Origin of the sequence: Inconstantimicrobium porci (genome assembly GCF_009696465.1) — a bacterium.
In the GTDB taxonomy this organism is placed as follows: domain Bacteria; phylum Bacillota; class Clostridia; order Clostridiales; family Clostridiaceae; genus Inconstantimicrobium; species Inconstantimicrobium porci.
The window spans coordinates 1-109,822 of sequence record NZ_VULX01000008.1; the positions used below are offsets into that span (position 1 = coordinate 1).

90 protein-coding genes, 6 pseudogenes and 1 other annotated feature are annotated in these 109,822 nt (G+C 30.4%); of the genes and pseudogenes, 77 read left to right on the plus strand and 19 right to left on the minus strand.

Going from position 1 to position 109,822, the window contains the following annotated elements:
• Nucleotides 1–118, minus strand: a pseudogene (locus FYJ33_RS17125) (IS30 family transposase); the annotation flags it as partial.
• A 136-nt stretch (nucleotides 119–254) separates the two neighbouring features.
• The gene (locus tag FYJ33_RS07115; protein WP_154531055.1) at nucleotides 255–650 is read right to left on the minus strand and encodes an RNA polymerase sigma factor; all 396 of its coding nucleotides are present in this window, start codon (nucleotides 648–650) and stop codon (nucleotides 255–257) included.
• A 176-nt stretch (nucleotides 651–826) separates the two neighbouring features.
• Here FYJ33_RS07115 and FYJ33_RS07120 point away from each other — a divergent pair, with 176 nt between their 5' ends.
• On the plus strand, nucleotides 827–9,004 hold the full coding sequence (locus FYJ33_RS07120) for a GH36-type glycosyl hydrolase domain-containing protein (protein ID WP_154531056.1): 8,178 nt from the start codon (nucleotides 827–829) through the stop codon (nucleotides 9,002–9,004).
• 107 nt (nucleotides 9,005–9,111) lie between these two features.
• Here FYJ33_RS07120 and FYJ33_RS07125 read toward each other — a convergent pair whose 3' ends face one another.
• Nucleotides 9,112–9,786, minus strand: coding sequence for an esterase/lipase family protein (locus FYJ33_RS07125; protein ID WP_154531057.1), 675 nt, complete (start codon nucleotides 9,784–9,786; stop codon nucleotides 9,112–9,114).
• Nucleotides 9,787–10,010: 224 nt separating this feature from the next.
• A complete protein-coding gene (locus tag FYJ33_RS16040; protein WP_206046635.1) occupies nucleotides 10,011–10,187 on the minus strand; it encodes a hypothetical protein in 177 nt (58 codons plus the stop codon).
• 209 nt (nucleotides 10,188–10,396) lie between these two features.
• Between FYJ33_RS16040 and FYJ33_RS07130 the strand changes: the two are divergent.
• Nucleotides 10,397–11,118 (plus strand): annotated as a pseudogene (locus tag FYJ33_RS07130) (glycosyltransferase family 2 protein).
• 30 nt (nucleotides 11,119–11,148) lie between these two features.
• Here FYJ33_RS07130 and FYJ33_RS07135 read toward each other — a convergent pair.
• Complete coding sequence (locus FYJ33_RS07135) at nucleotides 11,149–12,741, minus strand: peptide chain release factor 3 (protein WP_277643760.1); 1,593 nt, start codon at nucleotides 12,739–12,741, stop codon at nucleotides 11,149–11,151.
• 284 nt (nucleotides 12,742–13,025) lie between these two features.
• Here FYJ33_RS07135 and FYJ33_RS07140 point away from each other — a divergent pair, with 284 nt between their 5' ends.
• Entirely contained in the window at nucleotides 13,026–14,072 is a 1,047-nt protein-coding gene (locus tag FYJ33_RS07140; protein ID WP_154531151.1) for a mannose-1-phosphate guanylyltransferase, read from the plus strand.
• Between the two features lie 34 nt (nucleotides 14,073–14,106).
• Here FYJ33_RS07140 and FYJ33_RS07145 read toward each other — a convergent pair whose 3' ends face one another.
• Nucleotides 14,107–14,676 carry an AAA family ATPase gene (locus tag FYJ33_RS07145; protein ID WP_154531058.1) on the minus strand — a complete coding sequence of 190 codons (570 nt, stop codon included), beginning with the start codon at nucleotides 14,674–14,676 and terminating at the stop codon, nucleotides 14,107–14,109.
• 262 nt (nucleotides 14,677–14,938) lie between these two features.
• Between FYJ33_RS07145 and yidA the strand changes: the two genes are divergently transcribed.
• From yidA to FYJ33_RS16975, 9 genes and pseudogenes are all read left to right on the plus strand, one after another.
• Nucleotides 14,939–15,739 (plus strand): sugar-phosphatase, encoded by an 801-nt coding sequence (gene yidA / locus FYJ33_RS07150; RefSeq protein ID WP_154531059.1) that lies wholly within the window; start codon nucleotides 14,939–14,941, stop codon nucleotides 15,737–15,739.
• 303 nt (nucleotides 15,740–16,042) lie between these two features.
• Nucleotides 16,043–16,630 carry a hypothetical protein gene (locus FYJ33_RS07155; RefSeq protein ID WP_154531060.1) on the plus strand — a complete coding sequence of 196 codons (588 nt, stop codon included), beginning with the start codon at nucleotides 16,043–16,045 and terminating at the stop codon, nucleotides 16,628–16,630.
• A gap of 75 nt (nucleotides 16,631–16,705) precedes the next feature.
• Nucleotides 16,706–18,142, plus strand: a complete 1,437-nt coding sequence (locus FYJ33_RS07160) for an oligosaccharide flippase family protein (protein ID WP_154531061.1) — start codon at nucleotides 16,706–16,708, stop codon at nucleotides 18,140–18,142.
• Between the two features lie 2 nt (nucleotides 18,143–18,144).
• Nucleotides 18,145–19,218, plus strand: coding sequence for a glycosyltransferase family 4 protein (locus FYJ33_RS07165; RefSeq protein WP_154531062.1), 1,074 nt, complete (start codon nucleotides 18,145–18,147; stop codon nucleotides 19,216–19,218).
• Between the two features lie 209 nt (nucleotides 19,219–19,427).
• Entirely contained in the window at nucleotides 19,428–20,426 is a 999-nt protein-coding gene (locus FYJ33_RS07170; RefSeq protein ID WP_154531063.1) for a substrate-binding domain-containing protein, read from the plus strand.
• 350 nt (nucleotides 20,427–20,776) lie between these two features.
• Nucleotides 20,777–23,470, plus strand: a complete 2,694-nt coding sequence (locus FYJ33_RS16835) for a SwmB domain-containing protein (protein WP_154531064.1) — start codon at nucleotides 20,777–20,779, stop codon at nucleotides 23,468–23,470.
• A gap of 796 nt (nucleotides 23,471–24,266) precedes the next feature.
• Nucleotides 24,267–24,461, plus strand: coding sequence for a hypothetical protein (locus FYJ33_RS07180; RefSeq protein WP_206046636.1), 195 nt, complete (start codon nucleotides 24,267–24,269; stop codon nucleotides 24,459–24,461).
• A gap of 74 nt (nucleotides 24,462–24,535) precedes the next feature.
• Nucleotides 24,536–24,625, plus strand: a pseudogene (locus tag FYJ33_RS16970) (helix-turn-helix domain-containing protein); the annotation flags it as partial.
• Nucleotides 24,626–25,146: 521 nt separating this feature from the next.
• Nucleotides 25,147–25,230, plus strand: a complete 84-nt coding sequence (locus FYJ33_RS16975; protein ID WP_407928893.1) for an IS3 family transposase — start codon at nucleotides 25,147–25,149, stop codon at nucleotides 25,228–25,230.
• 128 nt (nucleotides 25,231–25,358) lie between these two features.
• On the opposite strand, the gene FYJ33_RS07195 is transcribed toward FYJ33_RS16975, so the two are convergent.
• On the minus strand, nucleotides 25,359–28,448 hold the full coding sequence (locus tag FYJ33_RS07195) for an Ig-like domain-containing protein (protein ID WP_154531066.1): 3,090 nt from the start codon (nucleotides 28,446–28,448) through the stop codon (nucleotides 25,359–25,361).
• Between the two features lie 387 nt (nucleotides 28,449–28,835).
• Here FYJ33_RS07195 and FYJ33_RS07200 point away from each other — a divergent pair, with 387 nt between their 5' ends.
• The 26 genes and pseudogenes from FYJ33_RS07200 (at nucleotide 28,836) to galU (ending at nucleotide 60,636) form a co-directional block, all read left to right on the plus strand.
• Complete coding sequence (locus FYJ33_RS07200) at nucleotides 28,836–29,693, plus strand: tyrosine-type recombinase/integrase (protein ID WP_154531067.1); 858 nt, start codon at nucleotides 28,836–28,838, stop codon at nucleotides 29,691–29,693.
• 19 nt (nucleotides 29,694–29,712) lie between these two features.
• A complete protein-coding gene (locus FYJ33_RS07205; RefSeq protein WP_154531068.1) occupies nucleotides 29,713–30,525 on the plus strand; it encodes a hypothetical protein in 813 nt (270 codons plus the stop codon).
• Between the two features lie 70 nt (nucleotides 30,526–30,595).
• Complete coding sequence (locus tag FYJ33_RS07210) at nucleotides 30,596–31,375, plus strand: SLAP domain-containing protein (protein ID WP_154531069.1); 780 nt, start codon at nucleotides 30,596–30,598, stop codon at nucleotides 31,373–31,375.
• A gap of 301 nt (nucleotides 31,376–31,676) precedes the next feature.
• Nucleotides 31,677–32,306, plus strand: a complete 630-nt coding sequence (locus FYJ33_RS07215) for a UPF0236 family transposase-like protein (RefSeq protein WP_206046637.1) — start codon at nucleotides 31,677–31,679, stop codon at nucleotides 32,304–32,306.
• A gap of 184 nt (nucleotides 32,307–32,490) precedes the next feature.
• Nucleotides 32,491–33,870 carry a hypothetical protein gene (locus FYJ33_RS07220; RefSeq protein WP_154531071.1) on the plus strand — a complete coding sequence of 460 codons (1,380 nt, stop codon included), beginning with the start codon at nucleotides 32,491–32,493 and terminating at the stop codon, nucleotides 33,868–33,870.
• A gap of 13 nt (nucleotides 33,871–33,883) precedes the next feature.
• Nucleotides 33,884–36,163, plus strand: a pseudogene (gene secA, locus FYJ33_RS07225) (preprotein translocase subunit SecA); the annotation flags it as partial.
• An 83-nt stretch (nucleotides 36,164–36,246) separates the two neighbouring features.
• Nucleotides 36,247–37,398: a glycosyltransferase family 4 protein gene (locus FYJ33_RS07230; protein WP_154531073.1), complete on the plus strand. Its 1,152-nt coding sequence runs from the start codon at nucleotides 36,247–36,249 to the stop codon at nucleotides 37,396–37,398.
• Nucleotides 37,399–37,528: 130 nt separating this feature from the next.
• Complete coding sequence (locus FYJ33_RS07235; protein WP_154531074.1) at nucleotides 37,529–38,191, plus strand: sugar transferase; 663 nt, start codon at nucleotides 37,529–37,531, stop codon at nucleotides 38,189–38,191.
• A gap of 219 nt (nucleotides 38,192–38,410) precedes the next feature.
• Complete coding sequence (gene rfbA, locus FYJ33_RS07240) at nucleotides 38,411–39,289, plus strand: glucose-1-phosphate thymidylyltransferase RfbA (protein WP_154531075.1); 879 nt, start codon at nucleotides 38,411–38,413, stop codon at nucleotides 39,287–39,289.
• An 18-nt stretch (nucleotides 39,290–39,307) separates the two neighbouring features.
• Complete coding sequence (gene rfbC, locus FYJ33_RS07245; RefSeq protein ID WP_154531076.1) at nucleotides 39,308–39,880, plus strand: dTDP-4-dehydrorhamnose 3,5-epimerase; 573 nt, start codon at nucleotides 39,308–39,310, stop codon at nucleotides 39,878–39,880.
• Nucleotides 39,881–39,894: 14 nt separating this feature from the next.
• The gene (rfbD, locus tag FYJ33_RS07250) at nucleotides 39,895–40,788 is read left to right on the plus strand and encodes a dTDP-4-dehydrorhamnose reductase (RefSeq protein WP_154531077.1); all 894 of its coding nucleotides are present in this window, start codon (nucleotides 39,895–39,897) and stop codon (nucleotides 40,786–40,788) included.
• A 1-nt stretch (nucleotide 40,789) separates the two neighbouring features.
• Nucleotides 40,790–41,839, plus strand: coding sequence for a dTDP-glucose 4,6-dehydratase (gene rfbB, locus FYJ33_RS07255; protein ID WP_154531078.1), 1,050 nt, complete (start codon nucleotides 40,790–40,792; stop codon nucleotides 41,837–41,839).
• A gap of 18 nt (nucleotides 41,840–41,857) precedes the next feature.
• On the plus strand, nucleotides 41,858–43,051 hold the full coding sequence (locus FYJ33_RS07260) for a glycosyltransferase family 4 protein (protein ID WP_154531079.1): 1,194 nt from the start codon (nucleotides 41,858–41,860) through the stop codon (nucleotides 43,049–43,051).
• Between the two features lie 16 nt (nucleotides 43,052–43,067).
• A complete protein-coding gene (locus FYJ33_RS07265) occupies nucleotides 43,068–43,985 on the plus strand; it encodes a WlaTC/HtrL family glycosyltransferase (RefSeq protein ID WP_154531080.1) in 918 nt (305 codons plus the stop codon).
• Nucleotides 43,986–44,007: 22 nt separating this feature from the next.
• A complete protein-coding gene (locus FYJ33_RS07270) occupies nucleotides 44,008–45,540 on the plus strand; it encodes a lipopolysaccharide biosynthesis protein (protein ID WP_154531081.1) in 1,533 nt (510 codons plus the stop codon).
• Nucleotides 45,541–45,675: 135 nt separating this feature from the next.
• A complete protein-coding gene (gene cps2T / locus FYJ33_RS07275) occupies nucleotides 45,676–46,833 on the plus strand; it encodes a beta 1-4 rhamnosyltransferase Cps2T (protein ID WP_154531082.1) in 1,158 nt (385 codons plus the stop codon).
• Nucleotides 46,834–46,891: 58 nt separating this feature from the next.
• A complete protein-coding gene (locus FYJ33_RS07280) occupies nucleotides 46,892–48,043 on the plus strand; it encodes a glycosyltransferase family 4 protein (protein ID WP_154531083.1) in 1,152 nt (383 codons plus the stop codon).
• Between the two features lie 15 nt (nucleotides 48,044–48,058).
• Entirely contained in the window at nucleotides 48,059–49,045 is a 987-nt protein-coding gene (locus tag FYJ33_RS07285) for a glycosyltransferase family 2 protein (RefSeq protein ID WP_154531084.1), read from the plus strand.
• A gap of 16 nt (nucleotides 49,046–49,061) precedes the next feature.
• Nucleotides 49,062–49,997, plus strand: a complete 936-nt coding sequence (locus FYJ33_RS07290; RefSeq protein ID WP_154531085.1) for a glycosyltransferase family 2 protein — start codon at nucleotides 49,062–49,064, stop codon at nucleotides 49,995–49,997.
• Nucleotides 49,998–50,013: 16 nt separating this feature from the next.
• The gene (locus FYJ33_RS07295; protein ID WP_154531086.1) at nucleotides 50,014–51,183 is read left to right on the plus strand and encodes a glycosyltransferase; all 1,170 of its coding nucleotides are present in this window, start codon (nucleotides 50,014–50,016) and stop codon (nucleotides 51,181–51,183) included.
• A 19-nt stretch (nucleotides 51,184–51,202) separates the two neighbouring features.
• Nucleotides 51,203–52,537, plus strand: a complete 1,335-nt coding sequence (locus FYJ33_RS07300) for an O-antigen ligase family protein (protein WP_154531087.1) — start codon at nucleotides 51,203–51,205, stop codon at nucleotides 52,535–52,537.
• Nucleotides 52,538–52,548: 11 nt separating this feature from the next.
• A complete protein-coding gene (locus FYJ33_RS07305; protein WP_154531088.1) occupies nucleotides 52,549–53,580 on the plus strand; it encodes a glycosyltransferase family 2 protein in 1,032 nt (343 codons plus the stop codon).
• Between the two features lie 23 nt (nucleotides 53,581–53,603).
• Nucleotides 53,604–54,581 carry a glycosyltransferase family 2 protein gene (locus FYJ33_RS07310; protein WP_206046638.1) on the plus strand — a complete coding sequence of 326 codons (978 nt, stop codon included), beginning with the start codon at nucleotides 53,604–53,606 and terminating at the stop codon, nucleotides 54,579–54,581.
• A 32-nt stretch (nucleotides 54,582–54,613) separates the two neighbouring features.
• Entirely contained in the window at nucleotides 54,614–57,454 is a 2,841-nt protein-coding gene (locus FYJ33_RS16045) for an N-acetylmuramoyl-L-alanine amidase (protein WP_235900797.1), read from the plus strand.
• A gap of 93 nt (nucleotides 57,455–57,547) precedes the next feature.
• Nucleotides 57,548–59,620, plus strand: a complete 2,073-nt coding sequence (locus FYJ33_RS07320; protein WP_154531090.1) for an N-acetylmuramoyl-L-alanine amidase family protein — start codon at nucleotides 57,548–57,550, stop codon at nucleotides 59,618–59,620.
• 137 nt (nucleotides 59,621–59,757) lie between these two features.
• Nucleotides 59,758–60,636 carry a UTP--glucose-1-phosphate uridylyltransferase GalU gene (gene galU, locus FYJ33_RS07325; RefSeq protein WP_154531091.1) on the plus strand — a complete coding sequence of 293 codons (879 nt, stop codon included), beginning with the start codon at nucleotides 59,758–59,760 and terminating at the stop codon, nucleotides 60,634–60,636.
• A 574-nt stretch (nucleotides 60,637–61,210) separates the two neighbouring features.
• Here galU and FYJ33_RS07330 read toward each other — a convergent pair.
• Entirely contained in the window at nucleotides 61,211–61,372 is a 162-nt protein-coding gene (locus tag FYJ33_RS07330; RefSeq protein ID WP_154531092.1) for a zinc-ribbon domain-containing protein, read from the minus strand.
• A gap of 181 nt (nucleotides 61,373–61,553) precedes the next feature.
• Nucleotides 61,554–62,630: a GerAB/ArcD/ProY family transporter gene (locus FYJ33_RS07335; protein ID WP_154531093.1), complete on the minus strand. Its 1,077-nt coding sequence runs from the start codon at nucleotides 62,628–62,630 to the stop codon at nucleotides 61,554–61,556.
• 107 nt (nucleotides 62,631–62,737) lie between these two features.
• Here FYJ33_RS07335 and FYJ33_RS07340 point away from each other — a divergent pair, with 107 nt between their 5' ends.
• From FYJ33_RS07340 to FYJ33_RS07370, 7 genes are all read left to right on the plus strand, one after another.
• Nucleotides 62,738–64,153 (plus strand): spore germination protein, encoded by a 1,416-nt coding sequence (locus tag FYJ33_RS07340; RefSeq protein ID WP_154531094.1) that lies wholly within the window; start codon nucleotides 62,738–62,740, stop codon nucleotides 64,151–64,153.
• Complete coding sequence (locus FYJ33_RS07345; RefSeq protein WP_206046640.1) at nucleotides 64,140–65,264, plus strand: Ger(x)C family spore germination protein; 1,125 nt, start codon at nucleotides 64,140–64,142, stop codon at nucleotides 65,262–65,264. The genes FYJ33_RS07340 and FYJ33_RS07345 overlap by 14 nt, the downstream gene beginning before the upstream one ends.
• Nucleotides 65,265–65,373: 109 nt before the next feature.
• The gene (locus FYJ33_RS07350; protein ID WP_154531096.1) at nucleotides 65,374–66,420 is read left to right on the plus strand and encodes a sensor domain-containing diguanylate cyclase; all 1,047 of its coding nucleotides are present in this window, start codon (nucleotides 65,374–65,376) and stop codon (nucleotides 66,418–66,420) included.
• 41 nt (nucleotides 66,421–66,461) lie between these two features.
• A complete protein-coding gene (gene tyrS / locus FYJ33_RS07355; protein WP_154531097.1) occupies nucleotides 66,462–67,685 on the plus strand; it encodes a tyrosine--tRNA ligase in 1,224 nt (407 codons plus the stop codon).
• Between the two features lie 155 nt (nucleotides 67,686–67,840).
• On the plus strand, nucleotides 67,841–69,784 hold the full coding sequence (locus FYJ33_RS07360) for a hypothetical protein (RefSeq protein WP_154531098.1): 1,944 nt from the start codon (nucleotides 67,841–67,843) through the stop codon (nucleotides 69,782–69,784).
• A 23-nt stretch (nucleotides 69,785–69,807) separates the two neighbouring features.
• Nucleotides 69,808–70,068 (plus strand): EscU/YscU/HrcU family type III secretion system export apparatus switch protein, encoded by a 261-nt coding sequence (locus FYJ33_RS07365; protein ID WP_154531099.1) that lies wholly within the window; start codon nucleotides 69,808–69,810, stop codon nucleotides 70,066–70,068.
• 26 nt (nucleotides 70,069–70,094) lie between these two features.
• On the plus strand, nucleotides 70,095–70,781 hold the full coding sequence (locus tag FYJ33_RS07370) for a metallophosphoesterase (RefSeq protein ID WP_154531100.1): 687 nt from the start codon (nucleotides 70,095–70,097) through the stop codon (nucleotides 70,779–70,781).
• Nucleotides 70,782–70,826: 45 nt separating this feature from the next.
• On the opposite strand, the gene FYJ33_RS07375 is transcribed toward FYJ33_RS07370, so the two are convergent.
• Together FYJ33_RS07375 and FYJ33_RS07380 are read right to left on the minus strand one after the other, a co-directional pair.
• On the minus strand, nucleotides 70,827–71,792 hold the full coding sequence (locus tag FYJ33_RS07375) for a methyl-accepting chemotaxis protein (RefSeq protein WP_154531101.1): 966 nt from the start codon (nucleotides 71,790–71,792) through the stop codon (nucleotides 70,827–70,829).
• Between the two features lie 30 nt (nucleotides 71,793–71,822).
• Nucleotides 71,823–72,614 (minus strand): DUF2225 domain-containing protein, encoded by a 792-nt coding sequence (locus tag FYJ33_RS07380; protein ID WP_154531102.1) that lies wholly within the window; start codon nucleotides 72,612–72,614, stop codon nucleotides 71,823–71,825.
• Between the two features lie 211 nt (nucleotides 72,615–72,825).
• Between FYJ33_RS07380 and FYJ33_RS07385 the strand changes: the two genes are divergently transcribed.
• Nucleotides 72,826–73,611, plus strand: coding sequence for a GTP pyrophosphokinase (locus tag FYJ33_RS07385; protein ID WP_154531152.1), 786 nt, complete (start codon nucleotides 72,826–72,828; stop codon nucleotides 73,609–73,611).
• 272 nt (nucleotides 73,612–73,883) lie between these two features.
• Here the strand turns inward: FYJ33_RS07385 and FYJ33_RS07390 are convergent, their stop codons facing one another.
• The gene (locus tag FYJ33_RS07390) at nucleotides 73,884–74,210 is read right to left on the minus strand and encodes a HesB-like protein (RefSeq protein WP_154531103.1); all 327 of its coding nucleotides are present in this window, start codon (nucleotides 74,208–74,210) and stop codon (nucleotides 73,884–73,886) included.
• 189 nt (nucleotides 74,211–74,399) lie between these two features.
• On the opposite strand from FYJ33_RS07390, the gene FYJ33_RS07395 reads away from it, so the two are divergent.
• The 5 genes from FYJ33_RS07395 to FYJ33_RS07415 all read left to right on the plus strand — a co-directional run bounded on the left by FYJ33_RS07395 (nucleotide 74,400) and on the right by FYJ33_RS07415 (nucleotide 79,789).
• Nucleotides 74,400–74,834 (plus strand): hypothetical protein, encoded by a 435-nt coding sequence (locus tag FYJ33_RS07395; RefSeq protein WP_154531104.1) that lies wholly within the window; start codon nucleotides 74,400–74,402, stop codon nucleotides 74,832–74,834.
• Nucleotides 74,835–75,064: 230 nt separating this feature from the next.
• On the plus strand, nucleotides 75,065–76,492 hold the full coding sequence (locus tag FYJ33_RS07400; protein WP_154531105.1) for a glycosyltransferase family 39 protein: 1,428 nt from the start codon (nucleotides 75,065–75,067) through the stop codon (nucleotides 76,490–76,492).
• 128 nt (nucleotides 76,493–76,620) lie between these two features.
• A complete protein-coding gene (locus tag FYJ33_RS07405; protein WP_154531106.1) occupies nucleotides 76,621–76,977 on the plus strand; it encodes a hypothetical protein in 357 nt (118 codons plus the stop codon).
• Between the two features lie 4 nt (nucleotides 76,978–76,981).
• Complete coding sequence (locus FYJ33_RS07410; protein ID WP_328598664.1) at nucleotides 76,982–77,914, plus strand: glycosyltransferase family 39 protein; 933 nt, start codon at nucleotides 76,982–76,984, stop codon at nucleotides 77,912–77,914.
• A gap of 57 nt (nucleotides 77,915–77,971) precedes the next feature.
• Complete coding sequence (locus tag FYJ33_RS07415) at nucleotides 77,972–79,789, plus strand: LTA synthase family protein (protein WP_154531108.1); 1,818 nt, start codon at nucleotides 77,972–77,974, stop codon at nucleotides 79,787–79,789.
• 159 nt (nucleotides 79,790–79,948) lie between these two features.
• Here FYJ33_RS07415 and leuS read toward each other — a convergent pair whose 3' ends face one another.
• Nucleotides 79,949–82,399 (minus strand): leucine--tRNA ligase, encoded by a 2,451-nt coding sequence (leuS, locus tag FYJ33_RS07420; RefSeq protein ID WP_154531109.1) that lies wholly within the window; start codon nucleotides 82,397–82,399, stop codon nucleotides 79,949–79,951.
• A 69-nt stretch (nucleotides 82,400–82,468) separates the two neighbouring features.
• Nucleotides 82,469–82,675, minus strand: a binding site (T-box leader).
• Nucleotides 82,676–82,888: 213 nt separating this feature from the next.
• On the opposite strand from leuS, the gene FYJ33_RS07425 reads away from it, so the two are divergent.
• The 3 genes from FYJ33_RS07425 to FYJ33_RS07435 all read left to right on the plus strand — a co-directional run bounded on the left by FYJ33_RS07425 (nucleotide 82,889) and on the right by FYJ33_RS07435 (nucleotide 84,055).
• Nucleotides 82,889–83,431, plus strand: a complete 543-nt coding sequence (locus tag FYJ33_RS07425) for an NADH peroxidase (RefSeq protein ID WP_154531110.1) — start codon at nucleotides 82,889–82,891, stop codon at nucleotides 83,429–83,431.
• A gap of 122 nt (nucleotides 83,432–83,553) precedes the next feature.
• Nucleotides 83,554–83,748, plus strand: a complete 195-nt coding sequence (locus tag FYJ33_RS07430) for a hypothetical protein (RefSeq protein WP_154531111.1) — start codon at nucleotides 83,554–83,556, stop codon at nucleotides 83,746–83,748.
• The gene (locus tag FYJ33_RS07435) at nucleotides 83,732–84,055 is read left to right on the plus strand and encodes a hypothetical protein (protein WP_154531112.1); all 324 of its coding nucleotides are present in this window, start codon (nucleotides 83,732–83,734) and stop codon (nucleotides 84,053–84,055) included. The genes FYJ33_RS07430 and FYJ33_RS07435 overlap by 17 nt, the downstream gene beginning before the upstream one ends.
• On the opposite strand, the gene FYJ33_RS07440 is transcribed toward FYJ33_RS07435, so the two are convergent.
• The gene (locus FYJ33_RS07440) at nucleotides 84,018–84,338 is read right to left on the minus strand and encodes a hypothetical protein (protein WP_154531113.1); all 321 of its coding nucleotides are present in this window, start codon (nucleotides 84,336–84,338) and stop codon (nucleotides 84,018–84,020) included. The two genes, FYJ33_RS07435 and FYJ33_RS07440, sit on opposite strands and share 38 nt — an antisense overlap.
• A gap of 195 nt (nucleotides 84,339–84,533) precedes the next feature.
• On the opposite strand from FYJ33_RS07440, the gene wsfD (FYJ33_RS07445) reads away from it, so the two are divergent.
• The 4 genes from wsfD (FYJ33_RS07445) to wsfD (FYJ33_RS07460) are packed head-to-tail and all read left to right on the plus strand — an operon-like array spanning nucleotide 84,534 to nucleotide 89,742.
• Nucleotides 84,534–86,024: a glycan biosynthesis hexose transferase WsfD gene (gene wsfD / locus FYJ33_RS07445; protein WP_154531114.1), complete on the plus strand. Its 1,491-nt coding sequence runs from the start codon at nucleotides 84,534–84,536 to the stop codon at nucleotides 86,022–86,024.
• 22 nt (nucleotides 86,025–86,046) lie between these two features.
• The gene (locus FYJ33_RS07450; RefSeq protein WP_235900798.1) at nucleotides 86,047–87,882 is read left to right on the plus strand and encodes an LTA synthase family protein; all 1,836 of its coding nucleotides are present in this window, start codon (nucleotides 86,047–86,049) and stop codon (nucleotides 87,880–87,882) included.
• Nucleotides 87,883–87,901: 19 nt separating this feature from the next.
• Entirely contained in the window at nucleotides 87,902–88,270 is a 369-nt protein-coding gene (locus FYJ33_RS07455) for a GtrA family protein (protein WP_154531117.1), read from the plus strand.
• A gap of 17 nt (nucleotides 88,271–88,287) precedes the next feature.
• A complete protein-coding gene (wsfD, locus tag FYJ33_RS07460; RefSeq protein ID WP_154531119.1) occupies nucleotides 88,288–89,742 on the plus strand; it encodes a glycan biosynthesis hexose transferase WsfD in 1,455 nt (484 codons plus the stop codon).
• A 65-nt stretch (nucleotides 89,743–89,807) separates the two neighbouring features.
• Here wsfD (FYJ33_RS07460) and FYJ33_RS07465 read toward each other — a convergent pair whose 3' ends face one another.
• A complete protein-coding gene (locus FYJ33_RS07465) occupies nucleotides 89,808–89,996 on the minus strand; it encodes a hypothetical protein (RefSeq protein WP_154531121.1) in 189 nt (62 codons plus the stop codon).
• Between the two features lie 216 nt (nucleotides 89,997–90,212).
• On the opposite strand from FYJ33_RS07465, the gene FYJ33_RS07470 reads away from it, so the two are divergent.
• The 6 genes from FYJ33_RS07470 (at nucleotide 90,213) to FYJ33_RS07495 (ending at nucleotide 94,753) form a co-directional block, all read left to right on the plus strand.
• Nucleotides 90,213–90,434 (plus strand): hypothetical protein, encoded by a 222-nt coding sequence (locus tag FYJ33_RS07470; RefSeq protein ID WP_154531122.1) that lies wholly within the window; start codon nucleotides 90,213–90,215, stop codon nucleotides 90,432–90,434.
• Nucleotides 90,435–90,585: 151 nt separating this feature from the next.
• Nucleotides 90,586–90,858, plus strand: coding sequence for an ACT domain-containing protein (locus tag FYJ33_RS07475; protein ID WP_154531124.1), 273 nt, complete (start codon nucleotides 90,586–90,588; stop codon nucleotides 90,856–90,858).
• A 20-nt stretch (nucleotides 90,859–90,878) separates the two neighbouring features.
• Nucleotides 90,879–92,231 carry a PFL family protein gene (locus tag FYJ33_RS07480; RefSeq protein WP_154531125.1) on the plus strand — a complete coding sequence of 451 codons (1,353 nt, stop codon included), beginning with the start codon at nucleotides 90,879–90,881 and terminating at the stop codon, nucleotides 92,229–92,231.
• 149 nt (nucleotides 92,232–92,380) lie between these two features.
• Entirely contained in the window at nucleotides 92,381–93,406 is a 1,026-nt protein-coding gene (locus tag FYJ33_RS07485) for a phosphodiester glycosidase family protein (RefSeq protein ID WP_154531126.1), read from the plus strand.
• Nucleotides 93,407–93,434: 28 nt separating this feature from the next.
• Nucleotides 93,435–94,472, plus strand: a complete 1,038-nt coding sequence (locus FYJ33_RS07490; RefSeq protein WP_154531128.1) for a hypothetical protein — start codon at nucleotides 93,435–93,437, stop codon at nucleotides 94,470–94,472.
• A gap of 56 nt (nucleotides 94,473–94,528) precedes the next feature.
• Complete coding sequence (locus FYJ33_RS07495; RefSeq protein WP_154531129.1) at nucleotides 94,529–94,753, plus strand: hypothetical protein; 225 nt, start codon at nucleotides 94,529–94,531, stop codon at nucleotides 94,751–94,753.
• Nucleotides 94,754–94,758: 5 nt separating this feature from the next.
• Here FYJ33_RS07495 and FYJ33_RS07500 read toward each other — a convergent pair whose 3' ends face one another.
• Entirely contained in the window at nucleotides 94,759–95,301 is a 543-nt protein-coding gene (locus tag FYJ33_RS07500) for a class IV adenylate cyclase (RefSeq protein WP_154531131.1), read from the minus strand.
• A gap of 136 nt (nucleotides 95,302–95,437) precedes the next feature.
• On the opposite strand from FYJ33_RS07500, the gene FYJ33_RS07505 reads away from it, so the two are divergent.
• The 4 genes from FYJ33_RS07505 to pfkB all read left to right on the plus strand — a co-directional run bounded on the left by FYJ33_RS07505 (nucleotide 95,438) and on the right by pfkB (nucleotide 97,931).
• Complete coding sequence (locus tag FYJ33_RS07505; protein WP_154531133.1) at nucleotides 95,438–95,935, plus strand: hypothetical protein; 498 nt, start codon at nucleotides 95,438–95,440, stop codon at nucleotides 95,933–95,935.
• Between the two features lie 101 nt (nucleotides 95,936–96,036).
• Nucleotides 96,037–96,291, plus strand: coding sequence for a hypothetical protein (locus tag FYJ33_RS07510; RefSeq protein ID WP_154531134.1), 255 nt, complete (start codon nucleotides 96,037–96,039; stop codon nucleotides 96,289–96,291).
• 108 nt (nucleotides 96,292–96,399) lie between these two features.
• Nucleotides 96,400–96,942 (plus strand): polysaccharide biosynthesis C-terminal domain-containing protein, encoded by a 543-nt coding sequence (locus tag FYJ33_RS07515; RefSeq protein WP_154531136.1) that lies wholly within the window; start codon nucleotides 96,400–96,402, stop codon nucleotides 96,940–96,942.
• An 83-nt stretch (nucleotides 96,943–97,025) separates the two neighbouring features.
• Complete coding sequence (gene pfkB, locus FYJ33_RS07520; RefSeq protein ID WP_154531137.1) at nucleotides 97,026–97,931, plus strand: 1-phosphofructokinase; 906 nt, start codon at nucleotides 97,026–97,028, stop codon at nucleotides 97,929–97,931.
• A 140-nt stretch (nucleotides 97,932–98,071) separates the two neighbouring features.
• Here pfkB and FYJ33_RS07525 read toward each other — a convergent pair whose 3' ends face one another.
• Both FYJ33_RS07525 and FYJ33_RS07530 read right to left on the minus strand, forming a co-directional pair.
• Nucleotides 98,072–98,452: a DUF4363 family protein gene (locus FYJ33_RS07525; protein WP_154531139.1), complete on the minus strand. Its 381-nt coding sequence runs from the start codon at nucleotides 98,450–98,452 to the stop codon at nucleotides 98,072–98,074.
• Nucleotides 98,449–99,153 carry a DUF421 domain-containing protein gene (locus tag FYJ33_RS07530; RefSeq protein WP_154531141.1) on the minus strand — a complete coding sequence of 235 codons (705 nt, stop codon included), beginning with the start codon at nucleotides 99,151–99,153 and terminating at the stop codon, nucleotides 98,449–98,451. The genes FYJ33_RS07525 and FYJ33_RS07530 overlap by 4 nt, the downstream gene beginning before the upstream one ends.
• Before the next feature lie 173 nt (nucleotides 99,154–99,326).
• On the opposite strand from FYJ33_RS07530, the gene FYJ33_RS07535 reads away from it, so the two are divergent.
• From FYJ33_RS07535 to gshAB, 5 genes are all read left to right on the plus strand, one after another.
• Nucleotides 99,327–100,952, plus strand: a complete 1,626-nt coding sequence (locus tag FYJ33_RS07535; RefSeq protein ID WP_154531142.1) for a nucleoside kinase — start codon at nucleotides 99,327–99,329, stop codon at nucleotides 100,950–100,952.
• Nucleotides 100,953–101,071: 119 nt separating this feature from the next.
• A complete protein-coding gene (gene sdaAB / locus FYJ33_RS07540) occupies nucleotides 101,072–101,746 on the plus strand; it encodes an L-serine ammonia-lyase, iron-sulfur-dependent subunit beta (RefSeq protein ID WP_154531144.1) in 675 nt (224 codons plus the stop codon).
• Nucleotides 101,747–101,752: 6 nt separating this feature from the next.
• Nucleotides 101,753–102,628: an L-serine ammonia-lyase, iron-sulfur-dependent, subunit alpha gene (sdaAA, locus tag FYJ33_RS07545; protein ID WP_154531145.1), complete on the plus strand. Its 876-nt coding sequence runs from the start codon at nucleotides 101,753–101,755 to the stop codon at nucleotides 102,626–102,628.
• 23 nt (nucleotides 102,629–102,651) lie between these two features.
• Nucleotides 102,652–104,415 (plus strand): DNA helicase RecQ, encoded by a 1,764-nt coding sequence (gene recQ, locus FYJ33_RS07550; protein WP_154531146.1) that lies wholly within the window; start codon nucleotides 102,652–102,654, stop codon nucleotides 104,413–104,415.
• A gap of 16 nt (nucleotides 104,416–104,431) precedes the next feature.
• The gene (gene gshAB / locus FYJ33_RS07555) at nucleotides 104,432–106,726 is read left to right on the plus strand and encodes a bifunctional glutamate--cysteine ligase GshA/glutathione synthetase GshB (RefSeq protein ID WP_154531147.1); all 2,295 of its coding nucleotides are present in this window, start codon (nucleotides 104,432–104,434) and stop codon (nucleotides 106,724–106,726) included.
• 54 nt (nucleotides 106,727–106,780) lie between these two features.
• Here the strand turns inward: gshAB and FYJ33_RS07560 are convergent.
• Nucleotides 106,781–107,281 (minus strand): annotated as a pseudogene (locus FYJ33_RS07560) (zinc dependent phospholipase C family protein); the annotation flags it as partial.
• Nucleotides 107,282–107,682: 401 nt separating this feature from the next.
• Between FYJ33_RS07560 and FYJ33_RS07565 the strand changes: the two are divergent.
• The 4 genes and pseudogenes from FYJ33_RS07565 to FYJ33_RS07580 all read left to right on the plus strand — a co-directional run.
• Nucleotides 107,683–108,261 (plus strand): annotated as a pseudogene (locus FYJ33_RS07565) (GrpB family protein).
• A gap of 19 nt (nucleotides 108,262–108,280) precedes the next feature.
• Nucleotides 108,281–109,102: a DUF5700 domain-containing putative Zn-dependent protease gene (locus tag FYJ33_RS07570; RefSeq protein WP_154531148.1), complete on the plus strand. Its 822-nt coding sequence runs from the start codon at nucleotides 108,281–108,283 to the stop codon at nucleotides 109,100–109,102.
• Nucleotides 109,103–109,144: 42 nt separating this feature from the next.
• A complete protein-coding gene (locus tag FYJ33_RS07575) occupies nucleotides 109,145–109,597 on the plus strand; it encodes a GNAT family N-acetyltransferase (protein WP_154531149.1) in 453 nt (150 codons plus the stop codon).
• 85 nt (nucleotides 109,598–109,682) lie between these two features.
• The coding region (locus tag FYJ33_RS07580; RefSeq protein WP_154531150.1) for a helix-turn-helix domain-containing protein at nucleotides 109,683–109,822 on the plus strand (140 nt) is incomplete at its 3' end.

Below are 109,822 nucleotides of genomic sequence, written 5' to 3' on the forward strand. Positions count from 1 at the left end.
CGATATAGTTATATAACGTCTTAGTACATACTATCTCTGAACGCTTGAATTTACCTGTTGATAGAGCACTTCCGACACATGCGTCTGGAGACCATGAGTTAGTCTTAATTTGATTTACAGTATACTTTACGTGATTCTGTGTTATGATTTGGGTAATTCATAGTGATTATCCTCCTTGTTATTTTGGTTTCACAACTTAATTATAACACGGGTAATCACTATGGATTTTTTATTGGTTCAATTTCATTATACAATTAGTCGTTTTTATAGTAATACATAACTACAATTTCACGCTGCTTTGCAGAAAGATAGGCTATTTCGCGTCTCAAGATTCCTGCTGTTTCATTTTCAATAATCTTATTTTCGATGAAATAAGATGTCTCACATAAGTCCATGTTATTTATAGATTTGTCACATATATGTTTTTGCTTTTCAGATATATATCTTGTCCAGACATTATGTGCAATCTTAAATATGTAGCTGTTAAGATCGATGAAATTATCTTTTTTAAGCAGAACATCATAAACCTGAAGCACTATACGCTGTGCTAGTTCTTCTGCATCATCTATGTTCCGTGTCTTGTTCATAGCAAAGCCATACAGCGGTTTTATATATTGTTCAATTACATTGTCTGCAGTTATTTTATTCATAAAATGCTCCTTTTAAATAAGTATTGATATTTCAGAGTGTTAATTTAATATTTACACTAATATACTGTGCTCAAAAATAAAAATGTTGGTAGATTTTATAAATAAATTATAAATAATTTTTACCAATAGGGGAAAACTATTTATAAAAATTAAGCATATGGAGAGAGGTGCTCTTATTGAAAAACAGCAATTTTATTAATGAAGCAAAGGAAAGCTATAAAAGCATCCAGGATAGTTATAGATATTTAGCAAATTATAGTTCAGAACATAAAGATATAATTACAGCCGGTGATTGGCTGCTTGATAATATATATCTTATTCAGAAAGCATTTAATATTTCTGTAGAAGGATTATCAAAGAAGTATTTAAAAAGTATATTGGGTAAAGATGACCATAAAAATGTTATTGAGTATAGCAGGGAATATATAAATGAATTTTCTACAAGGCAAAACAGAGAGAGAAACGAAGAAGAATCAATAGTTAAGTTCCTAAAGGACAAAGATGAGAAAAAGTATATATCAATTGGCGAGCTATGGGCATTTCCTATGGTGATATCATTTCAGATAATAATTAACCTTAAGAGTATTGTAGAGAAAATATGCACTATAACAAAGGATAGTTATGAGGGGCGTGAAAAAGTACAAAGCATAATTAATCACAAGGAAAAAGATGAAATTTCAGATGAATTATTGGAGGATTGGCAGGAAAAGAGCAGTTCTTATGTAAATGCTGCTTTGGATTATATAAAAAATAATATCATCAGTACTTCAGATGTTTATGAGAAATTAAAATCACAAACAAATATAGAACTAGATAGTGTCATAATTGAAGAAAAAAACGAGGAAGCAGATTTAACAAGGAATATATCAGATTATATTTCTCTTTTAAGGTTTTTAAATAATATAGACTGGAAGAAGGTTTTTGATAAAAGTTCAAGAGTTGAAAATATACTGATGCAGGATCCCTGCGGAGTTTACAGCAAAATGGACTATAGGTCTAAAGATTATTATAGAAAAGCTATTGAAAGATTATCAAGGAAATACAATATAGAAGAATATAAAATTGTAGAGAATGCACTTAAATTAAGCAGTGTAAGCAGTAGTACAGGTGATAATAATTATAAAACTCATATAGGATATTACATTGTGGATAAAGGTCTTACAAGACTGAAAACAGATTTCGATATAAAAGACAAAGGAATGAATGAAAAGACAAAAGAAGTATTATTTATATGTTCTAATATTCTTCTTACAGTCATTATTTCTCTGATTATTGCTTTTACTGCAGGATTTGAAAGTATAGTTCAGATACTTTTGCTGCTTATTCCATGTTCAGAGCTAAGCAATGGAATAATAAACTGGAGTATTTCCAAACTTAAAGAACCAGAATTTGTGCCTAAAATGAATCTTGAAGAAGGTGTTGCTGATGAATGCAGAACTGTGGTGGTAGTTCCAGTTATAGTTGATTGTGCTAAGAAACTGAAAAAGTATGTCGACAATATTGAAACTTATTATATAAGTAACAAAGATAAAAATGTATTTTTTGCAGTGTTGTGTGATTTTGCAGATAGTAAAAATGAGCATGAAAAAAGTGATGATGAAATATGCAGTTATGGAATAAGTCTTGTGAAAAATTTAAATGAGAAATATGGCTTCAAGAATGATAAGTTCTTTTTTTTATGCAGAAAAAGAATATTCAATGTAGCAGATAATTTATATATGGGCTGGGAAAGAAAAAGAGGAAAGCTTGTTGAATTTATGGAACTTCTTCGTGGAAAAAATGATACATCTTATAATGTCTTTAGTGGAGATATTGAAAAGATAAAAAGTTCAAAATATATAATTACGCTTGACGCTGATACAGTGCTTCCTATGGGAACAGCAGCAAAGGTTATCGGTGCAATGAGCCATCCTTTAAATAAAGCTTATATTGATAAAGAGAATAAAGTAATAAGAGGATATGGCATCATGCAGCCAAGGGTAAGCATAAGTGTAGAGTCAATGAATAAAACTTACTTTTCAAAGATATTTAGTATGGATGGTGGACTTGATATTTATACCACAGCAGCATCTGATACTTACGAAGATCTTTTCAGCGAAGGTTCTTTTACAGGCAAAGGTATAATAGATATAGATACTTTTATGACTGTTATTAAGGATGAAATTCCTGAAAATCTTGTGCTCAGTCATGATCTTCTGGAAGGATTATATGCTAGGTGCGCACTTTTAAGTGATGTTGAATTAATTGATTCATATCCATCGCATTATGATTCTAATACAGCAAGACTGGAAAGATGGGTAAGGGGTGACTGGCAGATAATTTCATGGATGATAAATAGCAGGATTTCTATCTTAGGTAAATGGAAGATATTTGATAATTTAAGAAGAAGTCTGATTGCACCTACAATTATAATTGGAATATTTGCTAATTTATTATTCTGGAAGAATACAACTTTATGGACAACAGCTTTTATACTGCAGGCTTTTCTTATAGTGCTTTTTACAGTAACTGATTTTGTGGTTACTCCTATGAAAAACAAGAAGATACAGATAAGAAGTTTTGAACAGGTACTGCTTATTTTATCTTTTCTGCCTAATCAATGCGTACTGATGATAAAAGCTATAAGCAAGACTTTATATAGAATGATTATTAGTAAAAAGCATCTCCTTGAATGGACTACAGCAGAAAATGCAGAGAAAAAGAGTGGGAATACACTTCTTCATTACGTAAAGAAGCAGTGGGTATCATCAGTTATTGGATTTTTATTTATTTATTTTAATTTTAATATAAACTTTACTTTTGGATTATCTAATATTCCTATCGGCATTTTATGGGTTCTTAATCCGTATATTTGTTACAGTATTTCGAAGGAAAGAAGAAAAATATCATTTGATTTCAGTAGTGAAGATAATGCAATATTACATGAAATAGCAAGAAGGACATGGTGCTATTATGATAACTTCGTTAATGATGAAAATAATTACCTTGCTCCTGATAATTATCAGGAGGAGCCTAATAATGGCATAGCATATAGGACCTCACCTACTAATATTGGACTTTCACTGCTTAGCGCTGTTTCAGCATATGATATAGGATATATAAATGTAATAGAATTAATAAATCATGTATCACATATTATAAATTCAACAAGAAAACTTGAAAAATATAAAGGCTTACTTTTTAACTGGTACGATACAAGAAGTATGGTTCCTCTTTATCCAAGGTATGTATCTTCAGTAGACTGTGGTAATTTTATTGGATATATTATGGTGCTTAAAAAGTCTCTTGAAGATGCTGTCAAAAATCCTGTTTTTAGGATAAAGGAAGCATCATCGCTTACAGATATTATAAAACTTGCAGGATCTGAAATTGATGATGACAGCTATTATGAAGAGGAGATAAATAATCTAAATAATAATGAAATTACAGTAGAATATTTCAGAGAAATTCTGAAAGGTATTATTAAGAAGGCACAACTTATTGTTGAAAAAGACAGTGAAAAGGAGATGTTTTATCATAAACAGCTTATAAAAGAATCTTGTTTAAAGCTTGAATTAATAAGTAGCTATGATGATAGCATAATGAATAAGCCATTACTTAATAGTGAGGACACATATGTAGAAGTAATAAAAAAGTATAATAAATGCTTAAAGGATATAGAGAAAATTTTAAACGAAACAGATCTCGGAATTCTATATGATAAAGAGAGAAAGTTATTTTATATTGGTATAAATGTGGAAAATGGAGAAAAGAGTGAAGGATATTATGATTTTCTTGCTTCTGAATCCAGGATAACTTCTTTTCTAGCAATTATACGAGGAGATGTTGATTATACACACTGGTTCAAATTATCAAGAGCTAAAGGAAAGATATTTGGCAGCAAGGTGTTAAGCTCATGGAGTGGTACAATGTTTGAATACTTTATGCCTTCATTAATCATGAAAAGCTATGAAGATACGCTGCTTGACAACACATATAAAAGCGTGGTTAATGCACAGATTAAATATGCTGAGAAACATAATGTGCCATGGGGAATTTCTGAATCAGCATATTATCTTTTTGATTCTGCCTACAATTATCAGTATAAAGCTTTTGGTGTTCCAGGGCTTGGGCTTAAGAGAGGATTAGAAGATGAACTGGTAGTATCTCCATATTCTACAGTAATATCTATGGAATATGATATAAGAAGGGGAATAGATAATCTAAAAAGGCTTATGAGAAGAGGTCTTCTTGGCAAATATGGTTTCTTTGATGCTATTGATTTTACTAAGGGAAGAATGGTTAGGAATAAGCAAAGCATAATTATTAAAAATTATATGGTACATCATAATGGAATGGTTATGATGGCGCTTGATAATATAATAAATAATGATGTTTTTAAGAAAAGATTTCATTCTATATCTGAAGTTAAAGCATATGAAATTCTTCTAAAAGAAAAAGATATTCATAATTATGTTTATGATAGGGAAAGTGTTCCTATGGATTTAGGACTTCATTATGTTGAGGAAAAGCTTATTAAGAGAGAGGTCTTACGCAAAAATGAAGTTAATCTGTTATCTAATGGATCGTATACTGTTATGACAACTGGTTTTGGCAGCGGAGTATCAAAGAAAGATTCTATGACAGTTAACAGGTGGAGAGAAGATCCATCAATTCAAAAGGGCGGCATCTTCATATATATTAAAAATCTTAATTCAAATGAATTTTGGAGCTGTAGCTATGAACCATGCAAAATAAAGGGAGATTCACAGGAGGTTTCTTTCAGTGAGGATATGTCATGTTATAAGAGAACGGTCGGTAATATAGAAACAAGTGAGAAGATTATTGTAAGTTCTGAAGATGACGGCGAAATAAGAAGAATCACAGTGAAGAATAACAGCAGCAGTATACGTACTATTGAAGTTACAAGCTATATGGAAGTAACTTTAGCACCTTATAAGACTGATTATCTTCATCCTGCTTTTTCTAATCTGTTTATTGCTACTGAATATGATGAGGAAAGCAGTACAATACTTGCAATGAGAAGACCTAGAGCGAAAGGTCAAAATAAACCTTATGTTGCACAAAGTGTATTTATTGAAGGAAAACAGACTGGAAGTATAAGCTATGAAACAGATAGAGAGAAATTTGTTGGTAGAGATAGAAATTTAAAATATCCAAGAGCTATGGATAATGATTCATCTCTTCAAAATTCAATCGGAACTGTACTTGATCCTATTTTATCAATGCGTGTAAGACTAGAAATAAAACCACATGAAGAATCATCTGTAAGTTATATTATTATGACTGCTAATTCAAGGAAAGATGCGGTTTTATTAAGCAATAAATATAAAAATGCAGATGTAATAAGAAATGCTTTCATGGAAAGCAGAAAGTCTGCCAAAGACTTTTTGAAGGAGGAAGGAATAAAGTCTGAGACAGCTAATATTTACTGTTCATTAGCTGATAATATTATTTATGGAAATAGACTAGAAAAAAATAAAGTAAATATATCATCATACAAAGGCAATATAAGAAATTTATGGAGTTTTGGTATTTCAGGAGATCTTCCTATAATGCTGCTTGTGATTAGCAGTATTAAAGATACTGATGTACTTAGAAGTGTAATAACTATGCACAGATATTGGAATAAAAAAGGTTTGAATTGTGACTTTGTAATCTATGATGATGAAGAATCAAGCTATGATATGTATCTTAAGAATTCTATAGTTGATACAGTAAATTCAACACCATCAAGAGATATGTGGAATAAACCTTCAGGAATATATGTTGTTACAAAATCAGCAGGATCAGATTCATTGACATTTCTTAAAGCTATGGCAAAGTTCATAATCTGTGATAAATCTGTGTTTAATATAAATCAGACTGTGGATAAAAATGAAAATGATGAATTATGTGTTTTTGATCTGAAGAATAACAACTTATATACTGACAGCATTTTTAATAAAGATGAACTTGATATATTTAATGGATATGGTGGTTTTAGAAAGAATACAGGCAGCTATGTAATAATTCTTAATAATAAAAATGTAACTCCTGCACCATGGATAAATGTGCTCAGCAATGAGAACTTTGGCTGTATAGTTACAGAAAGCGGTGGAGGATATACATGGGCATACAATTCAAGAGAGTTTAAACTTACACCATGGACAAATGACTGGATAATTGATGGCAGTTATGAAGCTTTATATTTAAGAGATGATGACAGAGGTGAGATATTCTCAATAATGAGCAAACCCATAAGAGATGATGGGGAATATGTTATTGAACATTGCTTTGGATATACTGAATACAGTCATCGATATAACAACATTAATGGCAAGGTAAGGGTGTTTGTACCGCATGATGAAAAGATGAAAGTGCTTATAGTAAATCTTCAGAATCTTGGAGAAAGCACTGCTCATATTTCATTATCATATTATGCACAGATTGTAATGGGGACTGCTTATGAGGAAAATAATAATTTCATTTACACTGATATAAATAAAGAGAATGGATATATATTTGCATCTAATATAGCAACTCCTTTTTGGAATGATGAGAAAATGTATCTTTCAATATTAAATGGTGATAATAAAAGTTTTACTGGTGACAGAATGGAGTTTATAGGTGATGAAGGAGACATATCATATCCTAAAGCAATGAAATTTAAAAACTTGAATGGAAAAAGTGGTTTTAATGATCCATGTTTAAGTGAGATGTGTTCAGTAGAAATAGAGAGTGGTGAAGAAAAACAGCTGTTTATTATCCTAGGAATAGAGAATAGCATAGAAGAGATAAATTCAAAACTCTTAAGGTATAAGAATAGTGATATTAATAAGATACTGGATAAAACAACTGACTGGTGGGATAAATTCCTTCATAAGATACAGATAAAGACTCCAGAAAAGTCTATGGATTACATGATTAATGGATGGCTGATGTATCAGACAGCAGCATGCAGGTATTATGGAAGATCTGCTTTTTATCAGAGTGGAGGTGCTTTTGGTTTTAGGGATCAGCTGCAGGATTCATTGGCTCTTTCAATATTAGATGAGCGCATAACAAGAAAGCAGATACTTTTATCATGTTCAAGGCAGTATGAAGAGGGAGATGTCCAGCATTGGTATCATCCTGTAATCAACAGTGGTATAAGAACAAGATTTAGTGATGATTTATTATGGCTTCCTTATGTATTGTCAAAATATATATTTAGAAGCGGTGATTATGATATTCTTGATGAAAAAGTCTGCTACATAAAGGATACACTACTTTCAGAAGGAGAAGATGAAAGATATACTGAAAACTATAATCCTTCTTATGAAGATACAGTTTATAATCATGCACTTAAGGCAATCAAGAAGTCATTAAAATTTGGTGATCATAACATTCCTTTAATGGGCTGTGGCGACTGGAATGATGGCATGAATACAGTTGGCAATAAAGGAAAAGGAGAAAGTGTATGGCTTGGATGGTTCTTAATAGATATTTTACGAGATTTTAAGGTACTTGCGCAATATAAAAGAGATGATGAAACAGTAAAGCTTATGGAAAACAGCAGGAATTTTATTATCGAAAATATTGAAAAAAATGCCTGGGATGGTGGATGGTATAGAAGAGCATATTTTGATGACGGAATTCCTCTAGGTTCAAGGGATAATGATGAATGTACAATTGATTCACTAAGTCAGAGCTGGTCTGTAATTTCAGAAGGCGGTAGAAAAGCAAGAACAGAAGAAGCCATGAATTCACTGGCAAATAACTTAGTAAGGGAAGATATAGGAATAATAAGGCTTCTTGCACCGTCATTCAAGAATTCTTCTTTGGAACCAGGATATATCAAAGGGTATCTTGAAGGTGTCAGAGAAAATGGAGGACAGTATACTCATGCAGCAGTATGGGTAATCCTTGCACAGACTAAAATGGGGAATGGAGATACTGCAGAAAAGTATTATAGAATGATAAATCCTATTAGTCATTCTTCAACAAGAATTCTTGCAAATAAATATAAAGTAGAGCCTTATGTAATATGTGCAGATGTTTATAATAATGACCAGCATGAAGGAAGAGGAGGATGGTCATGGTACACTGGAGCCAGCGGCTGGTTCTATAAAGTAGGAATTGAAAATATTTTAGGATATAAAAAGATTAATGGTGAAGGATTTTCTATAAAACCATGCATACCATCATCATGGGATGAATATTATATTAAAGTGAATGAGAAATCTTGTATTTATAACATTCACGTTGTCCGCGGAAAAGAAGCAAAAATCATTCTTGATGATGAAGAAATTCAAGGTGATATAATTAACTTCAAAAAAGGCGAACATAATTTAACTTTTATGATTAAAAAACAAAATACTGGGCACAATTAAAAATGTAGCCAAAACAAATTTAAAACCACAATTCACAATAAAACCTTTCAAACCTAAAAAGAGAAAAGCAGGATGAGAAATCATCTTGCTTTTCTCTTTTACTAATATTATAGTTGTGAAAGCATTAATGCCCAGCTTTTGAACTTGTCTTGAAGATATTTTTGTATACGCTCATCCTCCTGACTGCCATCATGAGGTGTAGATATTGTTGTTATGCTTTCAATCCAATGTTGACCACCTTTAAACAAAGAATTTGTATTAATGCCTGTAGCTTGAATTTCATCTTTACTGCCTTCTTCAAGCAGTTGAGCTAGTAATCTGATAGTCTCTCCACCCATGCTATGACCAATCAAATGAACCTTTTGTATTTCTCCGTTTTTAGATTTCCCTAAATATTTCAAAACTCCTTTGTATGTTTTTCCATATCTGTTATGACCAGCTTTAGATGAGTGAGCTTGTCCATAGTCAACGGTTCCTCCAATAAGGTAAGAGTATAACTCACATGCTCTATCCCAGTTGCTTGATAGAGGGCCAATTGATGGAGTATAAACTTCGTAACCCTGGGTTTCCAGTATTTTTTTAATACTGTTTTTTCCGCCCCAGTAATTAAGGCCAAAGAATTCATCGTTTCCCCAACCAAACAAACCATGAACTAGTACTATGGGATATTTGTTCGTACGTATCAGCGTTTTTGCAGATGTGTTTTTTAGATTAAGTGGTGCTATAAATATAGAGAATAAAATAACTAGAAGTAAACAAAATGATTTTTTGAGTTTTTTCACAACAATTCCTCCTAAATTTATGGATATTATATATTTATTTGGTAGAGCAATAAAGTATACTTGTATACAAACTTGTGGTTAAGTGGATTGAGAATATGAGCTACAAAGACAATTTTGAAGAAATATAAAAAGAAAAGATGAAATTAGAAAAAGACAGTCTAATAATTACAGACTGTCTTTTTGAGTTTCGAGAGAAAGTTGATTAATTTTAGTATAGGTAAAGGCTATAGAGCACCGTCATCATCTGGACTTATGTAGTCAAATTCCTGGTAAGAAATATTATTGACTACAATATCATCAGTCACAGGATCGGCGGTATAATTATTATGGCTAATTTTAAGTTCTTTTTTAGAAGGTTTCAAAATGTCTCTTACATGCGGTAAATATTCATTTTCTTTCATTTAGATTCACCTCGTAAAAACATAATAAAAACAAATAAGAAGCATTATTAGTTTAACCTTTGTATAAATAATAATACCTTAAGTTATTAGAAGAGTTTCATATATTAACTAATTATATTGGCAGGTATTAGGAATAATATAATGGCCCTTATTTACTTAAAAGTACATATGTACTATAATTTAAAAGTGAATTTAAAATGTAATGGAGGATGATTAAATCGAAGAAACTTGTATCGGTAGTTGTTCCGATGTATTTTGAGGAAGAGGTTGCATATGAATGTTATCATAGATTAACAGATGTAATGAGCAAAGGAGACACAGATTATGAACTTATATTTGTTAATGATGGTTCAACAGATAAAACGCTACCTATTTTGAAAGGAATAGCTTTAAATGATAAAAAAGTCAAAGTAATCAGCTTCTCAAGAAATTTTGGACATCAGAATGCTGTAACTGCAGGAGTGTTTGGAGCTAGTGGAGATGCAATAGTAATTATAGATGCTGATCTTCAGGATCCGCCAGAATTAATTCCTGATATGATTGCAAAATGGCAGGAGGGCTATGATGTCGTTTATGCAAAAAGAAAGCAGAGAAAAGGTGAAAGCATATTCAAGCTTGTAACAGCTAAATATTTTTATAAATTTCTTCATGCGATGTCAGATGTAGAAATACCTAAAGATACTGGAGATTTTAGGCTTATAGATAGAAAAGTGGCAGAAGTATTTAAGAACATGCCTGAAAGAAACAGATTTATGGAAGCACAGTTCAAGGATGGACATCACTTATTTGTGCAGTTGCATTGTTTAGCGGAGTACAGCTATTGTCTTTGGGAATTATTGGGCAGTATATTGCAAGAATATATGATGAGAGTAAACAAAGACCACTATATATTGTTGACGAAGAGATAAATTATGAAGATAAAGACAATTAAAAAAGCGGCATTGAAAAATGCCGCTTTTTACTATTCTGTTTTACCTACGTCTGATAATACTAAGCCCTTGTTATGCTCAAGCGCCCAGCTTATTCCCCAGTCGTTCTGGAATATTAATAGATTTCTTTCTTTTAAGTCATTAACCTTCTTTGTATCTGATGTTAAGTTTAATGAATCAACATCAATTTCTGTGCTTTCAATCCATCTTACATATCTGTAAGCTAATTGTTCCATTTTTATATCAACATTGTATTCGTTCTTTAATCTGTATTCAAGAACTTCAAATTGAAGTATACCTACAACGCCGACAATGATTTCTTCCATACCTACACGAAGTTCTTTAAATACTTGAATGGCACCTTCCTGAGCTATTTCTGTAACACCTTTGACGAACTGTTTTCTCTTCATAGTATCAACAGGTCTTACTCTTGCAAAATGTTCAGGAGCAAAGCTTGGAATTCCTTCAAATTTGAATTTTTTATTGCTCTTGCATAAAGTATCTCCGATTCTGAATATACCTGGATCAAATACACCGATTATATCACCTGCATATGCTTCTTCAACAATTTCTCTATCCTGAGCAAGGAACTGTTGAGGCTGAGCAAGCTTAATCTTCTTTTTTCCCTGTATATGATTTACTTCCATACCTTTTGTAAATTTACCAGAACAAATTCTCATGAATGCAATTCTATCTCTGTGAGCCTTATTCATGTTAGCCTGTATCTTAAATACAAAAGCTGAGAAGTCTTCGTTGAATACATCTACTTCTCCTTGGTCAGACATTCTTGGTAGTGGAGCCGAAGTCATATTTAAGAAATCTTTTAGGAATGGTTCAACACCAAAGTTTGTAAGAGCTGATCCAAAGAATACAGGTGAAAGTTCACCCTTTCTTACCTTTTCCATATCAAATTCGTCACCAGCATAGTCAAGAAGCTCAATGTCTTCCATAAGCTTATCATGAAGATCAGAACCTAATAAGTCTGCAAATACAGGATCTGAAATATCTCCAGATACTGAATTAACTTCGTTCTGACCATGATTACCACCACTGAATGCAAGAACTTTATTTGTATTTCTTTCATATACGCCTTTAAAGTCTTTACCAGCGCCTATTGGCCAGTTCATTGGGTAACACTTTATTCCTAGTTCGCTTTCAATATCCTCCATTAGCTGGAATGGATCCTGAGCTTCTCTATCCATTTTATTGATAAATGTGAATATTGGAATACCTCTCAAAGCACATACGTGGAATAGCTTTCTAGTCTGTGCCTCAACTCCTTTTGCAGCATCAATAACCATTACAGCACTATCTGCAGCCATAAGAGTTCTATAAGTATCTTCGGAGAAGTCCTGGTGACCAGGAGTATCAAGTATGTTTATGCAGCATCCGTCATAGTTGAACTGCATAACAGAAGAAGTAACAGATATACCTCTTTGCTTTTCTATTTCCATCCAGTCAGAAACAGCATGCTTAGATGCCTTTCTAGCTTTTACAGATCCGGCAAGTCTGATTGCTCCTCCGTATAAAAGAAGTTTTTCAGTAAGTGTTGTCTTACCAGCATCAGGGTGGGAAATTATTGCGAAAGTTCTACGTTTATTAATTTCATTTATTAAATCGCTCACTGCGTGATTACCTCCTAAAGTTTTTAGTTATTTTGTAGTGAAAATTATGCATTAACTGCGTACTTGGAGTATACACAATTATTATATGTTAAATTGGATTTGTAAACATAATATAGTTTACCTCCTGATTCGTCAAAATTAATTACAATACAAACAAAATAATTATATCAATTTAAATGTCAATATACAAGGAAATATACATGATGGTGTGTTATAGAGTTTGTTATTTATTATTGGAAATGCTATAATTACCAGTAGCAAAGTTTCGTATGGGAGGTATAAGTATGCTTTGTGCATTAATTATGGCAGGGGGCCAAGGAACTCGTTTTTGGCCTTTATCAACTGAAGAAAAACCAAAACAATTTTTAAATCTCATAGGTAGTGAATCAATGATTCAAATGACAGTTAATAGAATAAAACCTATAATACCTGTTGAGAGAGTTTTTATTTGTACATGCAGAAAATATGTGAGTCTTGTTAAAGAACAGCTGCCTGATATTCCATATGAGAATATTATTGTAGAGCCAGAAAGCAGGAATACAGCACCATGTATAACCTTATCAACACTTGTAATAGCTAGAAGATATAAAGATGCTGACATACTTGTTCTTCCATCAGATCATCTTATAAAGGAAGAGGACAAATTCAGAAACATAATATTAGAGGCTGATAAGTTCGTGGAAACAAATGAAAATGCCATAATAACACTTGGAATGAAGCCCAATAGGGCTGAAACTGGATATGGTTATATAAAATATAAAAAAGGTATTGCTTCAGAAAACAAAAACGATATATTTAAGGTTGAAAAGTTCGTTGAGAAGCCTGATAAAGAAAAAGCAGAAAAATATCTTGCAGATGGTTCATATCTTTGGAATGGCGGTATATTTTTATGGAAGAGTTCTGGCATAATTAATGAGATAAAAAAATACTGTTTTGATATGTATGAAGCACTACATGGTATCCTTGATGTAGCAGATGAAAATATGCAGAGTCTTATTGATGAGAATTATAAGAATACAAAGGCTATTTCAATAGATTATGCAGTACTTGAAAAATCAGACAACATATATGTTATTCCAAGTGAAATCGGATGGGATGATATTGGAACATGGAAGGCTGTTGAAAGATACAAAGAAAAGGATATTAACAATAATATCATAGATGGAAATGCAAAAGTTATAGAATCATATTCCAACATTGCATTAAACAGTGGCAAGAGAATAGTGATGATAGGAATAGATGATGTTATGACTCTTGAAACTGAAGACAGCATCTATATTGTTAATAAAGATTATCTGGAAAATTTACGAGATTACAGAAATAAAATATAAAAAAGCAGAAGGGCTAGTCCTCCTGCTTTTCTATTTACTCAGCCTTTTTTTCTGGTATGTTGATTATTTCTAGTATTTTTTCGGAACGTTCTTTAGTTGAACCGCTTACGATGGTATAAGAAACATTTTCACTGTCTAAAAATTGTTTAATGGCATCATCTATAGATTTTGCTAAAGTTTCATCCTGCCATCTTACTCCATCCTGCTTGTACCCAAATTCTCTTGGAACAAAGAATAAGTAATCATATTTATTTAAGTCTTTTAGAGCTAGTCCATAAAGATCTTTTAATATTTCAATTTCTTTTGTAGTTCTTTTTTTATCTCCAAGCATGAATCTTCCATAAACATAAGGAATAAATGTTGCATAATCTGTGATGGCATAGTCAAATTCTTCAAGGGAATCTTCAAGCATCTTTTGTCCAAGGTAAATACCATATTGTTCAGATATAGCTTCAATCATTCCCTTTTCCTTCAAGTAATCAGTACTGTATTCTGTAGCAGCACCTACATTAAGTCCTTTAACTTTTAAATCTACGTATAACTGTTGGATTAGTGTGGTTTTACCACATCTAGGCCCTCCTAAAATTGCTATTCTTATAGGCATATTTAAACCCTCCAATAAATTAAATGAAAACATAATTATTATAGCATACAGATAAAATTTGTAAATGTGAAATGTTGCGTATTTATGCAAAATGGATGATATTATATGTTATAATTTAATAGAATGTGTAGATATGTAGTGAAAGTAAATGATGAAGGTCAAAAAATATTCGCTAAAATTACACGTATTAGGCTTTATGTTATTATACTACATAATTGATGTAGGAAAAACTAAAAAATAAGAGATTTAAGGAGATAAGTATATGTATAAATTAATAGCATTAGATATGGATGGCACATTATTAAATGATGAAAAAAAGATTACAGAAAAAACTAAAAAGACTATATCAGAAGCAAGAAAGAATGGAAAGTATGTAGTACTTTGTTCTGGAAGACCAATAGAAGGAATAGATAGATATCTTGATGAGCTTAATATGAATACAGAAGATGATTATGTTATAAGCTTCAACGGATCACTTGTTCAGCATGCAGCCAACAAAAAAGTAATTGGCAAGAAGACACTAAAAGGTGAAGATTTAAAGTACTTATTTAATATAAGCAGAGAACTTGGAGTAAATATTCACGGATTTTCAAAGGAGGGATGTATAACACCTAAAATTAGTAAATATACTGAACTTGAGGGTAAGATTAATGGAATAACAGTTAAAGAATTTGATTATACTAAGATAGAAGATAAAGAGGATATATCAAAAGTTATGATGATAGATGAGCCTGAAATTCTTCAGAAGGCTATAGATAATCTACCAAAAGATTTATATGAAAAATACACAGTAGTAAGAAGTGCACCATACTTTTTAGAGTTTTTAAATAAAGATGCAAACAAAGGCACAGGCGTAGGAATGTTGGCAGAGCATCTTGGTATAAAAAAAGAAGAAGTTATATGTGTAGGGGATGCAGGTAACGACTTACATATGATAGAGTATGCAGGACTTGGAGTTGCAATGGAAAATGCAACAGAAGACGTTAAAGAAAAAGCGGATTTTATTACATTGAGCAATAATAATGACGGAGTGGCAAACGTTATTAACAAATTTATGCTCTAAGAATTAAGAATGAAGGAGGAAATTAGCGTAGCTTTGCTAGCTAATTTCTCCATTTTTAATGGAGACGCTGCCTCCAAACCTCCTGTGGGATTGCTGAACGCAATGCCACCTGGATCAAAATTGCTGAGCGCAATTTTTCAAGGAGGTGTTTTAAAGAGGGCTTTGCTCTATTTTTAAGCAGGCATTCCAAATCTTTGATTTGGTATGTTCACTTATGCCTTGGATTGAACTCTGCTTCAGCAGAGTTCAATCCATCATTCTTAATTCTCCATTCTTAATTCTTAATTAAAAAAGGGGTGTTTTATGAAAAAAAGAAAAACTCTAATTATTACTTTATTTCTTATAGTAGTAATTTTTTTATCAGTGTATGCTGTATTGCCTGCAAAGAACGTTCAGTATTACACTTACTCTCAAAATAAAAGTGTTGCCGAGTCTTTGCTGAATATCGGTGGTGCAAAGCTACATAATAAATTTCTTGAACTTACATTAAATGAAGGTAATGTAAATGAAATTCTTTCTTCAATTGATAACCTTCAGCAATATAGGGTAGTGCTTAATGACAGTGATGCTGATTTTCATATTCCAATGACAGTTATGAAAGTCATAAAGACAGACATAGATGTGAAATTTGATGTGAAGGTAGAAAACAATAAGCTTAAGTTCACAGTTAAAGAAAGCAGATTTGGTAAGATGAATATTGATAACAAACGAGTATTGGAGTATGTAAAAGATGGAACATATAATGATATAAATGTAGAAAAAAGCGGAAATGATATTTATGTTTCATGTAAATACTTAATATTTGAGGATGCAAAAATAAAAAATAATGAACTTTTTGTAAAAACCTCCATAGATATTAAAGGAATTCTTAATTCGCTAAAGAACTTATAATTAGTACAATCTTGTCTTTAGATTAGTAAGGAAACATTAGGATAAAAGAAGATACAAAAAGGTAAGGAGAATTCAATGTCAGTTTCAATAAAAAAGAACGTTATAGCAAAATTTATATTAAATTTGTTCAATATAATAATACCACTGCTTGTAGCACCTTATATATATAGAGTTCTTGGAGCAGATTTGAATGGAAGGATAAATTTTGCTGATAGTTTAAGCCAGTATTTTATCATTTTTGCGAACTTTGGAATATATCAGTACGGAATAAGAGAAATTAACAAAGTTCGTAATAATAAAGAAATGATGAGAAAAACTTTTTCTTCATTATATTTAATAACTTTTATTACTAATATAATTGCTGCTGTATCATATGTTACTTATGTTATCTTTAGGTATTCTAATAGTGTAGTTTACATAGCATGTATGATAACTACAGTTAATTTTTTTGCAACAGCATTTTATGTTGAATGGGTAAATGAAGCTACAGAAAATTATCAGTTTATAACTATAAAAACCATTTTAACAAGATTTCTGTATACTGTAATCTTATTTGCCATAATAAAGAGTTCTAAAGACTTTGTTAGTTATCTTATTCTGATAATGGTCATAAATGTTATTAATAATTTAATCAGTTTTATTTATATTGCAAAAAAAATTGGCTTTGATTTTTCAGATCTTATATTAAAAAAGCATATCAAGCCCATGTTTCTAACGATAATAATATCAAATTCTCAACTGCTTTTCGTACAATTAGATAAAGTAATGCTTGGTGAATCAGCAGGTATGTTACAGGTGAGTTACTATTCCATAGCACAAAAAATAATCACAATGATAAGTACCTTATTGTTGAGTGTTATATATGTTACTATACCAAGGTTATCTGTGTATCTTGCACAGAAACAGCATGAAAAATATTACGATTTGTTAAAGCAGTCAGTAGAAGTATTCATGATGTTGTTATTTCCAAGTGCAATAGGAATTATGGTGTTATCAAAATACATTGTAACTATATATGGAGGTGCTGAATATAGTGGGACAGGAAATGTACTAGCTGTATTTGCTGTATACATGATTACATATGGAATAGAAACTATTCTCACAAATCAGATAATGTATTTAAAGAGAAAAGAAAAAAAGCAGATGCTTTTTACTTCGATGTTTGGAGTACTTAATTTCATACTTAATATTGTTTTAGTTAAGCTTCATATATTTAATGCATTAAATGCTATTATTACTACAGTTATAGCTGATGCGATACTGATATTGACTCAATATATATATATAAAATATATATTAAAAGTTCAATACAGTATATTCGCATGGAATAATATGAAATATTTGTTGATTTCACTAATATTTATTCCAGTCTCATTTGTCTTTAAGTTTGTGAATAATCAATATATCTATATAGTCTTAAATATAGTAACAGACTGCATAATATATTTTATGTTTATTCCTAAGAAACAAAAAGAAAGAATTTTAAAAAGAAAAATTAGAAAGGTAGAATAAAAGTGATTTTTATAGGATATATAGATAAAAACAACGATACAGGACCAGGTAATGTTCTCAAAATGATAATGAATCAGTTTGAGAAGAATAATGATAAGTATAAGTTTATAAATATATGTACAAAAACAAAAAAAGACAAACTATTTTTATATACAAGACTTATAAGATTATTGTTTATAAAAAATGAGATTATTAATATTCATTCTTTTGGATATAAGATTCCTGCACTGGTTTCAAAAATTGCAAGAATAAATAAAAAAAGTAGATTTTTTCTTACTTTGCATGGCATTTTAAGCGAGGAAGCAGCATTTGAAGGCAGGAACGGAGGCTTTGAACATTATTTTAAGAATAAAGAAAAATATGATTCTTTAGAAGAGGACATAATTAAGAATTTTCCTAATATAATATGTGTATCTGAAAAAGAAAAAAATATACTAAATAATAAGTACAATAGATTTGAAAATATTGAAGTGATCTATAATGGTGTAAACAATTATGACAATATGAAAAGGAATCATGAATTTATAAATAATCAAATAAAATGTATAGCTGGGGGCGGTATTTATAATAGAAAAGGAATATTTGAAATGCTGTCAGCTGTAAATTATTACAATTCTCAAAATGAAGAAAAAATCTATCTTAATATATATGGTGATTATGAGTCAGATGAAATTCTAGAAGAATATAATGAATTTATTAGTAAATATAATTTAAATGAGTATGTTAAATATAAATTTAAAGTTAAAAGTGAGGAATTTATTGATAAGCTTTCTCAGGCAAATTTTTGTTTGGCTTTCAGTAAATTTGATACATTCAATCTCACTGTATTAGAGTCTATGAGTCTTGGAGTACCTGCTGTAGTAAGCAGGCAATGTGGTGCAGCTGAGATACTTGAAGAAGATAAAGATGTTATATTTTTAGACTTTGATGAGAAGTATGAAGAAAGTTTTATGAAGAAAATCAAATTTATATATAATGATAAAAAATATTATAATCTATGTTGTTATGCCAGAAATAAGGCAAAAATGTATGACTGGTCTAATGTGTATGAACGTTATAAAAAAATATTTACATAATAAATAAAACTCAAGAGTTACTCTTGAGTTTTACTGAATGGGAAAATTGTGAATGCCTTTATATAAATTGTAAAAACAACCATAAGATTATATTATCAAAAAAAATAGAATTAATCAAACCAAATTAAAGATAATTTTTGATAAAATATTCATAAAATACATAGGCTAGACGAGTATTTTCTTAAGATTGGCTAGGGAAGGTGGAAAATATGAAAAGAAATAAAAAGAAATGTAATATATTAATATTATGTTTATTGTTATGCAGTATGCTAGGTGGGTGTACAAAGAAAATAGACACAAGAGTTTGGGTAAACGTTATCTCTGATATGGAGCCAGCATATGCCAGAGAACTTCTTGATCAGTATTATTCAACTAATAAAGATGTTGTAATAAATATAATAAATAAACCAGCGCTTGAGGCAAAAAATATAATAGAAAATAAGAAAGGTGATTATGATATTTGGTTAGGTAATTTATATGAAGATACAGTTGAACTTGCAGATAAAGGATACTTTGCTGAATATAAGCCTAAGGGTTATGAAAATTTATTATCAAATTATCAAGATATGAATGAGGTACCTAAATATATTGTGATTGCTGCAGAGACATCAAAAGTAGTTGCTAATGATTCTTTGAAAAAAGAAATAAAAAATAATGGGTTGGTTGAAACTGTTATTAATAATATTGATGACTTTGCAATAATGAATCCGGAAAAAACGGTTCAAGGTTTATTATTTTTAGAAGATATTTATGATAAATATGGAGAAAAAGATTCCGAATATATATATAGAAAACTAAAACAATCAAAAAAATCATATACTCTTAAAAACTATGAAAGTGGGAGAAAAGTAGATAGAAATTTATTAAAAGGAGCTGTGGTAGCAGATTATACAGCTTACTATAGTGAAGTGGATGACTATGAAACTCATAGATATGATGTGATTGATAATCCTAATTATAATTTTGTAAGCGCAGCTATAATAAATAATAATGGAGCAAGAAAAAGACAATTTGAAGCTGCTAAAAAGTTTATGGATTTTTTAACAAGTAAAGAAGCATTACAGTATGTAAATAAATACAAAATGGTAATTATTAATAAGTTCCCATTGCAGATTAATGATGAAACACTAGGTAGTGGAAGAGTATTTACAGTCGAACATAAAAGGAAAAAGTACGAACAAATATTAAAAATTTATAAAAAAGCATAAATTTTAAGTGTTACCGGTCGAATAAAAGAAGGATTAGAAATGATAAAAAGATATAAAATATATTTTTTGACAAATGATTTTAATAAAAATACAAAATAATATAATGAAATGTGGTAATTAATAATAAATTATGAATATTGACTTTACATTGTAAATTAAATATAATAGTATTAGTAAAACAAAATCATTGGTAAAATAATTAAATTATATTTATATTGACAAAAAAAGTTGAAATGAGAAAATAAATTATGTATAATAATGATATTGTATATAATAGTATTTTTTTTAATTGTTACTAAAGTGGTAAAGCACTTTAATATAAATTATTGTAAATTTAGGAGGGAATTATTGTGAAAAAATCAACAAAAACACTTAGCGCAGCTGTTGCGGTAGCATCATTAGGTAACTTAGTTGTTCCTGCTGTTACAACATTTGCCGCTGAACAAAATACTACTGATGTAGAAGCATTAGTAAAAAAAGCTGAACAAACTAAACAAGGCAAAGGAATGTACAAAGCTTGGTTTGAAGCTCAAGAAGCAGTAATAAAAGCTGGACAAGGTGCTAAATACGCATCAAGATTATCAGCAGTTTATGATGCTATTCCTTATAAAGCTTTACTAAAAGAAATAGTTGATGGCATCATTTCAGTAGAGAAAGGCGAAGAGAGAACTGCTAGAAAGTACTATGAACTTGAACCAAAAGTAAACAAGATTCAAGAAGAATACAAAGATCAATGGGATAGAGATTTCGTAGGAAATGAACTTTATCGTTGGGCAGAGGTAATTCTACATAACGAAGATTATGCTCCAGTAGAAGAAGCTATCAAAGTAACATTACCAGCTTTACAAAAAGCAGAAGACTATGAAAAGATGGCACAAGTTCTTGCTGATGTTCAGAAGAACATAGACAAGCTAACTGGTGACAACAAAGATTATGCAAATGAACAAGTTCAACCATATAAGGACTTAGTTGAAGAAAAATTATTTGCTAAAGTTGAATCAGTAAGTGCTATTAACGCTTCTGAATTAGTAGTTAATTTCAACAAAACTGTTGATGCAGCAACTGCTGAAGATTATAGCAACTATGAATTAAAGGTTAATAATACTACTGTACAGTTAAATGATGCTGACTTCGAAATAGCAGCTAATGGAAAGCAAGTAACAATTCGTTTACATGACTTAAAAACATTCCAGAAGGGTGACAGATACGTTGTTCAGACTAATGACGCTATAAAGACTACTTCAGGAAAGAAACTTGAAAAATTCGTATCAGACGAAAAAACATTCAACGAAAGTGCAGCTCCAAAGCTAATATCAATAGGATACGCTAGTGCTACAGATTTAATAGTTGAATTTGATAGACCTATAGCTAAAAACTTTACTATGTTAAAAGACAACGGAGTTGCTTTATCTATTTCTAAAATTGAACCTTTAGAAGGCGATTCTGATATTGGAGTTGCTGGTGATTATACTTATAAAGTAACAACAACTGATGGAAAATTTGCAGATAAGGGTACTCACAATGTAACAATTTATGATGTTAAAGATACAGCTAAAGCTTTCGCAAGCAAAGCAAGCACATTAACAGGTTCATATACTATTAAAGATGCAAACGCAACAGCACCTAAGGTTGTTGATGTACAAGCAGTAAATGCAAATAGATTCTTCCTTCAGACTAATGTAAAAGTAGATGATTTAACAAAATCTAAGTTAACATTATTAAAGGGAAATCATAAGTTTGCTAGCGCTAATGCAGATACAGTAAATGCTACTTCAAAGGCATTCTATACTGCTGGAACAAAAGATAATAAGCCTGGTATCTGGGTAGTAGTATCTGATGCAGTAGCAAGTGATGAAAACCCATTATACAGAAGTGATGAAACAACAGCAACTTTAACAGCTACATTAGAAAACTATGCAGCTGATGGACTTATCGGAGAAAAGACTACTAAGACTGTAACTTTAAACAAGAATAATGCAAAGCCTGCCGTTAAAGAAACTGCTACAAATAAACTTAATAACACATTGACAGTTAAATTTGATAATGCTTTAACTGGATCAATAAATGTAAATGATGTTGTTGTTAGGGATAAGGATGGAGTTATCAAGAACGCAACAGGTGCTGAGATAAGTGGTGATACTGCAACTATTACATTAGCTAATGTAAATGATGCACCTTACACTGTTGAATTCAAGGCAGACAAATTCCAAAACGCAGTAGATGATACTAATGTTGCTACTTACTTAGTAAACACAGTAAAGAATAGCAAGATAATAACTGCAATCAGAACTGCTCAGGGTAGCAACTTCAAATACAAAGAACTTGCATTAAATAAAGTAGATGCTAGTAATTTAGATGATGCCGCTGGTAATGTATCAGTTACTAATAATGCAATAGATATATTCTTCGGTGCAAATACTGAAATGAGTAGTAGTGCACTTAATCCAGCTAACTACACACTTGATGGAAAGGCTCTTCCAGCTGGTTCAACAGTTGATTTCGTTGGAGATAAAAAACATGTAAGAATAACATTACCTGCTGAAACTTTAGTTGCATCAACAACTTATAGACTTACTTTATCAAACAATATACAGACTGCAGCTGGTGAAAATTTAGTTGAAAGCTTACAGACTAAAGAAGGAACTCATATAGATCTTGATTTAACTGATAATGTTGCACCAACACTTAAATCTGCTAAGTATAGTCTTGCAGATCCTACAGCACCAATACTTTCAACAACTACTGCTAATAAGATTGAAGTAACATTCAGCGAAACTTTAGCAACTATCGCAGAAGATACAGATGTTAACGAAGATGACTTCAAGATACTTGTAAATGGTTCAGAAATCGCAGTAACTGGAATAAAACAAGATCTTACAAAGAAGGAAAAGGTTACTCTTACATTAGGACAACCAATTAATGTTAGCCAGTCAGCTAGTATATCAATAGTTGCAGAAGCAAATGGAAAAGTAATAAATACTACAGATGTTGCTGGTAACAAAGCAAGCACTAAGGTAACTATTAACGTTCCAACTTTAAAGTAATCTAAGACTTTAAAATAAATGTAGTTTCCTCGATTAAGGGAATTTACAAATAATGATTGATATTAGTGAAGAGAATCGATAGAAATATCGATTCTCTTTTTTTGGTGTACCCATGCTGGGCACACCAAAAAAAGGCTACTGGAGAATTTCCAATAGAACTATCTTAAGCAAATCCTTAAACAACAAATGTATAAATGAATCCTTAGATTCTAATGAACCGCCGTATACCCAATTATACGTACGGTGGTGTGAGATGAGCTAAATAAAATAATTATTTAGCTCCTACTCGATTATGCATAAATACTTTAGTGTAGCAAAAGATATTTTAGCATACATTATAACTTTTAACAGACAAATATTTAAGAAAAAAGACAAGTCAATTTTTACACTTATCTTATATAGACAGAGTATGGCCTATGAACAACGCAATTATAGAATAATACCAAGATTATCAGGTTGCACTCAAAAAAGCCTCTGAGAGCTTTTGGGCGCATTTCAAAGAATACCTTCTTTTAGATATAGATGTATGTTCAGATTAATTTGAGAGAATCAAGAATAGAATATTTGGTAAAGGTCTTTTAAAAACAAAAAGGGTGGTGTTGCATATAAATGTAAACATAATTATGTAACTTTTTGATCATATAAAAATGTAGCATTAGCATTGAAGAGAAAATTAAATATATAAAATTATATCTTGATGGAAAAGATAGCATAAATCCATAATATAGATAATTCAGCAGAATCATTTTGGCAGTGGACACGAAATTATTATTAAATGAGATCGGAAGCTTTCAATATGAAAGGCTACAACAAATATCCTAGAGAACTTAAGTTACAAGCTGTAAGAGATTATTTATCTGTATTAAGTTCTCAAGATTATATTTACCGAAAGTATAAAATACGCTCAAAATCTAAATCACAAAAATGGATTCTAATGTATAATAGTGATAATGAATTAAAATCTTTTGTACCGTCAGAAGCACTATTATGACTAAACGTAGATTTACTAAATATAATGAACGCATAGATATCGTAAAGTATTGTATTTAGAATGATAAGAACTATGCTAAAACAGCAGAAAGATTTCAGATTTCTTATCAACAAATTTATAGGTGGATAAAAAATATGAAAATAACTGTGTTGAGGCACTATTAGTTAATCGTGGAAAGCGCAAGCTTGAAAATAATATGTCTTAAATTGAAAAGCTAAAGGCTAAAAATAAGCTGCTTGAAGCTGAGAATCGTAGGCAGCAAATGGAGATAGACTTTAAAAAAAATTAGAGGAGATAGAAAGGAGGAGATTTTAATCCAAGTAAAATATGAATCTATATATTTTACTATAAAGGAACTAAGTATGTTGAAAGCTTACCCTATTAAAGTTTTATGAGAATTTGCAGGTGTTTCACAAGCTGCTTATTATAAATGGGTAAACCGTAAAGAAACTTTAGCTGAAAACATTTTAAATAGAGAGTTTAACTCTAATAAGCTTGGTTAAAAATTAATTACTGACGTAACTGAAATAAAATATGGTACATTACAAAAAGTATATTTAAGTGTAATTTTAGATTTTTCTGACAAAAGTATTGTTTCTTTTGTGATAGGATATTATAACAATAATAATTTAGTATTTGAAATTTTTTATATAGCCCATCAGAAGCATCCAGATGCAAAGCAATAGTGGATTACATATATTATTACAATAATCAAAGATATCTAAAGAGGCTTAACTGTATGAGTCCTCTAAGGTATAGGAGATATTAATTAAAATCTGTATTGTAAAAATATAGCTAACCGCAAACGCGATTAGCTATACAAATTATTTTTGCTTTTTACTGTCTACTTGACAGGGAGCAGTTCACAGCTTGTATAATAGCCGCTTTTTAGTTTAATTATTCAGCTATTACTGAGTCGTTTCCTGCATATATGTTATTAGCAGCATCTTTAATTAATGTTTGTCCAGCCTTTAATATTACTGAAGGATTAGTTGTAACTGATTCGCTTAATGTTACAGTTACTTTATTGTCTGATCCTGTAGCTGTTATTGATTCTATAGTATATCCTGGGATAGATAATACTTTAGCAATTGTATCAGAATCGCTGCTGCTTATTGTTTCGATATTTTCGCTGAATGTTAATTCTATTACCTTATCATTTGAGCCTGACTTTACAGCACTCTTAAGAACTGGAGCAGCTTTATCAGTTCTTGATGTAATAGTTAAAACTGTCGCTAAATCTCCACCAAGTTTGTTTCCTGATAAATCAGCTATTGACTGCTTAGCAGCTATGCTTATTTCAGGTTGGAATGAAGTATCTTCATTTCCTTCAATTATTAGTGTTACAGTGTTAGCAGCATCGTTAGCTCCAACTGTTGCTTTCTTAACTGTTATATTAGAACCGTTTGTAACAACGAAATCTTCTTTGCTAACTGAGTTAGCATCTAACTTTTCGTTAAATGTAAGCACGATTGTTTCTGCAGATTTTAGTACAGCAGTAACGTTATCCTTATCTGGAGCAGTTAAATCTTTTCCTGTAAATAATGCAACTGCACTATTCATATCTAAAGTATTTGGAGTAACTTCTAAGTCTTTTATTATTGAAGCATCGCTAATGTATACTCTGTACTGTTTTCCAGCTATAGTAGATTTAGCAAGAGTTAATTTAATCTTATTGCTGTCATCTCCAGTTAAGCTTTCAGCGTTAGTAACTGATACAGATTCTCCAGTTACAGCATCAGTAACAACAAATTTAGATTCCTGTCCTAAAGCTAAAGCCTGAATTTCTTCGCTGAATGTTAAGATAACTTCGTTATCTCTTTCACCCATAGCAGCTCCAGTCATAGCTGGTTTTATAGTATCAACAACACCCTTGAATGAAACTGCAGCATTAGATGCCTTGTTTCCAGCTAAGTCTGTAATATAGTTGCTAGTAGTTTCTTTAAGAGCAACTGTGTAAGTTTCTCCATTTTCGAAGATAGCTACTGCATTAGAAGATTCTTTGTTAGTTAATGTTATCTTTGAACCTGATACTGTTATTTCAACATCATCGTTAAGTTCAACAACTTTATCACCCTTTTTGATTTCAAAGTTGTTCTTATCTAATGTTCCAACTTCTTTAAGTTCTTCTGATAATTCTATTTCTATAGAAGCACCATTCTTGCAAGTTACAGCGTTTATAACTGGAGCAGTCTTATCTTCTACTGCTGCAAAGTTCTTAGATACTGTATCAACTGTGTTTGTTGAAATTGAATTATCTTTAGCACCTGCAACTGTAATAGTGTATTCGCTTCCTTCTTTAAGTTCTGTAGCAGTAGTAACTCTTACTACCTTTTTGTTTGTAAGTATTTGTGAAGTACTTACACTTACTGCGTTTGCAGTTCCTTTTTCAACAATTGTAATAGTTCCAGCAGCTGACATTTCTTTGCTGAATTCAAGATCTATTACATTTTTAGTCTTAGGAGTAACGTTGTTTAATACAGCTTTAACTTTATCAACACCTGTGAAGTCTTTTTCAGCCTTAGATGAATCTAAGTTTAATAAGTTAGCAACTTTAACAGTGTATTGCTTGTCTTTTTGAGCAGCAGTTGTTAATGTTACAGTTCTGTCTGATGAGTTGTAAACAGCCTTTGTTACTTGTAAAGCAGTTTTGGCATCATCTTTTTCTACTATTGAGTAGTTCTTTACATTTTCAGCTTCTTCTTTTATTAAATCCTGGTTGAATGTTAAAACTACAGTTTTTCCATCTTCTTTATCTCCAACTGGTTTTTCAGCAGATGATAATTCAACAGGAGTTATAACAGCATTAGTAGTAAACTTAACTATAGTGTTTGCAGCTATTGTGTTAGCTATTATAGCAGTATCTTTTAATCCGTTTAATCTTATAGAGTAAAGAGTTTCTCCCTTTAATGCTGAGCTTAAGTTTAATTTAACAGACTTCTTATCTTCTGATACAGTAACTGAAGATATAGCATGAGTTAAGCCAGTTTCAGTTTCGAATAAAGCATAGTTTGATTCTGTATCTAAATTAGCCATTTCTTCGCTGAAGTTTATAGTTATAGTCTTGTTTTCTGCATCGTAAATAGGAGTTTCTACAACTGTTGGAGCAACAACATCTCTTACACCTGTAACTTTTATAGCCTGATTATCAGCTATAACATTACCTGATAAGTCTGCTCCGCCTGTAAGTGCAACATCATATACTTTTCCATCTTCTAAGTATTCTGAAGTATTGCTTAAAGTGATTACTACTTTATTTCCGTCCACTACTGCTTTATTAGTCTTAGCAGTATCTAAAGTACCATCTTCTTTAACAGCTTTTACTGTAGCAGTTACTGATGTGCTAGTTAATTCCTTGCTCATTGTAACTTCGATTTTATTAGCATCGATAGCAACAGCGCTTACTATAACTGGTTTAACTGTATCTTCTATTGCTGTAAATATAACTGATGAACCAGCTGCACTCATAGTATTCTTATTAATAGATACGTCCTGCATTCCTTTTACCGTTAAAGTATACTTTGTATCTTTTGTAAGAGCATTAGCTAAAGTTAATCTTACTGTATCCTTGCCAGTAACTTTTATGCTTGCACCTGTCATGTTTACTGTATTTGCTGTGCCAGCTTCAACTAATGAGTAGTTTGAAATTAGCTGAGCTAAAGCTTCGTTTACGTTTTCTGAGAATTTAATTTCTATAATTCTATCTGATAGTGGCTTAACTGATTTAACTTCTGGTGCTTTGAAGTCGAATGCAGTATCTAAACCGTTTATTCTAAGGTTTCCTTCTTTATTCTTAAGAGAATCTATTGTAAGCTTGTACACTTTGTCAGAAACTTTTTCTACTTTAGAAACATTGATTGCTTTTCCATCAAGAGTTACTGATAAATTAGTAGCTGTTACTTCTGTTGCTGGAGTGTTTTTAAGTGTTACTGTAACAGTTGTTTCGGTAATAGCACTTAAAATGCCATAAAATTCGACAAATGGCAAAAATGGACAAGCTAATAATATAAAGGTGTACAGGTGTTAGTGAAAAACATGAAGTTAATATCAACATTATAAATTAAAATTTTTATATAACATTATATAAATAATAATTAATTTATATTTAAATAAAAAATTAATATTTTAAAAAACAATTAAGTAACAATAATGACAAGCCTTTAAACAAGCCAATTACAAAAAATATGAAAAAATATATCATTGTTGTTATATTGCAATAGAATGTATATATTTTTTTTAAGTTGACATTAAAAGAAAATACTAGTATTTTATACTTGTTATAGTTAAATATTAAAGTTTAATTAAAAATGTATATTAAAAACTTAAAATGGGTAAAATGTGTAAAGAGTATGAAAGGGGATAAAAAGTACAATAATGTTACTACATGAAGTTATAAAAGAATTTGAATATTATCTTAAGATTAGTAATAAAAGTAACGAAACTATAACAGGATATTCAAAAGACATAAACGCTTTTGAAAAATTTGTGGAAGAAAAATACAATGGTCCTGTATATATAGAAGAAATAAAAATTCTTGATATTGAAGATTATCTTCATAGTTTGAAACTTAGAAAATTACAAAATTCAAGTATAAGCAGAAATCTATATACAATAAGATCATTTTGGAATTTTGCATATAAGAATAGATTTGCAAAAGAAAACATAGCTTCTTTTGTAGAAACAATTAAAGTCAAAAGGAAAGAAAGAGAATATCTTACTGAAGCAGAAGTGAAGGAACTTGTACATAATATTGATCATAAACTTATAAGTCTCGTAGTAGAAACACTTTTTTATAGTGGCATGAGAATAAGTGAATGCATAAATTTAAAAGTTAATGATGTGGATTTTGATGATAAGGTTATAAGGGTTATTAATGGAAAAGGTGGCAAGGATAGAAATATTCCTATTAATAAAGATATTATAAATAAATTAAAGTATTACAAAGATCATGAAAGACCTAATAAAAGTGATTATTTTTTCTGTACTGAAAAATCAGGAAGGCTAAGCGCACCATATATAAATAGGATTATTAATGATACAGTTATTAATCTTGGCTGGAGTAAGCATGTAAGTGCACATATATTAAGACATAGTTTTGCGTCATGCCTTATAAAAAAGGGAGTAAATCTTGTACATGTTCAAAAACTTTTAGGACATTCAAACTTAAAAGTTACTTCAATATATACACATACAAATCTTGATGAATTAGCTCAATCCATAGATAAACTATAAATATAGGGGATGAAAGTAAATGCTTGATGAACAAAAATATAATGATTTAAAAGAACAGCATAATAATGATAATAAATATGATGATAAATTTGTATTATCAAAACTTATGGAAGGTAATACAAGAGATGATATTGCCAAAATGCTTGGACATAAGAACTATCGCAGCATAGATATGTATATGAGAAGGAAAGGATATATATGGAATAGTGAAAAACAGTTATATGTCATTAAAGTATCTAGTGATTTTCAAGAAGACATACATGATATAAATAATGATAAGATACAGCGCATACTTACATATTTCAATATGGGAATGGATCCTATGGAGATTGCTAAGCGTATAGGTTTTAAAGACCATAAAGCAATGGCTGTTTATATGAAAGGAAAAGACTATGTATGGTCGTCTGAAAAGAATAATTATGTTTTAGATAGAGGGGTAAAGGATAGTCATACTTTGCGTTCGAATAATGAAGCAAGTGAAAGTTCTATATATAATAATGAAGAAAAAAATGAAAACACTAATTTTTCATCAATACCTGAAGAGATAGCTGAACTTCTTCCTATGCTTAAAATGATAAATAAAAATAAAGATAAGCTAGTGCAGATGCTTTCTATTGGTACTAATGGAACAATACCACGATATGTTATAGGCGGAATAGGAATTACGAAGTCTTTATGTATGTCACATCTTCTTTCTGAACTAGTAAAAGAATTCAGCAGAGAAAAAAATATAAGTCAGAGAGAGATATTTGAAGTAGCTATTGTTGAATTCCTTATGAAATATGGTTATGCAAATGAAGTTAATATGCTTTTGAAAAAACATAATGATTAATAATTCTATGAAAAGAAGGAAAGCACTGTTATAATATAGACATATATAAAATTTGTTAGGAGGGATAAAAATGAATATTAATGATTTTAATATACATTATATAGATAATAGGAAACATAATGATTTATACGAGAAAGTAATCAAAGAATCTCTTCAAGATGTAACAATAAATGAGGGAGAAGTAAAGATTTATACAGTATTCATGGAAGAGGATGATGAAAAGGTTAAAGCTTCACTGATACTTTTAAATGCGGCTCCTTCAAAGATTAATTTTGAAAATATAGATATCATATTTAAAAATGAGCAGTCTGGAGATGCTGTTAATGAAAGCTGCGATTTCACGTTTGTTGGAATTTTACCATCAAACACAATTACACCATTTGAATTGGAATTTAATAAAGATGATTTTAGCAATATAAAATGTGATGTTAGTGAATTAAAAGCAGTATTTAATACAAAAATGACTGCACATGGCTCTGTAATAATATCAAATCTTGATGTAGCTGAAGATGTGAGATTTGAAGATAAAGTGCAGGCAAAGATGTATTTAAAGGGGTTAAAACCTCTGAAAAAAGATTCTATAACAATTAACGCTTTTGATAAATATTTTTCGGGAAATACTATTATAGTGCCTATAATTGTTATGAATTCATATGATAAGAATGCAACAATTAAAGGTTTTTCAGTTGTATTAAAGGATGCTCTTGATAATGTTAGTGGTGTAAAAAAAGTAGACAGCCCTATTAGTGTAGCGGCTAAGTCAGCTTCTCTTGTTAATGTGATATTTGAATCAACTGATTTAAAAGATGCAATTAACACATACAAGTTCTGCACTGTTGCAATTTCTTAATTTATTAGCATAGAATTTAGTGAGACTGTATCACAACTAATTAGAAATTGTTGTATACAGTCTCTTTTTTGTGTAAAAAATTAATTATAGACTCATATAAAAAATGAATTGTTAATGTTGCAGTCAAATTTATCTGGTTTTATCGAGTACTTTTACTAAATATGCTAAATTTTATGTTAGAGTATAATTTTTGTAGGCAGGAAAATTTACAAAAAATAAAGGAGATGTAAAAACATCTCCACAATACATAAATTATCCATTATAATTTAATTGTCGATATTAAATGAATGGAGCTGAGTTTATGTATGATTTAAGTTTAAATGAAAAAGGAATAAGTTTCAAGGAGCTAGAGAAGAAAATTTATAAATATGCATGCGATACCGCTTGCGAATTAATGAAGTCAGTGTTGGAAACTTTAGATCAAAAGCTGATGGTTGAGAGAGATACTAAGCTGTATCGAAATAAGGGTATTAGAAAGACATGTGTTAAGACAATAATGGGTGATGTAGAGTATTCCAGAAGAATATACGAGATTAAACAGGATGATGGCAGAAAAGTTACTAAGTATTTGTTAGATGAATATTTAAATATGGACATTATAGGCAATATTTTAGTTAACCTTACAGAATCTATTTTAAACAATATTACAGAAGTTTCTTATAGAAAGACTTCTGATAACATAAAGAATAAAAGACTTTCAGAAACTGTTGATAAAATATATAAAAATATAATTCCAGAGTCAGTATTAAGAGATGTTATTATTAATACACCGCTATCAGCTAAAAAAGTAGATGCTGGTAATAATAAACCTGATATTTATCCACTGAAGACTGCATCAATACCGTACAGCTCTGCTGCCGTAACACTAGGTCGAAAAGTAATACGAAATTTATGTGGATTAAAAGATTTTGGAGATTTATCATATACATAAAATAGATTTATAGGGAAGGGAAAAAATACAATTTATATGTAAAATAATGAATAATTAATAAAAAGTTTAAAAAGTTATATTTTTGCCAACATTTACTTGACACAAACTTTTTATTATAGCTATGTTATAATACGTAAAATTTTGCTATAATAAAGTGTATTAGCATAAACGGAAGGAGTATAACATGAAGTTAATATTTAAGAAAGACTTGATTATATACATGCCATTTCTTTTGGCAGTATCAATGTTTTCAAAATATTCTTTAGTATATATACCATTTATATTAGTTCTCATAAAAGATATTTATTTAATAAATAAGAAAAAAAATAATGTAGAGAAGTTTTTGTTTAAAAATCTTGTCTATTCTGTAATGCTTCCTGATAATTTTATAGTTATATTTTTTACAGGATTGCTATTCCTTTATTTTGTAGTGTCATATTTAAGAAATAAAAAGAGATTAATTATAAACAAGAGCTTTATGATTATATTTATATTGCTGATTTCAATGTTTATGATAAATATAGTTATCCATAGGGTTCCTATTAACAATATATTCTTGTATTTGATGTATAACTTTGTATTTGCTGTTGTACCTATTGTTTTTATGGCTTTTAATGTAGAAGAATATGAAACAATAGATAAAGCACTTAATACTGCTATAATAATGCAGGGAATATCTATACTGGCAGTGGTTATATTTAATATTCATATTGTGATGGACAATCTTTTTGGAGATTGGAGTATAGGTACCATGGGTGTCAGTCAGGGAGTTCAGCTTTTTAGCTTGATGATTTTCACAGCAGTTAAGCTATTGTCAAAATATTTAAAGACAAAGCAATATGAATATCTAATATTTTTCATAATAGCTACTGTATTATCACTTTCAACTGTATCACTTACAAATACAGCTATATTTTTTGTTTCAATTATAGCGTTCTTTGTAGTATACAAGCTTAATAGAAAAGTAAAATTGATGATGGTTGGAGTAATAGCAGTTTTAATGTGTATATTCTGGTTTGGTTCAGATCCTTTTGTAAGAGAACAGTTTACAAAAATCGCTTTTAACAGCGAATTCAGGGTAAGCAGGGTTAAAAAACTTGAAACATATGAAGATACATATATAAGTCTGCCTAAGAAAGATTTAAAGGCAGGGCTTATAGGTGTGGGAGCAGGTAATTATTCTTCAAGGGCTGCACTTACAGCATCAGGATACTATACATCATGGTATAATTCTTCAAGATTTAAAACTAGTATAAATAAATATGCACGCAAATATATAAGACCTCGTATTTTTAGTAATATTGGAGTATCGCTTCTTGAAACACCAACTTCACAATATATAAGCATCATGGGTGAATATGGATATATAGGTGTGGCTGTTTTTGCAGCAATAGCAATATTGGTGTTTATAAAGAGCGGGGATTTTAATAAGCTTCTTATATTATATTTTTTAATGACATGCTTTTTTGATAACTATTTTGAATATCCTAAAATAATGTTGACGATGTATTTGTGTTGCTTTATCATAAAAAAAGATAATGAGATAATGTGCGAGAATAGCTAGAGGAGAGATTTATATGGCTTTTATAGATAAAATAATGAGCAAAGTTAATTCATCGGAAGTGAAAAAACTTTCAAAGACTGCAGACAAGGTTATTGCTCTTCAGAGTAAATATGAAGCAATGAGCGATGAAGAAATAAGAAAGTGCAGCAAAGATTTAAAAGAACGTGTTCAGAATGGAGAAAGTTTGGACAACGTTCTTGTTGAAGCATTTGCAATTGCAAGAGAAGCCGATGCTAGAATACTTAAAAAAAGACCTTTTAAAGTTCAGATAATGGGAGGTATAGTTCTGCATCAGGGAAGAATAGCAGAAATGAAAACAGGAGAAGGAAAAACTCTTGTGGCAACTCTTCCTGCTTATCTTAATGCACTTAGTGGTAATGGTGTTCATGTAATCACAGTTAATGATTACCTGGCTAAAGTTGGTGCAGAAGAAATGAGCAAAGTTTATGAGTTTTTAGGACTTACTACGGGGGTTATTCTTCCTGATATGTCCAATGAGGATAAAAAGGATGCTTATAACTGTGATATTACTTATGGTATAAACTCAGAATTTGGTTTTGACTACTTAAGAGATAACATGGTTAAATCTTATGATGAAAAAGTTCAGAGAGGATTTAATTTTTGTATAGTTGATGAAGTTGATTCAATTCTTATTGATGAAGCAAGAACTCCGCTAATAGTATCAGCTAAGGGGAAAAAGGCATCAGAACTTTATAAAATTGCAGATTACTTTGTAAAAAGCTTAGATGAAGATGTTGATTATGAAGTAGATCACAAAACAAAAACTGTAATTCTTACTGAAGAAGGTGTAAGCAAAGCAGAAAAATATTATAATGTAGAAAATTTCAGTGATCTTGAAAATTTTGCAATAAAGCATCATACTTATCAGGCTTTGAGAGCTAATTATATAATGACTAAGGAAGTTGATTATATAGTAAGTGATAATGAAGTTTTAATTGTAGATGAGTTTACAGGAAGAGTTATGGATGGAAGAAGATTTTCTGATGGACTTCATGAAGCTATTGAAGCTAAAGAAGGACTTCAGCAAAAAGAAGAAAGCCGTACAATGGCATCTATAACTTATCAGAATTTCTTTAAAATGTACAAGAAACTTTCAGGTATGACTGGTACTGCTAAAACAGAAGAATATGAATTTAATGAAATTTTCAATCTTGATGTAGTTGTAATTCCTACTAATAAACCTATTGCCAGAGTAGATAATAAGGATGTTCTTTATGCTACTGAATATGATAAGTTTAAGGCTGTAGTAGAAGAAATAAAAAAGACACATGAAAGTGGACAACCAGTACTTGTGGGCACTACTTCTATAGACAAATCTGAGCTCTTATCTTTTATGCTTAAGAGAGCTGGTATACATCATACAGTGCTTAATGCAAAATATCATGAAAAAGAAGCTAAGATTGTTGCTAAGGCTGGACAAAAGGGTGCAGTTACAATAGCTACTAATATGGCTGGACGTGGTACTGATATACTTCTTGGTGAAGGTGTAACTGAACTTGGAGGATTAAAAGTAATAGGTACTGAAAGACATGATTCTCAGAGGATAGACAATCAGCTTAGAGGACGTTCTGGAAGACAGGGAGATGTAGGAGAATCAATTTTCTACTTATCATTAGAAGATGATCTTCTTAAGAATCATATGTCTGAGAGTGATAAAAACTATTTCGAAAAGAAGAAGAAGAACTTTGAAGATGGGAAACCAATAATACTTCCTAATGTTCAGAAAGCAATTAATCATGCTCAAAAAGCTGTCGAGAGTGATAACTTTGAAACAAGAAAGAACCTTATTAAGTATGATAATGTCACAAGTAAGCAGATGGAAGTATTGTATGAGCAGAGAGATCTTGTGCTTAAGAGTGACAATTTAAAAGATAAAATTTTATCTATGGCTGACGATGTTATCATAGATAACACTGCTAAGGAACAAAAGGATACAATTAGTGCTCTTAATGGTATTTTTGATATGGAGTATGATAAAGATCCTGAAGATAGTATGACAACAATATGTAAGTGGTACAAAGAGAAGTTTAAGGAAAACGTAGATAAAAAAGAAGAAGAAATGCCAGAGAGATTTAATGAAATAATACGAACTGCTCTTATTACTATCATAGATGATGTATGGGTGGATCATCTTCAGTCTATAGAACATTTAAAACAGTATATTGTATTAAAGCAGTATAAGCAGATGGATCCTGCACAGGCTTTCATGATAGAAGGTGCAGATATGTTTAAGGAATCAATGCTAAATATTAAAAAAGATATTGTTATGTTTGTAAGCAGTATGAAGTTATAAAATTATATTATAAGTGAAAATATTATGTAACTTATATTTCAATTTTAGGAAGGAAAAAATAAATGATTAATATTCTCTATTTAAATGTTGGAGCAGAGCTATATGGTGCTGATGTGATACTGCTTGAGATATTGAAAAATATTGACAAGTCAAAATTTAAGCCATATGTTATTCTGCCCAATGATGGGCCGCTTGTAAAAGAACTTGAAAAACAAAATATTGAAGTGAAGATTATTAGATATCCTATACTTAGAAGAAAGTACTTTAATATAAAAGGAATTATAGAATATACTTCGCAGTTTTTAAAGTCTTCAAAGATACTCCTAAAATTTTGTGTAGATAATAATATTGACTTGATACATAGCAATACATCGGCAGTTTTGGAGGGAGCTTATATTTATAAGAAACTTCGAATAAAGCATATTTGGCATGTTCATGAGATGATAAGCAAGCCTAAAATTTTCTGTAAAGTAATGAATGTTCTGCTTTTTAGAAGATGCGATGAGATTTTGACAGTGTCTAATGCTGTGAAAACACATCTTCTTAAGGGTACTAAAAATGATCCATCAAAGATTAAAGTTATCCACAATGGTATTGATTTGAAAGTATTTAGTAAACAAAATGATACAAATTATTTGAAAAAAGAGTTTAATATAAAAAATGAGTGCATTATTGGATTCGTTGGCAGAATAAACGCCATAAAAGGTCAAGAAGAATTTGTAATGGCTGCAGAAAATGTGTTTAAGAATACGAAAAATACAAAAGCTATAATAGTAGGAAGTGCTTTTGAAGGTCAGGAATGGCGAGTAGAGGAATTGCTTAAAAAGATTAACAACAGCAGATATAAGGATAGATTTATATTCACTGGTTATAGAAACGACGCGCCTAATATTCAAAATTTAATTGATGTATTTGTGCTGCCATCAATAGAATATGATTCATTTCCAACAGTAGTTCTTGAAGCAATGGCTTGTTCGAAACCAGTTGTTGCATATAGATGCGGTGGCGTTGTCGAGATGATAAACAATGGTAAAAGTGGGTTTGTTGTGGAACAGAATGATTTAAAGTCTTTATCGGAGTGCATAGAAAAGCTTGTTAATGATGAAGAACTTAGAAAAAAGATGGGTAATAGAGGAAGAAGGATAATGCAGGAGAAGTTTTCTGTGAATGGTTATATCAGCCGCATTGAAAAATTATATCTTAATATAATGTAGATTAATACAATGCAGGAAATTTATAAATTAGACAAAATAGAACAAAAATATTATAATAATTGTGACAAAAATACTGTATTTTTTTGTTAGTAAAAGTCAAAAATTTAGTACAAGTTGACGAAATACATTTATGGAGGAATTATTGGTGGACAATAATAAGAAGAATGAAGAGCAGAGTCATTTAAAAAACAGTATATATGAATTTGTAAAAAGAATTGGAGATATTGTACTGTCTTTATTGGGTATTATAGCTACATCGCCTATTATGATTATAGTTTCAATAATAATAAAATTAGAAGATGGCGGGGAAATAATATTCTCTCAAGAAAGAGTCGGCAAGGATGGAAAACTCTTCAGAATGTATAAGTTTAGGTCTATGAAGCCTAATGCGGAAGAAATTAAAGAAAAGCTTATGAATAAGAATGAAATGTCAGGACCAATGTTTAAAATTAAGGACGATCCAAGAATAACTAAGATAGGGCGTTTTATTAGAAGAACTTCTATTGATGAGCTTCCTCAGTTACTTAATGTTCTAAAAGGTGAAATGAGTATTGTAGGACCAAGACCTAGCTTGCCACATGAGGTAGAAGAGTTTGAACCTTGGATGCTTAAAAGATTAGAAGTGAGACCTGGACTTACGTGTTTTTGGCAAGTATGTGGTAGAAATTCAATAGACTTTGAAAATTGGATGAAACTAGATGTAAAATATGTAAATGAACGCAATTTATTATTGGATATTAAGTTGATACTTATGACATTTAAAGTCTTTTTAGGCGATGAAAATGCAAGCTGATTTATTATGATTATACATTAGTGAATTAGTTATAATTGAATCCACAATAACGACATCCTTTCATGGTCATTCTTGTTTTATATGAGATTCAATTTTAACATGAAATTAGGTGGGCGTTGTTTTTTTACAAAAAACTTCCGAAACCTTGATATATAAATGATTTAAAAATTAAAAGTGTGAAAAAACTGTACACTAATGACTAACAAAAAGGAGTTTTTTATGAAAGGGATAATACTAGCAGGGGGAAGCGGAACAAGACTATACCCAGTAACAAAAGTAATGTCAAAACAAATGATTCCAATATATGACAAGCCAATGATATATTATCCAATGTCAGTATTAATGTTGGCGGGAATTAGAGATATATTAATAATATCAACACCAAGAGATATTATTAATTTTAAAGAACTATTTAAGGATGGTTTTGATTTGGGACTTAATATAGAGTATGCAGTTCAGGAAAAACCTAATGGTCTTGCAGAAGCATTTATAATAGGCGAAAAATTTATTGGTGATGATAGTGTGGCTATGGTTTTGGGAGATAACATATTCTATGGACAAAGTTTTACAAGTCATTTAAAAAAGGCTGCATCTATTAAAGATGGAGCGTATGTATTTGGTTATTATGTTCAGAATCCAAAAGCTTTTGGTGTAGTTGAATTTGATGAAAATAATAACGTTATATCTTTAGAAGAAAAGCCTGAGCATCCAAAATCTAAGTATGCCGTGCCGGGGCTATACTTCTATGATAATTCTGTTGTTCAGAGAGCAAAGGATATTAAGCCTTCTCAAAGAGGCGAACTTGAAATTACAGATCTTAATAAAAGCTATATGAATGAAGGAAAGCTTAAAGTACAGCTTTTAGGTAGAGGAATGGCATGGCTTGATACAGGTACCCATTCTTCTATGCTTCAGGCATCAAATTTTGTTGAGGCGGTTCAAAATACACAGGGTACGTATATAGCATGTTTAGAAGAAATAGCTTATAGACAGGGATGGATTGATAAAAATAAAGTATTACAGTTGGCTAAGCCTTTGATGAAAACAGGCTATGGAAAATATCTTGTAGATATAGTAGAAGAAACAGAGAATAAGTGATGTTAGGAGTGTTTATTCATGTCTAATTTTATATTTAATAAGACAGAAATTGAAGGAGTTTATATTATAGAAAATAAAGTATTCGGAGATAATAGGGGATACTTTATGGAAACTTATAATAAGGAACAGTTTGCAGAAGCTGGTCTTAACATGACTTTTGTTCAGGATAATGAATCAAAATCTACAAAAGGAGTTCTTAGAGGGCTTCATTTTCAGAGAAAACATAGTCAGGGTAAACTTGTAAGAGTTACAAATGGTGAAGTTTTTGATGTTGCTGTAGATTTAAGAAAGAGTTCTAAAACTTATGGAAAATGGGTTGGAGTTATCTTGAGCTCTGAAAATAAGAAGCAGTTCTATATTCCGGAAGGTTTCGCACATGGATTCCTAGTACTTTCGGATGAAGCTACATTCAACTATAAGTGTACTGATTTCTATGCTCCAGAATATGATGGCGGAGTTATGTGGGACGATAAGGATATTAATATTGAATGGCCTATGGAAGGTATAGAAAATATTATATTATCAGAAAAAGATAAAAAACATCCTTCATTTAATGAACTAGATTTAAGTTCTTACGAAGCATTTAAGTAGAATGGAGGTCTATTATGAAAATCTTAATTACAGGATCTAATGGGCAGCTTGGAAATGAACTTCAGGATATTATAAAGACTGGAAGAGCAGAGATTGGGGTTGTTTCAGAAACAATAAAAAATGCAGAAGTGCTTGCTGTAGATGTTGATAAACTTGATATTACGAATTTAAAACAAGTTAAAAAAGTATTGACTGATGAAAAACCTGATGTCGTTATTAACTGTGCGGCGGCTACAAATGTTGACGGGTGCGAAAATAACGAGGATTTTGCTTTTAGAGTTAATGCATTAGGTCCAAGAAACTTAGCAATGGTATGTAATGAGATAGGTGCCAAACTTGTTCAGGTTTCTACTGATTATGTATTTAGTGGTAAAGGAAGTACTCCTTTAAATGAAAGTTATGTACCAGCTCCAGTAAGTTCATATGGTAGAACTAAGCTCTTAGGAGAAAAATATGTTGAAGAGTTCTGCAAAAAGAACTTTATTGTAAGAACTGCATGGCTTTACGGAAAAGTCGGACACAACTTTGTATATACAATGATAAAGCTTGGAAAAGAAAAGGATGCTATAACTGTAGTTAATGACCAAAGAGGTAATCCTACTAATGCAAATGATCTTGCATACCATATACTTAGACTTATTGAAACAGAAGAATATGGTGTTTATCACTGCACAGGTAAGGGAGAATGTTCCTGGTATGACTTTGCTAAAAGAATAATCGAACTTTCAGGTGGAAAGTGTAAAGTTAACTCATGTACTTCAGAAGAATATAAAACAAAAATTAATCCTAATTCAGCAGATAGACCTGAATATTCATCACTTGATAATATGATGCTTAGAAATACTATTGGTGATGATATGAGGGACTGGGAAGATGCAATAAAAACATTTGTGGAGGATGTAAAGTAAAATGAAAACATATTTAGTAACTGGCGGAGCCGGATTTATAGGATCAAACTTTATTATATATATGCTAAACAAACATAAGGATATCAAGATAATAAACCTTGATAAGCTTACTTATGCAGGAAATCTTGAAAATCTTAAGTCTGTAGAAAATGATGAAAGATATTCTTTTGTACAGGGAGATATATGTGACAAAGAACTTGTAACAAAGATATTCGATGAAAATGAAGTTGATTATGTTGTTCACTTTGCAGCAGAATCTCACGTTGATAGAAGTATAAGAGAACCAGAAATATTTGCTCAGACTAATGTATTAGGAACTGTTAACTTACTTAATTGTGCAAAGGACGCTTGGGAAACAGAAAATGGTTGGAAAGAAGGAGTTAAGTTCTTACATGTTTCAACTGATGAAGTTTATGGTTCTTTAGGAGAGACAGGATATTTTATGGAAACAACTCCACTAGACCCTCACAGCCCATACTCATCAAGCAAGGCTGGATCAGACTTAATGGTTAAGGCATACCACGATACTTATAAGATGCCTATTAACATCACAAGATGTTCAAATAACTATGGACCATTTCAGTTTCCAGAAAAGCTTATACCACTATTAATAAATAACTGTCTTCAACATAAGGATTTACCAGTATACGGAGATGGAATGAACATAAGAGACTGGTTATTTGTTGAAGATCATGCAAAAGCTATAGATATGGTTATAACAAACGGAAAATCAGGAGAAGTCTATAATGTAGGCGGACATAATGAAAGAAACAACATTACTATTGTCAAAACTGTAGTAAACTACATTCATGAAAATGTAGATAAAGAAGTAACAGAAGACTTAATTAAATATGTTGAAGATAGAAAAGGGCACGATAGAAGATACGGAATAGCACCAGATAAGATCAAAGCAGAACTTGGCTGGTATCCAGAAACTACATTTGAAGTTGGTATAATGAAGACTATTAAGTGGTATCTTGATAATCAGGAATGGATGAAGAATGTAACTTCAGGAGATTATCAGAAGTATTATGAAAAGATGTATAAGTAAATAGTTGAAGGACGTGAAATGTTGAAAAGAGTTTGTTTTGTACCACCTTTATGGTTACCGGTTCCTAATGTTAAGGGTGGAGCGATAGAAACGCTAATAACTAATCTAATTGATGAGAATGAAATTGAACAGAAGTTTGAATTTACAGTAATATCAATATATGATGAAGAAGCGGAGAAAAAAAGTTTAAATTACAAACATACAAAGTTTATATACATAAGAAAAACATTATTGAGCAGAGTCCTTAATAAGTCATGGAGATTGTTAAGAAAAATAATTGGAACCAACTTGCCAAGATATTATGAATATTTTGCATTAAGAAAGGTTAAAAACGGAAAATTTGACTTTGTTATAGCAGAAGGAAATGGCGATGGAAACTTTAAATATCTTCTAAACAAGTATGATAAAAAAAGATTGCTAGCACATGTGCATCATCATAGACTTGCAGATGAATATACTAATGAAGTTTTTGGTAATATAGTTGCAATAAGTGAATATGTTAAAAAAGAGTGGGTAAGAACTTCTGCAAACAGGAATGTTTCAGTTCGAGTACTAATGAATGGTATAGATGTCGATAAGTTTGAAAAAAATATATCTTCCTCAGAAAAATGTAATTTGAGAAAGCAATATAATTTTAGTAATGATGATTTTGTCCTTATATTCTGCGGAAGAATAATTAAAGAAAAAGGTGTATTAGAATTAGTTAGAGCAATAGAAAGCATTGAAGATGAAAATATAAAATTATTAATTGTCGGAAGCTCAAATTTTGCTGGCGCAAAGCCTACTGAATATGTTGAAAAGGTATATAAGTTAGCTGAAGAAAGTAAAGGGAAAATACAATTTTCAGGATATATAGATAATTCGGATTTATATAAATATTATAAGATAGCTGATGCAATGGTGGTACCTTCTATATGGGAGGAAGCTGCAGGACTTGTTTGTATAGAGGCAATGGCATCAAGAGTTCCACTTATTGTTAGTAGATCAGGTGGTATGATTGAATATGCTACAAGTGATGTAGCAATTATAGTAGATAAAGACAAAAATCTAGTTAATAATATTGCTGATGCAGTTGTAAAACTGAAAAATGACAAAGATTTATATTTTAAGTTACAGAATAATGAATCTAATTTGGTAAGAAGATTTAGTAGCACACAATATTACAATAATTTTGTTAAATTAATAGATGATGTTAGCAAACAAATAAACTAGTCGGGAGAACAAAAAAATGAACGATAAAATTACGATAGTAACTGCTTTTTTTCAATTAAATAGAGAAAATTGGAGTGGTTTTGAACGATCAAGTATGAAGTATATAGAATACTTTAAGTTTTGGGCAAGATTAAAAAATGATATGGTAATATATACTGACAAACAGTCTAGTAGCTATATAAAAAAGGCAAGAGATGAATTTGAAAGACCAAATACAAAAATAGTAGTTATAGATGATTGGAAGTCTATAGATAGTGAGTTATATAGTAGCATTGAGAAAGCTACTAATAATGATATGTCAAAAGAGTTTAGGCTACAACCTAATAATCCTGAAGTGTGGAATGTTGATTATAATTATATAATGCTATTAAAAGAATGGTGTGTGCAGGATGCAGTAAATAAGGGACTTGCAAATGGAACTATAGCATGGATAGATTTTGGATTTAATCATGGTGGTGACTACTATATAAATTCTGAAGAATTTGATAAGGAATGGAAATATAATTTTAGTGATAAGATACATTTATTCAAAATAAATGATTTTGACAATTTGCCTATATATGAGATATGTAGAAGAATGAATACTTATATACAAGGAGATATGATTGTTGCTCCTGATTATTTATGGAAAGATCTTTGGTTAATGGTAAGGGAGAATATGATGGCTCTAAATAAATGCGGATTATCAGATGATGATCAGACAATTCTTCTTATGTCTTATATGAATAATAAGGATAAGTTCGAAATTCATGATAGTACATGGTTTTCTCCATTGAATGATTTTGGTAATTTGAATTTAACAACTAAAGAAAAAATAAATATTAATAAAAGTAGGATTAATTTATTTAAGCAAAATATGAGATTTAAATATAAAATTTTTAAATATTCTTATAGATGGTATAAGAAATTATTGATTGATTCAATAAAAGGCTAAATTCTATTTAAGGAAGATGATAATGATTAAAAGTATTAGTAAAGAAAAACAATTGGTTATAAATACAATTGCAAGCCTGATTGTGTTTGGTATTAACTTAGTAATATCTTTTTTTGTAACACCATACATAACAGAAAGTATTGGAGCAGAAGCATATGGATTTGTAAGTTTGGCAAATAGCTTTGTTAATTATGCTACAATTATAACTATTGCACTAAATTCTGTAGGTGGAAGATTTATTTCTATAGAATATCATAAAGGAAATAAAGAACAGGCATCAAAATATCTTAGTTCTGTATTCTTCTCTAATGTATTTATGTCTGTGTTAGTTATAATTGCATCAGCGGCAATAATTTTTAATCTTGAGGATATTCTGAATATATCACCACATTTGGTTATTGATGTGAAATTGTTATTTATATTTATATTCTTGAATTTTGTGGTTTCTATATTAAGCACTGTTTTTTCAGTTGCCACATTCATAACTAATAAATTGTACATGTCTAATATTGCCAATGTGCTTGGGGTTGTAGTAAGAATAGTTTTGCTATTTGCATTGTTTGCAAGATTTTCTCCTATTATTTATTTTGTTGGATTAACAAGTGTTATTGGTACAATAGTAGTTGCAGCATGTAATATCTTTTACACAAAGATATTAACTCCAGAACTTAAGGTGAAGAAAAAATATTTTTCGGTAAAGTTGACAAAGGAGTTATTTTCAGCTGGTATATGGAGTTCAATTACTAAATTCGGTCAAGTATTATCTGATGGTCTTGATCTTTTAATAAGTAATATTTTCATTAACTCTTTTGTTATGGGGCAGTTATCAATTGCAAAAACAGTAGGTAATATTATGTCAATTTTATTATCAACAGTATCATCACTGTTTGCACCAAACCTAACAATGTATTATGCAAAAGGTGAAATAAAAAAACTTGTAAGTGGTTTAAAAATGAGGATGAAGTTTACTGGTTTTTTTGCTAATATACCTTTTTGCGTATTTATTGTGTGGGGATATGAATTTTTTAATTTATGGGTTCCAAGTCAAGATATTAGTTTGATTTATGCTTTAGCTGTATTAACAATTCAGGCAATATTAATTTCTGGTGTTTCAACACCTTTAATTAATGTCTTTTTAATAACTAATAAACTTAAGGTAAATTCATTATTTTGGTTAGCTATAAGTGTGTTTGATATAATAATAGTAATTCTATTATTAAACTTAACGGATATAGGTATATTTGCAATTGCTGGTGTAAGTACCCTTGTTGGATTTATATGTAATCTAACATTTGTTCCGATATACACAAGTGTATGTCTTGGGGTAAAGAAAACAGAATTCTATCCTATTATATGTAGATATATAGCTACTACTATAGTAATTTTAGCTGTGTTGTTTTTAGGAAAATCATTTGTTACTTTTAAAATTACATGGATGATGTTAATAGTTTACTGTGGAATCTCTACTATAATTGCACTTGCAATAAATACAGGTCTATTTCTTAATAAGCATGAAAGAAAGAAGTTATTAGAAAAGCTAATGATAAAAAAATAAAAGTATAGAATGTTATGAGTTATTATAGACAGAGTGTACATTTTAAAGATAATTAAATAAATATTGATTGAAAGAAAAAGACAAAATTTTAAAGTATAAAGATAATCAGTAGATTAAAGTAAGGAGATATTTATAATGCAGCATGTTTTTATTATAGGTTCAAAAGGAATTCCAGCACAGTATGGTGGATTTGAAACCTTTGTAGATAAGCTTACAGAGAATAAAAAAAGTCAAGAGATAAAATACCATGTTTCTTGTCTAGCAGATAATAATAATGAATTCGAGTACAATAATGCTAGGTGTTTTAATGTCAAGGTTCCTAATATAGGAGCAGCAAAGGCAGTTTATTATGATATAGCAGCACTTAAGAGATGTGTCGAATATATAGTACAGAATTCAATTGAAAATCCAATAGTATATGTTCTTGCGTGTAGGATAGGTCCTTTCATAGGTAAATATAAAAATAAAATTACTGAATTAGGTGGTACTCTAATGGTAAATCCTGATGGACATGAATGGAAGAGAGATAAATGGAATTTTGCTATTAAAAGGTATTGGAAGTTATCTGAACAGCTTATGGTGAAAAATGCTGATTTGTTAATTTGTGATTCTAAAAATATAGAGAAGTATATTCAGGAAGATTATAGTAAATATAAACCTAAAACTACATTCATAGCTTATGGGGCAGAAACAAATAAATCATCATTAAGAGATGATGATAAAAAACTAACTGACTGGTATGAAAGTCATAATATTAGTGCAAAAAAATATTATCTTGTTGTTGGAAGATTTGTACCTGAAAATAATTATGAAGTTATGATTTCAGAGTTTATGAAATCTAAAACAGATAAAGATTTTGTTTTAATCACTAATGTTGAAAAAAATAAGTTCTATGAATATTTAAAACAGAAAACTAATTTTGAGAATGATAGCAGAATTAAATTTGTTGGTACAGTTTATGATGCAGAACTTCTTAAAAAAATAAGAGAAAATGCATATGGTTATTTCCATGGTCATGAAGTAGGTGGAACTAATCCATCACTTTTAGAGGTATTAGCTACTACAGATTTGAATTTATTGCTTGATGTAGGTTTTAACAAAGAAGTTGCAGAAGATGGCGCTGTATATTTTAATAAAAAAGAAGGAAATTTAGCTGGACTTATTGATTCGGCAGATAATTTTAGCAAAGATGTTATAAGCAATTATTCTGATAAGGCTAAATTAAGAATAGCTAACAATTATAGCTGGGATAAGATTGTTTCAGATTATGAGAAAGTTTTTTTGAGTAAATAATATTTCAGAGAAATTAATAAAATAGGATAAAGTATAACAAGGAGAGTAGATTATAAAAATGAAGAATATTTTATATTTACATGCAGGAGCAGAAATGTATGGTGCAGATATAGTTCTATTGGAATTAATCAAAGGATTAAACAAAAAGGAGTATAATCCTTATGTAGTGTTACCTTGTGAAGGGCTATTAGTGGAAAAAATGAAGGAAAACGATATTCCGGTACAGGTAATACCATATCCTATTTTAAGAAGAAAGTACTTTAATTTATTTGGCATAATAAGATATATGAAAGATTATTTTGTTTATTCAAAAAAATTAAAAGAAATATGTGCTAATAAGAAAATAGATATTATTCATACTAACACTTCAGCTGTTCTTGAAGGGATATATTTAAAAAAGAAATTAGACATAAAACATGTATGGCACATTCATGAAATAATAATGAAACCTAAGTTTATACATAAGACATTAAGTTTTTTAATTTCAAAATATGCAGATCAAGTTATAACTGTATCTAATTCTGTTAAGAACCACTTGATTGCTACAAAATACTTTAAGGAAGATGAGATAAAAGTAGTATATAATGGTGTAGATAATCAAATATTCAATCCAGATAATAAATATGATTACTTAAAACAAGAACTTAATATTCCTAATGATGCTGTGGTTGTCGGTATGATCGGTAGAGTAAATGCTTGGAAGGGCCAGAATGATTTTCTTGACGCTATAAAATATGTTTTAGTAAAAGACAAAAATGTGTATGCAATGCTTGTTGGAGGAGTGTTCGAAGGTCAGGAGTGGAGAATGACAGAACTTAAGGACAGAATAAAACAAATGGATAATAGCGACAGAATAATTCTTCAGGATTACAGAACAGATGTTAAAAATATACACTGTCTTTTTGATGTTTTTGTACTTCCAAGTACTAATCCAGATCCGCTTCCAACTGTTGTTCTTGAATCTATGGCAAGTGGTACTCCAGTTGTTGCATATGCACACGGTGGAGTGTGCGAAATGGTAAAACAGGATTATAACGGGAAGCTTGTTGAAGTTGGAAATGCTAAAGCGCTAGCAGATGCTATCCATAATCTTGTTTGTGATGAAAAGCTTAGAATAAGTCAATCGATTAATTCGTTAGAAAGACAGAAGAATATGTTTTCATTAGATAGCTATATTAGTAATTTTACGGAAGTTTATAAAAAGTTATAATTAGGATGTGATTATGTGGATAAAGAGGAGCTACTTCTTAGTATAATTATACCGGTATATAATGTAGAGAAGTATTTACGTCAATGTATTGAGAGTGTTGTTAAACAGAATCTTTATAATTATGAAATTATATTGGTTAATGATGGATCTACAGATAATAGTCTTAATATATGTAAGGAATATGCTGATAAGTATACTGAAATTAAAATTATAGATCAGAAAAATAAAGGACTTGGTGCTGCAAGAAATGCAGGTATTAAAAAAGCATCTGGTAAATACATAGGATTTCTTGATAGTGATGATTACATAAAACAGGATATGTTTTCAAAAATGTTGAATAAGGCTGAAGAGGATAATCTTGATCTTGTAATATGTGCAGTTGAAATGTATTTTGAAGATGATGGTAGAATAAATGTTATTGAAAATCATATAAATCACAATCTTATATATAATAAAATGGATATTATAAGATATGTTTTAACAAGAAATGTACAGTGTTTTGCTTGGAATAAAATATATAGAAGAAGTCTTTTTTATAATTTAGGCTATGAGGAAAATGTATATTATGAGGATATTTTCACAATGTACAAAGTAGCGCAGATGACTAATAAGTGGACAATAATTAATGATCCATTATATGTATATAGGCAGAGAAAAAATAATATAACAAGTACTGTTACGTTAAAACATATAAATGATTTAAATTTTGAGATAGAAAAGGTTCATGATGATATAAAACTTTGCACTTATATTGATCCGAAACTGGATATGTCTTTTATTATTTCATATTTAAATGTTAGTCTTGATTTATTTTTTAAATATTGTAAATATGACAGTAGTAGTATTTATAAAAATTATCAGAAAGTATATGGAAATATACCTAAGTATAGAGTGTCAGAAATTATATTTAATAAATATATTCAAAGAAGATTTAAAATAAATTATCTACTTTTTAAGATGAGGATACTTCCGATTCTTAAAAAACTAAAAAATAAGAGCTGATGAAAGGAAATTTAGAATGATTAGTATAGTTATACCTACATATAATAGAGAAAAAACTATTTCTAGAGCTTTAGATAGTGCATTAAATCAAACGTATAAAGATTTTGAGATAATTGTAGTTGATGATAATTCAAATGATAGAACTTGTGAAATTGTGAAAAGATACTGCGATAAATTCAATAATATTACTTATATAAAACATGAGGTTAATAAAGGTGGTTCAGGAGCTAGAAATACTGGTGTTAAAAATTCACATGGAGATATTATAGCATTTCTTGATAGTGACGATGAATTTGCAGATGACAAGCTTGAGAAATGTATGAATATTTTCAATGAAAGAAAAGATGTGGGTTTTATCTATACTGATGTTTATTTTATCAGTGAAATAACAGGACATAAGTATATAAGTGAAAGACAAGAATGGAATAATAGCTATAAAGAGCTTTTAAGAAACAATATTATAGGTGGTACATCATCAATTGTAATTAGAAGGGAAGTCTTTGATAAGGCAAAAGGTTTTAATGAAACTTTACCAAGTTGTCAAGATTGGGATTTTTATATAAGAGCGTTAAAAAATTGTAATGCATATAGAGTAGCAGGACCACTTACAAAATATTATGTTCATGAAGATAGTATATCAGGCAATAAGAATAAGGCAATTAATGGACATCTTCATATAATGCAAGAAACAAAAGAAATCCTAAAGGATTATAATGATAAAAAGTTATTTAGAAGTATAATGAGTGAACAGTATGTAACAATTGCTCAGATATATTCTAATTTTAGTGATTATAAAAATGCTAAAAAAAATTATTTTGAGGCATTAAAAATGAATGTATTTAATAAAAAAGCTCTTAAAAATAGTATGCTTACTTTATTAGGAGAAAAAAAGTTTCTTGCAACAAAGAGAAAATACTCACTTAAAAAGAATTCATTATTACATTCTAATTAGTTTTTGAGGAGATAATATGAAAATTTGTTTTATAGTTCAGGATATATTCTCTGTAGGAGGCATACAGAGAGTGGTTTCTGTTTTGGCTAATGAACTTGTAAAAAAGAATCAAGTGGATATTTTATGTATAAGTCATAATAAGAATGAGGATAGATCTCTTTATAATCTTAATGAAAAAATTAATGTAGTTATTGATGATTCTTTTTTAAAGAGAAGAATTATTAATAAGTTTCCTTCAAAAGTATTAAGAAAATTAAATAATAGATTTAACTTTTTAAATAATATAAGATCAGTTAATATCCTTAGGTATGCTTATTATCCAAAAGAAGTATTAAATAGATTTGAAAGTTACATAAATACAAATAATTATGATGTTGTAATTGGTGTAGCAAATGAATACAGTTTATTGCTTAGTATAATTGCAAAAAGGGTTAACTGTAGGACAATAGGATGGCAACATAGTTCATATGATGCTTATTTTAATACAAAAGGAGCATATTCTTATCATCAAGAGGAACTATATAAGAAATATATGAATAATCTTGATCAGCTTATTGTGCTCACAAATTATGATAAATCTATGTATGAAACTAAGCTTAACATTTCAACAAAAGTAATATATAATCCTATAACTATTAAATGTGATAAAAAATCAAAATTAGATAACAAAGTAATTTTATTTGCTGGAAGACTTGAAGAGTCAAAAGGTGTTGATTTGCTTTTAAAGACATTTGCTATAGTACATAGGAGAAGACCAGATTGGAAACTATATATAGCTGGAGATGGTAGTAAGAAAGACGAAATTATTGAAAGTATAAGAGAAAAAAATTTGGATGACTATGTAAGTATGCTTGGTAATATTAAGGATATGATGAAACAATACTGTTCATCATCAATCTTTGTTTCGTCTTCAAGATGGGAAGGTTTTGGCTTGTCATTAATTGAAGCCATGGGATGCGGAGTGCCTGTAGTATCCTTTGCAAATTCCGGCCCTAATGAGATAATAGATGACAATTGGAAAAATGGAATTCTAATTGAGAAGTACGATATTGATAACTTTGCAGATGCAATTATTCGTCTTATAGATGATAAGAAATTAAGAGAATTAATTGGAAGTGAATCAATAAAACGGGCAGAAGAATTTTTAATAAACAACATACTTACAGAATGGTATTCAATATTTTAATTTAAGCAGGAGGTTTGAAATGAATATAAAGTTATTAATATTCATCATATTTACAATAATTGTAGTTATATTTGGTATGAATAGATTTAAAGATAAAAATAACAACTTTAATATTTTTCTTATATTTTGTGCTATTTTATTAAATTTATATATAAGAACTGATTTTGAATTTGGTGCTAAATATTGGTACATATCAACAGTATTAATTCTATTGTTTGTCATATATATTGCTTTATTAATTGATAATATGAAAAAGATTGGTAACGTAAAAGGATTTATCAAACAAATTAAAATTGATAATATATTATTAGTGATTATATTAATTAGCTTTATTGTTTCATTTAAAACAAAACAGGTCTATAATATTAATAGTTTTCTGGATATGTTTTTTATGTATTTTAGTATTTTACTAATTGGACTTATTTATAAGCATATGAAAAAATTTAGTTATAAGTATGTCCTTGAGTTATGTACTGTGTTAGCTGCATTTAACGGATGCCTTAGTATTTTACAATATGTTTTTAATAAAAAGTTTCTTATAGGACAGTTTAATGATACTTTATCATATATGCAGAGTGGTCATATTGTAAAAAGATCTGTGGGCATAGCCGGAACCAATAATGCAGCAGGAGTTCTTGGAGTAATCTTTTTTTCTGTAGTTCTATTTTGTTTCTTGAAAAATAGGAGTAGGAAGAACTTGATTGCACTTATTTTAACTTCCATATTTTCAATTTTAACTTTAACAAGAACAGGTTATGTAGCTATTGCAGCTGAAATTTTATGCTATGTATTGTTTACAGATTGGAAGGATAAAAAGATAAGAAAAATAAAGTTATGGGCTTTTGCAGGGTTCGCTATTACATTTACAATCATTATGTTTCTTTTTGGTGAAAAGATAATCTTTACTTTATTCACACAAAGAGGAGCAACTGCTAGTTCAAGATTTGTTCAATATAGATTTATATTTGATAAAATTTTGGGATTCTATCCATCATGGGGTGGTATAGGCGTTGGACAATATAGAGATTTTGTAGCAGTTAATTTTCGTACTAGCAGCGGAAAATTATGGCCATATATTAGTATAGATGTTCATTCTCAATATTTAAGTTTAATAGTTGATTCAGGATGGATAGTAGCATTATTATTCTTATTATTTAATGTATATCTTTTATATAAGGCAGTTAAATCATGCAGTGGTAAGTTACAAAGAGCATTTGTAATATCATTATTCGTAGGTAATTTTATGGCATCAAATTTCGTACCAAATCAGGAGTATGTAATAAATAACTGGTTATATTATCTAATAATGTATTGCATGGTATATAAGAAAAACAACAAAGAACTAATAAATTAAAGGAGTTTTCTATGCGTACTGTAAGTATAATAGTGCCGGTTTATAATGCAGAGAGATATATAGATAAATGTATTCAAAGTATTATAAATCAAACATATAAGAATATTGAAATCATTCTTGTGGATGATGGTTCTACAGATAATAGCAACATAATTTGCAAACAATATGAAAAAATACATGATAATTTAAAACTTATATCTACTGAAAATAGAGGCGTTTCTTGTGCGAGAAATACTGGTATAGAGTCTTCATCAGGAAAATATATTATGTTTGTAGATTCTGATGATTATATTGATAATGATATGATCGAAAAAATGCTACAAAAAGTAGAAGAAAATAATTATGATTTGTGTATATGTAACTATGTTAAGGAATACATAGATAAGCAAATAAATATAGAGTGTTTTGGTAAAGATCAAGTACTTAATAATGAAGAAATTAATCATTTAATTATAGACATTATTGAAAGAAGCGATAATCAAAAAGAGCATTTGTTAGCAGGAGTAAGAGGACCTTGGTGTAAGTTATATAGTAAAGAGATTATTGATAAATATGATATAAGATTTAATAATGAGCTTATCATAGGAGAAGATTTTATTTTTAACTTGGATTATCTAGCAAAATGTAGTAGTGTAAGTATAATTAATAAGTATTATTATCACTATGTAACCAATATGAATTCTGCAACCATGAAATATAAAGACATGTGCTGGAGTGGTATCTACAAAAAGATAATTTTATGCCTTATTACTTTCTTAAAATGTAATGATTTATTTGAGGTGGGTAAAGAAAGAGTAGATAAATTAATAATAAAATATTTCTTTATGTGTATTTATAATGAGATGTCTGATAATAATACTCATAATCTTAAATATAAACTTAGTCAGATAAAATATATGTGTAATGATGAAATTATAAGAAAGGCTATATATAATTTTAAAGGAACTTATGTGACTCCAAAAGAAAAAATGATTATTACACTGGCTAAATATAAAGCATATTATCTTATTTATCCTCTTGTAAAAATAAAAATACATAATTAATGTAGCATATGAAAGGAGAAAATATGATTAAGATCAGTATTGTAGTGCCAATTTATAATGTGGAAAAGTATTTATGCAGATGCATTGATTCTATAATAAATCAAACTATTAAAGATATAGAAGTTATTCTTGTAGATGATGGTTCAACAGATAGCTGTCCTAAGATTTGTGATCAATATGCTCAAAAAGATATTAGAATTAGAGTTATACATAAAAGCAATGGAGGTCTTAGTTCTGCGAGAAATGAAGGAATAAAAGTTGCACAAGGACAGTATATTGGATTTGTTGATAGTGATGATTATGTTAATATTAATATGTATGAAAAATTATATAACCAAGCTATTGAAAAAGGTGCAGATATAGTACAGTGTCATTTTAAGAAGGTCTATGAAGATGAAGATTATTCTCGTTTGATTAACGAATGTGACGTTGATGAATTAAGTAACAATGAGGCTTTATTAAGACTTGTTAAAATGGGTGAATTACATGTACAATCAGTTGTTGCGTGGAATAAGATTTATAAAAAGGAATTATTTCAGAATATATCCTATCCTATCGGAAAGCTTCATGAAGATGAGTTTACAACATATAAGTTATTTGCTAATAGTTCAAAAATAGTGGATATTAGTCAAGAACTTTACTATTATAGACAGGTTGAAGGTAGTATAATGAATAGAAAATTTAATGTAAAAAGATTAGATTATCTTGAGGCATTAGTAAATATGGTTAACTTTTTTAAGAATAAAAATGATGATGAACTATTTAGATTACTAATCCAACGTTCGATAGATACTTGTAGAATGTATTATTATGAAGCTTATGATAAAATAGGTGATAAAAGTACATGTAATGGAATTAAACAAAAATATAACTTCATGTTTAAATATTACTTGTGTAATAAAAATATTAAAATTGAAAAGAAATTAAGTAGTTGTATTTTTTATATAAGTCCGAATATTTATAAACTTATTCAGACAAAACGTAAAAAGCAATTGTATTGAGTTGTAAAATGCGCAAGGAGGAATTTAATGGAATGATAAAAATTAAAAGATTTTCTGTAATTACATTAATTATATTTTTTGTTGTAAATATAATTAATGTTCCAATGATTAAAAATGTACAAGCATTGGATGATGTAAAACTTGTATCAACATGTAGAGTGACAAAGGAAGAAGCTCAAAATTGGGCAAGATCTAAAGGAGCAACAGCGACATTCGTTAACCTTGCCAATTATTATTGGAAGTATAGTGATAGTCATGGAAATATTAATCCATCTATTGCATATGTACAAGCAGCAAAGGAAACTGGATATGGCAAATTTGGAGGGGTTATCAAAGAAGACTATCATAATCCTTGTGGATTAAAGACTGAAAAAGGTGGGGACGATAAAGATCCCAATGCGCATCAGAAGTTTAATTCATGGGATGAAGGTGTACAAGCTCATTTAGATCATATGGCATTGTATGCTGGATTGAAAGGATATCCTAGAAAAGAAACTTATGATCCAAGACATTTTTCATACTTATATGGAAAAGGTGGAGACAGTATAATAACAATGTCAAAAGGATGGGCTACTGATCGTAATTATGGTGAAAATCTTCTTAAACTATATTATAATTTATTATCATATAAAACACCAAAGATGTGGGTAGAAGATATTAATGTATCATATAGTGGTTCATCAAAATATCTTAATATTAGAGGTTGGTCAATAAATGCAACTGGAATAAAATCAGTACAGGTATATGCAGACAATAAACTGTTAGGAAATGCACAAATAGGATTAAGCAGACCAGATGTAAAAAATGCTTATTCTACATATATAGGATCAGAAAATGCAGGATTTACAGCAAAGTTTGATATTACAAAATCAATTTTATCATCAAAATCTACTATAAAAATAGTATCAATAGGTAATGATGGAGTAAGTACAACAAGTGAGAAAACTATAAATATAGAAAAGCCAGCACCAAAGATGTGGGTAGAAGATGCTAGTGTAGAATATAGTGGAGGATTAAGGTATTTAAATGTAAAGGGCTGGTCAATAAATGCAACTGGAATAAAATCAGTACAGGTATATGCAGACAATAAACTGTTAGGAAATGCACAAATAGGATTAAGCAGACCAGATGTAAAAAATGCTTATTCTACATATATAGGATCAGAAAATGCAGGATTTACAGCAAAGTTTGATATTACAAAATCAATTTTATCATCAAAATCTACTATAAAAATAGTATCAATAGGTAATGATGGAGTAAGTACAACAAGTGAGAAAACTATAAATATAGAAAAGCCAGCACCAAAGATGTGGGTAGAAGATGCTAGTGTAGAATATAGTGGAGGATTAAGGTATTTAAATGTAAAGGGCTGGTCAATAAATGCAACTGGAATAAAATCAGTACAGGTATATGCAGACAATAAACTGTTAGGAAATGCACAAATAGGATTAAGCAGACCAGATGTAAAAAATGCTTATTCTACATATATAGGATCAGAAAATGCAGGGTTTACAGCAAAGTTTGATATTACAAAATCAATTTTATCATCAAAATCTACTATAAAAATAGTATCAATAGGTAATGATGGAGTAAGTACAACAAGTGAGAAAGCTATAAATATAGAAAAGCCAGCACCAAAGATGTGGGTAGAAGATATTAGTGTAGAATCTAGTGGATCATCAAGATACTTGAATGTGAAGGGCTGGGCAATAAATGCAACTGAAGTTCAATGTGTAAAAGTATATGTTGGTAATACACTATTAGGAAATGCACAGATAGGATTAAGTAGACCAGATATAAAGAAGAATTATCCGAATTACTATAGATCAGAAAATGCAGGATTTACGGCAAAATTTGATGTTACAAAAATAAAACCAATATCAAATACTCCTATAAAGGTGATTGCCTTTGGAACTGATGGTACAACAACAGCAAGTACAAAAGTGCTACCAGAACAAAAAATGTGGGTAGAAGATATTAGTATACAAGAAAGTGGCTTAAACAAATATCTGAATATACGAGGTTGGGCAGTAAATATAACTGGAATTAAGTCAGTACAGGTATATGCAGATGATAAATTTATAGGAAATGCACAAATAGGATTAAGCAGACCAGATATAAAGAAGAATTATCCGAATTACTATGAATCAGAAAATGCAGGATTTACAGCAAAATTTGATATTACATCATCAGTAGCACCTGGTGTGAGAACAATAAAGGTTGTTGCGACAGGGAATGATGGAGTAATAACATCAGTAAACAAATATGTATCTATAACTAAAAAAAGTAAACTTATAGTTATAGATTCAGGACATGGTGGAATCACAAGTAATAAACAAGGGTACCAGGATCCTGGTACAGTTTGTGGAGAATATATAGAGGCTGAACTTAATATGAAGGTTGCGCTTGAGCTACAAAAGGATCTTGAAAACTTAGGATATAGAACTGCTATGACTAATACTCCATTATCACAATTCGTTGATCTTATGCCAAGATCTGAGTTAGCAAATTCTTTAAATGCTGATTTATTTATTAGCTTACATCATAATTCTTTTACCAATTCTAGTGCAAATGGTATAGAAACACACTATTACTCTAAAAGTAAAGCTTCAGATAAAAATAAACAGATAAGCAAGGAATTTGCTACAAAAGTAAATAATAATCTTTGTAAAGATTATATAGATGGGTATAAATATCGTAATAGATATAGCAAGGATAGTAATTTTAGTGTTATAAGAGAAACTAAAATACCTTCAGTGTTAATTGAACTTGGATTTTTAACTAATCCAAATGAAGCAAAACATTGTGCAAGTGTGAAAGATCAACAAATTAAAGCAAATATTATAGCTAATACAGTTAAGTCTCAAATGTAGACATATTATAGTAAGTTTATAGAAGTATAATGATATTTAATAAATATTATTATGATTCTTTGAATTTGTTTCAATTTTAAAGGGGGATATAGAATGAAAAGAAATAAAAGTATATCTTTAGTGGTGTTATTGATATTTATTGTTACAAATATACTTAATTGCTATAGTGTACAAGCATATACAACTAATCAAAATATGGCTAAGATATGGGTTGAAAATGATATAGTTACAAATGAAGGGGATAAACAATATTTAGAGATAAAAGGCTGGTCTATAAATGAATCGGGGGTCAAGGAAGTAAAAGTATATATAGATGATAAATTTGTAGGAAATTTGACATCAGGACAAAAGAGAATGGATGTTAAGAAGGCATATCCTTCATATTATGACTCTGAAAATGCAGGATTTGGAGGGAAAATAGATATTACAAGAAATGTGGCTCCTGGAAAGAGAAAAGTTAAGGTAGAATCAATAGGAAATGATGGAACAAGAACAACAAATACAAAATCAATAGATATAACAAAATCAGCACCAAAAGCATGGATAGAGAAAATTACAGAAACAAAAGAAGGAAACAAACAGTATTTAGAATTAAAAGGCTGGTCAATAAATGCTTCAGGAGTAAAAGAAATAAAGGTATATGTTGATGATAAATATATAGGTACGTTACAAAACGGGCAAAAGAGAATGGATGTTAAGAAGGCATATCCTTCATATTATGACTCTGAAAATGCAGGATTTGGAGGGAAAATAGATATTACAAGAAATGTGGCTCCTGGAAAGAGAAAAGTTAAGGTAGAATCAATAGGAAATGATGGAACAAGAACAACAAATATAAAATCAATAGATATAACAAAATCAGCACCAAAAGCATGGATAGAGAAAATTACAGAAACAAAAGAAGGAAACAAACAGTATTTAGAATTAAAAGGCTGGTCAATAAATGCTTCAGGAGTAAAAGAAATAAAGGTATATGTTGATGATAAATACATAGGTACGTTACAAAACGGGCAAAAGAGAATGGATGTTAAGAAGGCATATCCTTCATATTATGACTCTGAAAATGCAGGATTTGGAGGGAAAATAGATATTACAAGAAATGTGGCTCCTGGAAAGAGAAAAGTTAAGGTAGAATCAATAGGAAATGATGGAACAAGAACAACAAATACAAAATCAATAGATATCACAAAACCAGCACCGAAGATATGGGTGGAGAAAATTACAGAAATAAAAAAAGGAAATAAACAAAAATTAGAAATAAAAGGTTGGTCTATAAATGCATCAGGGGTTAGAGAGGTAAAGGTATATATATCTGATAAATATATTGGTAAATTAACATCAGGACAAAGAAGAGATGATATAAAACACACATATCCATCATATTATAATTCAGAATATGCAGGATTTAGTGGAATAATAGACATACCTAATAATATAGGTGCAGGAAACAAAATTTTAAAAATAATATCTGAAGGAAATGATGGAAGTCAAATTGCTACAAATAAAACTATAACTGTAGGTAGTAGATTAATAGTAATTGATCCAGGCCATCTTGGGCATGATTCAGGTGCTTGCGCATATGGTGTAAGAGAATCAGATTTAAATGCTGGAGTGGCTGTAAAGCTAGAAAAACAGCTTCAGGGAATGGGATATAGAACTTATATGACAAGAAGCCCACTTAGACCAAATGAGTATGCTGCTTTAAGCACTGCAAATGAATTGAAACAAAGATATACTGCTGCTAATAATTTAAAAGCAGATTTATTTATTAGCTTACATCATGATGTTGCAGGGAGCAATTCGTCTGGAATGTGGACATTCTATTCATCATGGAAGCCAGGAATAAAGAATAATCCATCAGATTTAAGATCATTAACAACAGGATATGATGGAAATAGGGATATACATCCAACAAGAGAAGCTCAATTGAGTAAAGAATTTGGACAAAAAGTTTTAAATAATTTAACTAGTAAATGTGGATATCCAGCTGTTAGACCTTATGTAGTTGATAGAAATCTATCTGTTACAGTTCATACTAATATGCCATCAGTACTTATTGAATTAGGAATGATGTCAAATAGAAGTGAACTTAGAAGATGTCAAAGTTCTAGTGGACAACAACAAAAAGCTAAAGTTATAGCTGATACAGTCAAATCTATGTTTTAGTTAAATATAAAATATAGATTTAAAAATGTAACAATATGTTATAAATAGTTTATTAAAAGTGAGAATTGTGGTAATATATATTTATATGTTATCACAATTTTTTTGTGATTAATCTTATGTGAGTATGGAGGAAAACTATGAAAGTAAGAAAGGCCATTATACCGGCTGCTGGACTTGGAACTAGATTTTTACCAGCAACTAAAGCTCAGCCAAAAGAAATGTTACCAATAGTAGATAAACCAACTATTCAATATATAATAGAGGAAGCAATTCAATCTGGAATAGAAGAAATATTAATAATTACAGGAAGAAATAAAAAGTGTATAGAAGATCATTTTGATAAATCTGTAGAACTTGAAATGGAACTTGAGAAGTCTGGCAAGGAAGAAATGCTTAAGATGGTAAGAGACATATCTGACCTTGTTGACATTCACTACATAAGACAAAAGGAGCCAAAGGGATTAGGTCATGCAATACATTGTGCTAAAACTTTTGTTGGAAATGAACCATTTGCAGTACTTCTTGGAGATGATGTTGTTTATTCAGATGGAAAGCCATGTTTAAAGCAGCTTCTTGACTGCTTTGATGAATACAAGACTTCAGTATTAGGTGTACAGCAGGTTGCACACGAAAATGTATCTAAGTATGGTATAGTTGATGGACTTCATATTGAAGATAGAGTATACAAGGTAAAAAATCTTGTTGAAAAGCCATCAGTAGAAGAAGCACCAAGTAATATTGCAATTCTTGGAAGATATATAATCACACCAACAATTTTTGAAATTCTTGAAGATACTGCGCCAGGTAAAGGCGGGGAAATACAGCTTACAGATGCACTTGAAACATTAATTTCTCAGGAAGCGATGTATGCTTATAATTTTGAAGGAAAGAGATATGATGTTGGAGATAAGCTTGGATTCTTACAGGCTACAGTTGAATATGCGTTAAGAAGACCAGAATTAAGAGATCAGTTTGTTGATTATCTAAAAACTGAACCATGGACTACAATTAAGTAATAAAAAACGGCACTATGCATAAAGCATAGTGCTGTTTTTTTATCTGTAATTTTTCCTGCTTGTTAGTATATCTACAAATAAGGTAACGACTGATACTATGAGAATGAGGTTTATTAAATAGCCTCCAACTTTAAATATAAGGACAATAAGACAAAGGATAATAAGTAATCCAAAGAACCAGTTAAGAAAATTCATAGGTATTCCTCCAACACTAATCTATAATATAAATGTAATATTAGTATTAGCAGAAAAGATAGTTTGATACGTACGATGGTGTTTATGGAATAAAGGACGATATTGAATGAGATAAGAGGTTAACTATATAAAATAAAAAAGGGTGAAAGACATATTCCGAAGCCTCCGCCCTAACACGCTCCAAGTCGTTTCTTCATATGTCTTTCACCCGTTGATGAGTAAAGGATGAAATTGCATTCTACCATTCTTTTACACAAACGTGTAAATCCTTTATCTTCAAGACTTTATGGTATAAAAAACAATATTTTTCAATGCAATTTCCTAGACATTAAAAAGCCTCTACTATTAAATAGTAGAGACTGAAATTTACAAAGAATAATTATCTTTCTCTGTTGAATTTTTGAGCCTTTCTAGCTTTTCTGCATTCTGGGCATCTAACTGGATCATTTTCAAAGCCTTTTTCTTTAAAGAATTCTTGTTCTCCAACAGAAAAAACGAATTCCTTTCCGCAGTCTTTACATACGATAGTCTTATCTTCCATTATAATTGACCTCCTTTAAAATCCTAGGCTTAATTTACAAAAAGAAAACTTTCTCATTCCGAAAATAGATTTTAAAGGAAGGGAAATGATTCCGTAGTAAATTACCTAAATAAAAATTTCTTCATGTTCATTATAGCACAGTCGAAAAGAAAATATCAATAGTTTTGCCAATGTAAATGTTTTATTTCCTGAATAAATTCATTATGGTACAGGATACTATTGGAACAATTAAAAAAAGAATAAGGGCAAAATACTGATATATTTCAAGGTACTGAAAAAGCAATGTTGTATTGTTACTTAAGAAAATTGAAATAAAATAAATCAGAATAGTTAACAGTATAATAAGTCCTTTATTCATTGCGATATTCTTAGGCATTATTGTGTTAATTGATGACACTGTTATTGAATATTTAAGTATATAACCTAGTGTTATTATCATTAGCACTATTTCATCTGCATTTTCTACGATACCTTCGTAATAGACTATCTGCGACTCTATAAATAATGGATAATAAATATTTGCAAATCTTTTTGTTCCGAATATAGAAATTCCACCAATTATAGAAAGCATAAACATTATTCCAATGATAACTGTTGGAAAAAATAATCTTCTTGCTATATTTTTTTCCTTTTTAACTTTGCAGAAAAAAGGAAGAATTACTCCAAAGGAGCTTAATGCTCCAAGCTGAAGACAGAATGATTTGAAAAAACCATTTTTGAAGATCGTAGAAAGTGTAACTGAGTCAATATATGTAATCTTTCTATACTTCTGCAGAAGAATCATTAATACAATATATGCAAAAAGAATCATTGCGGAAAGAACAATCGTAAATACGTTTAAGTTTCCACTTTTAACTGTTGTGACATAAAATCCAAATGCAATAAACAGAAGTAGTATAAACCATGTAGGAGTTTTGACAAATACACTTGTACTTATAGCATTAGCACATACTGCACATCCTCCGCATAATGTTAAAACAAGCATTGTAAAAAAGAATGATAAATATATGGTGCCTAAAAGTTTTCCGAGACTTTTATATATAAAGTCTTTAAATGACATATTACCTGCATTAATAAAGCTCATTCCTATATATAGAAAAGAGCATATAAAAATCACAACACATATTATACTTACAGCCCAGCTGCTTCCAGGATTATATTTCACTAATAATGATGGATATATTAGAAATGAAATAGAGCAGAATCCTATTATAAAAAAAGCTAGATGCTGTATTGTCATAGATGTAGCTTTGTACATTAATTTCACCACCCGTAAAAATTTATATTTATGTCATGAGTATATTATTATCAAAAATAAGAATATTAAACCATATAGGAGAAAATATTATGTTAAGGTGATGAAATATGGAGAATAATTTAAAAACTATAAAAGAAGAACTTAAAGATTGCTTTGATGTTAAATATCGTGATGTTGCAACTAAAATAGGAAAAGCAACAGTTGTCTTTACTGATGAACTATGTTCTACATCTATTATGAGTGAATATATTATAGAACCTCTATCAAGTACAAGAGAAGATATACGTACACCTGAGGATATTATAGAAAAGGCTTTGACAATTAATAATGTAGGATATAGCAAAGATATTAATGATTCAATATATCATGTGCTTTCTGGGGATGTTGTAATATTTATAGAAAATGTAGAAGAAGTAATATTCTGTGAAGCAAAGGGATTTGTTAAGAGAGGGGTTGGGACTCCAGATACAGAATCTGTACTTAAGGGGCCTAGGGAAGGATTTACTGAGACATTTGTAGATAATCTTGCACTTTTAAGGAGAAAAGCGAAGAATGCTAATTTTAAAATAGAAGTGGCTAAGGTAGGAAGCAAGTCCCAGACAAGTGTATGTATGTGTTATATAAAAGATACTGCACCAGAAAGTCTTGTATCAGAAATACGAACAAAGCTTAATAATATGGATTACAGGTTTATTCTTGATTCTAATTATATTGAAACAAAGATCAGAAATAATAATAGCCTTTTTGATACTGTTGGATATACAGAGAAACCTGATGAAGTTATAGCAAAGCTTATGGAAGGCAGAATTGCAATAGTTGTTGATGGAACTCCATCAGTAATAACTGTGCCTTATTTCTTCCTTGAGAATTTTCAGGCTCCTGATGATTATTATCTTAATAGAAGATTTGCGAATTTTAGCAGAATATTAAGATGGGCTGCTTTTTTTCTTGCCATATTTTTGCCTGGACTATATGTGGCTACAGTTACATATCATTTTTCAATAGTACCGTCCTTATTTGTTTTCAGGCTGGCTGTATCAAGAGCAGGAGTGCCATTTCCTACATTTATTGAGGTTATAGTTGTCATGCTGTTTTTTCAACTCATAAAGGAAGCTGGACTTAGGCTTCCGAAGCCAATAGGGACAGCTATGAGTATAGTGTCAGCGCTTATTCTTGGTGATACTGCAGTTAAAGCAGGTATTGCATCAACAATTACGATATTTATTATAGCTATAAGTACATTATGTTATTTTATAATACCTAAGATATATGGAGCTATTTCAATATGGTCAATGTTTATAGTAATTTGTGCAACTGTACTTGGATTCCCGGGATTCTTTCTTGCACAGGCAGCATTTATTGCGCATATAGCATCACTAGAAACAGTTGGATACAGTTATCTTTATCCTATTGGAACTATGGAAAAATATAAATTTAAGGATGTTGTATTAAGAGGAAGGCTTGATAGGATATCTCAAATAATAATTGATGCAAAGGGGAAGGTTAAAGATGAGAAGAAGTAAAAAGTTTATTTTATTAATAGCCGTGATTATTATGTTGAGTTGCAGCTTAACAGGATGTTTTAATTATAGGGATATTAATAAAGTCATTTTTGCAACAACTGTTATATGTGATACTAATGAAAACAATGATATTATTCTTTATTATGAGTGTATGGTACCTTTCAGAAGCTCAGGGGATAGCTCTGAAAAAGGAAAGAGGGAAATATATAAGGGCGTTGGATCTTCTGTGCTTCAGGCTGCTAAGGACATAAATTCAGCCACAAGCTATGAGGTAAACTTTTCACAATGCAGATCATATATATTCTCAGAAAAATTAGCTAGGAAAGGAATTCAACAGTATATAGATGCCTTAAATAGAGAACAGCAGTTTACAATAAGACCATATGTTTTAGTCTTTTTAGGAGACGTAAATGACCTTATAAAAAAAGTAAATGGTGATGAGGAGAACATAGGAACATATGTTAATGAACTTGTTAATAAAACTAAGTATAGTCCATCAGCAGTAGCTACTACAATAAATCAGTATTTGAGTGAAAGATATATGGATTACGATTCAACTGTTATGGGAGCACTCTCTATTAAGCAGGATGGAGATACTCCAAGACTTTTATTAAATAAAGCAGGAGTTTTTAGAAGAGATGCACTTATTGATATACTTGATGAAATGGATACAATAAGCTATAAGGCGTTAAATGATGACATTAATACAGGAGTGATTCAAGTAAATCATCCTCTAAATAAGGAGCATAAGATAACACTTCAGATAATAGAATCAAAGACTGATAGTAATATTAATTATAATGACGGAATTACTCTTGAAAAGAATATGTGGATTAAATGCAATATAGGAGAAGTGGAGGGTAAGTTAGCTATAGATGATGAAGTGCTTAAGCAGATTGAAAAAAATTGCGAAGAGGAACTGAGTACAGGAATTGAGAGAACTTATAATAAATATAAAAAGAAAAAGATAGATATATTTAACATAAATAAAAATATAAGAAGTAATTTTAAAGAAAAAAATACTAGTGTTAATCCAATAGTCAATACAAAGCTTAAAGTTAATTTGAAAATGAAAATAATAGGAAGTGGAACAATTGAAAAATCTTATTGAAACCTATTAGACATGTAAGTTATTATTGTTAATAAAAATATAATAGTGTTATAATTTAGTATGTACGAGTATTTATAAATAAACAATTAGGGATATAGGGAGTTATGTTATGGAAGATTATAAGCTGTTGTATGAAAACTTATTAGCTGATTATAATAGATATCAGTCTAATGCAGAAATGAAAATACAAGAACTTAGCAAAAAAAACATTAACATGGAAAACAAGCTAAATAGTATCAGTAATATAGTGGAAATAGGGAAATATATTAATTCGAGTATATCAAATGAGGATTTTATTCTAAAAATAAATGATTTAATTGTTGGTATATTGGGGTCAGCCTATTCTGCAATCTACCTTGTTGAAAATTATAATAATAGTGTTGCCAATATAAGAAGTCTTAAGCAAAGCAAGTATGTTAAGTATTTTCAAAATAATCAGGAGTTTAGATTAAATAGTGCGACTAACTTGAATGATGTTGAAAGCAAGGAAGAAATACATTCAGCTATAGGTGCGCCTATTATAATTAGGGGTAAGATGATAGGTTATATAGTAGCTGAGCATACGCATATTAATTTCTTTACAGATGAACATATGAAACTATTGAGATCTATTACTACTCAGGTTGCAATAGCTTTTGAAAATTATAATTTATATAAGAAAGTTGAAGAACTTGCGATAGAAGATCCACTTCTTACTATATATAATAGAAGATTCTTTTATAATGAAGTTGAAAGAAAAATTAGGATGGATAAGAGTAAAAGGTTTGCGATAGTAATGCTTGACATAGATAATTTTAAGAAAGTAAATGATACATATGGACATCAATTTGGTGATAATGTGCTAATTTTCTTTGCTGATAAAATAAAGGAGCATCTTAATAGGGGAGATGTGCTTGCAAGATATGGTGGCGAAGAAATTATTATGTACATTAATGATGCACATGATGCAGAATTGGTATATAATCGTATGGAGAAGATGAGACAGGATATTGTCAATGATTATATGAATATACATGGGATTACAGCTAGTATTGGAATTAGTTTTTATCCTGATAATGGAGATAAGCTTGATGATGTTATTGCTGTTTCTGATAAAATGCTTTATAGAGCAAAAGAAATAAGAAAAAATATTGTAGTAAGCTCCATGAAACAGTAAAATTATATTTAATGAGATAGAGGAGTTTGGAGGAAGAATACATGGAAAATGTTTTAGATGAGTTATTAGAACGTGGATATATTAAACAATTCACACATGAACAAGAGACTAGGGAACTATTAGGAAAGGAAAAGGTTACTTTTTATATAGGTTTTGATCCTACAGCTGATTCTCTTCATGTAGGACATTTTATAGCTATGATGTTTATGGCACATATGCAGAAAGCAGGACATAGACCAATAGCTTTAGTAGGTGGCGGAACTGCTATGGTTGGAGACCCAAGTGGTAAAACTGATATGAGAAAAATGCTTACAAGAGAACAGATTGATCATAATGTATCATGTATCAAGAAGCAGATGGAAAGATTCATAGACTTTTCAGATGGCAAGGCTCTTCTTGTAAATAATGCTGACTGGCTTCTAAACCTTAATTACATAGATTTCTTAAGAGATGTTGGAACACATTTCTCAGTAAATAAAATGCTTACAGCTGAATGCTTTAAAAAGAGACTTGAAAAAGGATTAAGCTTCCTTGAATTCAACTATATGCTTATGCAGGGATATGATTTCTATCATTTAAATCAGGAGTATGGCTGTAAAATGGAACTTGGCGGTGATGATCAGTGGTCAAACATGATTGCTGGAGTTGAACTTGTTAGAAGAAAAGCTCAAGGACAAGCAATGGCTATGACTTGTACATTATTAACAAACAGCCAAGGCCAGAAAATGGGTAAAACTGTTGGAGGAGCATTATGGCTTGATCCTAATAAGACATCACCATTTGAATTTTACCAATATTGGAGAAACGTTGACGATGCAGACGTTGAGAAATGTCTTGCGCTTCTTACATTCCTTCCAATGGATGAAGTCAGAAGACTTGGCAGCTTAGAAGGAGCTAAGATAAACGAGGCAAAAGCAGTTCTTGCTTATGAGGTAACAAAACTTGTACATGGTGAAGAAGAAGCAGAAAAGGCTAAAAAGGCTGCAGAAGCACTATTTGCAGGTGGTGCTGATATGAGTAATGTACCTACAACAGAAATAACTGCTGATATGCTTAATAAGAGCATAGCTGATGTTTTAGCTGAAACAAAGATAATGGCATCAAAGGCTGAAGCTAAGAGATTAATTATGCAAGGTGGATTATCATTGAATGGAAACAAGGTTACTGATTTCAAACGTGAACTTGTAGAAGCAGATTTTGAAGATGGGTCAGCGTTAGTTAAAAGAGGAAAGAAAAACTACAATAAGTTAGTATTGAATAAATAATTTATAAAAAATATTTATAAATAAGGGGTATTACTTTTGTACAGATAGATATAGAAAGTAATAACCCTTAATTTGTTAAAGGAAAAATTAGAAAATACGATAATTAATGAAAAAGATATTATTCGTATATGAATTTAATGAAGAGGTAGTGAGTTATGCCGTCAATTGTAAATATCAATAAAAATTATGAAGTAAAGAATAATAATACATCTACTCAGCTTAGCTTTGATGTTGGTGAAAGGTTTTCTGGTAGGATAGTTTCTGCTGATACTAAGACTAATATAGTTCAAGTAAGACTTCCTGATGGATGGCAATTTGAAGCTTCAATAGATAAAAATTTTTCAGAACTTCCTGAAGGTGTTGCAAAGTTTGAGGTCAAAGGATTTGAAGGCGGAAAATTAAAAATCAAGCTTGTAGGCAGAAGAACTGATAACGAAGCTTCTGATGATGCACTGAGAAATTTTGCGGCTAGCGAAGGATTTTCTGATGATGATCTTGAGATTATCAAGAAGATGATTGGAAATAAGATGGATATTTTTAAAGATAATATTTTAAAGGCTAAAAGTCTATTAAATTTTAAAGCTGATTTAAATACAGATGGCAGACAGGAAGCAGATTTTATTAATAAGTTCATTGAGTCAAGAGGAATTGATGTCAATTCTGAAGAAGCTGGAGATATAAAAAAGGTATTATCTAAATTTTTTTCACAGTTTAAGACAATGTCAGATGATGACGTGCTTTTATTCATGAAGTGTAATATAGACTTAAATACAGAAAACATAAAAGCATTTAAAGAAATGTTAGGTGCTGATAATAGGTTATATAATTTAATAAAGGATATGAAAGTGCAAATTGATAGTGTGCTTTCAGAGGAGAATATAAGCAGTACTAATATGTTCAATAATCCAGAAGTTAACCCAAAGAATTCTTTTGTAGATGATATTAATAAGGATGTAGAAAGTAGAAAAACAAGTATAGATGATACTAACAAAAGTACAACTCAGGGTGTTACTAAAAAGGAAAATTTCAACATAGCAAAATCTCTTATTTCTCAGATGTATAATTCTAATAAAAGTACCCAAGTAAGTGTATTGAATCTGCTGAAGGCTATGACAGGTAAAAGTAATGATGTATTGAAATATGTTTTAAGTAATACTCTTGAAAATTATAATCTTGAGAATGGTCAAAAAATGAGTAGTGAGTTTGTAGAAAAAATTCTTAATAATATATCTGAAGATGACATATTACTAGAGTTTACAAAGAATGCTGCAGTAGAGAAGAATAGTATTGAAGATATAAGTAAGAATGCTGTTAGTAAATCAATTAGTGACATATTTGGAGTGAAGATTGAAGTCTCTGATGAGCAGTATAAGAATATTAAGAATTCAATAAAGTTTTTAATGAATGAAAAGTATATTGATACGAATACAGATGTATTTACAAAAGAAAATGTAATGGATGATGTATCTAAAGGTATAATTAGACCTGATAATGACGGTATGGAAGCAGATACTAAACCACATATTAATAATAATTTTAATGATACTAAGAAGCTTGTTAAGGATGCAATAAAAGTAAGAACAAATGAGATAAAGGATATTATAAAGGATATTATAAAGAAGGCTGGTATTGAGAATGATGTTGTCAGCAAAAGGGTTCTAGATATAGTGAAAAATTCAATATCAGAATTTAAAGTGTTTAATTCGATAAGTAATGAATATTACTATATGGATATTCCACTCAAGATGAGGGAACAGGAGTACCCATGTAAGCTTATTATTAAAGATGACAGAAAGCATGGTAAACAGCTTGATTCTACAAATTTAAAATTTGTTGTTACTGTGAAGACAGTATCGCTGGGTACTATAGACAGTTATGTTAAGGTAAAAAACAAGAATATAGATATAGAGTTTAAAAGTGACAAAAATGCAGTAAAAGTTTTATATGCAGGAAGGCACAAATTAATGGATAAGCTTTTTGATTTGGGATATACTTCAAATATAGTAGTAACTAAGAAGGAAGAAGAAGTTACACTTATTAACTGTGATAAATTTTTTAATGAGAATGGTAAAATTCAAGCTCTTGACAGAATGGTTTAATAGTACTGAAAAGGGGGAAAAAAATGAATCAAAGAAAAAAAGCTGCGGCATTAAAATATGAGCAGAATTTTGAGGCTCCTGTAGTTACTGCAGCTGGGATGGGAAAAGTTGCTGAAAGAATAATTGAAAAAGCACAGGAAAATGATGTTCCAATAGTGTATAATAAAGAATTGACAGATTTATTATGTAATGTGGATGTAGGAGATAATATACCTACAGATGTATATGAAGCAGTAGCATATATTATAGCCTATGTTACTGATATTGATAATCTGAACAAATAATAATTATAGGAAAGGCGAAGTGAAATATGGCATTATATGCAATATCAGATCTTCATCTTGCTTTTAATAGCGACAAACCAATGGGGATTTTTGGAGAGCATTGGTTTAAGCATGATGATAAGATAAAGAACAATTGGTTAGCTAAGATTACAGATGATGATACTGTACTTATTGCAGGAGATATATCATGGTCTATGAAACAGGATGAAAGCAGGGTTGATTTAGATTGGATAGATTCTCTTCCGGGACGTAAGATTATAAGTAAAGGAAATCATGATTATTGGTGGACCAGTATATCAAAGTTAAATAAAATGTATGAGAATACTAATTTTATACAGAATAACTATTTCACATATGGAGATTATGCAATCTGTGGAACGCGTGGATGGATATGTGAAGGAACTAAGGGGTTTTCTGAACAGGATGAAAAGATATATAAAAGAGAACAGATAAGACTTGAGTTATCACTTAAAACTGCTAAAGATGCAGGATATAATAAATTTATATGTATGATTCATTATCCACCGATGAATGATAAGTTTGACGAATCAGGTTTTATTAAGATTTTAAAAAAATACAATGTGGAAAAAGTTGTATATGGCCATATACATGGACCTGGACTTAGTAAAGTATTTAATGGTACAAAAGATGGCATAGAGTATATAATGACGTCATGTGATTATATTGATTTTGATCCTGTTCAAATAATGTAACCTAGAAAAAACACAATCTTTAGTGATTGTGTTTTTTCATTTTAGTTATTTATTTAATTTTGAATCAAGATTATTGATTGTATTGTTTAAATCATCAATATTATCATTGTTTGTAGCAGCAGCTTTTTTTACCGAAGATATAACATCTGAATTACTATTTAAAGTTTTTGAGAAGTTATCTATTTCAGATATTAAGCTCTTTCTTACAGAGTCTGAGTTAACTAAATCATTAATGCAAAGGTTGATTTCATCAACAGCACTGTGGATTGAACCTTTGATTCCATCGAAAGTAGTTTTTGTTTCATTTATAGCATCATGCTGTGAAGTAATAGCTGAAGTACCAGAGTTCATTGCATTAGATGCATTTAATATGTCAACTTTTATCTCTTCAAGTATTTTTGTTATGCTCTGTACAGCCTGCTTAGAGTTTTCAGCAAGTTTTCTAACTTCACCTGCAACTACGCTGAAGCCTTTTCCTGCTTCTCCAGCTCTGGCAGCTTCTATATCTGCATTAAGTGCAAGTAAATGTGTCTGTGAAGCTATTTGGCTTATAGAATCTGTTATTGAGTTTACAGATTCTAGTTTTGATACTAGTTCATTGACTGTTGAAGATGAAACTGTAAAAGCTTCCTGGAGATTGCTTAATGAAGTATCAAGAGATTTGATTGTGTTAATTCCATTATCAGCAATTTTATCAGTATCAAGTACTTTTTGATGAACATTAGTAATATTGATAGCTAATGATTCCATGTCTGAGTCAAAGGTTTTTAATGTTTTATCAGAATCGTTAATTTTCCTTGTAAAGTTATCATATAAATCAGCCATAGATGATATGGCATTATTATTTGAATTTATAGAATCAGCTAATGAATCATAAACTGTATGTAATTCTGCAACAGATGATTTAATATCATCAACATTAACAGTATTGAAAGCTACTTCTTTATCAATTGTAACTGCTGCATCATTTACAGCTTCTTTATTTTTATTTTTTCTTGAAAATAGTGACATAATAATACCCCCTAAAGTAATCATAAATTGTTACATCATTTTTTTACATAACTCCCTCATGTCACGAGCTTTATCTTTAATCTTTTGACTGGCAACTGAACTTGTCACTACACTGCCTAGCCATCTTGAGCCATTTTCATAGCTTCCTGTTCTCCTATATAACTCTCCAATAAGATACATTAAAGAATATCTATCAAGCCCATAAATAGGGCATGGTTCTTCTTCATATGCACGAAGGAATCCTTCAAGAGCTTTTTTTAAAAATTCTTTTTCATTTGTATTATCATCTAGAATCCTGTACATCCAGGCAAGTTTCAGGCAAATCATTGCCTTCTGGCTATCTCTTGCTTCCTGTACAATAGCGTTTAGTAACGCAAGCTTATATCTTTCTATAGCAATTTCTTCGTCATAGAGACTTGGATAATTACGGCCTTTCCACTGAGTGCTTATTTTGTTTCTAATAAACTCTAGCTGAAATGAACGTATCTTTGGAAAATCTACCTTCATTGCTGAGTATCCGCATACAGGGCATACCCAAACATCATAAAAATACGGATTTATAACATAATATCTTATGAAAAAATCTGAATCTTTTGATTCGATTCTTGGTGCAGAAACTTTAACTGTACGTGCAGTAAAATCATGAGAACACACTGGACAGTGCACCTTCTTATCATAAAGAAGAGTATTTATATCAATCTCTTTTTTGGGTGGATTTGTATTTTTTAAATGTCTTTTTGGTTTATCTTTCTCTGTATATATTTTTAAATCGTCTACTTTATCAAATCCTAAAGACTTAAGATTTGAAAAAATACTGTTCATCTAATGAAACTCCTCCTATTACTGCAATTATACAGTATTTCTTTTTTTATTATAAAATTATTAAAGACATTATTTTCTATTCGAGCACATTTTTATAATAGTATATTTTCTATAATAGTATATTTTCTATAATATGTGCAAGTATTCAAACAATACTTTTTCTGTTATAATCAGATATAGTGTTTTTAATTTTAAAAAGTATGGTGATATTATGGTTATAGAATGGAAATCTTTTTTGACTCCATATGAACAGGCTGTTGAAGAACTTAAAGTTAAACTTAAGAGTATTAGAAAAGAATATAGAAGAAGAAACGAGTATTCACCTATAGAATTTGTTACAGGACGTGTGAAAGAAGTTTCAAGTATGCTTGAAAAAGCAAATAAATTTGGAATTCCGCTTAACAGACTTGGCGAAGAACTTGAAGACATAGCTGGAATAAGAATAATGTGTCAGTTTGTGGATGATATAGATACAGTTGTAGAGATTCTTAGAAAAAGAACAGATATGAAGATTCTTTACGAAAAAGATTATGTTACAAATGGAAAGCCAAGCGGTTATAGAAGCTATCATATGATAATAAAATATCCTGTTAATATGGCAGAAGGTCAGAAAGAGATACTGGCTGAGTTCCAGATCAGAACATTAGCTATGAATTTTTGGGCAACTATAGAACATTCACTTAATTATAAATACAAGCAGGAGATTCCTGTTGAAATAAAGAATAAATTAAAAAGTGCAGCAGATGCTGCTTTTAAACTTGATGAAGGTATGCTTGAAATTAAAGATGAAATTAAGGATGCACAGAAACTTTTTGAAGTTAAATCTGATGTGATTTCAACAATAATGAATAATATCCTGACACTAAGTTCACTTGGAAAAGTAGCTGAAGCATCAAGATACCAGATAATGCTTAATAACCTTATTACAGAAGGAGAAGTATGGGAGTTCAACAACCTGCTACATTCTATTAAGAAAGACATAGCAAAGTATAATTAGTGTATCAAAAAGTCAATAATCATGAATCGGTGATCAATTGAGGATTGAATTCCCTTTGAGGGGAATTCCTAAAAGAGAGCATATCTCTCTTTAAAACTTTTTGAGAATGATTATGATAATATCAAGAGATAATATGCCTGACTTTATGTCAGGCTTTTTTTCTGCAATAAAAGAAAAGCTCTGCTTATTGCAGAGCTTCTCATGATTTCTCTGAGCGAAGTCGAAGAGAAATTTCCTAAATTATAAATTATACATTTTAAATTCTACATTAATTAGTGGCATCCATGACAAGAACCACATCCACCTTCCTGTTCTATAACAGGTCTTAAAGAAAGTCCTCTTCCTTCATTTTCTTCGCTAGATAGTATGATAAATCCACCGAATTCATCTGCTAAAGATTTTTCAGCTATAAAAGTTATTCCGTTCACAATATCTGTATAATCTGCATCTGTTGCTTTATCAACTGTTATGTTGAATGCAGGACCGCTACATCCAAATCCAGCAAGGTTTATTCTGATGTTAAAATCTTCTATATTATTTTCCTTAAGAAAATCTTTTAATTCGGTACAAGCTTCTAAGCTTATGTTCATAAGTTTCATTTTCAATACCTACCTTTTTTATATTTTATGATAGTTAATAAATAATTTAGCAACTATTCTATATCTTTATGTATGTTTTTGATTATAGACCAGTTTATGAGCAAGTGCAATAATAATTACTAATTGTATATTGGAAAATAATGTAAAAAGTGATAAAATATCTTTATATTATGTTTTGGAGGTTTGAATATGAGGGTCAACTTTACAAAAAAACAATTTAAAAATCTAATATATTTATGTGCTTTAGGGGCGCAAATTATACAAAATTCAGAAGAAGAAATAAATAATAAAGAAAAAATTGAGGTTCTTGAATATATATTATCATACTATAAGGATGATGTAGAACTAGATCTTAGCAACACAAAGAATCTTGAGGATGTAGTAGAAAAAATAATTGGAAGTTCAAGTGCACTTGAAGAATGCATAGATAATTATAATGAAAATACATTCTGGAGTATTTTATCTGCAAAGATGGCTTCTAGAGATATAATGGATGAACTTGATAACTGCATTGAAGAAGGGAAGAATTATGCAGAGTATATAGATAAACGAAAGAAGCTACAAAGAAGGTATTTAAGAGAATTTAAGAGGGGAAATTATGAAAATGATAATCTTCCTTATTAAGATTATCTGGATTTGTTCTTTAGTAATCCTGGTTTTGCAAGATATATGTAGAGAGGAATTAGAGATAGTTGTAAGTAGGGGGAATATGACTTACAACACTTTTTCTTTATAAATCTTAATAATACCTTAATATATTATTAAATTATATAGTGTTGCCAATAATAATTTGATATATGTATGGTATAATTGTCTGTGGTTTTTAAATAAAGAATAAGTGAGGCGGTTAATATATGAATCAGGGATTCAGCAAGTTTGTTAATTATGCATTAAGGGTGATTTTTTCAATCATTGCAGTAGGTGTTGTGGGAATGCTGGGCATGTATATGTTCTTTCAGAATTCTATAGTTAATATACCTCTTATTGCAGTGTATGTATGCTTTACATTGTTATTTATTTATGCATTAAGAAAGAAAATAGACTGTAAAATCATTTTAGGAGTTATAATTGCTGGAGGATTTTTATTAAGAATTATGTGGTGCTTCAGTATCAAAAATTATCCTGCATCTGATTATAAGACTATATATGATAGTGCACAGCTTTTTCTGCAGGGAAACAAATCAATGTTCTTTGGAACAAGCTATTTTGCCAGATTTCCACATCTTATTATTTTTGTAATGTATGTAGCATCAGTTATTAAAATGTTTGGGTCACAGTCACTAATAGTTTTAAAACTTATTAATGTTATATTTTCAACTATTTCAATATATATGATTTATCTCATAGCAGAAGAAATCTTTAAAGATAAAAAGAAAAGCATGGTAACAGTATTTATTGCAGCTTTATTTCCAGCTTCAATTATCTATACAGCAGTGTATTGCACTGAAAATATTGCAATACTGTTCTATTTAATCAGTGTATATATTTTTGTATTAGTTATGAATAATAAGAAGAATGATAAATATCTTATTCTTTCTGGATTAATGCTGCTTATTGGACATTTATTCAGAATGGCAGCGCAGGTTGTAATATGCGCATATATTCTTTATATCTTGATTTACTTCAGGAAAAAAGTTAAAGAAAAAGCGAAATGTATCGTTTATGTAACAGCTTCATTTATTATTCCACTGATAATTGTAGGAAATGTGCTTGTTTATACAGGCATTACAGATACAAAGATATGGAGCGGTAAGGAGCCGGCTATAACTTCTGTTCTTAAAGGAAGTAATTTGAAGTCAGCAGGTAAATGGAATGAAGAGGATGCAAAGTTTATTGAGAATAATCTCGGCGATACTGAAAAATTAAAAAGCAGAAGTAAAGAGATTATTATTGAGAGATATACATCAGCATCACCTTTTGAAATTACTAAGTTTATAGTTACTAAAGTTGTCAGCCAGTGGTTTCAAGGCGATTTTGGCGGATCATATTGGGCACAGCTTGATACAAAGAACGACGATATGATTATAGATATGGTTAATAAAGGCGCTGTATGGAATCAAGTATTCTATCTTGTTATATTTGGAATGACACTTATTGGCTTGTTTAGAAGCAGGGAATATTTAAGCAATAAGATTATTAATCTTCTGTATATTATTTTCTGTGGGTATGGACTTTTATTTTTAATTATTGAATCACAGGCCAGATATGGATTTATTGTTTCATGGCTGTTTGTTCTGCTGCCAGCCACATTTATGAAAAACAATAAGCAGCCATTATTGTAAGATTTACTTTAAGTTTAGGACTTAGAGCTGTTAAGCCTGGGATTGAATCACATTGCTTGTGAGTTGTATTTAAATTGTAATGATATATTAAGAAAAAGATAATATTATATAATTGAGGAGAAGAAAATATGGATGAAAAAGCGGGACAAGGGTTTAGTAAGTTTGTGTTATATGCCTTAAGAGGTATTTTTATAGTTATTGCGGTGACGGCTGTTGGAAGGCTGGGTTTTTATTATAAGTGTCAGAAATTTGGAATATCATTAATACCAATACTTTTGTATGTTGCAGCTGTAGCAGCAATGATATATGCATTAAAGAAAAATATTAATAAAAGAGTAATCTTAATTTCAATAGTAGTAGTCGGATTTATATTGAGACTTATTTGGTGCTGGAGTGTTAAAAGCATACCAGTTTCAGATTTTAATACAGCTTTTAGATCTGCACAGGAATTATTAAACTATAATATTTATATATTTAATTGCTAAAGAGATATTTAAGGATGAGAAAAAGAGTCTTGTTGCAGCTTTTATTATGACCCTTTTTCCAGCATCAATAATATATACTGCAGTTTATTCTACAGAAACAATTGCAATAGCATTTTTTCTTGCTAGTTTATATTATTTTATTCTTGTAATGAATAAGAAGAAGAGGGATACATATCTTCTGTTATCAGGAGTATTACTTCTTGTAGGACATTTATTCAGGATGGTTGCACAGGTAATTATAGTAGCTTATATAATGTATATCTTTATCTATATGAGAAAACAATATAAAAATAAGTTTAAAAGAACAGCTTATATACTAATATCATTTTTTATTCCTTTTATAATAATTGGCTATACTGTGATAGGAGCAGGTATTACTGATACAAAACTTTGGAGTCCAAAAGAAACACCATTAACTTCTGTATTAAAGGGAAGTAATATTAATGCAGGAGGAAGATGGAATGAAGAAGATGCAAAGTTTGTGGAGGAAAATGTAAGTAGGACAGAATATTTAAATAATGAATGTAAAAACAGAATTATCGAAAGATATACATCAGCATCACCTTCAACACTTGGGTGCTTCTTTGTAAAGAAGCTTGTATGCCAGTGGTGGCAGGGAGATTTTGCAGGAGCATTCTGGGCTGAATCAGGACTTACAAGTGAAAACATCAGGATTGATGTATTGAATAAGGGAGCTGTATGGTTTCAGCTGTATTATACTATTATATTTATTATGGCAGTTGTTGGGTTATTCAAGAAAAGAGAATATATTGAGAACAAGATAGCTAATATAATGAGCATTATATTCTGTGGATATGGTATTTTGTTCTTAATATTAGAAACACAGGAGAGATATGGATTTATAATTTCGTGGATATTTGTTTTAATGGCAGCAGCGGCTATTAAGCCTGGAAAAGAAAACGAGATGTATGTATAATTGTAGAGTAGTATTACAACTATAAAATATATTTGTGCATAACCTAAGGAGAAGAAAATGAAAAACAGGATAAAAATGAATATAGCGTGTTTATGGTTAATATTTTTTGTTGCATTCTTGAAGAATATGTTATTCATAGGGCTTATGTATTCGTCTAATGCAGATTCAGTCAGGGGAATAAGTAACTGGTTTGTAATTATGGTACAGCTATTTATCATTGCACTTATTTTTGCACCAGCATTATTTTTTAGAAATAAGGGAAAGATTTTATACTGCATAATAATAGATACTATATTTTCAATACTGCTTATACTGGATATATGGTATTACAGAGCAAGTTGGACATTATATAGTTTTAAATATCTGTTTTTTGACGGCATGTTTAATGTATTTAACAGGAGTTTAATAAATCCATGTCCTGTAGACTTGTTATTTATTATTGATCTGCCAGTGATTTATTTTATTCTTTATAAGAAGTTAAAAAACGGTAGCTTTAAAGATAATGAAAATACAGGAAGACCAGTAGTAATAAGGATTATTGAAGGGGTAACTGCTATAGCTTTAATTATCGTATTTTTTGTAGTTACTCAGTATGAGGTGGAAGTAAAGCAGGTTGGAAATGGGAAATACAACTTAGCTGATACATACTGGTCACCACATGCAGAAATCAAAGAAATGGGGCCATTAGGATTTCATTTTCTTGAAGCAAGAAAGACTATGTCTAAGGTGTCTAGAAAACAGAATAAGACAGAAATAGCAAAGGCAGAGCAGTGGATTAAAGACAATGATGAAAATCTGCCTGACAATAAGTATTTTGGAATGTTCAAAGGAAAAAATGTTATATTTCTTCAACTTGAATCATATGAAGCTTTTGTGCTTAATCAAAAGGTGAATGGACAGGAGATTACGCCAACTCTTAATAAGCTGATGAAGAATAGCATTAACTTTACAAATATTTATGAACAGAACAATGGCGGAAACAGTATAGACTGCGATATTATGGTTAATGCATCTATGTATACACTAGGACAGTCAATTACAGGTCTTACTAATGAAGAAGTTGTATTTAAGGGTGCACTTCCAAGAATTCTAGGCAAGTATGGATATACTACTGCAGCCACAAAAGCAGAAAAGGGTCTTGACTGGAATTGGGGAGAACTTCATAAAAATGCATTTGGAGTACAGAATCTTTGGGATGAAAAAACATATAAAATTGATGAACTTGTGGGATTTGGCTTGTCAGACAAGAGTGTGTTTAATCAGTTTAGACAGAAGATTAAAACACTTAAGCAGCCATTTTCAGCATTTACAGTAACACTTACAACTCATGGTCCTTTTGATCTTAATGAAGAGCTTAAAGAACTTAATCTTTCAAAAAAGCTTGATGAAAACCTCCTTGGGAAGTATTTTCAGGCTATTCATTATAGCGATAAACAGCTTGGTAAGTTTGTAGAAAATCTTGATAAAGATGGATTACTTGATAATACAGTTATTGTAATGTATGGAGACCATGGTGGTGTACATAAATACTATAACGATAAGATTCAGGATTGCGGTCTAGAGGGAGACTGGTGGAAACCATATGATCATAAGATACCTTTTATGATTTATTCAAAAGGATTTGAAGGAGTTAATATTGATTCATATGGCGGACAGACTGATTTCTATCCAACTATAGCTTATCTTCTTGGAATAGATAAAAGTGAATACCAGAATTATATTATGGGTCGAAATCTTCTTAATACAAAGCGAACAGCAACTATTATTAAGAATAATGAGATAATAGGAACTCCAAGCAGTGAAGCAGAAAAGAACCATCTGCTTAATGCATATGACGTTGGAAGAATTATTATTGAAAATAATATGTTTAAATAATTAATTATTTATTATTAAAAATAGGTTGCATCCATATTGGTGCAACCTATTTTAAAGAATTTAAATTCATTTTTTAGTTACGAAGAGATTGGAAGACATATGAAGAAACGACTTGGAACAAAGTGACGGAGGCTTCGAAATATGTCTTTCAATCTTTTTTTACTTTACAACTATATTTACTAGACGTCCTTTGATTACTATAACTTTAACAACAGTTTTATCACCTATTGCTGTCTTTACATGTTCATCATTTAACGCTGTTTCTTTTATCTGATCTTCAGTTAAGCTTGAAGCTATATTGATTTTTGCTTTTACTTTTCCATTAAGTTGAACTGCAATTTCAACTTCATCCTTTATTAAAGCTGAAGGATCAAACTTTGGTAGTGATTCATTAAATACTGAATAAGTATTGCCAAGAAGATTCCATTGTTCTTCTGAGAAGTGAGGAGCAAATGGTGCAAGTAATCTTACAAAATCATCTACAGTTTCTTTTAAGAATGTTGTATTGATAGTTTTTTCTGTTACATACTTAGCTATAGCATTAGTATATTCCATCATTCTTGCGATACAAGTATTAAACTGCATCTTTTCTCCATCAGCAATAACGTTCTTTATTGAATTGTGTCTCCAGTAGTTAAGTTCTTTTTCAGGTTTATCTATTGTAGTTTTAACATCTTTAGCAGTATTTATAAGTTTACGTGCAGTATCTAAAGTTCTTTCAATTCTTTCTACGAATCTTGAAACTGATTTGATACCGTCGTCACTCCATGCACCACCTTCAGTGTAAGCAAATCCGAACATTAAATACATTCTGAATACATCAGCACCGTACTGTTCAATATAGTGGTCTGGATTTATTGTATTTCCCTTTGATTTACTCATTTTAAGTCCATCTGGTCCAAGAATTAATCCTTGGTGAGTAAGAGACTTAAATGGTTCATCAAAGTTAAGGTAGCCCATATCTCTTAAAGCCTTTGTGATAAATCTTGCATATAGTAAATGCATGCAGGCATGTTCAGGACCTCCTACATATTTGTCAACAGGAAGCATCTTATTGATTACTTCAGGATCGAAAGCTTTTTCTGCATTCTTATTATCTGGGTATCTTAAATAGTACCAAGAAGAACATACAAATGTATCAAGAGTATCTACATCTCTCTTAGCTGGCTTTCCACACTTAGGACAAACTGTATTTACGAATTCATCGCATTTTGCAAGTGGAGATTTTCCATCTGGTGCAAATTCAACGTTGTATGGAAGTTCAACTGGAAGATCTTTTTCAGGAACTGGAACAATTCCACAGTCATCACAGTATACTACTGGAATTGGAGCTCCCCAGTATCTTTGTCTTGATACAAGCCAGTCTCTTAATCTGTAGTTTACTTTCTTGCTTCCAAGTTCTTTTTCATGAAGCTTTTCAACAATCTTATTCTTAGCTTGTGCAGTAGTAAGTCCATCGAATTCTCCGCTGTTGATAAGTATTCCATGTTCTGTGTATGGAAGTTCTGGAGTTTCTCCGTTCTTTGGAGCTATAACTCTTTCCATTGGAAGATTGAACTTAGATGCAAAAGCAAAATCTCTTTCATCATGAGCAGGAACAGCCATTACAGCACCAGTACCATAAGTAGCAAGAACATAATCAGCTACCCATATTGGAACTTCCTTACCGTTTATAGGGTTGATTGCATAAGAACCAGTGAATACACCAGTCTTTTCTCTTGAAGTCTGCTGTCTTTCTATGTCAGACTGTTTTGCTGCTTCAACTTTGTAGTCTGCAACTGCTTTTTTATTTTCTTCTGTTGTTAATTCATCAACAAGCTTGTTTTCTGGAGCAAGAACAACATAAGTAACTCCGTTTAGAGTATCAACTCTTGTAGTAAATACATTAAAGCTTAAATCTGAATCTTTAACTTTAAATGTTACTTCAGCACCAGTAGATCTGCCAATCCAGTGTTTCTGCATTGCAACAGTTTTAGCTGGCCAGTCAAGTGTATCAAGCTTATCGATAAGCTCATCAGCATATTCAGTAATCTTGAAGAACCACTGAGTTAAGTCTTTTTTAGTAACTTCAGATCCACATCTTTCGCATGTACCATCAACAACTTGTTCGTTTGCTAGAACTGTTTTACAAGATGGACACCAGTTTACTGGAGCTTTCTTTCTGTAAGCTAAACCTTTGTTATATAATTGTAAGAATAACCACTGAGTCCACTTATAGTATTCAGGTCTGCATGTAACAACTTCGTTTTCCCAGTTGAACATAGCGCCCATGTTTCTTAATTGCTGTTCCATAGTAGCAATATTTTTTTCAGTAGAATCTTTAGGATGAACTCCAGTTTTGATTGCATAGTTTTCAGCAGGAAGACCAAATGCATCAAATCCCATTGGCTGGAATACATTGTATCCTTCCATTTTTTTAAGCCTTGCCCATGAATCAGCTAATCCAAAGTTGAACCAGTGTCCAGCATGAAGATTAGCGCCTGATGGATAAGAGAACATTTCAAGACAATATAATTTTTCTTTAGAAGAATTTTTATCGAATTTATATAATTCAGTTTCTTCCCATTTTTTCTGCCATTTAGTATCAATGACTTTACTATACTTTGACATAAATTTTACCTCCAACATATTTTAAGACTTATATAAGAATAAAAAAAACCTTTCATCTCTTCTAATCAAAAAAGAGACGAAAGGCTATTGATTCCGCGGTACCACTCTTGTTAGGATTTTACTCCTCACTCTTGTAAGCGTAACGTGCTTTTTACGTATCTACTTTTAATAGATATGCTCCTAGACAAGTTCACATTAAAACATTTCTGCTTTTCACCACACAGCAGCTCTCTAAATAATGTTTATAATATTACTACTTCTAATCATTGCTATGAATATTCTTAATAAAATTCATTATAAATTTATATAGGGATAAAGTCAAATGTTCGAAGAAAAAAGTATAAAAATAATTTGAAATGTTCTTTACAAACAATAATAATTATTATATAATAATAATTGTTCCAAGAGAATAAAGATTGATTAAAAGAAAGAAGATTAAGAATTAGAAAGTAAATTATTATAAAAGAAATATTTAGGAGGAATTTGATTATGAAAAAGTTTGTATGTACAGTTTGTGGTTATATTTATGAAGGAGAAACAGCTCCAGAAAAATGCCCAACATGTGGAGTAGGTGCTGATAAGTTTAAGGAACAAGTTGGAGAAAGAACTTGGGCTTGCGAACATGAAGTAGGAGTTGCTCAGGGAGTATCAGAAGATATAATAGCTGATTTAAGAGCTAACTTTGAAGGAGAATGCTGTGAAGTTGGTATGTACTTAGCAATGGCTAGAGTAGCTCATAGAGAAGGATATCCAGAAGTAGGAATGTACTATGAAAAGGCAGCTATGGAAGAAGCAGAACATGCATCAAAATTTGCTGAATTATTAGGAGAAGTTGTTACAAACTCAACTAAGAAGAACTTAGAATTAAGAGTAGCAGCTGAAAACGGAGCAACTGAAGGTAAGTTTGACTTAGCTAAGAGAGCTAAAGCAGCTAACTTAGATGCTATCCATGATACAGTTCATGAAATGGCTAAAGATGAAGCTAGACACGGAAAAGCTTTCGAAGGATTATTAAACAGATACTTTGGTTAATTAAAATAATAATGGTGAAAAGTGTATGAGTATTATCTCGTACACTTTTTTGTTATTTAATTTTAGAAATATTAATGGGTAATTAATTTGAATTTGCATCAAAACAAGTAAAAAATGAATATATGATCGAAAGCTTTTTTGTGATTATACTTGGAATTATTTTATTTTACACGCTTTTTATGAATCCTATTGTGGGAAAATGTGATAATGGTGACTTTTCAAGGATTTATCTGCAGTCAGGACTTATGGATCAGGCTAAAAATACTAGTGAACTGTATGACGGTACTGTACACAGAGTTTATGATTTTAAATTATAAGAAGATGACTAAGGCAGCCAAAATTGCTGCAGGAATATTTATAGCTGTATTTTTTACAGATATAAGTTATATTTCTTACTTTAATTCTTTTTTTGGAGAAGCTGCAGTTATAGTATTTATGTTTTTATGTATAGGAACAACACTTAATATTATTTCTAAAGAGAAACCAGGAACAGTAGACATAGCTGCATTCTTTATAAGTTCAGGAGGATTTATATTAGCTAAAACTCAGGAATTACCGTTATTAATATTCATGTATATTATTTATTTCACAGAAATATATATATATTCATTATTTTTTCAGTAGTGTACTTTGCTGTATGTTTATGGTATCTAATAAAAGATAAAAGGAAGGAAGCAAAAATTCTTTCGATTATGTGTATATTTATACTAGCATCAGGCTCATCACAGTGCATGCTTCCGTTTCTAAAATAGTATTTTTCAAAGGTTAGCAGAATAACGTTCATGGAATCTGAAGTCCTTAAGCTTTCTGATACTAATTCTGCATTAATATCATTTTTTATAATATTAGAAATGTGTTGAATTGTTGTTTGTTTATTTCCAATCATTTTTATACATGCTCCGCTCATTATCATTATCCCCTTTATTTTTTATAAATTCATTGTTGACCAATATACATATATTGTATCATTTTAAGAAAAAATACAATATACATAATTCAATTGAAATATTAATAAATAATTAATTACTAATTACTATAAAGTAATAGTTAAAGAATGCTATAATAAAATGGCTAATTGTGAGTGTGATGGAGGACATAAAAAATGTTTGAAAAAAATAAAAAAGCTAAAAATACTAAATATGTAATTGGAGGTTTTGTGGCTTTAGCAGCAATTATTGTAATGTTTGTATTGTTTAAATTTCCCCAGCCAGGTGTAGCTAACCAGGGGGACTTTTATAGAGTGATGGGACCAGCAGGTATAGCTTATACTGATGCATATATAAATAATCCGAATCTGCAAAAGTTTTTCTATTATACAATAACAGATTATAAGATGGTGTTTAGTGGAAATGTTATAGTATCAACAATCTTAGGATCAAGTGTGGGCTATTTGATAGCCTTAATTAAGATAATCTGCAAAGCTTTTAACCAGGATATTTTTAAAACACAATATCTTGCTTTCGTATATGCAGTTATTTATATATTTGCTTTTGCAGTAATTTTGAAAAATCTTCGAATCAAAAATATAATAAAGCTAAGTATATTAAGTTTATTGGTTTTATTTGTTTTTTTTGATGGGAATTATCTTGTATGGTTTAACAGTTTTTATGGAGAGCCAATGATGATTGTTACATTAATGCTTATATCAGCAGCTGTACTGTACTATATTAATGTAAGATATGATGATGAGAACAATAAAAAGCTATTTAAAGCAATTGCATTTGTAATTATTGCATGTTTTTTGTTTATGGGATCTAAGCTGCAGGTAACAACTGCACTTCCTTTTATTTTGATGTTTGTATTAAAAATACTCATAGACAATAGAAAAAAGGTTTCGAAGAAAAAGTTTATTATACTTATAATAATGTTTATAGTTATGGCAGTTTATCCAATTAATATAAGCCGTGATAGCAAAGGGCTTAATAGGGATACACAGTTCAATTCTGTATTTTATGGCATATTAAATACTTCTGATACTCCTAAGCAGGATCTTATAGATTTAGGGCTTAATCCAGATATGGCAGGGGAAGCTGGTAAGCATGCATATCTTCCTGATGATAAGTATGAGAAATATATTCCACGTACAGAACTTATGGAAAAGGAATTCTATAGTAAAATAAGCAACTTTAAACTTGCAAAATTTTATTTAACACATCCAAAGAGATTATTTCAGGCTATGGAATATACAGCATCAAAAGCTTATATGACAAGTACATCTTTAGGCAAATATACAGAGCAGTATAGTAAGACACCTGTAGAAAAATTAAATAGGTTTGTTTATTGGTCAGAGTTTAGGGAAAATAAATTGCCAAGGAACTTGTTATTCATATCATTTGTATTTATAGCTGTGTTTTTAGTATCATTGTACAGTTATAAAGCAGGTGATAAAGTGATAAAAAATAGAGTCATGTTATTATGGCTGATTATGATGATAGCAGTAATGCAGTTTCCTATGCCTTTTGTTGGTAATGGCAAAGCAGATGTTGCAAAACAGTTATATTTGTTTAATTTTATTTTCGATATTTTAATGTTTGTTTCTGTTTTATGGGTGATATTTAAACTTATAGATGTTATTAAGAATATCAAAAGATGAAGTTGAAAGGAGATTACTAAAGTTGAAGCTTAATGAGACTTTAAAAAGATTGCGTAGGAGGTTCAGAGTAGAAGAAATTACTTTATTAAGAATAGCTGTAGTTTTAGGAATGCTGATAAAGACTTTTCTTTTTATGGCTATAATAGAAACCAATAATGTAGATAAAGTTGATTTTAATAAGATTAATTACATTTTTACTTTATCTTATCTATCATTTATACTTTTAGTGTATTCATTTGGATATCTATTTAAAAGAAAATATCAGGTTATTTACTATATAACTATCTCATTTATTTATAGCCTGCTTCTTGTAATAGATGTGTCTTATTTTAAAATTAACAGGGATCTGATTGGTATAAAAAATATATTATTTCCAGGGACATTTAATCCGACAGGGAAAAGCATAGAGATTTTCAGACCGTTATATTTAATCTTTTTTATAGATGTCATCATGATAACTGTATTTATGATAACTAAAAAAATTAAAAATACTGCTGAAAGAAGTTTTGCGAGCTTTTTTTGTAGCATTAAATGGGCAGTTGTATTTATACTTATTTCTTATGTAATGTTTGATGGACTAAGTCTTGCGGGATGGGATAAAGCTCTTTTTTATAAAGAGTGGACTACACTTATGTCTGTGAGAGCTCCAGGTCCTCTTGGATATCATTTGATTGAGGCAGTAAAGACTGTCGATAAATCAATAAATAAGATAACTGAAAAAGAAAAAACTGAAGTTGAGTCATGGCTGGCAGATAATAAGGAAAATCTGCCTGACAATAAATATAGTGGAATATTTAAAGGGAAGAACGTTATTTTTATTCAATGTGAGTCACTTGAAAGTTTTATTATTAATAAGAAAACTAACGGGCAGGAAATTACACCGTTTATAAACAGTTTAGCTAACAATGGTTTATACTTTAATAACTTTTTCGAGCAGAATAACGGCGGCAACAGTATAGACTGCGATCTTATGGTTAATACATCAATCTATCCAATAGGAGATGTTATAACTGCAACAAATTATGGCGAAAATGTCTATCCTAATTCATTGCCTAGAATATTAGAGAGGGCAGGATACAGAACAATAACTGCACATGCAGTTTTACCAGGTGACTTTAATGGAACAGAGCTTCATAAAAACGGCCTGGGAGTTCAGACTTATTATCATGAAAACGACTTTGTTTATGATGAAGCTGTAGGTTATGGTTTGTCTGACAGAAGCATGTTTTCTCAGCTTGTTGATAAGCTGAAAAATGAAAAGCAGCCTTTTTTTGTGCAGGCACCGACACTTTCAACACATGGACCATTCGATCTGAAAGAAAAATATAGAAAACTGAATCTTCCTAAGGATATAGATGAAAGCTATCTTGGAGGTTATTTTGAAAGTTTTCATTATTTTGATGAGCAGGTTAAGCTGCTTTTTGAAAAGCTTGAAAGCAACGGTCTTCTTGATAACACTGTTGTCGTATTATATGGTGATCATGCTGGAGTTCATAAGTATTATAATGATGATATTAAAGATTTAAATTATGAAGATGGCTGGTGGCAGGGATATGACCATAGAATTCCTATGATAATTTATTCAAAAGGTATAAAGCCTGAAACAATAAGTACATATGGAGGACAGATTGATATTCTGCCTACAATAGCATATATGCTTGGTATTAATAAAGAAGAGTACATAAATACAGCCATGGGAAAAGTCCTTGTTAATACAAACAAAGATGCGACAGTATTAAAAAATAACGAAATAGTAGGAAATGTTAAAAACGAAGAAGAAAAACAACATCTGCTTAGTGCATATAGGATAGGAGATATTATATTACGGAATAACTATTTCCATAACATTTCTAAATAAATTATAGGAGTTGGGAGAAATGAAACAATTAATTAAATTTGGTTTTGTAGGAATTCTTAATACAGGAATCACGTTTATTGTTTATAACGTGCTTTTAAAATTAGGAATGGTTTACTTCGCAGCAAATGCAATTGGATATATTGCAGGTGTAGCAAATAGCTATATTTGGAATAAAAACTGGGTATTTGGGGCAAAAGGTGAAAAGGATAAAGCGTTAATATTTAAATTTGTCATTGTTAACCTTATTTCATTTGCTGTAAACAGCGCAGTTCTATGGTTCTGTATAAACTATATAACAGACAATAAAACTGTAGCACAGCTTCCAGCAATAGTAGTAGGTATGGGGGTTAATTATATTCTTAATAAAATATGGACTTTTAAAAAATAAATATAAGGTGGGTACGAATGGGGAAAATATTAAAAAAGATAAAAGATAAATATTTGATTGAAGCATTTTTTATTGCTATTTTAGGAATAATTTTATTTTATACACTTTTTATGAATCCTATAGTAGGAAAATGCGATAATGGGGATTTTGCAAGAATGTATGGGCAGTCTGGACTTATGGATTTTGCAAAAAATCCTAAAGATTTATATGATGGATCAGTTCATAGGATTTATAAGATAAATTGGCTTTGTTTTATTCTTCCATGGGCTCCTAACTGGGTAGCAGGAGTTTTAATAGCTAAGATAAGTATATTTTTATATGCCCTTTTTGATATTACAGTCAGCGAAACTTTTAATATAAGTATGCAGGCTTTTGTATATTGTGTAATGTATCTTACAGCCGTTTTTATGATCTTAAAATACAAGAAGATGACTAAGATGATGAAAATAGTTTCAGGAATCTTTATAACAGTATTTTTTACGGATATCAATTATATAGCATATTTTAATTCTTTTTTTGGTGAAGCGGCAGTTATAGTCTTTATGCTTCTGTTTATAGGTACAACGCTTAACCTTATATCGAAAGAAAATCCGGGAAAATTTGATGTTGTTGCATTTTTTATCTGCTCAGGTGGTTTTATCCTTGCCAAAACTCAGGAACTTCCGCTTCTTGTATTTATGTACCTTGTTTATGGAGCAGTATATTATTACTATAAGGATAAGAGGAAGATTACAGTTATTGCAGTATCAATAGTTACAGCTTTATCTGTACTTATGTTTGTTTCTATAAATGATTTTACAAATATGAACAATATGTATCAGGCAGTATTTATGGGGATACTGAGAGATTCAAAGAATCCTGAGCAGGATCTTGAAGATTTAGGCCTTGATAAAAATATGGCTTACTTAAAGGATTATGGTTTTTATGATGACACTAATCCAGTTGACAGGACAGGAGATTATCTTAAATCTAATTTCTATAGCAAAATGAGCAGCGTTAAAGTCCTTAAGTATTATCTTACACATCCAGATAGAATGTGGGAGAAGATGAATGTATCAGCAGAACATGCATATGATTTTTATGAAATTAACAAGGGAAACTTTGAAAAAGGTCAGTATCCTAATAATAAATTAGTTAATACAGTTAGATATAATCTTATTAAAAAATATCCAGGCATTCATAGAAATATATATATATACCTTGCTTTTTCTGCAATATATTTTGTAATATGTTTGTGGTATTTGATAAAAGATAAGAAAAAAGAATCAAAAATTCTTGCTCTTATGTGCATCTTTTTATTGGCAAGTGGTTCATCGCAGTCAATACTGCCGATAATTGGGTCAGGACAGGCGGATTTTGGTAAGCATCTTTTCTTATTAAACCTTTCATATGATATTATGATAGGAGTTGCAATTGTGTGGTTTATATACAATATAGAAAAATTATTTATGTATGCAATAAAACGTAGATAAAAGAGAATTTGTAGTGTTGATTTTATTTAATTTGAACGTAAAGATAGGACTCAAAAAGGTGAGTCCTATCTTTTTTTGCTGAATAAATTATAATACAATCCAATCTGAGACAGTATTCCTGTAACGGCTACAATAGCTATGTATGTAGTGTTCAATAGCTTGTTTTTATAAAAGTCAACTAAAAATAGAACTACAAAAAACATGCATATTACGAGCAAAATTATTGATAAAACGTATATTATTTTTCTTTTCATATTATTCCTCCTGCAGAGTCTGTACTTTTATATAAAATAGTATAATACATTTTGATGCAAAATGTATCAAAAAAACAAAAAAGCGGCAATCTAACAATAATAAAAGGGTAATAATTTATTATTGTTAAATATAAGTTAAATAATTAATTTTGTGTAAAATGAGTAGTATAATTTAATTATATCTATATTTTGGGTTATAAATTAGGAGGAATACTTATGATAATTAAAAAAGTTCTTGTGTGTTGTATAATTGTTCCACTTGCTATATTGGAAATATTAACAGTAGTGAATCCTAAGAAGGCATATGTTATAGGTAAAAAAGATTATGATGATGAGGTAAATGAAAATGGCAGTGGATCACCAATGCTTGATAGGTTTCTTGGTGTAATTGGATGTTTGATGACAGGAATACTTTTTTACTGGCTAATAACAATGTAAATAATTAAAATATTAAAATTCTGCATTAATGCAGAATTTTTTGCTTTACAAAAAGTGTATCCAAAGATACATTTTAATCTTATAGAAATCTTGTTTAAAAAGATGAAAAAAAGTATAATTATAGAAAAACGGTAAATAGGGGGACTATTCAATGAAATGTGTATTAACAGTAGTAGGTAAAGACAGGGTTGGCATAATTTATGAGGTTACTAAGGTTTTAGCAAAGGAAAGGATTAATGTTCTAGATATAAGCCAGACAATAGTTAGCGGATATTTCACAATGATAATGATAACTGATTTAAGTGGGTGTGATAAAACAATTGAAGAGATTCGTGAAGAATTAAATGTTCTTGGAACTAAGATTGGCATGGAAGTAAGAATACAGCATGAAGATATATTTAATGCAATGCATACAATAGGCTAATTTAAGGGGGCACTACACATATGGTAAGAGATAGAGAAATTCTTGAAACAGTAGCAATGATAAAAGAGCAGAATCTTGACGTAAGAACTATAACAATGGGAATAAGTCTTATGGACTGCGTAAATGATAATATAGATGTTTTATGCAATAATATTTATGACAAAATTACAAAGTCAGCAAGGGATATCGTAAAGGTGGGAAATGAAATTCAGGAACAGTATGGTATTCCTATAGTAAATAAAAGAGTATCAGTTACTCCTATTTCAATTGTTGCTGCAGCAACAAAGGCTGATAGCTATATTAAGATTGCACAGACACTTGATAGAGCCGCTAAAAATATAGGAATAGACTTCATTGGTGGATTTTCTGCATTAGTACAGAAAGGTTTTACAAAATCTGATCTTGTGCTGATAAACTCAATTCCTGAAGCACTTAAAACTACAGATATAGTATGTTCTTCAGTTAATGTGGGATCTACTAAGAATGGAATTAATATGGATGCAGTAAAACTTATGGGACAGATAATTAAGAAGACTTCAGATATTACTGATGATGGATTTGGATGTGCTAAGCTTGTTGTTTTTTGTAATGCAGTAGAAGATAATCCATTTATGGCTGGAGCATTTCATGGTGTTGGTGAAGCTGAAAAGATTATAAATGTTGGTGTTTCTGGTCCTGGTGTTGTCAAAAGAGCTCTTGAAGATATTAAAGGTGAAGACTTTGAAAGAGTAGCAGAAACAATTAAAAAAACAGCATTTAAGGTTACAAGAGTAGGACAGCTTGTAGCAAGGGAGGCGTCAAAAAGACTTGATGTACCATTTGGAATAGTAGATTTATCTTTAGCGCCTACTCCTGCTGTTGGTGACAGTGTTGCTAGAATTCTTGAAGAGATTGGACTTGAATCATGTGGAGCACCAGGAACTACAGCTGCACTTGCTATGCTTAATGATGCAGTTAAAAAAGGTGGAATGATGGCATCTTCCTTTGTTGGAGGATTATCAGGTGCATTTATTCCTGTATCTGAAGATGAAGGAATGATAGAAGCAGCTTCAAGCGGTAGTCTGACAATAGAAAAACTTGAAGCAATGACATGTGTATGTTCAGTTGGCCTTGATATGATAGCTATACCAGGAAAGACAACTGCAGAAACTTTATCAGGCATAATAGCTGATGAAGCAGCCATTGGAATGATAAATCAGAAGACCACTGCAGTAAGACTTATACCTGTTCCAGGTAAAGATGTTGGAGAATATGTAGAATTTGGGGGACTTTTAGGAAGAGCACCTATTATACCTGTAAATCAGAAAAGTTGTATTGATTTTGTAAACAGAGGAGGCCGAATACCTGCACCTGTTCATAGTATGAAAAACTAAAATTAATAAATTATTTATAAATTCGCACTATAAATTAACTGAATTTTAAATATTTCCTTTGTTTTGAGTGATATAATTCTATATGGTATAATAACTAAAAAAGAATGAAAAGTAATTTAAATAGAATTATAACATAGCGGAGGATATAAATGGAAACTAGAAGACGTGTGAGGAAAAAGAAAAGTAAGAAGAAATTTAAGCCTGCAATATTTTTTGCAGGAATAATATATATTACTTTATTCTTGGCGATAACAGGACCTCTTGTATTATTGTATGGTCCATTTGATATAACAAGAAAGATGGTGCTTGAAACAGTTCTTGCAACAAGACATGCATATTGGGTTACTGACTTAATCCCTCAGGATTCACTTGATAAGATGCTTGGGAAAAATTCATCTAGTGCAGGTAATGGCGATATTCAGAATTTAAATGATATAGATGTAAAGCATAAGGGAAGTAACAAGATTACAAGATATAATTTAACAACAAAGAATTTTAATGGATATATCCTTGAAATAGAAAATCCTAATAAAGTTAAAGTTGCTATGACAAAATATCTTGGGAAAATAGGTCAGAAAACAAGCCAGATGGCAGAAGAACATAATGCTATTGCGGCAATTAATGGAGGTACATTTGTTGATTATTCATCAGATGGAACTCAGTATGGAGGAACAGGTGCAGAACCTGGTGGTTTTGTAATATCTGATGGTAAAGTTATATTTCCTAAAAATATAACTGAGACAGATGAAAATACAGTTCATAATGTAACGGCTATAACATACAGTGGAAAGTTAATAGTAGGAAATCATTCTTTGGCTGAAATTAGAAAAATGGATGTTAGAGAAGCTATGTGTTTTAGAGATCCTACTATAATAATTGGTGGTAAAGGACAAATAGTAGATAAATATAAAGAGGGTAGAAATCCGAGAACAGCTATAGGACAGAAAGCAGATGGTACAATTGTATTCCTTGTTACAGATGGAAGAAAACTTTCAAGACCAGGTGCTTTATTATATGATGTACAGGAAATTATGCTTGAAAGAGGAGTTATAAATGCAGGATTCCTTGATGGTGGATATTCAAGTACTATGTATTATAATGGGGAAGTTCTTAATGAAATAAATGCGTGGGATGGTGAAAGAACTGTTGCTACTGCATATTATGTTGAAGAATAAGCACAAACTAGAATGAGGATGTGAAAAAATGAGAAATTTTAAGCGACTAATTGCGTGGACGATTATAGCTGTTTTAATAGAATGTGGTGGATTTATATTCTTGGAAAAAGTATATTTTTCTACAGACTTAGATGTTAAATTTGAAAAGGCACAGAATACAGTAAAAGATAAGGTGAAAGAACCAGAGATAACATTCGATGAAGGAATTGAAAATCTTATGTTTTCATCAGATGGTAAGTATGGTGCATACTTAGAAAATGGGCAACTAAAGACTATATCTACCAAGGATAAAAGCGAGAAAACATTAAATTCTAATGATGGAACGGTAGAATTCTATAAATGGCTTGATAATGACAGTTCTTTAATAGTAATTAAAAAAGTATTTGAAAATGGTGCACATTATTATAAGCCTGTAGCATTTGATGCTAAAAAAGGTGAAGAAAAAGAACTTAGCGACTTTGATTTTAAAAGCGTTAAGATTAAAGCAGCTGGTAGTCAGGGGATTAGTGATGTTGCATTTTCTACAGCAACACATAGTATTTATATAAAAGTTAAAAAGGGACCAACTACATCAGATCTTTATTATGCAAATGTAATGAATGAGCTTAAGCTTGTTAAACAGAATAGAAAAATAGGAACTGTTGTTGTACCTATCACTAATACAAATGCAGTATATGAACAGCTTGGAGCAATACATATTTTAAATAATAAATATGCAACTCAGGTACCAGGTGTAAATAATCCAGTAATTCTAGGAACAGATGATAATGCTAATGTTTATTTTGGAAATGAAGTTAATGGTAAAATAAAGAAAATTGTGTACAAAGATTTTTCTTCCAATGAAACAGAGTGGAAAAATTATACTCTTGATAATTTTGTGGATAAAAAAGACATATATATAGATTATTCAGGTAAGATTTATATAAACAATGAAAGTACTAGCTCAGCATTAGAGCTTACAACAGGAAAAACAATTAAATATAAAGGAAAGTTATTGCAGTCATATTCTGCAGGTTTGATTTCACTTGATGATAATAAGCTTGTTAAAAATAAACTTAATGATTAGGAGCGTATTCTATAGCTTAAGAAGTTATAAATAAATCTTTTTTGGAGTTGAGTTAAATGAGTATTGATGATATTAATGATGACTTAAATAGTGAAAAGTCAAAAATTGAATCTATAAGCAGAAAACTAGCAGACATACAGAAAGAGAAAAAAGAGATGGAACAAGTTCTTAAGGATATTGAGAAAGAGTTTGCAAATAATCAATCTTCTTCTAATATAGAGAAAAGTCATAAGCAGTTAAAGAAGACGATAAAATCCATTAAAAACACAATAAAAAGATAAGCGGTTTAGCCGCTTATCTTTTTTGATTTCATTATGTCATAAATAGTTGCAGAAGTTGTATCTGACATTTTATATCCAAGGAGATGTACAACTTCTTTAAGTTCCTCTTCAAGTGCTGTTTCTATTTCTATATACGGAAATGGGCAGAATGAAGGATCATTTATATCTATTTCAACAAGCGTATTTTTATATCTGTAGCTTTCTCTATACTTTTTTATTGTTTCAGTCTCTACAAGACCTAATGACTTAAAAAGTTTAATTGCAGTTTCAGCGTTATCGACTATGATTTCATTTTCATCCATAACTTTATATTTTTCCTGGCTTACTATTTTCTTTGTTGTCATGTAATATATAAATTTATTGTTTATTGTGTCTTTAACGATTCTGACTCTTGCATATCCTTTTTGCTTAAGTAGTCTTCTATCTTCAAAATCAAAGATATGATTTATCTGATTTTCAGCTTTGACTTTTACAGCTCCAGCAGAGAGCATTTTCTTTCTGATATCGTCAGCATCTATATCAATAATTCTAGTCTCTATTTCGTTCATATATTATTCCACCTTCTTGTAAACTTTTAAATAACTTAAATATATATTGTTAATTATATCTATTTTTTATGATATAATAAAGTTGATTATGGTGTCAAAATTGAGGAAAAAAAATAAACTTCATGGGGGGATAATTATGGATAATTTTGAAGAACTTTTAGTAGCTCCTATCAGTAATGTTCTACACAAAGTTACCGTTGTAGCTATGTGGATTTTTGCTGTTGTTGCATTTTTCTATATGGCGCTTGGAGCATTTGTGTATACTTTGATTTTTGGAGCAGCAGCAATTGCGTTGTTTTTTGCTAAAAAGTATTCATATATAGAGTATGAATATAGCAATACTAATGGGGAAATAGAAATAGATTCAATATTTGAGCAGAAAAATAGAAAAAGAAAGATAATATTTGATATGAAAGATGTTTTGCTTATGGCACCAGTAGAATCAGATAGATACAAGGATAACAAAGAAAACATTTCCAAAGTGATTAATGCAGTTCCAAGAGGCAATACTGATAAAAAGTATAGTGCTATAGTATCACAAGGTGCTGTAAAAGTTGAAGTATTAATGGTTCTTACACAAGAATTTATTGATTCTTGCTATATATATAATCCAAGAGCAGTAGTTAAATATTAAAAAATATAGCTTATGCAGGGTGTCTTGTTCGTAGTGTTAATGAATAAGGCACCTTTGTTTATATTGTTTTTAGTCTTATAAAGGACTGAGAGGAGGCCTGGATGAGCAGAACGAGGAATACAGAACTTAATGTGGCAGCTGGTTTGGGGACACAGATAGTGCAGTTAATTGCTGGATTTATCAGCAGAACTGTATTTATATATACACTAGGGGAAAATTACTTGGGAATAAGCGGGCTTTTTTCTGATGTATTATCTGTGTTGTCTATAGCAGAACTTGGCGTAGGAAGTGCAATTACATTTAGTTTGTATAAGCCAATTGCTGATAATGATCATAAAAAGATTAAATTCAGGTAATCACAATAATAATTCAAATTATTTCGCTGATTACAGTAGGATATATATGCTTTGTCTTTCTCCAAGATAAGCAATCATTTCATTATTCTGTGGGCGGGTAAAAAGTTTTTGTTTGGACAGGATACAGTATTTTTTATTGTGCTGATGTTTCTTATATCAGGACTCAACAGCACAGTGGAGGTGTTTAAAGATGTGTGTGGAATATTCAGGGAGACAAAATACTGGACATTAGGTGCAGCTGTTATCAATTTGGTGTCATCAATAATTCTAGTAAAAATGATTGGTATTAATGGTATCTTTATTGGAACAATGATTGCATACTTAACTACAATTTATACAGCTGATCCTATTGTATTATATAAAAGGATATTTAATAAGAAAGCAGAAGAATATTATCTAAGCTGTATAAAGTCATTTGCAGCAATTATTATTGCATTTGTTGTTACAAATTACTTATGCTCCTTTATCACAGACATAGGTTATGGTGGCTTTATATTTAAGGCATTAATTTCATTCTGCATACCTAATGTGATTTATATGATTATTTATTTTAGAACAAGAGAGTTCAGGTTTTATTACATGCTGATGAGGAGAAGTGTAAAGCCAAGTTACAGATATATTCTAAGATATTTAAAAGCAAAAATAAGATAATAGAAATTGATAAACAGTACTTATACTAATACGATAAATTACAATAATATAAATTATGATACTAGTGTTATAGGAGTGGAAAAATGATTAATACAATAACATTAAATCCTTCTTTGGATTATATAGTAAAGGTTAATAATTTTAAAGTTGATGAACTTAACAGAAGTGTAGGTGAACAGATTTATGCTGGAGGAAAAGGTATAAATGTGTCTATAGTTCTTAAGAACCTTGGTGTTGAAAATACAGCTTTAGGATATGTAGCTGGATTCACTGGTGATGAAATATTAAGACAAATAAAAGAACATGATGTAGACTGTGACTTTGTTAAACTTGAAAATGGTTTATCAAGAATTAATGTTAAGCTTAAGAGTGATGGAGAAACTGAAATAAACGGTTCAGGACCAGATATTACAGAAGAAGATTTAAAATCACTTTATAGAAAAATATCAAAACTAGGAAAAGGTGATTTCTTAATATTATCAGGAAGTATTCCAAAGAGTATTCCCGATGATATATATGAAAATATCATGAAGGCTTTATTATATTCAGGAGTTGAATTTATAGTAGATGCTACAAAAGATCTATTATTAAATGTATTAAAGTACAGACCATTTCTGATCAAGCCAAATCATCATGAACTCGCTGAAATGTTCAATGTTGAAATTAAGGGTGATGAAGATATCATAAAATACGCAAAGAAACTTCAGGAAATGGGAGCTAAAAATGTTCTTATTTCAATGGCTGGAGATGGAGCAATACTTATTACTGAAAATGGTGAAGCTTTAAAGCGAGACGTTCCAAAGGGAACTTTAAAGAACTCAGTTGGAGCAGGAGATTCAATGGTTGCTGGATTCTTAGCTGGATATCTTAAGAACCATGACATAAAAGAAGCATTTAAGATGGGCGTTGCAACAGGAAGTGCTAGTGCATTTTCAGAAGAACTTGCTACAGAAAAAGAAGTAAATGAATTATTAGCAAAAATGAATTAATAAAGGAGAGGGAAAGTGAAGATTGTTGATTTATTACAAAAACAAGGTATAAACCTATATTTCAATCTATCTTCAAAGCAGGAATATATAGATTAGCATTAAAGGCATATCATGATTAACATGGTATGCCTTTTTCAATTTTAGAATATATTCTTTATGCTTATAGTTTCAAGGTCGCGTATGTATTTGCAGGAATATTTAACAACATGAACTGAAGCATAGGATTCTGATATTTCATCTTTTTTTATATATTGAGAAAGTCGTATTACTTCATTGTTAAGATTGTTTATATCAGTATGATTTACATAAGTAGCTATCTGTGTTGATTTCTCTTCAAGAAGATCCTTTATTTCGAGGGAATATTTATATGCACTACTCATATCTTTTTTATCAAGTGCTGTCTCTATATCGCTACAATGTTCTTCTACATGAATACATACATCAATAAGTGTTTTATGAGAATAATATATGAATCCAAAAAGGCTTAGAAATAGAGCAATAGTTATTAATGTATTTTTCAAAATACTCCATCCTCCTTGTCTCCATCTTCTTTTGTTTCATAATAAAGTTTTCCGTTTGAATTAATAAGTGCAAAATAAAGATCTTTTATGTCTTTGATACCTCCTGATTTTAGATATTTGTAAAGCCAGTTTTCTGTTTTGTTTAGTTTCTTTAAAGCCTTCTTGTTAATTTTCCCTTCTACAACAAGAATAGTTGGAACTTGCTGCTCCTGTTCTGGTGCAGGCAGTTTTAAATCTTTTTTTATTACTGGTGTGTTTGCATCTTTTGGGGTTATAGACAGCTGGCCGTTGTTTTCAAGGATAGCAAGCTGTATATCCTGAACATTTAAATAGCCTGCAAGTCTTACTGATTCCATAAGATCATCAAGATTAATTCTTTGACTCTTTAAAACTTTTGCATTCACCTTGCCATTTTCTATAACAATATAAGGCTTACCGTCTACTATTTTTCTGGCAAGTGTGCTTTTTAGCTGTATTTCAGATAGAATAGTTTCAAGTGTAAGCAGAGTAATTATTGGAATTATTCCCAATATTAAAGGAAGTCTTGTATCCTGCATAGGCAGTGAAGCTAAATCTGAAAGCATTATTGTTATTGCCAGTTCATAAGGCTGCAGCTGTCCTATTTGACGTTTTCCCATCAGTCTCATTACAAGAACTACAAGTGAATAAAGAAGTACTGTTCTTAACATTACTATAAACATTTAAATCACCTCATTTTAGATTTTGCATACATAAAAAAAATATACACCATATTTTCCTCGACTTCGTTCGGAAAATTAAAAGATAGTATACAAGTAACCAAAGTACACATATTAAGTGTATAATATGTTATATAGAATAATGTTTATATAAATTTTTGCGGGGGTGATTGATAATGGATAAAATGGTTAATAATAAAAATAAGACTTTTTTTGATTTGATAAATCCAGAAGAACTTACAGGGGTTAATCCTCCTCTATTAGGTAAATGCGGAAATAAATATTATGAACTTAGAGATGAAATACCAGAAGGAAAACCTAAAATTGTAGGCAATGAAGATGCATATGCTAATAAAGCATATATAAGAACTCTCCAATTTGTGCTTATACATGCAGTACTTAATTTATATAAGGATGCAAGAATATCACTTGATCATTCAATAAGCAAGGGGATTTTTGGCCAGATCCACAAGGAGAAAGCACTTGATGAATTTGATATAACTGATATTAAGAATAAAATGCAGGAAATAATAGATAAGAATATTGTTATTAATGAAGTATCAATGCTTAAAAGTGATGCAGTCAAGATATTTGAAGATTACGGAATGATAGATAAGGTTAAACTTATTAATAGTATAGATAAAGATAAAATAAGTCTTTATGAACTTGAAGGCAGATATGACTATTTTTATGGTGAGATGGCTTATTCAACAGGAGTGCTTAAGAGTTTTGATTTAATTTATTATGAGCCTGGTTTTCTGCTTAAATATCCTCAGAAGGGCGATATAAATATTATTCCTAAATACATTGAGCAGAAGAAGTTATTTTCGGTATTTTATGAGACAGGGAAGTGGCTTAATATATTAGAGGTTGCAAATGTTGGATCACTTAATGAAAAAGTTATGAATAATGAGATAGGCGATTTAATAAGAGTATCAGAGGCACTTCATGAGAAAAAAATTGCATACATTGCAGATATGATTCACGAAAGAGAAGATGTTAAGCTGATTCTTATTGCAGGACCTTCCTCATCAGGAAAAACAACATTTGCAAACAGACTTGCAATACAGCTTAGGGTTAATGGGCTTATCCCAGTACCAATTGGACTTGATGATTATTTTGTCAATAGGGAAAACACTCCTATAGGTGAAGATGGTAAGCCTGATTTTGAATGTCTTGAAGCTCTTGATGTAAAACTGTTCAATGATAATCTTAATTCTTTATTCAGAGGTGAAGAGGTAGAAATCCCATCCTTTAATTTCAAGACAGGAAAAAGAGAGTGGATTGGTAGAAAGTTAAGTCTGCCTTATAATGGAGTCATAGTTGTGGAAGGAATTCATGGGCTTAATGAAGAGTTGACTGCTCATATTGACAAAAAGTACAAATTCAAGATATATATTTCTGCATTAACTCAACTTAATATAGACAGCCATAATAGAATTTCTACAACTGATGTAAGAAAGATACGAAGAATTGTCAGAGATTATCTTTCAAGAGGATATGATGCAGAAGGAACACTTGCAATGTGGGATTCAATTAGAAGAGGTGAAGAAAAGAATATATTTGTGCATCAGGAACAGGCTGATGTTATGTTTAACTCAACACTTGTATATGAATTATGTGTTCTTAAAAAGTATGCACTGCAGGAATTAAGTAAAATAAGTGAAGAAAGTTCTTCTTATGCAGAAGCGCATAGGTTAAAATCATTTTTGAAATTCTTTAAGGATATAGACAAAGATATGGTACCTGAAAATTCACTTCTTAGAGAATTCATTGGAGGAAGCTGTTTTTATAAATATTAAAGGGTATTTTACTTATGTTAATACAGAATGTGATTTATGTCATTGACATTATGCCTTTAGTTGCTACAATATTATTAACTAACATTATAAATTAACATAACAGGAGATGAACTTATAGTATGAAGGATTATGGTGTATTTGATATATTAGGGCCTATTATGATTGGACCTTCATCTTCACATACTGCTGGTGCAGCAAGGCTTGGAAAGGTTGCAAGAACAATAGCAGGAGGAGAAATAAAGTCAGTGGTATGTCTGCTTCATGGGTCTTTTGCTAAAACATATAAAGGTCACGGCACTGATAGAGCGTTAGTAGCAGGACTTCTTGGAATGGAGCCTAGCGATACAAGACTTAGAGATGCATTACAAATAGCAGAAGATAGAAATATTAATGTACAGTTTGAAGGTACAGATCTTGGCGATGTACATCCTAATACTGTAAAGTTTCTTATAGACGGAAAGAATGGCCACTGTGAAGTTGTTGGTTCGTCAATCGGAGGAGGTAACATACAGATTTCAGAAGTCAACGGACAAAGCGTTAATTTTACAGGGGCATATCCAACACTTATTATTTCACACAGGGATGTTCCAGGAGTAGTTTCAAAGGTTACTGCACTTTTATACGAAATGAAGATAAATATAGCTTTTATGAATGTATTTAGAACACAAAAAGGTAAAAATGCCACTATGGTTTTCCAATGTGACAATAATATTCAGGATGATCTTATATATGAAATAAAGAATATAGATGCAATAGAAAATGTGGTTTCTATAAATTCTATAGCGGAGGGCTGATAACAAATGAATATAAAGAGTGGAAAAGAACTGCTAAATATATGTAGTGAGCAGAATATATCATTAAGCGAATTTGCCATAAAAGAAGAAATGGAGAGAAGCGAAATTTCAAGAGAAGAAGTTATTCAAAAGATGAAAACTGTTCTTGATGTTATGAAAGAATCGACTAATGAAGGAAGAGAAAAAAAGATATATTCAGTAAGTGGTCTTATAGGCGGAGATGCATATAAATTAAACAAATACATAAAGAATGGTAAGACACTTACTGGGCCAGTAATGAATAAGGCTATGGCAAGAGCGTTATCATGTTCTGAAGTTAATGCATCAATGGGAAGAATAGTAGCATGTCCTACGGCAGGATCATGTGGTATACTTCCAGCTGTTATTATTACAGCGGGTGAAGCACTTGGATTAGACGATGAAGGAATGATAATGGGATTATTTGCATCATCAGCTGTAGGAATGATTATTGCAGATAATGCAACAGTAGCAGGTGCAGAAGGAGGCTGTCAGGCTGAGTGCGGTGCAGCAGCTGCTATGGGTTCTGCAGCTGTTGTTGAAATGATGGGGGGAACTCCTGAGATGAGCCTTAATGCAGCAGCTATAGTTATTAAGAACATTTTAGGTCTTGTATGCGATCCTGTTGCTGGATTAGTAGAAATTCCATGTGCAAAGAGAAATTTTGCAGGTGCTGTATCAGCGCTTACTACTGCAGATGTTGTAATGGCAGGAATAAGCAGCAAGATTCCTTTTGACGATATGGTTGAAGCAATGTACAGAGTAGGTAAGCAGTTACCAGCAAGTCTTAGAGAAACTGCAGAAGGTGGAACAGCCACTACTGAAACTGGACTTAAACTAAAAAAGGAAGTCTATGGAGAGTAATATTATAAAGAAATGAGGATGCTATGAATAAGATACAGGATATTCTGGAGAAATACTTCGGGATAAAATCTTTAAGAAAAGAACAAAAGATAATAATAGAATCTATTTTATCAGGAAGAGATGTATTTTGTTTATTGCCAACAGGAGGGGGGAAATCTCTGTGTTATGAGCTTACTGCAATGGTGATGAAGGGAGTAACAATAGTGGTTTCTCCCCTTATTTCTTTAATGAAGGATCAGGTGGATTATCTGAAGAGTATTGGTATTCCAGCACAGTACATAAATAGTACACAAAGTAATGCTGAAATAGATAGGATACTCATGGATATCGAAAGTGGGAGTGTTAAGATAATATATATTGCACCTGAAAGACTTAACAGCGAGTTTTTTATAAATAGATTTAATAATATAGATATCAGTCAGGTAGCTGTAGATGAAGCACACTGTGTTTCACAGTGGGGACATGATTTTAGAAGAAGCTACAGAAACATAAATCCTTTTATTAAATCACTAAAAAAAAGACCTGTTGTTACAGCTTTTACAGCTACAGCTACAGAAGCAGTAAGAAAAGACACTATTAATCTTCTTGGGCTACAAGCACCATTTATTTTTTTTGGTGGTTTTTATAGGAGTAACCTACAGATTAATCTGTATAAAGAAATTGACAAAATTGAATTTATAAAGGATTATATAAGATCTCATGAAGAAGAATGTGGTATAATTTACTGCAGTTTAAGAAGAGAAGTTGATTCATTATTTATGGGACTTAAAGATATAGGGTACAGTGTTACAAGATATCATGGTGGTATGAGTGATGAGGAAAAAAATGAAAATCAGGATGATTTTTTATTTGAAAGAAAGAATGTGATGATTGCAACAAATGCATTTGGCATGGGGATAGATAAATCTAATATCAGATACATAATACATGTATCAATGCCTAAGAATATAGAAGGTTATTATCAGGAAATAGGAAGAGGAGGCAGAGATGGTACGCTTTGCAGATGCCATCTTCTTTATAACAGGGATGACATAAGAAGTGCAGAATTTCTGATTAATACATCAACTAAGATTGAGAGGCGTGAAATCGAACTTAAGAAACTTCAGTCTATGATAGAGTTCTGTGAAACAGATGAATGTTACAATGAATTTATTCTTAATTATTTTGGAGATACAGAAAAGAAGAAGTTTTGCGGAACATGCAGCAATTGTGTTAAAAATGACAGTCTTAAAGATCTTACAATAGAAGCTCAGAAAATTCTTTCATGTCTTTATAGGACAAGAGAAAAGTTTGGTATAAGTGTTATGTGTGATGTATTAAGAGGGTTTAAGGGAACCAAAATAACACAGTATAGGCTTGATGAATTATCAACATTTGGCATAATGCGAGATTACAGCAGTAAGGCTATTAAGGATGTTATAAATATACTACTTGAACAGGGACTTGTTGATATGAAGGAAGGAACATATTCAATGCTTCTTCTTAATAACAATTCGTATAAGGTTCTTAAAGGGCAGGAAAAAGTATTTGGTAAGCTAAGTGATAATGCTGTATGCGAAGACGAAGAGTTATTCAAAAAGCTTAGAATATATAGAAAAGATGTATCAAGAAAAGAAAATGTGAAACCATACATTGTGTTTAGTGACTCAGTGCTTATTGAAATAGCCAATACTAAGCCAAAGACACTTGAAGAGCTTGGATCAATAAATGGTATAGGTAATAAAAAGATTGATAAGTATGGCAGTGATGTACTTTCAATTGTTAAGAATTCGCGATCAGATAAATAGAGAGGAAATTAGAGATATGTTTAATATAAAGAAAAATATATTTACTCCCAGGGAACTTTTAAGTGGTAATTACGGTATAGAGAGGGAATCACTTAGAATTGATAATGAAGGAAAGCTTTCAATGAAGCCACATCCGCATGAACTTGGAGATAAGGGAAAGAACCCATATATAACAACAGATTTTTCTGAAAGTCAAGTTGAGCTTATTACACCTACCTTTAAAAGTGTAGAGGAAGTGTACAATTTTATAAATACTCTTTATGATATTACAGCTATGAATATTAGTGATGAATATTTATGGCCTCAGTCAATGCCCTGCGTAATTCCTGAAGATGATAAGATTCCAGTAGCCCAATATGAAGGAAATACTGCAAATACTGCATATAGAGAAAAACTTCTTAAGAAATATGGCGGTAAAAAGCAGCTTATTTCAGGAATTCATTATAATTTTTCATTTACAGAAGAATTTATAAAGAAGCTTTATGAATATAACAAGCCGGAAATGAATTTTGGAGAATATAAGAATGCTGTTTATTTAAAGGTTGCAAGAAACTTTTTAAGATACAGATGGCTTGTAATATACCTGATGGCAGGTACTGCTGCAATTCATTATAGCTATGTAGAGAAGTGCAGAAAGAATCTTAAGGAATTTGCTGATGACAGCTATACTAATGATGGTGCTATGTCTTATAGAAATAGCGAATGTGGCTATAAGAATAAAGTTGACTTATACCCAAGTTATAAGTCTGTGGATGAATATATAAGCAGTGTACAGAGCTTTGTTAATGATAAGCTTATTGATTGTCATAAGGAATTATATAGTGCAGTAAGATTGAAACCAAAGGATAAAGATAACTTCTATGAATCACTTAGCAATGATGGTATAAATTATCTTGAGTTCAGATGCATAGATATAAATCCTTTTGAAAAATGCGGGATAAGTCTTAATGATTTATACTTCCTTCAGATATTTAATCTGTATCTGCTTACAAAGGAAGAGTCAAGTTATGATAATTGGCAGGAAGAAGCTTTAAAAAATGAAAATTCTACAGCTAGATTTGGGCAGAATGATATCACGCTTTTAAAAGATGGAGAAAGAATTTCAAGAATAGATTTCTCTCTTGAAATTCTTAATGAAATGAGGAAAATGAATGATGAATTTAATCTGGGTAAAGCAGATATTATTGATGAGATGATAAAAAAAGTAGAAGATAAGAATCTTACTTATGCCCATAAGCTTTATGAGATTATAAAAAAAGAGGGATATGTAGAAGCTAATCTTAACCTTGCAAAGGAATATAGAAAATCTGCATATAATAACAGGTTTAAGCTTTACGGATATGAAGATTTAGAGCTTTCAACACAGATTCTTATGAAAGAAAGCATCAAGCATGGTCTTAAGGTAAGTGTTGTCGATAGAAGTGAAAACTTTATTTCTATAGAAAATGACAGTCATATTGAATATGTAAAGCAGGCAACTAAGACTTCAAAGGATAACTATGTTACTGTACTTATAATGGAAAACAAGACTGTTACTAAAAAGGTTCTTCAAATGAATAACGTATGTGTACCACAGGGAGTAGAATTTGATTTTCTTGATAAAGCTTTAAGTGAATCAATAAAGTATGTAAATAAGCCTATAGTAATTAAGCCGAAGAGTACAAATTTTGGAACAGGCATAAGTATTTTCTCAGAAGGTGCAGATAAGGAGAGTATTGATGAAGCGCTAAAGATTGCCTTTAAATTTGATAATACAGTGCTTTTAGAAGAGTTTATAAGAGGTAAGGAGTACAGATTCCTAGTTATAGGAGATGAAGTAGCAGGTATTCTTCATAGAGTACCAGCCAATGTCATAGGTGATGGTAAAAGATCTATTAGAGAACTTGTGGCAGTGAAAAATGAAGATCCTTTAAGAGGATATCATTATGTTACTCCTCTTGAAAAGATTAATCTTGATGAAAATGTAGCATTGTTTTTAAAACAGCAGCATAAGGATTTTGACTATATACCAGCAAAAGAAGAAATAGTATACCTAAGAGAGAATTCTAATATCAGCACAGGCGGTGACAGCATCGATTATACAGACTTAATACCTAAGAGGTTTAAAGATATAGCAGTTGACTGTGCAAAGGCTGTAAATGCAAAAATATGTGGTGTAGATATGATGCTTGAGGATTACAGTGATGAAAATTCCAATTATGCTATAATAGAACTTAACTTTAACCCGGCAATTCATATTCATTCTTACCCATATAAAGGTATTGAAAGAAATATTGCAGTTAAATTGCTTAAATTATTAGAATTAATCTAAAAAAAGAAACTGTTGCAGTAATATAAAATAATGCAACAGTTTCTTTTTATTAAATTATTTAATTTCTCCAACTTCTTTTAAAAACCTATAATAAAATGCTGCTAGATACTCTTGGGCATATTTTACAGTATTGTTTGCTACTGGAGACCATGCTTTCTTACCTTTTTTTACTGTATCTTTATAGCTGTAGGCATTTTTAGCACAATCATTTAGTATATCTGAACAGTATTCAGTAAAAGATTCTGAATCGTAATTATTGTATTTTGTACTTGTATTCGTAGCATATTCATTTTGATGCTTTTCAACATAAGATTCATATTGTGAATGAGTACTTAATACTGCTATCATATTAGCAGCATGATAGGGTACATTGACATCTTCTAAAAAGTGGGATGCTCGTCCTAATTCTTGCATAGCATAAGTTTTATTAGTTTTATAATTATTTATAGCGTTTAAAGAGTGTTCTTTAAATTTAGTTAATGCTGTAATTTTAGATTGAGACATGAAGCTTGGAAGATAGTTTTTTCCTGTATATGGGTTATAAAAATGATATGCAAAGAAATAATCTAAATAATATAAATGTTTTTGATGTTTTTTTCATAAATCGACCTCCTCTTTCTTAAAAATTGAATATTATCCAAATAAAGTATAGCTCCTGGCTATATTAAATTCAATAAAATATATGTTTTTTAAATTATTTTTACACATTCTGTAACAATGAAGATAAGTGTTATGATTTTTCGAGTTTAAATTTAATTTGTAACCATAAAGCTATTTCAAGTATGTAGACTAATAGAAAAGGTCAATAAATAATTTACTTGTTTGTATAAAATAGTATTATTTAATATAATAAGTTATAATATAGAAAATATTTCTGCAAGCAATATAAATCTTGGGAAATATCAACAAGGTGATTGAGTGATGAAATTAATTTTTAGTGTTAGGAGAGGATTAAAATGAAAGAATTATCAGAGATGACTTTGGAAGAGTTGTGGCAGCTGTTTCCGATTATTCTTAAGGACTATAGCCCAGAATATAAGAACTGGTATGAAATTGAAAAGAAAGAATTAATACATAACTTTAATGATGCAATAGTTAGAATAAATCATATAGGAAGTACTTCTGTAGAAGGACTAATAGCAAAGCCTACAGTTGATATACTTATGGAAATCAAAAATGATAGTAATATTGATAAAGTAAAAGAAAAGCTTTTATCAATGTGATGGTTACTTATGAATTCAACTAACGATCCTAAGTTCAGGCAGACATATAATAAGGGCTATACAAAGTATGGTTTTGCAGAGAAAGTGTATCACCTTCATGTAAGATACTATGATGACTGGAATGAACTTTATTTTAGGGATTATTTAAGAGAACATAAAGATGTGGCTGACGAATATGCAAAGTTGAAACTTGGACTTTGGAAAAAGTACGAACATGATAGGGATGGATACACAGACGCAAAAAGTGAATTTGTTCTGAAAGTTACGGAAAAGGCAAGAAAGGAATATGGGGGCAGATATATTAGAAATTAAACGAATTGGGGGTAAGTATATGATTATAGATTCTGAAATAGTTGAGAAGTATTTAGCAGGTGATGGTATTGATAAATACAAAGATAAATGGTACTACAAAATAGATGGTATAGGGTATAAGATGCCAAATTATAATTATGAAAATAGGAAGAAAGTAGAGAAATGCTATTATGCATTAATAAACGAACTTAAGGATTTCGTCCCATGTAACGTATCAATATGGGATAGTATTTTTCCGAACTGGAAAAGAATAATAGTTAACGTTAAGGTTAATTTAATTGTGGGATTTCCTGAACCTTATGATGCAGTGACTGAAAAAGATCCTGATGGTATAACTAATATTATATTTGATATGTCTCAATGGGCGCAATATATGGATAATAATGATATCAGGGATATAGCATGTAATTTAATAACTCATGAATTATGTCATGTATGTATAGAAAATATTATACCTGAAATAATGTGCGATACAGACGATTATATTAGAAAACTTGACTCAGCAACTTTTAATGAGGGATTTGCACATCTTTTGTCATATGAAGCATCTGATATAGATGATGTAAATTGGAATGAAGATAAGTTAAAGAGTGTTTCAGAAAAATCATGTAATGTTATGAAAAAAGCATTAAGTACAAGAGATAAAATTGAACAAGATATGTATTTAAAAAATGCAGTATGTGGAAGTAATTATTATGATAAATTTGCCTGCATGTGTGGAATGTTTTACTTAGCAAAAAGTTATGAAGAGGGAGGATTAAAACAACTAAAAGAAGTATTCGATAGGGGCTATAAAGGATTTGCTGGGAGAACAGTTAATAATATAGCTGCATTAAATTAAATTATGTACAGTGTAGTGGAATAAGTAATAGGGAGAGTTTTTATGGTTAGATATGCAGTAAGAGAAGATTATGATTGTGTAGAGAGTATAATGAAACAGGTTCAGGCTATTCATGTTAATTGGAGACCTGATATTTATAAGAATACTGATGTGGTCTTAAGAGAAGAGGAATTTTATGAATTAGTTGAAAATTCAATGGCTGTTGTGGCAGTGGATCACGAAACAGTTGTTGGTGTAATGCTGCTGTTATGCAGATATGTGCAAAGTAATACACAGGTTAAGAGGAAAATATTGTTTATAGATTCGATGGCTGTGGATAAAAATTACAGAGCGCAAGGTATAGGCCATCAGTTTTTTGATTTTGCTAAAAAGATAGTAAAGCAGGATGATTATGATGGATTAGAACTGCAGGTTAATGCTAAGAATATAGCAGCTATGGAAATGTACAAGCATTATGGATTTACAGAAAAATCAATAAATAGACTAATTGTATAATGAAATTGAACCAATAAAAAATCCATAGTGATTACCCGTGTTATAATTAAGTTGCGAAACCAAAATAACAAGGAGGATAATCACTATGAATTACCCAAATCATAACACAGAATCACGTAAAAATAAACACTTGAATTTCAAAGAGCGCATGACTATAGAAATACGCCTTGCAGACGGTTGCTCTGCATATAAAATTGCCAAAGAATTGCAAAGACCAATCAATAC

Excerpts from the sequence above, each read along its gene's own strand:
- FYJ33_RS07480 (WP_154531125.1), top strand. The coding sequence starts at position 90,879 with ATGGTAAGAGATAGAGAAATTCTTGAAACAGTAGCAATGATAAAAGAG.
- FYJ33_RS07440 (WP_154531113.1), bottom strand. The coding sequence starts at position 84,338 with ATGAGCGGAGCATGTATAAAAATGATTGGAAATAAACAAACAACAATT.
- FYJ33_RS07170 (WP_154531063.1), top strand. The coding sequence starts at position 19,428 with ATGAAAAGAAATAAAAAGAAATGTAATATATTAATATTATGTTTATTG.
- FYJ33_RS07530 (WP_154531141.1), bottom strand. The coding sequence starts at position 99,153 with ATGTTTATAGTAATGTTAAGAACAGTACTTCTTTATTCACTTGTAGTT.
- FYJ33_RS07335 (WP_154531093.1), bottom strand. The coding sequence starts at position 62,630 with ATGTACAAAGCTACATCTATGACAATACAGCATCTAGCTTTTTTTATA.
- FYJ33_RS07180 (WP_206046636.1), top strand. The coding sequence starts at position 24,267 with ATGAAAGGCTACAACAAATATCCTAGAGAACTTAAGTTACAAGCTGTA.
- FYJ33_RS07160 (WP_154531061.1), top strand. The coding sequence starts at position 16,706 with ATGTCAGTTTCAATAAAAAAGAACGTTATAGCAAAATTTATATTAAAT.
- FYJ33_RS07510 (WP_154531134.1), top strand. The coding sequence starts at position 96,037 with ATGAGCAGAACGAGGAATACAGAACTTAATGTGGCAGCTGGTTTGGGG.
- FYJ33_RS07360 (WP_154531098.1), top strand. The coding sequence starts at position 67,841 with ATGCCGTCAATTGTAAATATCAATAAAAATTATGAAGTAAAGAATAAT.
- FYJ33_RS07390 (WP_154531103.1), bottom strand. The coding sequence starts at position 74,210 with ATGAAACTTATGAACATAAGCTTAGAAGCTTGTACCGAATTAAAAGAT.
- FYJ33_RS07365 (WP_154531099.1), top strand. The coding sequence starts at position 69,808 with ATGAATCAAAGAAAAAAAGCTGCGGCATTAAAATATGAGCAGAATTTT.
- FYJ33_RS07140 (WP_154531151.1), top strand. The coding sequence starts at position 13,026 with ATGCTTTGTGCATTAATTATGGCAGGGGGCCAAGGAACTCGTTTTTGG.
- cps2T (WP_154531082.1), top strand. The coding sequence starts at position 45,676 with ATGCAGCATGTTTTTATTATAGGTTCAAAAGGAATTCCAGCACAGTAT.
- FYJ33_RS07385 (WP_154531152.1), top strand. The coding sequence starts at position 72,826 with ATGGTTATAGAATGGAAATCTTTTTTGACTCCATATGAACAGGCTGTT.
- FYJ33_RS07475 (WP_154531124.1), top strand. The coding sequence starts at position 90,586 with ATGAAATGTGTATTAACAGTAGTAGGTAAAGACAGGGTTGGCATAATT.
- wsfD (WP_154531114.1), top strand. The coding sequence starts at position 84,534 with ATGTTTGAAAAAAATAAAAAAGCTAAAAATACTAAATATGTAATTGGA.
- FYJ33_RS07280 (WP_154531083.1), top strand. The coding sequence starts at position 46,892 with ATGAAGAATATTTTATATTTACATGCAGGAGCAGAAATGTATGGTGCA.
- FYJ33_RS07400 (WP_154531105.1), top strand. The coding sequence starts at position 75,065 with ATGAATCAGGGATTCAGCAAGTTTGTTAATTATGCATTAAGGGTGATT.
- FYJ33_RS07265 (WP_154531080.1), top strand. The coding sequence starts at position 43,068 with ATGAACGATAAAATTACGATAGTAACTGCTTTTTTTCAATTAAATAGA.
- FYJ33_RS07295 (WP_154531086.1), top strand. The coding sequence starts at position 50,014 with ATGAAAATTTGTTTTATAGTTCAGGATATATTCTCTGTAGGAGGCATA.
- FYJ33_RS07230 (WP_154531073.1), top strand. The coding sequence starts at position 36,247 with ATGATTAATATTCTCTATTTAAATGTTGGAGCAGAGCTATATGGTGCT.
- FYJ33_RS07405 (WP_154531106.1), top strand. The coding sequence starts at position 76,621 with ATGGATGAAAAAGCGGGACAAGGGTTTAGTAAGTTTGTGTTATATGCC.
- FYJ33_RS07115 (WP_154531055.1), bottom strand. The coding sequence starts at position 650 with ATGAATAAAATAACTGCAGACAATGTAATTGAACAATATATAAAACCG.
- FYJ33_RS07500 (WP_154531131.1), bottom strand. The coding sequence starts at position 95,301 with ATGAACGAAATAGAGACTAGAATTATTGATATAGATGCTGACGATATC.
- tyrS (WP_154531097.1), top strand. The coding sequence starts at position 66,462 with ATGGAAAATGTTTTAGATGAGTTATTAGAACGTGGATATATTAAACAA.
- FYJ33_RS07210 (WP_154531069.1), top strand. The coding sequence starts at position 30,596 with ATGAATATTAATGATTTTAATATACATTATATAGATAATAGGAAACAT.
- yidA (WP_154531059.1), top strand. The coding sequence starts at position 14,939 with ATGTATAAATTAATAGCATTAGATATGGATGGCACATTATTAAATGAT.
- FYJ33_RS07470 (WP_154531122.1), top strand. The coding sequence starts at position 90,213 with ATGATAATTAAAAAAGTTCTTGTGTGTTGTATAATTGTTCCACTTGCT.
- FYJ33_RS07395 (WP_154531104.1), top strand. The coding sequence starts at position 74,400 with ATGAGGGTCAACTTTACAAAAAAACAATTTAAAAATCTAATATATTTA.
- FYJ33_RS07505 (WP_154531133.1), top strand. The coding sequence starts at position 95,438 with ATGGATAATTTTGAAGAACTTTTAGTAGCTCCTATCAGTAATGTTCTA.
- FYJ33_RS07570 (WP_154531148.1), top strand. The coding sequence starts at position 108,281 with ATGATTATAGATTCTGAAATAGTTGAGAAGTATTTAGCAGGTGATGGT.
- pfkB (WP_154531137.1), top strand. The coding sequence starts at position 97,026 with ATGATTAATACAATAACATTAAATCCTTCTTTGGATTATATAGTAAAG.
- leuS (WP_154531109.1), bottom strand. The coding sequence starts at position 82,399 with ATGTCAAAGTATAGTAAAGTCATTGATACTAAATGGCAGAAAAAATGG.
- FYJ33_RS07155 (WP_154531060.1), top strand. The coding sequence starts at position 16,043 with ATGAAAAAAAGAAAAACTCTAATTATTACTTTATTTCTTATAGTAGTA.
- sdaAA (WP_154531145.1), top strand. The coding sequence starts at position 101,753 with ATGAATATAAAGAGTGGAAAAGAACTGCTAAATATATGTAGTGAGCAG.
- FYJ33_RS07310 (WP_206046638.1), top strand. The coding sequence starts at position 53,604 with ATGATTAAGATCAGTATTGTAGTGCCAATTTATAATGTGGAAAAGTAT.
- rfbD (WP_154531077.1), top strand. The coding sequence starts at position 39,895 with ATGAAAATCTTAATTACAGGATCTAATGGGCAGCTTGGAAATGAACTT.
- FYJ33_RS07220 (WP_154531071.1), top strand. The coding sequence starts at position 32,491 with ATGAAGTTAATATTTAAGAAAGACTTGATTATATACATGCCATTTCTT.
- FYJ33_RS07435 (WP_154531112.1), top strand. The coding sequence starts at position 83,732 with ATGATTTTAAATTATAAGAAGATGACTAAGGCAGCCAAAATTGCTGCA.
- FYJ33_RS07380 (WP_154531102.1), bottom strand. The coding sequence starts at position 72,614 with ATGAACAGTATTTTTTCAAATCTTAAGTCTTTAGGATTTGATAAAGTA.
- FYJ33_RS07205 (WP_154531068.1), top strand. The coding sequence starts at position 29,713 with ATGCTTGATGAACAAAAATATAATGATTTAAAAGAACAGCATAATAAT.
- FYJ33_RS07490 (WP_154531128.1), top strand. The coding sequence starts at position 93,435 with ATGAGAAATTTTAAGCGACTAATTGCGTGGACGATTATAGCTGTTTTA.
- wsfD (WP_154531119.1), top strand. The coding sequence starts at position 88,288 with ATGGGGAAAATATTAAAAAAGATAAAAGATAAATATTTGATTGAAGCA.
- FYJ33_RS07260 (WP_154531079.1), top strand. The coding sequence starts at position 41,858 with ATGTTGAAAAGAGTTTGTTTTGTACCACCTTTATGGTTACCGGTTCCT.
- FYJ33_RS07465 (WP_154531121.1), bottom strand. The coding sequence starts at position 89,996 with ATGAAAAGAAAAATAATATACGTTTTATCAATAATTTTGCTCGTAATA.
- FYJ33_RS07575 (WP_154531149.1), top strand. The coding sequence starts at position 109,145 with ATGGTTAGATATGCAGTAAGAGAAGATTATGATTGTGTAGAGAGTATA.
- sdaAB (WP_154531144.1), top strand. The coding sequence starts at position 101,072 with ATGAAGGATTATGGTGTATTTGATATATTAGGGCCTATTATGATTGGA.
- rfbA (WP_154531075.1), top strand. The coding sequence starts at position 38,411 with ATGAAAGGGATAATACTAGCAGGGGGAAGCGGAACAAGACTATACCCA.
- recQ (WP_154531146.1), top strand. The coding sequence starts at position 102,652 with ATGAATAAGATACAGGATATTCTGGAGAAATACTTCGGGATAAAATCT.
- FYJ33_RS07330 (WP_154531092.1), bottom strand. The coding sequence starts at position 61,372 with ATGGAAGATAAGACTATCGTATGTAAAGACTGCGGAAAGGAATTCGTT.
- FYJ33_RS07145 (WP_154531058.1), bottom strand. The coding sequence starts at position 14,676 with ATGCCTATAAGAATAGCAATTTTAGGAGGGCCTAGATGTGGTAAAACC.
- FYJ33_RS07415 (WP_154531108.1), top strand. The coding sequence starts at position 77,972 with ATGAAAAACAGGATAAAAATGAATATAGCGTGTTTATGGTTAATATTT.
- FYJ33_RS16045 (WP_235900797.1), top strand. The coding sequence starts at position 54,614 with ATGATAAAAATTAAAAGATTTTCTGTAATTACATTAATTATATTTTTT.
- FYJ33_RS07485 (WP_154531126.1), top strand. The coding sequence starts at position 92,381 with ATGGAAACTAGAAGACGTGTGAGGAAAAAGAAAAGTAAGAAGAAATTT.
- FYJ33_RS07455 (WP_154531117.1), top strand. The coding sequence starts at position 87,902 with ATGAAACAATTAATTAAATTTGGTTTTGTAGGAATTCTTAATACAGGA.
- FYJ33_RS07425 (WP_154531110.1), top strand. The coding sequence starts at position 82,889 with ATGAAAAAGTTTGTATGTACAGTTTGTGGTTATATTTATGAAGGAGAA.
- FYJ33_RS07270 (WP_154531081.1), top strand. The coding sequence starts at position 44,008 with ATGATTAAAAGTATTAGTAAAGAAAAACAATTGGTTATAAATACAATT.
- FYJ33_RS07200 (WP_154531067.1), top strand. The coding sequence starts at position 28,836 with ATGTTACTACATGAAGTTATAAAAGAATTTGAATATTATCTTAAGATT.
- FYJ33_RS07375 (WP_154531101.1), bottom strand. The coding sequence starts at position 71,792 with ATGTCACTATTTTCAAGAAAAAATAAAAATAAAGAAGCTGTAAATGAT.
- FYJ33_RS07430 (WP_154531111.1), top strand. The coding sequence starts at position 83,554 with ATGATCGAAAGCTTTTTTGTGATTATACTTGGAATTATTTTATTTTAC.
- FYJ33_RS07350 (WP_154531096.1), top strand. The coding sequence starts at position 65,374 with ATGGAAGATTATAAGCTGTTGTATGAAAACTTATTAGCTGATTATAAT.
- FYJ33_RS07345 (WP_206046640.1), top strand. The coding sequence starts at position 64,140 with ATGAGAAGAAGTAAAAAGTTTATTTTATTAATAGCCGTGATTATTATG.
- FYJ33_RS07320 (WP_154531090.1), top strand. The coding sequence starts at position 57,548 with ATGAAAAGAAATAAAAGTATATCTTTAGTGGTGTTATTGATATTTATT.
- FYJ33_RS07535 (WP_154531142.1), top strand. The coding sequence starts at position 99,327 with ATGGATAAAATGGTTAATAATAAAAATAAGACTTTTTTTGATTTGATA.
- FYJ33_RS07370 (WP_154531100.1), top strand. The coding sequence starts at position 70,095 with ATGGCATTATATGCAATATCAGATCTTCATCTTGCTTTTAATAGCGAC.
- FYJ33_RS07300 (WP_154531087.1), top strand. The coding sequence starts at position 51,203 with ATGAATATAAAGTTATTAATATTCATCATATTTACAATAATTGTAGTT.
- FYJ33_RS07495 (WP_154531129.1), top strand. The coding sequence starts at position 94,529 with ATGAGTATTGATGATATTAATGATGACTTAAATAGTGAAAAGTCAAAA.
- gshAB (WP_154531147.1), top strand. The coding sequence starts at position 104,432 with ATGTTTAATATAAAGAAAAATATATTTACTCCCAGGGAACTTTTAAGT.
- rfbC (WP_154531076.1), top strand. The coding sequence starts at position 39,308 with ATGTCTAATTTTATATTTAATAAGACAGAAATTGAAGGAGTTTATATT.
- rfbB (WP_154531078.1), top strand. The coding sequence starts at position 40,790 with ATGAAAACATATTTAGTAACTGGCGGAGCCGGATTTATAGGATCAAAC.
- FYJ33_RS07235 (WP_154531074.1), top strand. The coding sequence starts at position 37,529 with ATGGAGGAATTATTGGTGGACAATAATAAGAAGAATGAAGAGCAGAGT.
- FYJ33_RS16040 (WP_206046635.1), bottom strand. The coding sequence starts at position 10,187 with ATGAAAGAAAATGAATATTTACCGCATGTAAGAGACATTTTGAAACCT.
- FYJ33_RS07290 (WP_154531085.1), top strand. The coding sequence starts at position 49,062 with ATGATTAGTATAGTTATACCTACATATAATAGAGAAAAAACTATTTCT.
- FYJ33_RS07215 (WP_206046637.1), top strand. The coding sequence starts at position 31,677 with ATGTATGATTTAAGTTTAAATGAAAAAGGAATAAGTTTCAAGGAGCTA.
- galU (WP_154531091.1), top strand. The coding sequence starts at position 59,758 with ATGAAAGTAAGAAAGGCCATTATACCGGCTGCTGGACTTGGAACTAGA.
- FYJ33_RS07305 (WP_154531088.1), top strand. The coding sequence starts at position 52,549 with ATGCGTACTGTAAGTATAATAGTGCCGGTTTATAATGCAGAGAGATAT.
- FYJ33_RS07340 (WP_154531094.1), top strand. The coding sequence starts at position 62,738 with ATGGAGAATAATTTAAAAACTATAAAAGAAGAACTTAAAGATTGCTTT.